The organism is Paeniglutamicibacter sp. MACA_103 (assembly GCF_045798555.1).
Classification (GTDB): Bacteria; Actinomycetota; Actinomycetes; order Actinomycetales; family Micrococcaceae; genus Paeniglutamicibacter.
Window position 1 is genome coordinate 57,672 of sequence record NZ_JBIXLN010000001.1, and the last position, 112,653, is coordinate 170,324.

A 112,653-nucleotide genomic window follows, 5' to 3' on the forward strand; every position below is an offset into this window, starting at 1 on the left:
TGGTCGGGGGAGTCGAGCCGCTGCGCGGGGCCTTCGAGGCCGTGGTTTTCCTGGACCTGCGGCGCATGGACAGGCTGCTGCATCTCGATCCGCTTTCTCGCACCGCCACCTTCGAGGCCGGGATCCGGGGGCCCGCCATCGAGGCCGCCCTGGCACCGCACGGGTTCACCCTGGGCCACTTCCCGCAAAGCCACCAGCAGGCGACCCTCGGGGGATATGTGGCCACCCGCTCGGCCGGGCAGGCGTCCACCGGGTACGGCCGCTCCGACGATCTGGCCAAGGCCGCCCACCTCGAAACCCCGGCCGGACCGATGGACGTCGGATCCCCGGCGCCGGGCAGCGCAGCCGGCCCCAGGCTGCTCGATGCGATCCTCGGCTCCGAGGGGACCTTCGGGGTCATCACCTCCGCCACGGTGCGCATCGCACCGGTTCCCGAACACAAGTCCCACGGGTCCTGGTCCTTCGAGTCCTTCGCCGCCGGCGCCGAGGCCCTGCGCCGGCTGCGCCACGAGGGGCGCCGCGGGGACATGCCCCATGTCTGCCGGCTCAGCGACGGCGACGAGACCGCGGCGACGCTCAAGCTGGGCGGCGCCAAGACCGCGGCCCTGGGAAGGTACCTGGGCCTGCGCGGACAGCCGGCCCCCGCCCTGGGCCTGTTCGTCTGGGAGGGGCCCAAGTCGGAGACCATTGCCCGCAGGCGGCGCAGCGCACGGATCCTGCGTGCGGCCGGCGGCATCCCCGCCGGGCCGCTGCCGGCCCGCGCCTGGGAACATGGGCGCTTTTCCGGGCCCTACCTGCGCGACGAGCTGCTCACCCGCGGCGTGTACGTCGAAACACTGGAAACCGCCGCCACCTGGACCAAGCTCGAATCCACCTACCGGGCCGTGCGCGGGGCGATCCTGGGTGCCCTGCAGGAACACGGCGGCACCGGATATGTCCAGACCCACGTTTCCCACGTCTACCCGGACGGCGCCTCGCTCTACTTCACCTTCCTGGCCGGGCTCGAGCCCGACGGGCTGGCGCAAAACGCCCGCGTGAAAAAGACGGCCTCCGAGGCCATTGTCGCGGCCGGGGCCACCATCACCCACCACCACGCCGTGGGCATCGACCACGCCCCGTACATGGAAGCCGAAATCGGGGAACTCGGCCTCAAGGTGCTGGCCGGGATCAAGGCGACCCTGGACCCCGCCGGCATCATGAATCCCGGAAAGCTCATCCCCACGCCAATCAAGGAGAAACCATGAACCCCGTCATCGACACGTTGGCCGGATCGACCGTGCTCATCACCGGGGCCGCCATGGGCATGGGCAAGATGTATGCGCAGCTCGCCGTCAAGGACCGGGCCAGCCACGTGATCCTCTGGGACATCAATGCGCAGGAGCTCGAGCACACCGCGGGGCAGCTGCGCGGGGCCGGCACCCAGGTCCACACCATGGTGGTGGATGTGTCCCGGCTCGAATCCATCGAGGAAGCCGCCGCGGAGGTGCGCGCCGGGGTCGGGGCACCGGACATTCTTATCAACAACGCCGGCATCGTGCGCGGGAAGTACTTCTGGGAACACGACCAGCGCTCCGACATTGCCGCGACCATGAACATCAACACCCTGGCGCTGATGCACATCACCCGCGAGTTCCTGCCCGAGATGATCGCCCGCGGGCGCACCTCACGGATCGTGAACGTCGCCTCCGCCGCCGGACTGCTGGCCAATCCGCGGATGAGCGTCTACTCCTCCTCCAAGTGGGCGGTGATCGGCTGGAGCGATTCGCTGCGCCTGGAACTCGTGCAGGCCGGGCACCGGCACATCAAGGTGACCACCTTCTGCCCCTCCTACATCAAGACCGGCATGTTCGCCGGTGCCCGCCGGCCGCTGCTGACCCCGTTGCTGGAGCCCGGGCCGGTGACCGAGCGGGTCTGGCGGGCCATGAAGGAAGGCACCCCGATGCTGATGATGCCCTGGACCGTGAAGCTGAGCACCGCCCTGCGCGGGGTGCTGCCGATCGCCGCCTGGGATGTTGTCGCCGGGCGCGTGTTCGGCGTGTACAAGTCCATGGAGCACTTCACCGGAAGGAAATAGCCCGCGGCTCCTTCCCCCCTCTGGCCAGCGACCGTGATTCGGCGGTAGCGTCGGAATCGAACGGAAACCGGCTCGGGCACCGGATGCCAGGGCCCGGGTTTCCGTGCGGGCGCGCGACCCCGGCGTCCGGACTTTCGAGAAGGGACATGCCGTGAAGGCTGCACGTTTTTACGCACAAAAGGACATCCGCATCGAGGAGGTCCCCGAACCCGAATTGCGTCCCGGGGCCGTGGCCATCGACGTCGCCTGGTGCGGCATCTGCGGAACCGACCTGCACGAGTACCTCGAGGGCCCGATCTTCATCCCGGCACCGGGGCATCCGCACCCGCTGTCCCACGAGGAAGCGCCGGTGACCCTGGGCCACGAATTCTCCGGCACCATCACCGCGCTGGGCGAGGGGGTCATGGACCTGGGCGTCGGGCAGAACGTCGTCGTGGAGCCCTACTTCGTCTGCGGCCAGTGCGCCTCCTGCCAGGCCGGGAACTACCACCTGTGCGTCAAGATGGGGTTCATCGGGCTGGCCGGCGGAGGCGGGGGACTGGGCGAGAAGATCGTCGTCGACGCGCGCTGGGTACATCCGATCGGGAACATCCCGCTGGACGAGGCGGCGCTGATCGAGCCCCTGTCGGTGGGACACCACGCGGTGGTGCGCAGCGGCGTGTTGCAAGGGCAGACCGCCCTGGTGGGCGGCGCCGGTCCCATCGGCCTGCTTACCGCCGCGGTGCTCAAGGGCATGGGCGTGACCACGATCGTCAGCGAGCTCTCGGCGGCGCGCAAGGACAAGGCGCGCGAAAGCGGAGTTGCCGACCACGTGCTCGATCCCAGCGCCGAGGACGTCAAGGCCAGGGTCCTGGAGATCACCGGCGGCATCGGGGCGGATGTCGCCTTCGAATGCGCCGGGGTCAACGCGGTGCTCGACACCCTGCTCGATGCGCTCAAGCCCACCGGTGTGCTGGTCAACGTCTCCATCTGGGGCCGCCCGGCCACCGTGGACATGCAGAAGATCGTGCTCAAGGAGATCGATGTGCGCGGCACCATCGCCTACGTGCGCGACCACGCCGAGGTCATCGAACTGGTCGGCAGCGGAAAGATCGACCTCAAGCCCTTCATCACCGGGCGCATCGCCCTGGAGGACCTGATAGACAAGGGATTCGACACGCTGATCAACCACAACGAGACGGCGGTGAAGATCATCGTCTCGCCCAGCGGCAAGGGGCTCTAACTCGGCTGCGGGTTGCTGCCTTGCCCTGTCTCCGGGAACAGTTCGGTGACAGGGGCAAGCGGCACGACTCCCTCGGCAAACGCCACCAACCCCGGATCGAGGGCCACGAGCGCATCTGCCTGCAACAACGTGAGGGCCAGGTATTCCGCGTGCCGGATGCTGTCCCCGTTTTGTTCACGGGCGATCTTCCAGGCGGTGCCCCGGGAGACGCGGTCCCCGAGCAGCCGGATCTTCAGTGCCGTGATGAGCTCGTGGAGCTCCAGTGCCTGGGGTTCGGTGATCTCGCCGTCACGCACGCCCTGCAGCAGGAGGTCAAGGGCGGCGGAACGAATCGAGTTCGGGGCCACCAGTTGATGGCCCGGATCCGGTCGGTAGCCGTTGTTGGCAAGATGCAACAGCGCCGCAGGGTCGATCACGAATCGTTTCATGCGCCCATGGTAGACCGGGGCGGGCCCGGCTGGCGGCGCACCGAAGCGGGGGAGTGAATCCTGCCGCCTACGGCCGTGGCCGTTCCGGTGTCTCGACGTCCGGATCTTCAGGTGCCGGGGGCACGTCACGCTCACGCGGCGGCTCCGCCAAGGCCATTGCGGCGGTGATGACCGCCGCTCCGATGGCCATGAGCGGGCGTGGATTCTCCACGCCTTGCCGCAAGAGCGCTTGGTGGATCTTCCCGTCGATGACGAAGCCGAGTTTTGTCCCGGCGGCGCTCAGGGTGCCCAAGCCCACCGCAACCGCGGCACGGAACGGCTTTCCGGGCCTGGCCGCGTCGCCGGGGGCCGTTCCGAACCAGCCAAGAAGCCCCGCAGTGGCGGCGGTGCCCACATAGAGTGAGCCCCTGACCGATGGACGGAGCTTGGCTGGGTCCACCAGCGTCAGGAGGCCGCCGGCCGCGCCGGCCACCAGTGCATTGCCAAGAGGGGAACGAAGGAGTGCGGTGTTGGTTTCCGTGGGTTCAGCCATGTGACCAGCCTAGCGAAACCGTTTCAGTGCACTGGTTTGAACTTGCCCGGCTTCGCAAACCCAAATGCACCCGTGGAGCGCTCGGCCGGCGGTTGTCACAAACTGCCCGTGTTGGCCCCATGTTGGCCCCACGGTCTGCCCGGGGCTATGGTGAAATTTGCTTACTCGCATCTTCAAGTTAAACATGGGGAGTCATATTGTCCGGGGGAACCAATTGGGCCGCGCTGGCTACAGGCCGCATGGCAAAGATCGTGGCGGGAGCCGCAACGCTCTGTTTTGTCGCGACTGCCTGCACGCAGACACCGGTGCCACAGGCGGAGGCGGACCGCAACGGAGCCACCGTCGTCAGGGTGATTGACGGCGACACCATCGTGGCCGACCTGTCCGGCGCCGAAACCACCATCCGTCTGCTCAACGTCGATACACCCGAGACCAAGGACCCGAACGAGCCCGTCCAATGTCTCGGCGTGGAAGCGACCGAATACACCAAGTCGCTCTTGGCTCCCGGGGACCGCATCGAACTGGCATATGACGTCCAGCGCCTGGACCCGTATGGCCGAACGCTGGCCGGTGTCTACAAGGACGGAAGCCTCGTCAATGCCGACATCGCTGCCGCCGGTCTCGGGGTCGCGGTGCTGTTCCAACCCAACGAGCGGTTCTACCCCGAGGTGCTTGCCGCCGAGCAACAGGCCCAGGGCGCCAGCGAGGGTCTCTACAGTGCGTCGATCGGCTGCACGGTTCCGGCCAGGGCAACGGCCGCTATTGCCGGGCTTGAGGCGGTGAAGGACACCGTGCCGGGCAATGCCGAGGCAGTTGGTTCGGCGCTGGCAGTGGTGGGAGCCGCGATCGTGGCCGGCAAGGCAAAGAGTGCCGCGCTCAGGGGGCTCGACAGCGCCGGCGACGTCGCTGACGCGGCGGTTTGGTCCGCGCGCAAGGCCACCTATGCGCCCAAGCTCTCGGCGGCCATGGAGCGGGCCAATGCGATAGAGAAGAAGCTGGCCAACAAGCAAACCGCGTTGGCTCGTGCAAAGAAGGAAGCGGACGCCAAGGAAAAGGCCATCGCCAAGGCAGCCGCAGAAGCAAAGGCCAAGGCGAAGGCCGAGGCAACGCGCAAGGCCAACGCCGCGGCCGCCCGGCAGGCAGCTGCAAAGCGGGAGGCGGAAGCGAGCAGGAAGGCAGCCGAACGCCGCAGCCAGTCGGTACCGAAGCAGACCTACCGGGCACCGGTCCAAAGGTCTAAGCCCAGGGTCAGCAGCAATCCGTATCCCGGCTACACCGGACCGCGCTGCTACGCGCCCGGTGGCAAGACCTGGAAGCCGTGCTGACCAGCCGCCAAGCCACGTGACTGCCCGCAGTCCACGCCGCCTCCTACCTCAGGGTATGTCGTGCAGTGGACCGCGGGCAGTCCTGTTTCGACGGGACAGCGTTGCGGGATCCGGGGCAGCAGCTGGGGAAAGTTATGCCCGGCAACATAGCGGCTATTCTTTGGCCGATGTTGTACGGTTTTTCGCCCGTGCGACTCCCAATAGTCGATGCCGAAGCGTAGGTTGGGTCGTGGAAAACCCCGTTACGTCCACGAAGGAAACCTCATGAGCATATTTTCCGATCGAACCCGCACCGCCCTGATCGTGATCGACGCCCAGCGCGAGGTCGTGGCCAACGCCTATCTGCGCGAGGAAACCCTCGGGAACATCAATGCCCTCGTGTCGCGCGCCCGCGAGTCCGGGACGCCCGTGGTGTGGGTGCAGCACTCGGACGAGGAAATGGAACAGGGCAGCCCCGCGTGGGAAATCGTCCCCGAGCTCTCACCCGCTGCCGGCGAGCCGGTGATCCACAAGATCTACGGGGACTCCTTCGAGGCCACCAACCTGGAGGAGGTGCTCGCGGCCGCCGGCGTCGGTCGGTTGGTCGTCTCCGGTGCCGAGTCGGACGCCTGCATCCGCTCGACCGTCCACGGCGCGTTCACCCGCGGCTATGACGTGACGCTGGTTTCCGACGCGCACACCACCAGCGACATGACCCAGTGGGGCGCCCCGCCGCCGGAGGTCGCCATCGCGCACATCAACCTCTACTGGCAATTCCAGGGGGCACCCGAGCGCACCGCCGCGGTCTCCGCCACGCAGGACGTCGACTTCCGGGCCTAGCCCGGGTTCCGGCTCAACGCGGGCGCACCGCCCACGCCGTCCGGCTGCCGCGCATGGACAGGTCGTTGCGCCCCGCCAGCCCGTGCGGGCCCTCGAGGTCCAGCAACTGGTCGAGGGTGGCCAGGTCGTCGGCGGAGAGCTGGCCGGCCAGGCCGCTGCGCATGCGCGAAAGGAACGTGCTGGCGATGCGCACCAGCAGTTCCCCGTCGGCCTCCGGAGCGTAGTGGAACTTCTGCCGGGCGGCGGTGGCGAAGCCCGCGGCTTCCAGCTCCGAGCTCCAGTCGGGGTGCGCGTTCCAGCCGGCCTCGTCGAGCAATTGGTGGCACCGTTCCTCCAGGCCCGGTGTGCCGAATCCCAGATCCGCCGGGAGATAGCGCGGAAGCGCATCCATTTCCACGACCACCAGCATTCCGTCCGTCGAAAGGCTTCGGCGGATCTCGCCAAAGGCGCGGGCGGGGTCCTTCAGGTGGTGCATCGAGGAGGCTGCCCACACCAGGTCGATGTCGGCCAGTTCGGGCCACTGCGCGTCAAGGTCTGCCTGCAGCGTGGTCACGCGGCTTTCAAGGTGGTGGTCGCCCACGTTGGCGGCCAGGCGCCCGAGCATGAATTCGGATTGGTCCACCGCGACAACTGCTGCCTGGGGGAAGGTGCGCGCCATGCCGAGCGTGCCGGTGCCGGTCCCCGCGCCCAGGTCGACAATGGTGCGCGGGTTTCCGGCTTGGGCGGCCGTCCAGTCAAAGATCTCCTGGAGGTGCTCGCGCAAGAGCAGGGCGTCGAGGTCCAGGACCTCGGCCATGCCCGACTCGTCGTCGTGGCCGTGGCCGTGTTCCTGGCCCGGGTGGTGGTGTCCGTGTCCGTCGGCGTGCGGGTGCTGTGTCGTCATGGATCCAGCCTAACCACAGCCTGCGTCATTGGCATACACTCTTGCGTATGACGCAAGATCTTTCCATGGACACCGTGATCCGCCGGCGCATCAAGGGGCTGAGGCTGGCCAAGGGCTGGTCGCTCGATGCCCTGGCGGCGCGCTGCTACCTCAGTCCCTCGACCCTGAGCCGCATTGAGACCGGCCACCGGCGGATCGCCCTGGACCAGTTGGTTCCCTTGGCCAAGGCCCTGGGCACAACGCTTGACCAACTGGTCGAGCCGACCGAGGACGAGGACGTCGTCATCCGGCCGGAGCCCGAACACCAGCCCGGAATCACGACCTGGCTGCTCTCACGCGAACATTCGCACGACGGCACCACCGTGGCCAAGATGCGCATCACCCCGGAGCGATCGATGGCGGATGTGGAGTTGAGCGTGCATCCGGGCCGCGAATGGTTCACCGTCCTGTCCGGCACCGTGTCCCTGGTGCTGGGGGAGCGCACTATCCTCGTGACCGAGGGCCAGGCCGCGGAATTCTCCACCATGGTCCCGCACCGCATCGGCGCCCACGAGGGGCCGGTGGAGATCCTGACCATCTTCGACCGTGGCGGCGAGCGGGCGCACCTGCATGGCCAATCCACCGTGGATTAGAGCCGCAAATTCCTCGTCGACCAACCTGGGCGAGGTGCGTCAACTCGATGCAATTGTCGTGGTGGGGTTCGGTGGTTCCGGTTGCTTCAGTTGGTGGGTGAAGGTGGCAATGGTGTCGTCGGCCTTGCACGTGCAAGGCTCGCCGGGGACGGCCCGCGGCCTGGTTGCCGGTCCCGCTTCGGCGAATCTCAGGTTGATGGAGGCGGCATCACCGTTTTTGACCAGGGCTTGGTTGGGGCCGTTCCTCCGAACTTGAACACCGTAACTGATCAGTATGCATCGGCCGGTCGCCTACCGTTCTTGCCGTGGCTCCAGCGTCTCCCTGCTTGAAGACACTTTCCGCCGGGGCGGTTGGTTCGAAATGGCTGCTCGCAATACGTCGCGTCGCCGCAACCAAGAATGAGAACGATTCTTATTAAGTGTAGGATCCTGTTGTTTCTGTTCAGGTTTGTCCATGAAGGGGCTGCGCGAATGAATGTGGATTTTCTTGCTCATAGATAGGCGCCTGCTGGCCTTGACCCGCGGCCACAGCCGGATGCTGAACATACTCACGCTGGCCGTGTGCCTGTGCACCGCCAGCTACTGGGTGCAGGCCTGGTTCCTGGCCCGTGCCCTGGCAGGGCTACTGCCCGGCCAGACCCACTCAGCGGAACAGGTGGCCGGAAGCCTGGCTGCCGTGCTCGGCTGCGGGCTGCTACGGGCGGGACTGCAGCAGTTGCAGGCCAGGCTGGCCAGCGCCCTGGGGACCGCGGTTCGCCTGGAATTGCGCCAATCCCTGGCCGCGGCACTGCTGCGACCGGAGCGACTGCGTGACAATTCAGAACGCGGCGGCGCCCGGCGACTTGCCCTGAGCGAGGGCACGGACGGCGTGGAACCCTACGTCACTGCCTACATCCCGTATGCCCTGCAGTTGCAGGTGCTCTGCCCGATCCTGCTGGCAGGGGTGGCGCTGCTGAACCCGATGCTCGCCGCCGCGCTGCTGGCCGCCGTCGTGGTGGCGGTGGGCGCCCCGCGCCTGTGGGGCAGGCTCCTGGCCCGGCGCGGCGCCACGCACTGGGACTCCTACGAGGCCCTGAGCGCAGACTTCCTCGAGGCACTGCAGGGCATGCGCACGCTGAAGATCCTTGACGCCGTTCCGCGCTTCCGGGCCCGGCTGCAGAAGCGCTCCGACGCGCTGCACTGCGCCACCGTGGCCACCATGCGTGTCTCGCTGGCAGACACGGCCCTGGTGGACTTCGGGATCCAAGCCGGCCTGCTCGCGGCCGCGGCGCTGACCGCACTGGATGTACTCGGTCTGTTGCCCGCCGGGCTCGGCGCCTCACCCGCACTGACCTTTTTTACTCTCATCCTGGCCTCGGAGGTCTTTAGGCCGGTCCGCGACCTGGCCCGCCAATGGCATGCCGGCTACCTGGGCATCTCCGCGTTGGGTAGCATCGATGCCGCGATCGACGCCGAAGCCCTGGACGCCCCGGACTTTCCGGTCCGCTCCGTGCCTGCGCCCGCCGACCCCACCGAGGAGCCGCAATCCGGAGGACACACGCTGGCGCTGGAGAATGTTTCCTTCCGCTACGGATCCGAATCCCCGTGGGTGCTTGACGGCGCCACGGCCAGGATCCGCCGCGGTGGGATCACGGCATTGGCCGGGCCCTCGGGCACCGGGAAAAGCACGCTCTTCGACATCATGCTCGGCTTCCTGCCCGCGACGGGCCAATGCCTGCTGGATGGGCGGCCGCTGCGGCCGCAGGACGTGAGCGTGGTTTCCCAGCACAGTTACCTGTTCCCGGGAACCATCCGGGAGAACCTTGCGGCCGTGCGGCCCGGGGCCGCCGAGGCGGACATGCTCGCCGCGCTGTCCCGGGCGGGGCTGGGCTCCGAGCTGGAATCCTGGCCGCGCGGCCTGGACGCCGTGATCTCCGAGGCCGGGCACTCCCTGTCCGGCGGCCAGCTCCAGCGCCTGGCCGTCGCCCGCGCCATCCTGGCCGACCGCCCGGTGTTGCTGCTCGACGAGCCCACCTCGGCGCTGAACCCGGAGCTGGCGCTCGAGCTCATGGCGTCCCTGCGCGCCGAGGCCACCCGTCGCATCGTGGTGATGATCGCCCACCGGACCGAGGCCCTGGAAGCCGCCGACACCGTGCTGCGGCTGCACCAGGGCAGCCTGCGCGAGAGAATCCCGACACATCCCCGAAAGGCACCATGCGCCCGCTGAACACCGAGCCGGCAACACGCCGGGCCGATCCCCTCCGGGGACTGGTCTCCCACCTGTCAGCCCACCGCACGGCCCTGGTGTGGACCGGGGTGGTGGGCCTGGTGAACAACCTGGCGCTGGTCTTCCTGGCCGTGGCAGGGTCCTATGTGGTGACCCTCGCCCTTCTAGAGGGCCGGCTGGCGGGCCCGGGCTGGTGGATCGCCGGGGGCGCGGCGGTGCTGCTGCGTGCGGTGCTGACCTGGCACGAGATGGACCTCTCGCACTCGATTGCCTACCGCGTGCTGGCTGCGCTTCGCATGGCGCTCTTCGACGGGTTCTCCCGCGGGGTGCCGTCGCGCAAGCCCGGGCAACACACCGGGCGGCTTGCAGCCACCGCCATGGGGGACACCGAGAAACTCGAGTTCTTCTATGCCCACACCCTGACCCAGCTGGCCGCCGCCGTGGTGCTACTGCTTGGTGGAATCGCCGCGCTGTACCGGATCGGCGGGCCGCTGGCCGCAGGATTCCTGCTGGGCCTGGCCGCACTGGTGCTGCTCACCCTTCCGTGGCTGCGCGCCAACGCACGTCTGGGCGAGGCGGTGCAACGGGCCAAGTCCGACCAGTCTGCCCTGGCCGTGGACCTGCTCGCCGGCTCGCGGGAAATCCTCGGCTTCGGGCTGCAAGAGCAGGTGCAGCACCAGCTCGCGGCGGCCACCCGCACCGTGGCCCGGGCAGAGCGTCGTCTCAAGGCACGCGAGAGTGCCGCAGCCAGCATGCGCGAGCTGTGCTCCCTGGGCATCCTGGTCGCGGTGTTCCTGACGGCCTGGAACCAGCCCGGCCTGGACCGGTTGTGGATCCCGGCTGTGGTCGCCGGAACCCTCACGCTGCTCTCCCCGCTGATGGAGGCGGTCGCGGTGCTCACCCAGCTGCAGCCCCACCGTGCCAGCGCCGCCCGGGTGCTGGAGGGAATCTCCATGCCGGCCGAGGGCCCGGAACCGGCAGCGGTGCTTCCCTTTGCCGCGTCCGGTGCACTGGGGCTTGAGGTTCGCGGCGCCTGCTTCTCCTACGGGGACGGCGCCCCGGCTCTGGATCCGACCTGGCTGTCCGTCGCGCCGGGGGAGCACCTTGGCATCTCGGGTCGCTCGGGGTCCGGAAAGACCACCCTCGCCAGGCTGCTGGTGCGCCTCTGGTCCCCGGATTCCGGAAGCCTTGAGCTGGTTCCGCGCAGCGGCGCGGCGGTGGATGCGGCATCGATCGACCTGCACGATTTCCGCTCACTGGTCACCCTGGTGGAGCAGGACGCCACGATCTTTCACGGGACTCTGCTGGAGAACATGCGCCTCGCGGCACCCGGGGCCAGCGCGGAGCAGGCCCTGGAGGCGCTGGGCCGTGCCGGACTCACGCTGGAGGCCGGGCGCTGGCCCGACGGCGTTGACACCGTGATCGGCGAGGCCGGCGCCGGGGTGTCCGGGGGAGAACGCGCCCGCATCGCCCTGGCCCGGGCGCTGCTGCTGGCCCCGCGCGTGCTGGTGCTGGATGAGACCACGGCATCCCTGGACGCTGCCACCGAAGCGGTCTTGCTTGATGCGGTTGCAGCACTGGCCGGCGAAACCACCGTCATCACGATCTCGCACCGCGAGTCCACCCTCGCACGCTGTGATCGCCGGGTCGAGTTGGCCGGGCTGCATTCCGCCCCGCTGTCCCAAAACGCATAGCGAGTCAGCTTTCCCGCGACGCCGTGATCAGATTGCGGCGCAGTCACCTCCCACTGCCCGCCAATGGATGGAAGTGCGCATCGTCGGGGCCGGTAACATCGGAGTTGCGAATCATCGCGCCCACGGGAGAATGCCTGGCAACAATCCCGCCGCCCAGATCCAAGGAATCCGATGCAGTTGAACAAGAAAACGCTCAAGGACGACGGGTTCACCGGATTCCGGCCCATCGAGGCCCTCGAGATCAACCGAATTCCACAGCGCCAAGGGATATTCGTTGTGTTGCGGCCCGAGGGGTTTGAGCCGCGGTTCCTCGCCAAGAGCACCGCCGGGGTTTTCAAGAAGAAGAATCCCTCGCTGACACAGGCCGCTCTCGACACTGAATGGGTCGCGGACGCGGATGTCCTGTTCATCGGCAAGGCAGGCCTCGGCAGCAAGGGCAACCGCGGTCTCCGACGCCAGATCCAGGAATTTGTGGACTTTGGCAAGGGAAAACCGCCGGGACACTGGGACGGGCGGCTGAACTGGCAGCTGGCGGAGGCAGGGAACCTTCTCGTAGCCTGGAAGGAGCTGCCTGCGGAAGAGTTGAATGCGGCACTGGCCAATTACCATGCCCGGTTCCGCGAATTCCACGGCCAGCTGCCCTTCGCCAATCTTGTCCAGGCGCGCAAATAGAAAGTGGCTACTTATTCAAGTAGCAAAATCATGACTGGCTGGAGTGCGCGCTGGCCGTCAGGGTGGGCTGGAACCCGACCGAGGAAGGCTCAGCGGTCGTAGACGGTCCGGCGGTGACCGAGTGCGATCACTGCGACAACGAAGATGTTGTCGTCGACGGTGTAGATGATGCGGTAGTCCCCGATGCGAACCCGGAGGCCGGGACGCCCCTGGAGAGCTTTGGCACCTGGCGGCCGTGGATCCTTCCCAAGGAGCGCGATCGCCCCTCGAATTCGGTCGCGATCCTGATGGTCAATTCGCTTCAATGCGCGAACTGCGGCAGGACGAAGCACGACCTGGTAGGTCATGACCAACCCAGATCGGCCTTAACCTGGGCCCAGGGGATGCTGGGGCCTTCCTCGGCCATCGCCTCGTCGAAAGCGGCGACATCTTCGGCGTCTTCGAGTGCTTCGAGCATCCGCTCGTAGTGCTCAGGACTGACAACCACCGCGGCGCGCTGACCGCGGCGCTCGATGAATACCGCCTCGGTTTGCGCGCGATCGATGACCTCTGAAAAGTGTTTACGTGCGTCCGCGACGCTGACAGTGGACATAAACCCAGCGTACATCTGGTGTTATGAGATGTACATGATGTGGTGCCTGCTCGGAATGTCATGTGACACGCAACTTCAACTGTGGGCCCCTCGGGGAAACCCGGTTTTGACCGTTGTATCCTACGATTCCAGCGAGCGGATGTGGGCCGCGTTTGCGCTGATCGCCGCCTTGTACCTATCGATGTCCGGAGTGTCAATGAAGTCCACCACCAGGTCAAGAAGCGACGCGATGGCTTCATTTGGTTGGCTTGCGGCGTGGAGCGTGATCGCTTCGAATACCCCAAGCGCCGGTGACTTCGGGAAAGCAGTGCGAGCTGTCATGAAGATTTCGCGGGACTTCTCGTACTGCCCAAGGTTTCTGAGGGTTGACCCGTACTGGACGTAGCAACGACGGCGTTCATCACCCTCCAGCCCGGCAGCGAGGGCCTTTTCGTAGAATTCCCGGGCAGCTTCTTCCTGGCCGGCCGTGTCGTATGCTCCGCCGACCTCGTAGAGGACACGGGCATTCTGGGGATGGGAAGCGAGGAAGGGGAGCAGGGCTTCGATGGTTGGCTGCATGTTGCTCCGGTCTCGGGCGGCGAAGATCCGGTCGAGCTCGTCGTCTAAGGTCATGCCGCTCAGTCTTGCATGGGCAGCATCCGCTGGCCGAACAGCTCGCAGGTGGTCGCCTGTGTCGGAGCGGAGCTCCCCAGGGCCGCGATGTCTACCGTTGCAGCGGAGTATTCGTTATCAGCCTATTCGGCCCGAACCGTGCGGATTCCGTCATGGAATAAGAATGTCTTTCTCTACACAGCCCTTCCGTGACTGGAAAGAGAATATTTACCCGGCCTGCCTGTTGTATGTATCAATACCAAGGCCTTTCAAGGCGTCCGGACCCAGGGATTCTGTTCAAGTGCCTACGTGCGGATGACAGGTCAAAATAATGCGGCGACGGTTCCGACGATGGCCGCGATGAGGAAGCACACAGCACCAAGAAACAGACCCCAGTCCAGAGCCGTGTAGGTCGCAAACATTCGCGCGACACGGTTGCGAGGTAGCACCTTTCCGTCACGGTGGGCAGCTTCAGCGTGGGCTGGCTGTTCCTTCTTGCTGGAGTAGAAAAGAACTGTCGCAAGTCCAACAAAAACGACCCACGTCATGATCAGGTCCACTATGCCCCTTTCGTTGGCTAGGTGAATTCATCATGCTTCGCGTATCAATAGATATGTATCACCATTTCTGCGAAAAAATTCTTCGCCGCGCCTTCATCTCCAACTGAATGACTCTCGATAGGGAGACAACTCGCGCTCGTTGTAGTCCCTCCTTATCGGGAGTACATTTGCCGCATGGATCGACTTCAGCCGCGCCCGACGGTGGCGGCACCGATTACTGCGCTCGCTCTGGCGGGCGGCGCCGCGGTTTCATTTGCCGTAGGAGATTCAGTCGGATTCCTCAGCGATGCCGCGGAAGACCTATTCGTCGTCACCTGGCTGCTGGGCTTGGTCCTTGTCGTCTGGGCCGGGATCGTCGGCGGAGGATATGCCGTTCTGCTCTGCCTGCGATCGCTTTCCCGGAGGCCGGTGTCCCGTGGGGAAGTTGCGCTTACTGCCGTCTCCCTCGGACTCATCGGGCTTGTGCTGGCGATCCACCCATTGTGGGGAACAGGGTCCGCGGTCGGGTGACCGCCGGCTTGTCCGGTAATCGGGCTCGAGCGGCTGTTCAAACCCCTCCAGCGGGAAACTTCTCCTCAATATGCGGTGAACGAAGCGCTGAGACTCGGAGTGATGCCTGCCAAACGGTTGAGCTGTCACGTCGTGCTGCTCATAAGCGTCCGTGCATTTCGACGCGCTGCTAGCGATACGTTTTGAGTGAATGCGCACGGACGATCGGGAGTGCGGCTGCCCCGGCCAATAGTGCCCACACGCAAAGCAGCGGTACGGGGCCGGTCAGAACCGCAACGGCTCCGCCAAGTAACGCAGCGATGGGCATGATGCCCAGGGCAATGGTTCGCTGGGCCGATCCGACGGTGGCCAATTCCTCGGATGGAACGCTCCGGGGCAGGACTTCCGCTCCGGCCACGGCGGATATCGACACCAGGAAGCTCCAGGCCAAGGACTGGGCCGAAAGCCAGATGAGTTCGTGGCCGGGAAGCTGCTGGCAGGCGATGGCCATGGCGACTGCTGGCACCGAGAGGATTGCCGCCGCGCTTCGGAGCGTCTTCAGCCCGAACCTCGCCGACAGTCTCGGCGCGAACGCCGCGCCGATGATGGCACCTATCGCCGAGACCACTCCCAGTCCGGCGAACGCTGCGGGTGCGATGCCGAGGTCCCGCAGGAGGAACACCGGCAGAACGGTGTTGCCCAGCATGGCCCCGGCGTTCGTCAGCGCTGCCGACAGGGTCAGGGCCCACAGCGCGGGAATTCGGTGCAGGGCCTGGAAACCGTCGCGGAATCTCCCTATGCCCCGGCGCGCCGGGCCCCTCGTGGCAAGGGACGAGTCGATCTTGATGCCGCGTTGCAAGAGTGCCGATTCCGCATAGGAACAAACCGATGCCCACATCATGCCCGGCATGCCGAGAAACCCCAATGCGAGGCTGCCGGTCGCCGCGGCCGCGGTGGACGCTGTTTGGTTGACGACGGCCAAGCGGGAATACGCGCTTTTTAGTCGTTCGGTCTGCACGACGCTGGGGATGACGGTTCCTTGTGCGGTGGTGAATGCGACATCTGCGAGTCCAATGACCACCGTTGCGCCGATGACGGTGGCACCCGAGAGCCAACCGGCGTAGTAGGAAGAGGTAAGGCCCGCCAATACCAGGCACCGGGCAACGGTGGCCACGCCCATGCCCCGACGTCGGTTCCGCAATCGGTCGATGAGCATGCCGACCGGCATTCCCAGCAGGAGGAATGCCGCCAGCCCGATGGAATTGAGCAGCCCCACAAAACCCGTGCCCAAGCCCAAGACAGAGACCGCGAGGATGGGCAGGAGTGTACACGCAAGCATGTCACCAAAGCCTTCCGCGGCACTTGTCGCCAGAACAAAAGTGAAGGCCCGCGGGAGTCCCGGCGGGGTTTGCTCGCCAACTGCGGTTGGATCGTGCGAGGTCATTTTCTTCCATTCGTCCATCTGTCAGGAGTTTCCTTACACGATGTCAGGCATTGCCTGACATTTCAAGGGCTGGCGCTTAGACTGGATCCATGGGAAATGAAATCGGCGGAGTCCATGACCTTGCCAGTGCCGATCAGCCGTTCATGTGTTCCTTTTGCCTCCGTTCCCGAGAGGAGACCGGCGTGCTGGTCGGTGCGCCGGCGGTGGCGATCTGCCGCAGGTGCACGGACGCGGCCCTGGTGCTTTTCGAGAGGTCGGCTCAAGCGGTGGAGCCAGTTCCCGGTGCCCCGTGGGACATCTTTAATGACGCGGAACTGCTTCGCCAGCTTCCCCGGGTGGCCAAGGCCCGTGACGATGTGGAGAACCACCTGCGAAACTGGGTCGGTGCAGCCAGGAAGCGGAAGCTTAGCTGGGCGAGCATCGGGGAATCCCTGGGAATGTCACGCCAGTCGGCATGGGAACGGTTCCATGAATCGACCGGAGCGCCAAGCACCACGGACACACGGTAGCGCCTGCCCGGCTCAGCTCAGCCGAAGGCCCCAGGGCTCGCGGAACGCGACGCCGCAACCTCGATCCGCGCCCGGCCGTTTGGGAACACCTGACGGGTCAGAGTCCTCGGGGCAGCAGCCATTGGAGTACTTCGGCGAGGAGATCGATGTCGTTCCCGACCGGCCGGTCTTCACGGTCGAGCGCGGAGGCTCAATCCAGGTCATCGGGGTCCTCCACATGGCGTGTGGCGTGCGGGGCGGTGCCACACGGCGATCATCCCATGGCGTGGCGACCAAGCGAGGTATGAGGTTGCTTACGCACTTCCGACGCGGGTGTGGGTGACCGGATACGAGCGGCAAGTTGTTGCTAAGGTCGTTCATGGTGGCCGACCCTTTTGGCGGTTGCCGTGGCTAGGCCCGCTCCAACGGTTCCGAGGCGCAATCCAATCATGAAGAAACGACCAAACGACGCCGGTGGAAGCCTCTGGCTGATGGTCGACGTCGGAGGAAAGACATGACGACTTGGGCAAGGGGCCGCCTCGCCGCAGCTGCTTCCGGACTGGCTCTCGTTCTGGTTGCGGCCGGTTGCACCGCGACGGACCCGGGGAACAACGCCGGAGCCTTCGGTGCCCAATCGCGGGACAACCCAAACAGCGTGGTCTTGGCCGCCCCGGAGCCCGGCATCGGCCTGATCGACGGCAACGCCGAGGACATGGCACTGGAAGCGAGCCAGGCGTTCTTCGAGAAGGCACCCGCCGTCGTCGTGCTGGGCAACGACGGCGAGCAGGAGGCCGCCGCAGGGCAAGCGCGCGAACTCGGCGTTCCGCTGCTCGTGGCACCCGGTGACGCTTCGCAGCCGACAGACTTCGCCACCGAGCTGGAGCGATTGGGCGCGCGCACCCTCATTGCCCACGGATCCCTGCCCGAATCGCTGGCTGGAGACCTGGATGTCGTCGACGGGGCGGCACCGGATGCCGACCTGCCGGACATCGATCCGGCCGCGGTCCCCTCGGAGTCCGGATTTGCCGTAGTCGCCCGCTCGGGGGACAAGGAAGCGGAAGAAGTAGGTCCCGCACTGGCCACGGCCCAAGCAGCAGGGGCCGATCTGCACAGCATGGAGTCGCCCGACCCGCGGGATGCGCAGAACCAGGAATTCTTCCAGAGCCACGCGGACGCGGACCTGTACGCCATCGGCAACGGGTTCGGGAAAGCCGAGGATTTCTCGGCGCTGGCGGCAACCGCCGCGGGTGGAAAGCAGCTTCCCGGCGGCGGGCAGATCGTGTTCCCCGACCGGCGCATGGTCGCGCTCTACGGAACGCCGGGGACCGGTTCACTGGGTTTGCTCGGCGAACAGGACGTCGACGGGGCGATCAAGCTCGCCAAGAAGTACGCCGCCAAGTACCAGCCGCATAGCAAGGAAAAGGTCCAGCCCGCCTTCGAGATCATCGCGACCGTCGCCTCGGCGTCCGCCGGCAAGGACGGGAACTACTCCAGCTACGTTCCGGTGGAGAAAATCGAGCCGTGGGTGAAGGCGGCCCAAAGGGAAGGGGTATACGTGGTGCTTGACCTGCAGCCGGGTCGCAACGACTTCCTGACCCAGGCCAAGCACTACGAAAAGCTGCTGTCCTACCCCAACGTCGGCATCGCCTACGATCCCGAGTGGAGGCTCAAGCCCGGCCAGCGGCACATGGTGCAGATCGGTTCCGTCGACGCCGCCGAGCTCAACCGCGCCAACGCCTGGCTGGCCGAGTTCACGCGCAAGCACCGCCTGCCGCAGAAGGTCGTCATCCTGCACCAATTCTCCCTGAGCATGATCCGCGACCGCTCCACGCTGGACACCTCGCACCCCGAGCTCGCGATGGTCCTGCACGCCGACGGCCACGGGACACCCGGGATGAAGATGGAGACGTGGAAGCACCTGCGCCGCGACCTGCCCGACGGCATCAGGATGGCGTGGAAGAACTTCATCGACGAGGACACTCCGACATTCACCCCGGAACAGACCTACGACATCGACCCGAAGCCGTGGTTCGTCTCCTACCAGTAGGACGCGCGATCACATTCCGACGCCTGCCCTGATCCGGGAGGAGCTCAAACGTGTGTGGACAGTTCGAAAAGCCCTCGGATGGCGGCACCTAGATTGGCAGCCTCACGGATCAAGTCACGTTCCTGGTGCGGCATCCGGAGGTCCGCTTCATTAAGACGGCGCCAGAATTCCCGCTCATCCTCGACGGCGGCAGGCAGTCGCATGAACCAACGATAGCCGCGCGGTCTTGCGGGCAGCCAGGAACCCACGAGGTACGACTCAATGCCGTCCTCGATGTCCCGGACGTCAGCCTCGGTAATGATTTCGGTCCGGTCGCGGGAAGTGCCGTCCGCCATTTCACACGTCACCCTGACAACATCGGTACGCTCGCCCATCGGCTCGCGAATCACGTTCCGCGGACCGGCGAACCAGGCGGCGAGGGCACCCCAACCGTTTTCGCTGAGCTCTATCCAGCCAGGGTGGCGACTGCCAGGTAGCTATCCCACATATCTGCTCACTTCCCCTGGACAACCTCGCAATCGGAGGGGACCAACTCTGTCAGGCAACAAACCGTCGCGCCGACATGTCGCCAAAATGATGCCACGCCGGTAGTCAATTCCCCGGCGGCTTCCGGGCCATGGAGGGAAAAGACAGAGAGGCGCAGCTGGATCCGATTTCAGTCTGAGCCCAAACGACTGGTTTCGTACTCCAGGAGTCCTTCCTGGTGAAGCTGCGCCAAACGATCGGTTACAGCCCGCGAATTGTTCGGCGTGCAAGACAGTGCTGTCAGCCTGGGCGTGAGCACGTCGACCAGGCAGCCCAACGTGGCGAATTCCTGGGCCAATGGGTACCACCCGGTTTCATCGCTCGCGTCGGTCATGAAGAACCTGTACGTGCAGTTGCCGCTGCGCTGGACCATCCCGGTAGCCACGAAGGGTCCCTCCGCCGATCGGACAACGGCGACCCGATCGCCGAAATCCACATTGTAGGCGTAGGCCGGCACGCCCAGAACGGTGATGGAACCATCACTCTCGATCTTCCCGTTGAGGCCTTCCCAGTAAGTGACACCGTCTTCTTCGTCCGGTATTGAGAACCAGACCGTTTCATCCACTGCCGCACTTTCCGGCCATGGTTCCAGCACGCCGTTGTGCCAGTGCGTGACCAGGCTGGGGTGACGTCGATATTCGTCCATGACAGGAGCGTATCTGCCCTTCCGCCCGAAAGTGAGGGTTGCCCAGAAGTTGTCCTGAAAGGGGTCGCGTCTTTGGCATCGAAGCAACTTTAAACCGGTTGGCCATCGGAACGGCCCCGGGGGAGTTGGAGGAGCCCGCGCAGTGGCCTTCCCCGGCATCAGGACGGCGGCAGGAACGTCGTCGACGAGGCCTCCCCGACGTTCACCTTGAAGCTGACCTTCGACTTCGACCCGAAATTGTGGTTCGTCTCCTGCCGGTAGGGAACGCTGACCTGACGATTTCCTTCCGCTCTGACGATAAGCGCCACCGGCACCGGATGCCCCATGAACGCGCTACGTGGGCTTGTAGGTTGGATAGTATGTGGACCGCCGAAACAGATTATGCCGAGCCACGAGACTGGGCATCCACCAGTGACGTCACAACTGGCAACTTGTAGCGGCGTCCACCTACGCTCGGCAGTAAACCCATTCAGGATAGGAACAAATGCCAGACTAGTTGACCAAGCGCCTATCTGTCGCGAGTCTATTTCCTGATTTAGGCATGGAATCACGTTGGGCTGAAGACGGTTTCTGGGTAGGTAAGTGACCCCATGACTATGATCTCCCCAGAAACCCTCCTTGGAAAACGCGTATCTCTGGAGACCTTGAATGAAGATCACCGCGACGGGCTCGTTGAAGCAGCAGGAGATGGTGAGTTATGGAGTCTTTGGTACGCCTTGGTGCCGCGTCCCGACGAAATGCATGCTGAGATTCTACGTCGGCTGGCTATGCAAGAAGCAGGTTTCATGGTTCCATTTACCACTCGCCTAAACGACCCAGTTACTGGCGAACCAGGAAAAATCGTTGGCATGACCACGTACTGCAACATCAATGCCGAATTGCCGCGCTTGGAAATTGGCTACAGCCGGAACGCAGCCAGCGTGTAAGGAACTGGAACGAATCCGGACGGTAAAAGGCTGTTGCTCGGCCATGCGTTCGAAATTATCAATTGTGTCGCCCGTTTGGGAGCGAAACAGGATGGGATACTACGCGCGAGAAGTCGCATGGCCAATGGCGCACTTCGTAATGCCTTCATATTTTCGATCGTTGCCTCGGAATGGCCGCAGGTTCAATGCCGGCTGAACTGGAGGCTCGCTAAGAAACGCTAATTTTCAATGTGCGTTTGGAATCAATTGGCGCCGTTATCCAAAGTCCGATCAGCGAACATTCATTGAGAGGGCTTTTGCTCATTGCAAGTGGTGGCACGTCAGGGTTTGTTTGACGGTTTCTGGGTGCATGAATCCTTCAATGCAACGTGATGAACGCCTGGGAATACCGAAACAAGGTCGGCGGCCTGGCCAAACTCCGACTTCGTTATTGTTTTCCCAGGCGCTGACGATCAATTCCTAGGGCTCGTGGTCGGAGAGACTACCATGGTTCCGGCCAAGGGAGAGCGCGCCCAGGGGTTACTCACGTCTAGCCAGATGTGGCCTTTAATCGATAAACGTATGGATAGATGCAACATCTGCTGTCTGGGTGCGCTCACGTCTGAGCGCGCCCAGACCAAGAACAGAAAGTGGACTTAGGTGCGCGTTACCCTTAATAGGCTCTCCCGCAGTTGGGTCATTTCTGCAAACGAGTTGGCAAAGCCCTCGTATAAGGCGCCATGTTCAAGGTTGAGCACTAGAATGTCGGCGCCGTTCCGCACGCCAAATTCCTTTTCTTCCGGACTCCACGACGGAAAGATCCAAGGTTTACCCGCCCGGCGGGCCGCATCTGCCAGCACCGTGAGGTCGGCGAAGTCACCGCCCATACGGGTGTAAGCGCCGCGTTTACTACTGAGCGACAGATCGGATGGGCCCACGAATACGCCGTCCACGGTTTCGAGGGCAAGAATTTGGTCGATTTCTTCTAGTGCGCCGGCATCTTCTATCATCGGATAAACGGCCGTTGTCGTGTCTTGCGCTGTTACCCAGGAATCTGTGACGCCACCGTAATTGGCCGTGCGTCCACCCGCGAAGCTGCGTTTGCCCAACGGCGGAAACTTACCGAACGCGCACACTTCACGGGCGTGGGCCAAATTCTCCACATGCGGGATCGCGACCGCGCTTGCACCGAAATCAAGCGCTTGCTGGATCGGTCCTCGGTCCGGGCTCAACACCTTGGCGATCACCCGAAGGTTGAGTGCCCGGAGAAACGGGATGAATCGTTCCAGCGTGGCGAGGTCGAATGTGCCGTGTTCGATGTCGAGGACCACTGAATCGTAACCTATCTGTCCTGCGATTTCGGCGGCCGCAACGTTAGGGCTGGAAAGCCAAAAAGCGGATGAGTAAGGAGACATGGGTACGCCTTTCTGGATTGAATGGTCAAGGGGTTGCAATGCTTAGACGGCAGAGACCTTGAACCGGCGATGAGCCAGTGTCGGCACGATTTCACGAATCTCGCTCACGCGGTTGGGGTCGATTTCCACCACTCTGTAACCTGGCCCGTCGCCGAGGTCGGCCAGCTGGAGGCCCATTGGGTCGAAGGCGGTGGAGCGCCCGACGCATTTCTCTCCGGCCTCGCCGCTGGCCAAGATATAGGCGGTATTCTCGATAGCCCGGGCACGCAACAGCGTGAACCAGTGCTCTTCCTTTGAGGTCCCCTTGATCCACGCCGCTGGTACCACGAAGGCCTGAGCTCCGGCATCCGACAGTGCCCGGAAGATCTCTGGGAAACGTAGGTCATAGCACGTGGTAAGCCCGAAAAGGACACCGTCGATATCGACAGTGACAGCTTCCACTGATCCGGGCTTGACGTTGTCGGATTCCTTGTAAGCGAAAGCATCGTACAAGTGGATCTTGTCGTAGTGCGTAACGAGCTCCCCATGCACCACGACGGCCAGCGTATTCACAACCCGGTTCTCATCGCCAGGCGTATACGTTCCAGCGATGATGGCGATACCGTTGGCCTTCGAAGCAGCCTTCAGATCCTCAACAAACGGGCCGCTGAGCGGTTCGGCGTGGTCGAGTAGGGACTGCCCCTTACCGGGGAGGCGTATGAGTGACGATTCGGGCGTGATCAGCAGTTTCGCACCGTCGTTCGAGGCGCGCTCTGCGAAGTCAGCAATGATTCGTGCGTTCTCCTTGGGGTCGGTGGTAGCAGCGAATTGGCAGATGGCAGCAAGCATGAGATTGTCCTACTTTCGTAGCGGTTGGAGACGGATTGGCTAGACGGAGACACGGGTATTCTGCTCGTATTCGCGCACGTAGTCAGAGCAATATCCGATGACTCGATCGATCCATACTTGCCCGGTCTCGGCGTTTCCGACTCTGACATCGCCGGTCACGCCTGTACTGCTGACCTCGGAGAAGTCCCAGAAGACGGTGCCGGGAACTGCATGCTCGCCAATGCGGGCCTCTGTGTAGCTCGTGGGACTCCAGCCGTTGAACTCGCGCAATCCACCAGCGACGATTCTGTCGGCTTGCACCTGCTCGGGGAACATCGCCAACATAGCGGAGTGCTCCGGCTCGGCACCATGCCCATAAACTGCGGCAGGGTCCTCGTAGTGGTCGCGCATCAGCGCATAGCCCAGGTTCCAAGGATAGAGGTGGCCGACGAGGATGCCGAGGTCACGACGCAGGTCGACCGCCGCCGCGGTCACTGGTGCGACGTTCCCCCCGTTGTTGTTGATGAGGATGATACGGCGAAACCCTGACTCGACTAATGTTTGTAGAATTTCATAAGTAACTAGCTTGAGCGTGTTCGAGCTCAACGAAAGATTGCCGGCGAAGCCGCGGAAAACCGGTGAATGACCGTAGTGCAGCGCAGGCGCAACCAGCACGCCTAGGTCGTTGCCAGTAGCTTCAGCGATACGGTGGGCGGCCCACTCCGCCACGATTGAGTCTTCGTGGATTGGAAGGTGTGGTCCGTGCTGTTCGATGGCTCCAATGGGCAGCAGCACCACGGGGTCTTCCTTGGCGGCTTCTGCCACTTCGGTCCAGCTCATTTCTCCAAGACTTTGAGTACGAAACTTTCCCAAAACGACTCCTCCTGCTTTAAATTTGACCAATTTATTCGGACTTGCGGATGGCTACATGAGTGATGCCAGGTGGCCGACCTCCTCCTCATCACCAACAGCGAACTCGGCGAAGCAGTGTTCAACAAACGCTTCAAGAACGAAATCCGTGCGTTCCGGGAACCAACAGATGGTGACGTTCGCGAACACCACTGGATCCACAAGCTCCTTATAGAGAATGTTTTCCATGTTGAGCTTTGCCATGGACGAGGGGATGAAGCTCAGCCCCTTACCGGCTGAGGTGAGTGAGACGTGGTCTATGTAGGAACCGGAAACTACCGGACCCCGCGGGGAGAAACCAGCTTGCAGACATCCGGAGACGAGCGCGTCATGATTCTCGGGCGCATTGATTCGGGGGATGGATATTAGCAGTTCGCCTCTCAGCTGCCGGAAGCTGACTTTCTCTTCGGTAGCGAGCGGGTGGTCGTCAGGAACGACGACGACGTAGGGGTCAGCGAAAAGAGGCTTGGACGTCAGTCCCTCGAGCTCAGGTTCGGTGAGCATGATCGCCACGTCGATCTGACCGCACTCAAGCATCTCGACAAGTTGACTAGTGGCTTCGAAGAAAAGATCGGCCTCGACGTTTGGGTGTGCGTCGGTGTACTTTTTGATCACAGATGGCATGCGCCCATAGCGCAACGACGGTGTCAGTCCCAGGCGGACTCGCCCTATGCGCCCGTGCTGTCCGTCAGAGAAAAGCTGTTCAATGTCGAGTGCACACGCGAGAAGTTTCTTGCACTCTATATAGAACCGCTTGCCGACCGCGGTTTGGGTGAGCTGGCGGGCACTCCGATCGATGAGCTTGGCGCCAAGTTCCTTCTCCAGGCGGCTGATCTGCTGGCTCAACGCTGGTTGCGAGATGTAGAACTTTTGAGCCGCTTTACTAAAGCTCCCCTCATCGACGAGGGCGACATAAATTTCGAGACGTCGCGTTTCCATCAGATACCGACCAAATCGGGTCGTGCGGTGGTGCTCCGCCGTGCACGGCGTCGTACCTGCTGTATTTCGGGATCGGGCACAGGCGCTGCCGCGATCAATTTCTGCGTGTAGTCCTCACGGGGGTTGTTCAATACATCACGCGTGCTCCCTGCCTCCACGATCTTGCCGTTGCGCAGTACGACTACCTTGTTGGATAGTTGTTCAATAACCGAAAGGTCATGGCTAATAAAGAGGCATGAGAATCCAATTCGCCGCTGCAATTCAAGGAAGAGCTCTAACACTTTGGCTTGCACGGACACGTCAAGCGCCGATGTGGGTTCGTCGGCGACCATGAGCAGAGGGTCGGTGGCGATGGCCCTGGCTATACTCACTCGTTGCCGTTGGCCACCTGAGAGTTCGTGCGGGTAGCGGTCGATCCAATCGGAAGGAATCTGCACGAGTTCGAGCATTTCCCGAGCACGCTGCTTCAGCCTACGTCCGTTCGTTTCGCTCCTCGTCCACAACAGGGGCGCCGTAATACTGTCGCCTATGGTCGCGCGTGGGTTCAACGACGATGCCGGGTCTTGGAAGACCATTGACACCTGGCGACGGAATTGCCTCGCATCCGCCCCTTTCATGCTCTTCAGCGTCTCGCCATTGAAAGTAATTTCCCCTTCAGCGGCATCCATGAGACCGACGACGGCGCGGCCGATGGTTGATTTTCCCGAGCCGGATTCGCCAACCAACCCGACAATTTCGCCGGGTGCGACAGAGAATGAGATGTCGCTGACAGCGCGGAATCCCTTGCGGCGGAAAGAGCCGGGATATTCGATGCTTACCCTGTCGAACTTGAGCACATCGTTCGTGGTAACCAAGTTCCTGGCGGTCAAGGTTGGCGGTAGCGTTGGCTTCGAATCTTGCTGGTTTCGGCCCAGGTAAGGTACCGCGTTCAGCAACTCGCGGGTGTACTGCTCGGTCGGGTGGGTGAAGAGTTCAGTTGCCGGTGCCTCTTCCACCAACCGACCGTTCTGCATGACTGCCACGCGGTGTGCCACGTCGGCGACGACGCCCATGTCATGCGTAATCATGAGGATGCCCATGCCCATACGCTGTTGCAGATCGACAAGCAGGTCGAGAATCTCGGCCTGCACTGTGACATCGAGAGCGGTGGTGGGTTCGTCCGCTATGAGCAGGCGCGGCTCGGAGGAGATGGCCATCGCAATCATCGCCCGCTGCCGCTGACCGCCGGAGAGCTGATGGGGGTAGTGCTTCAGTTTCTGCTCGGGATTTGGCATTTGCACCTTTTGCAAGAGTTCAAGTGCGAGATCGCGGGCATCCCCGGTCGTGATAGTGCGGTGGCTCTGAACTGCTTCCTGGAGCTGACGGCCGATCGTGTAGACCGGGTTTAGCGCGGTCATTGGCTCTTGAAAGATCGTGGCAATGGCAGATCCACGCACTTTGCGCATACTGGTTTCGGATGCGCTGACTAGATCGGTGCCTTCAAATAGGATCTGCCCTGTGCGGCGGACATTCTTAGGCAGCAGATTGAGGATCGACATTGCTGTCACCGATTTGCCCGAGCCCGACTCGCCCACCAATGCGAGGGTTTCGCCAGCGTGGATCTTCAGGTCAATGTTGTGGGTGAGCGGTAGCCATTTCTTTGCCTTCTGGAATTGCACAGACAACTCACGTATTTCAAGGATTGGTTCAGCCATGGGGTCACTTCCTTGACTTGGGGTCGAAATAGTCGCGCAGCATGTCACCGAGCAACCCGAATGCGAGAATCGTGACAACCACCACGGTCGCCGGAATAAGTAGCGCTGTCGGTTCAGTCGCCATATAGCGCTGGCCTTGGGCTACCATTGCTCCCCACGAGGGTGCTGGCGGGACAACGCCCAGGCCGAGGTAGCTGAGACCTGACTCCAAAAGGATCGAGGCAGCGATGGTTAGCGAGAACTGCACGATCAGAGGGGACACAATGTTGGGCAGAACCACCTTGGTCAGGGTCACCTGGTTTCTTGCGCCGAAAACGTGCGCCGCTTCAACATATTCCAGACCCTTCACCGTCAGCGTCTGTCCGTATGCGATTCGGGCAAAGGTGGGGGCGAACAAGAACCCCATCGCCAGAATTAGGGTTGAGGCGCCGGGCCCGTAGATTGTTACGGCGAGGAGCGCCAGGATGATCGGTGGGAAGGCGAGGATCACATCGACGATTACCCGCATGGTGATCACTTCGGTGAGACCTCCGAAGTAGGCACCCAGCACTCCGAGCACCGTGCCTAGCACGGTAGCGAACAGTGTGGCGCCGAGGGCTATAAAAAGTTCGACCTGCGCGCCATACATCAGCCGTGAGAGAATGTCGCGGCCGAGCTCGTCAGTGCCGAGAATGTGTCCGTTGGTTCCGGGGGCCTGCATCCGGTTGGCAATGTCCTGCGCGAGTGGGTCGGCTGGGGCCAGCAGGGGCGCGAGTAACATCACCGTAACGATGCCGACGACGTAGACCAGTGCTACGACACGCAGGGGGCGGAAGGCTGCGCGTAGTCGCGGAGACGGTGTCAGTATCAGTGTCATGTCAGTTCCTAACCCGTGGATCGAGCAACCCGTAGCAGATGTCAACCAGGATCGTGATCGAGATGAACAGCATTGCGATCACGATCACGATGCCTTGAACGGTCGGGTAGTCGCGGGTGGCTACCGAGTCGATCAGCAGGCTGCTGAGACCGGGATAGTTGAATACTCGTTCAGCAAGAACCGTCGACCCGAGGAGGGTCCCGATTCCAAGACCCACAATCGTGACCACCGGAATCAATGAGTTGCGTAACACGTGTCGGCGGAACACCGTGGAGGGTGCCAAACCAAACGACTTGGCCGTACGCACCCAGTCTTGGTTCTGCGTCTCGAACACCTCTGAGCGTGTCATGCGTGCAATGACTGCCGAAAACCCAAGGGCGAGCGACAATGCCGGCAAGATCAGCACACGCAGATGTCCAAGGGGGTCTTGCGCCCAAGTGACAAAGCCACCGGCAGGAAACCAGCCGAGCTTCAGCGAGAACACCAGCACGAAAATGCTGCCTAGAACGTAGACGGGCATTGCCACCCCGAAACTCGTTGCCATCGACACAACGTTGTCGACTTTGCCGCCAGCCCTAGCCGCCCAAGATCCGAGCGGAATGCCGATGACGAGTGAGATGAGCGTCGCGAGCAAGACCAGCTCGAGGGTGCGCGGCAGCCTGGCGAAGATCATGCCGGTGACCGCATCATCCGTTCGGAACGACTGACCCAGGTCACCCTCAAAGACGCCGCCCAAGAAGTTAAGGTATTGATTCAACAATGACTGATCGAGTCCGAGTTGGGTCCTAAGCGATTCCACTGCCGCCCGGCTGGGAGCGCCTCCGTCTCCACTGGAGAGCAGCAGCACCGCCGGGTCGCCGGGGACCAGATGCAACGCTGAGAAGACGAGCGTTAGCACCAGCAGCACCAGAATCGCGCCTAAGCCGACACGCTTGATAACGAAAGTAAGCATTTCAAGTGCCAATCCGTCTTATTCGCCGTTGGTCAGGGAAACGTTGGCCAGCGAGTAACCGCTGTAAAAGCTCAGGAATCCCGGGAGGTTTTTGAAACCCGTGACCCTTGAATTGAACGCATACGCCTGGTCGCGCGTCGACAGGGTTGCGAACGGAACATCCGTCTTGATGATCTCGAACGCCTTCTTGTAGGCCTTCTTCTTGTCGGCGTCGTTGGAAGCACGGAGTCCATCTTCAAGCACTGAGTTCAGTTCGGCGTTATCGTAACCGACGCTGCGGGAGTAGTCGTTCGGTCCAGTTACATAGCCGTTTATGTAGGTTGGGTCAGCAATCATGCCGGCAGAACCGGAAACCGCGATGTCGTAATCACCTGCATTGCCCTTGGCAATGCGCCCGGGCCAGTCCGGAGCGTCCAGTTTTACCTTGATGCCGATGGCTTCGAGGTCTGCTTGCACCGAAAGCGCAGTGTCTTGCAGAAACTTGTACTGGGAAGTGGTCAAGAGCGTCGCCTCAAAACCGTCGGGGTACCCAGCTTCGGCCAGCAGCGATTTTGCCTTGGTTGGATCATAAGACCAGAGGTTCTTCATAGACGGGTCGAAGGCCGGATCAGTTTCGGAGATTGGCGGACCAAATAGGGCTTGCCCGTGCCCCAGGAAGGGTGCTAGGACGCTGTTCTCACGATTCAGGGCGTAGGCCACTGCCTCGCGGACTTTCGGATTTGCGAACGGGCCCTCTGCGACATTGAAATTGACGTATTGGAACGGGCCTGCCTGGGCATCGAGAGCCAGTCCCGCGGTGTTAGAGACCCTGTCGAAGTTCTCCCACGGCACATAGTCGATGAAGTCAACGTCGCCGCTGATCAGTGCGTTGGTTCGTGCTTCGCCGTCCGCGTAGAACGACATGTCGATCTCTGTGAGGGAAACCTCATCCGCTGCGTGATAGTCATCGAATTTTTCGAGTACCAAGCCAATGCCCTTGTCGTGATTGGTTAAGCTGAAGGGTCCCGCGCCCACCCAGTTGTTGCCCTCCGGGTTAAGAGAACTGTCGGGAACAATTGCGGCGGCTGGGGTAGCCAAATAGCTGAGGAAGGCCGAGCTCGGGGCGGATAGTTGGATCACTAGGTGTGTGTCGTCTACAACGTCAATCGAGGCAATATCGTCGAGCCCTGTGAGGAGGCTCGATCCCACTGCCTTGTCGGCGTAGTAGTCGAGGGAATTCTTTACGTTCTTGGCCGTGAGCGCGGTCCCGTCGTGGAAGGTTAGGTTTTCGCGCAGGATCACTTCGTAGGTGAGTGGATCTGTCTGGTCGACTTTGTCGGCGAGCCCCTCCGTTAGCTCGCCGTTGGAATCGTAGGTCATCAGGCCGCGGTGAATGAGCGTGAGCATCGTGTTGGCGACGGTGCCTTCGTTCATTCCGGTAGTCAGTTTGGTGGGCTCGTTCGAAATGGCGAAACGCAGCACCTGGCCAGCTTCTCCTGACGTGTTCGCTGCCGAGGTGCTGCCTGCGCAACCAGTGAGGGCAAGGGCTCCGGAGATAGCAATGGCCGAAATTGCAAGGCCAATCCTTTTTCTTTTGGGGCGGTGGGTGGCGGCTTGGGTGCTGTTGCGAGGTTCACGAAAGGACATAGTCACTCCTACGAAAGTTGAACGGCATTGTTCGGAAAAAACTTCGGTGACACTTGTGTCGTTCCCGAGTGCTGCCTCGACCGGTCATTGTCCTGACCGCGGTGAGACATTTCGGTTTGCGATTACTAGAAATCCTTACTGAAACCAATAATAAAGTCCAGCATCAATTTCATAGGACATCATAAGCTTAGGGTTATAGAGGGCTCTGACATGGATATACATGGAAAAAAACTAGTTTTGCGTTGATGATATTTGGCGGGAATTCGTTAGGAGTTGCACTTTGACCTATTGGTCACTTCCGAATCCAACGGTTCAATGACCTGTGCGAAGATCGTGGCATGCGGTGTACCGATCCCGCATGCAGCTTATTCGGCACGTGCGGCGTCAGTGGTCCACTCCTCTCATATTCACTGAGATCTTCTCGTCGGCGAGCACGGAGCAGACTATGTTGAGGACGAGATGGGCTAACTAGTAGCGGACGCGCGCCTGGCGCGAGGGTCGGGCAGCTGTGCCCGCACCAGCCAGCGCGCGTAGAAGCGCCTGCTATGTGGTGGAAGGTCCTAGGCGACTGGAGGAGAGGTATCGCCGTTTCCGCTGCAGTGCTGGTTGCTGGGCTAGGCGTGGCACCGTGCTCCAGCGCCCCGAAAGCGACCCCGGTAGTGGTAGAAACTGCCCCGAGCGTCGCTGAAGTGCTGCGCACGCCAGTGGAGCCAGCGAAGGTCAGGAGCGCGGAGGAAGTGAAGACTTAGGCACTCGCGGACCGTCGCCCTGAAGCGGCATGGGATAAGGACTGCGTCGCATGGGAAAACCTGAAGCAAATATCAAACGCCATGAGAGCGCCAATACGCTGGGTGCCGAATTTTTCAAATCAAATCTGCAGCTTGACCAGACGCAATCACGTTCCCTACAATGTCATCGAGTTATTCACGCCCGGAACAGATGGTGAACTAGTCGTGGGAATCGAACAAATCATGAACCGGATTCTGCATAGCCTCGCACGCGGCGAATGATCCGATCTACACCAAATCGCATGGGCTGTTATGGGGGCACCCAAGGCCGATAACCCATCCCTGAAAAGAGTTATCGCACAACTTCCCAACTGCGACCGCTACGGCAGCACGAATCACGCCGAGGCGCGAAAGACTCCCGGCGGCGACGGTCTAACGCAAGGTTCCACCTTGCCGTATATCAAAGTGCCCGAATGATTCGTCGAAAAATATCGCTCTTGTCAATAATCGTCCAATGCTTCTCAGTGGCCAGTTCAAACGACCATAGATACCCCGCCTGAATCGCCACGAGTTGATGAAGCCGGAGTCCATTGCCCGCCTGAAATGACGGGGCCCGCCGTTCACGGCGGACTCCGAAGTCAATATTGCCGGGCGGGTAGGGACTAGAACGCGTCGGGGTGAAGACCCTTGGCGATCTGCTGCACCGTGCGGATGTTGCCCCAGGATCCCGGCATGACGTCGCTGGAGTCGATGGCCACCAAGCGGTCGTTCTTCACGGCTTTCACCTGCGGGAACTTGGTGCGCAGGAAGTCCAGGGTCGCCTTCTCGTGGGCCTTGTCGAGCGTGGTGAAGACGATGACCTAGGGGTTCTTGGCCACGAGCGTTTCGGGGGAGATGACCGAGGAGAAGAACTGCGCGAATGCCTTGTCGTCGGGGCTGAAGACGTTCTCGCCGCCGGCGACCTCGATCATGTTGTACTCGATGCCCGCGCCGATGGCCGAGACGGTGTTGCCCTCCACGAAGAGCTCCGCGACGGATGGCTTCTCGGCTGTGGCGACACGCTGTTGGACGTCTTCGAGGACTTCCTGGGCCTCGGCAGCCAAGGCCGCTGCTTGTTCGGGTGCGGCGAAGATCGTTCCCATGTTCTCGATGTCGGTGAGCAGGTCGGTAACCTCCGCGCTGCCGCGGCGCTCGGCGCAGCCGGCGGTGGCGATGTAGGAGTCGGCGCCGGCCGCCTTCAGCTGGTCGATGCTGGCGAATCCCTGCTCGGCGGTGAACTCGTAGCTGGTGGGTGCATAGACCAGGTCCGGCCCAACGCCTAGCAGCACCTCGCGTGAGGGCGGTCCCTGCTCGGTCAGCTGTGTGGCGGTTCCGAGGCTCGCGAGTTCCGGCAGGAGTGCTTGGCCCTTGGTCTGTGCCTCGGCTACGACTTTGTCCGCCAGTCCCAGGCGCACCAGGATCTCGGACTGGCCCGGCGTCATGGCCACCGCCCGCTGCGGCACCCCGGCGAAGGACAGCGTGCGGCCGCAGTTCTCGATGGTTTTTTCGGCACCGGCGGATTCCGCGGGCACGATGGCGGAGACGGCCTGCCCGCAGGCGGTCAGCAGGGTGCCGCCCAGCAGCAGGCCGGAGATCAAAAGCAGGGGTTTGTTGTTCATGCGAGTTCCTTGACTGGTTCGGTGTGGTGGTTCGTGGGTTGTGGCTCCACGGGCGTTGCCGGGGGCAGCTTGGCGACGGCGATCAGCGGCCGGCCGGTCAGAGGGTGCTCGAGCCGCCGGGAGTCCACGCCGAAGCCGGCGCGGATGGCGTTCTCGTCGAGCACCTCGTGCGGGCGGCCGAGCACCTGGAGTTTTCCGGCCCGCATCAGGGCCACGTTGTCGCAGAACTCGGTCGCCAGGTTCATGTCGTGCAGGGCGGTGAGCACCGTGAGCCCGCGGGAAGTGGCCAAGGACATGAGCTCGAGCTGGAAGGCGATGTCCAGGTGGTTGGTGGGCTCGTCCAGCACCAGAACAGGGGTCTGCTGGACCAGGGTCCGGGCCAGGAGCACGCGCTGCTTTTCGCCGCCGGAGAGCCCGGCGAAGTAGCGGGTGGCCAGATGCGTTGCCCCGACTTCGCACAACGCGGTGTCGACAAGCTCGTGGTCGGAGGCCGTATCGGCGCCGAATCCGCGTTGGTGCGGCACCCTGCCCAGCATTGCCATCTCACGGACAGTGATGGGGAATTCCTGGGTGGATTCCTGGGCCATGACGGCGATCCGCTTGGCCACGTCGCGGCCGTCCAGTTTCCTGACGTCGTCCCCGTCCACGCGCACGACGCCCGCGGAGGGTTTCTGGGCGCGATAGAGGGTGCGCAGCAGAGTCGACTTGCCGCAGCCGTTGGGTCCCAGGATGCCCAGCACCGTTCCCGAGGGCACCGCAAGGGACAGGCTGTCCACGATCCGCCGGCCGCCGATCTCGACGCTGACGTTTTCGAAGGAGACGTTCACGCTCCCACCCCCGCTCCGCGGGCGCCGGAGGTGCGCATGAGCCAGAGGAAGAAGGGGGCGCCGACGGCGGCGGTGAGGATTCCCAGCGGAATCTCGGCCGGCTGGGCCACGGAGCGGGCCAACAGGTCGGTGAGCATCAGGAAGAGCGCGCCGCCCAGGATCACCAGTGGCAGCATCCGCCGGTGGTCCGAGCCCACGATCATGCGCACCGCGTGCGGCACCACCAGGCCCACGAAGCCGATGCCGCCGCACACCGCCACGGTGGTGGCGGTCAACAGGGCGGTGGCCAGCAGCAGCGTCCGGCGCATGGAGGTGACGTTCACGCCGAGGGCGATCGCGGTCTCGTCGCCGGCGAGCATGGCGTTCAGCGCCCGGGAGCGGGCCATCGCGTAGACACCGACCACGGCCAGGGCGAGCCCGGGCAGGACCAGCTGGCCGTAGCTTGCGGCCGAGACGCTGCCGAGCAGGAAGAACAGCACGGAGTAGACGTTCTGTGCCTCGGTGGTGATGGTCAGGAAGTTGGTGATGGCGGCCAGCAGGGAGCCCAGGGCGACGCCGGCCAGGATCAGCCGGGAGGGCGCGATGATCCCGCCCTGTTTCGCCAGCAGGTACACCAGCACTGTGGCCCCGGCGGCGCCGAGGAATGCCGCGGCGTTCAGGCCGATTCCTGCCATGGCGGTGGAACCCGCGACGATGGCCAGCACCGCACCGACCCCGGCCCCGGCCGAGACACCCAGGATGTAGGGCTCGGCCAGCGGGTTGCGGACGTTGGTCTGCAGCAGCGCGCCGGCCAGCGCCAGGGAGGCCCCGGCGACGCCTGCCAGCAGGGTGCGCGGCAGGCGGAAGTTCCAGACGGCCTGGTCCTGCGAGACGCTGATGGTTCCGTCGCTCATCCATGCCATGCCCGGGAGCAGGTGGCCGGTGATGATTTTCGCGGCTTCGGCCAGCGAGGTGGCCAGCGGTCCGGAGCCCGCGGAGATCAGGATGACCAGCACGATGCCGACGGACAGCAGTGCGGTGGTGCCGTGTCGCCGCCAGGCGGCAGGTCTGGGCAGCGGGGACCGCGGCGAAGGAGGCGCGGGGCGCGGCGGATCCAGGGTGGTTATCGGGGAAGCGTTCACATTGGTCACGCTATCGCGTATGAGAATCATTAGCGTTAAGTGTTACGCGTGCGCCAGGACCCGACTACCGCTGTGGATCTCCGATTGAAGACATCGAAAATCGGCGGATACCGGGTGTCACTTTCAAGAATGGGCCCATGCCGAACAGGCCGATGCGGCATGCGCCACGGTCGCTGGAACTCAAGCCTCCAAGACAATGAACAGGAAGGCCATGAAACGTGGATCAATGCGATCCTTGAAAAAGTCCGGGAACTTTTCAAGTGCTTCCGGTGACGGGGCCGGCTCTCCAACATGGGTAATGCGGAATCCCGAAGCTATGACGGACCCGAACATGGAGGACAGTGATCTGTCCCAGAAATTCAGTTGGGCTTCTTGACCGCCCATGGCCCAGCTCTCGGTCCTCTTTCGGGTCTCGAAATAGTTGGTCTTTTCTCCCTGCTCCTTTTTTCCGAGCCAAGTAGCGAACGGATGCTCAACGGAGAGAACCAAGCGACCACCTGGTTTGAGTACGCGTCTCATCTCCGCCAGGGGCGACTGCCAGTCCTTGAGGTAGTGAAGGGAGAGGGAGCAGACAACATCATCGAAGGTTTCATCATCGAACGGCAAGGGATCGGCCAAATCGGCGACACGAAGGTCGGCGTCGGGCCCTAGCCGGCCACGCGCCACGTCCAGCATGGCCTGACTGCCATCAATGCCAACGACCGTTGCTCCCCGCTCGAGGAGATCGGCGAGGGTCGGTCCAGATCCGCAACCCGCGTCTAGAACATGGTGGCCGGTCACGTCCCCGAGCAGCGAGCGTATCGCGGGCCGGTTGTAGTACTCGTTGAGAAGGCTGGAGTCGTTCTCTGCCGTATAGCCGTCGGCAATGGTGTCGTACGCAGCAGCAGCGGACTTCTCTTCAGTGCTTGGCAGGTTCATGCAGCCATCGTGCCACACAGGGCTGCAATGGCCGCCCGGCGTACCGAGGCGCGCCACCGTGTCGGAAGGCCGGAAGACGCGGCAGTCAAGTTGCAACCGGGGCAGGAACCCGGGCCGCGGGTGGCGGTGGTGCGACAGCGATCAGGGGCCGTACATGGGGCCGGGGGTTTCGTCCGTGTCCAGGGGCCGGACTTTGCTGTCCTCGAGGTAGAGATTGGTTCCGGTTTGGTCCTTGAGGGTAAGCGTGGCGATCAGCGAGACGGCCACGAGCAGGAACAGGTAGGTCGACACGGCGATCGTGGTGTTGAAGGTGCCCACGAGGGCTGTGGCGATGGTGGGGGCGAAGGCGCCGCCGAGCACCGCGCCCAACGCGTAGCTGATCGAGGAGCCGCTGAGCCGGATGCGGGCGGGGAACAGTTCGGCGTATAGGGCCGGCAGCGGACCGTAGGACAGGCCCATGACCGCACCGAAGACGATCAGGGCGATGGCGACCATGCCAATCTGGCCGGTGTCGATGAGCAGGAAGAGCGGGTACAGCCAGGCGAGCATGAACACCCAGCCGATGATGTACATCTTGCGTCGGCCGATGCGGTCGGAGAGCACCCCGGAGACCCAGGTGGAGATCAGCCAGGCCACGGACCCGATGGTGATGATGTTCAGGATCGTGCCGGCGTTCAGCTCCAGGCGCTTGGTGGCGTAGCCGAGGATGAAGCCACCGGTGAGCATGTACCCCGCGGCGTTGTTGCCCATGAAGATCAGCGTGGCCTGGACAACCTTGCCGCGGTGGTGGCGGAAGAGGGTGCCCAGCGGGGCGGTCTCGGTCTGCTTGGTGGCCTCCATCTCGTGGAAGACCGGGGACTCCTCGACCCGGGTGCGGATGTAGTGCCCGATCAGGATCAGCACGAAGCTCAGCAGGAAGGGCACCCGCCAGCCCCAGGCCAGGAACTGCTCATCGGTCAGTGCCGCGGCGAAGATGGCCGTGACTCCGGCCGCCAGCAGCATCCCGGCGGGAACACCCAGCTGCGGGAAAGCCCCGAACTTGCCGCGGCGGTCGGCCGGGGCGTGCTCGACGGCCATCAGTGCCGCCCCGCCCCACTCGCCGCCGGCGGAAAAGCCCTGGACGACGCGCAGGAACACCAGCAGGATCGGTGCCCACACCCCGATTGTGGCGTAGGTGGGGAGCAACCCGATCAGGGTGGTGCCCGCGCCCATCAGGATCAGGGTGATGATCAGCACCACCCGGCGCCCGTACCGGTCCCCGACCCTGCCCATGACCACCGCCCCGAAGGGCCGGAAGAGGAAGCTGATGCCCACGGTGGCGAAGGAGACGATCGCGGCCGCCGTGCCCTCAAGCCGCGAGAAGAACAAGGGGGCCAGCACCAGGGCGGCAGCGTTGGCGTAGATGAAATAGTCGTACCACTCGACGGTCGTGCCGATCATGGTGGCACCGGCCACCCGGCGCTGTTCGGGAGTCATCCGCTGGGAGGCCGACTGGGTGGTGCCCATGACAGTTCCTTTGTCCGCAAAAGGCTGGGGCCCGGACCCAGTGGGCAGGACCGCCACTTGTCTAATGCTCACATTGTAGGGCCTTGCGCACACCGCGGCGAGATGCTCCGGGCCTTGTCCGTGACGAGGTTTCTCGCCCGGACCCTGAAGCCCTGGAACGCGTGGTCACCATCATCACCCGGGGCCGCGTGGTCCGCGGGTACGGCCTGCGCCTCAGCCGGCGGCCAGTCGGTTCCTGCGGCGTCGGCGCAGCACGAGGTAGAGCCCGAGCGCCACGCACAGTAGGTAGATGCCGCCGACCGCGGCCCAGCCCAGCGCAAAGCCGCCCGGCGAGCCGACCAGGGTACCCATGAGCAGCGGGCCGATGGTGAACCCGCCGAACTGCCCGGCGGTGACCATGCCGGTGGCCATGCCCATCGAGGATGACGGGACGCTGCGCACCACCGCGGCCATCAGCACCACCGAGACCCCGAGGGCCGAGGCGCCGTGCAGCGCCACGGCGAGCCAGAGCAGTGCCGCCGATCCGGTGGCGCCGGCGACCAGGAACACCCCGGCACCGGCGAGCGCCATCACCGCCAGCAGCAGCAAGAGTGGCGGGGCCGCGGTGCCCCGGGACATCATCCGTCCCCAGCCCACGCGCGCCGCCACGCCGATCGCGCCGGCGGCGGCTGCCGCCAGGCCGCCGAGCACCAGGGAGAAGTCCAGTTCGCGCACCGCATAGAGGGAGAGATAGACGTTGGTGGCCTGCACGCCCATGCCGTTGACGAAGCCGAAGGTGGCCAGGGCCCAGATCAGGAACCTCAGGCTCGGCGGCTCCGGAGCGGGGCCCGCCGCGGCCACCGGCCCCACGGGTTGCGGGACCTTGGGCAGCAGCGGCACCGCAAGCAGCACGCGCAACGCCACCACGCCCAGGAGCACCGCGGCCGCGGCGCCCACGCCGCTGGCCCCGTGCCAGCCGATCCAGGCGGCGAGGGCGGGAAAGCCAATGCTGGCCACAAGCTGGCTGACCTGCACGCCCGATTGCTTGATGCCGATCCAGCCGATGCGCTGTTGCTCCGGGACGCGCTGGGCCAGGATCCGGTTGGTCACGCCGTTGGGGAAGGACTGGGCCAGGCCGGCCAGGCCCGAGGCCACCAGCAGCAGGGGATACCCGCCGGGGATAGCGGCCAGCAGCAGGGCGAGCGCGGCCAGCACGAAGACCATGCCCAGCAGGCGGGCGTCGGGCTGGCGGTCGCTGAAGCGGCCGAACGCCGCATTGCCGATGGCGCCGGCTCCGAAGCAGACCGTGGCCAGCAGGCCGAATTGCGCCTCGCTGATGGCCAGCTCGGTGATGACCAGCTCGCTGACGGCGCTCAGCCCGTAGGTCAGCAGCGGGCCGATGCCCACCGCGACCAGCAGGATGGCCAGCAGGGAATACCCGGGGTGCCCGGCGCGTGCCTTCATCCAGGCTCTCCTCAAGTCAGTCGGGGATTCCGGGGGATCCCGGACCGGGCTCCAGTGTTTCACACCCGGGGCGCGTCCCCGCAAAGCGCGTGAGGGCCCTTGAATGCCCCCGCCCCCGGTGCTAGACCTGAAGGCATATGGCACCGGCTCATGGGCGTCGCCCGGTGGGGGCGGGGAGCCCTGCGCGCCGGTGTGGATTCCAACCGGGCCCGCGCGGCCCGACGAAGGGGCTCTGATTCCCATGGCAGGCAAGCCGCTGCAGGACGACGTCACCGACAAGGACCTGGCCGTCTCGCCGCCCCTGCGCAGCGCGGTGGGCCTGCCCAGCCTGCTGGCCTCCATTCCCCTTGCGCTGAACGAAATGGGCCCGGGCCGGGCGGCGAAGACGCTGCTGCACATGAACCAGAAGGACGGCTTCGACTGCATGAGCTGCGCCTGGCCGGATCCGCCGCACCGCAAGACGGCCGAGTTCTGCGAGAACGGGGCCAAGGCGGTGTCCTGGGAGGCGGACCCGCTGAAGGTGCCCTCCACGTTCTGGGCGCAGCACCCGGTCTCCGAGCTCAAGGAGCGCAGCGAGTACTGGCTGGGGCAGCAGGGCCGCCTCATCGAGCCGGTCTACAAGCCGGCCGGGTCCGACCTCTACCGCCCGGTCTCCTGGGAGAACGCCTTCGGCCTCATCGCCGGGGAACTGCAGCGGCTGGACTCCCCGAACGAGGCCACCTTCTACACCTCGGGCCGGGCCAGCAACGAGGCCGCCTTCCTCTACCAGCTCTTCGTGCGCGCGCTGGGCACCAACAACCTGCCCGACTGCTCGAACATGTGCCACGAGTCCACGGGCGTGGCCCTGACCAAGAGCATCGGGGTGGGCAAGAGCGCGATCGCCTACGAGGACTTCGCCAAGGCCGACCTGATCATCGTCATGGGGCAGAACCCGGGCACCAACCACCCGCGCATGCTAACCGCACTGGAGGAGGCCAAGGACGCAGGGGCCTCCATCGTGGCCATCAACCCGCTGCCCGAGGCCGGGCTGATCAACTTCAGGAACCCGCAGCGCCCGCGCGGGCTGGTCGGCAAGGGCACCGCCCTCGCCGATGCGTACCTGCAGATCCGCCTGGCCGGGGACATGGCCCTGATGCAGGCGCTGGCCAAGCGCGTGTTCGAGGCCGAGGATGCCGCTCCGGGTTCGGTGCTCGCCCACGACTTCCTCGCCGAGCACTGCACCGGGCTTCAGGCCTACCGCGACCACCTCTCCACCCTGTCCGAGGCCGACGTGCTGGCCGCCACCGGGCTGGACAGCACGCAGATCGACGACCTGGCCCGCCGCTACCTGCTGGCCGACCGGGTCATCGTCACCTGGGCCATGGGCCTGACCCAGCACACCAAGGCCGTGGACACCATCACGGAAATCATGAACGTGCTGCTGCTGCGCGGGAACATCGGGCGCCCGGGCGCCGGGCCCTGCCCCATCCGCGGGCACTCCAACGTCCAGGGGGACAGGACCATGGGCATCTGGGAGCAAATGCCCGAAGCCTTCATGGACAGGCTGGCGGCCGAGTTCGACTTCGAGCCGCCGCGTGGGCACGGCTGCGACGCGGTGCAGAGCATCCAGGGTATGGCCGAGGGCCGCATCAAGGTGCTCGTGGCCCTCGGCGGGAACCTGGTCCACGCCGTGTCCGACACCAATGCGGCGCAGGAGGCCATCGGGCGGACGCGGCTCTCGGTGCAGATCTCCACCAAGCTCAACCGCTCCCATGCCTTCACCGGTGCCGCGGCGCTGATCCTGCCGACCCTGGGGCGCAGCGACATCGACGTGCAGAAATCCGGGGTCCAGTTCGTCACCGTGGAGGACACCGTCTGCGCGGTGCACGCCTCCCAGGGCCGGGTCATGCCGGTCTCCGACAAGATGCTCTCGGAGGTCGCCATCGTCTCGCGCCTGGCCCGCCGGGTGCTGGGGCCCGACCACCCGTTCACCTGGGAGGCCTTTGAGGAGGACTACGACACCATCCGCGAGCACATCTCCCGCGTGGTCGACGGCTTCGAGGACTTCAATGCGAAGGTGCGGGTGCCCGGCGGCTTCATCCTTCCGCACCCGCCGCGGGATACGCGGACCTTCCCGACCCCCAGCGGCAAGGCGGTGATCACGGTCAACGAGCTGGCGACCCTTGCGCTGCCGGCCGGGCGGCTGATCCTCCAATCCCTGCGCGCACACGACCAGTTCAACACCACCACCTATTCGCTGAACGACCGGTACCGCGGGGTGCACAAGGGGCGCAACGTCATCTTCGTGAACCCGCAGGACCTCGCCGAGCTGCACCTGGCCGACGGCTCACACGTGGACGTGCACTCGGAAGCCGGGGACGGGGTGGATCGGGTGCTTCGCGGATTGCGGATCATTTCCTACCCCAGTGCCCGCGGCTGCGCGGCGACCTATTTTCCGGAGGCCAACGTGCTGGTGCCGCTGTCCGCGACGGCCGAGGGGTCGAACACCCCGGTGTCCAAGGCCGTCATCGTGCGCCTTGAGCCGGTCGCGGCGCCGGCCTTCGGCTAGATTGCGGCCGGTCCCGGCGCCTGTGACGGCACCGGTTCTTCGGGCCCTTGGTCCAGGCGGAAGGGCGGATAGGCGTCGGTCAAAAGCACCACATAGGCCACGGTCCGCTGGATCCAGCGGTTCAGCCCCAGGATCAGGTCAAAGAGCCCCTGCGGGTAGCGGCCGGTGACCAGCAGGATCACGGCGGCGATCAGCACCAGCACCCCGAGCAGGGTGATGCCGGTGTCTTCGGTGTCCCATGAGCCGCCGGAGAGCGCCCCGATGACCAGCAGGTGCGGCAGCGCGAGCAACCACGACTTCACCAGCACCTTCCATCGCGAGAGCCGCGCCGGGTAGGCCACGTCGAATTGGGCTGCATAATTTCCGCGCGCCAGGGTGAACGGCGGGTAGTCGTCGGTGCCCAGCACCCCGTAGGCGTAGTACGACACCCGCCATTGCCAGCGCAGCACCCCGACGGAGAACTGGAACCACGAGGCGGGGTACCGCCCGGTCGCCAGGATCACCAGGCCGGCGGCAACGGTCACCACGCCGAAGGCCACCCACAGCAGGAGAAGCACCACGAGGTGGGGGATGGCCAGGAACCACTTGACAAGCCACATCCAGCGCGAGAGGCCCGGGTCAAGCCGGCCGGACAGGCGTACGGGCCCCGTAGTTCCCGCACCCGGTTCGCCGTTCCCGGCCGGGGCACCGGCCGAGATGGAGCGCCCCAGGCCGGCGGCGCCGACGAGGATGGCCGCAATGCCCAGGCCGGTCCCGGCCAGGGCCATCGCGAGGCCCTGGGGCATCTCGCGGAAGTCCTCAATGGCCAGGGATCCGAGGGAGGCGAGAACGAGCAGCGCCCCGATCAGGAGCATCGCCAGGTGGATGGCGGACATATGTGGTTGGTCGGGTGTCGGGGTGCTCGGTGCTGGCTGGGTGGTCATGGTGTTCGGCTTTCACGATGTTGGAGAGGGGGACGAGCGTGGATTAGATGGTGATGGCGATCTTGCCGCGTGCCTTGCCCGCGACCAGGTAGGCCATGGCCTCGGGCACCTGCGCCAGGTCGAAGGTCCGCTCGAGGTGCGGGAACACGGCGCCGGATTCGATGAAGGTATCCAGTTCCTCCAGGTCGGTGGCGCGCTGGGCGGAGGCCAGCATGCCCAGGCGCTGGCCGATGAAGGGCGAGATCGCCACGGCCCGGAACTGGCGTCCCATGCCCAGCCACTTCCCGGTGCCCTCGCCGCCGACGATGATCGCGGTGCCCGTGGGCGTCAGGGCGCGGCGCAGCCGGCGCAGGCCCGGGTTTCCGGCGATGTCGATGATCAGGTCGTAGCGCCGCGAGCCGTCGGCAAAGTCCTCGCGCGTGTGGTCGATGGCGTGGTCTGCGCCCAGCTTCAGCACCAGGTCCTGCTTGGTTGGCCCCGCGACGCCGGTGACCTCGGTGCCCAGCGCCTTGGCCAGCTGTACGGCATGGCTTCCGACCCCGCCGGAGGCCCCGGTCACCAGGACCCGCTGGCCGGCGGCAATCCGTCCCGCGCGCAGCGCCTGGAGGGCCGTGGCGCCGGAGACCGGAAGCACCGCGGCCTGGGCGAAGTCCAGGCCCGAGGGTTTGGGGGCCAGCCGGTCCTCGCGGGCCACCGCGTACTCGGCGAAGGTTCCCTTCCCGAATCCGTGCACCGCGTCACCCACCGCGAAGCGGGTGACCGCGGAACCGATCGCCGCCACCGTGCCGGCCAGATCGAGGCCGGGAACGGGGTTCCGGGGCCCGCGCAATCCGAAGGCCAGGCGCATGAGCAGCGGCGTGCCCGTCATGACGTGCCAGGTTCCGCGGTCCAGGCCGGCGGCGTGCACTCGCACCAGCACCTCGTTGTCCCGCGGCACGGGGATGGGCAGGTGCGCCTCGTGGAGCACCTGCCCATCCCCGTAGCGGTCCTGCGCGATGGCCCGCATCGAGCCTTGGGGCGGAATGCTTCCAACGGTTTCGATTCCTCGTGCTGGATGTCGCTTGGCGCCGTTCATGGCGTTTCCTTCCGGGATGCAAGGCCTCGCGAGTCGAAACCTTACTTAGTACGAGAGGCTAACTTACATTGTACGAAAATGCGATAGGATCGGGCCATGAAGTCCGAGGAAATCCGGGAAAAATCGCCCGCACGCATGCCGCTCAGTCGGGAACGGGTGCTCACTTGCGCCGTTTCGATTGCCGACCGGGACGGCATCGGGGCGCTGACCATGCGGTCGCTGGCAACGGCCCTCGAGGTGAAGCCCATGTCCCTCTACTATTACGTGGCCAACAAGGGAGAGATCCTGGATGCGCTCGTCGACATGGTCTATGCGGAAATCGATGTCCCGACGGTAGGCGGGGAGTGGAGCAATGAAATGCGCCGCCGCGCGGTCTCGGTGCGGGAAGCGCTGGGCCGCCATCCCTGGGCCATTGGCTTGCTGGAGTCACGCACCGCCCCCGGCCCGGCGACGCTTCGCCACCACGATGCGACCCTCGGGGTCCTGCGCGCCGCCGGGTTCTCCGTCAAGTCCGCGGCGCATGCCTATGCGTTGCTGGACAGCTACACCTATGGCTTCGCCATGCAGGAAGCCGCGCTTCCCTTCAGCGGGCCCGACACCGCGGCGAGCGTCACCGACCCGATCGTCCAGATGTTCGCCACGGGCGAGTACCCGCACCTCATGGAAATCGCGACGGAACACGTGTTGCAGCCGGGATACGACTTCGGCGACGAGTTCGGGATCGGCCTGGAGCTGATTCTCGAATCCCTGACGCGCTGGATCGACGAGGGCTAGGGTTCCCTCGTCCGCTTAGCTGTTCTCGGTGCCCAGCAACCGGCGAGCGAGGTCCTTCACGCGGGCGTGAATGTCATCGCGCACCAACTCCATGCGTTCGCGGCCCTCGATGCCGCGCAGGCTCGGTTCGTCGGTTTCCCAGGTTTCCACCCGGACCCCGTCGAGTTCCGGAACCTTGGCCTCGGCGCCCAGGACGATGACCAGGCCGGCCTCGCGCATGTGCTCCTCGGTCAAGGGCTTTGGCTGTTCGGCGGTGATGTCGACACCCAGGTCCAGCAAGACCTCGGCGGAAAGCCCGTTGACGGCGGATCCCGGATTGGTCCCGGCCGAGGTTACGACGACGTCGCTGCCCGCCTCGAGCTTCATGAGCCCGGCCGCCATCTGGGACTTGCCGCCGTTCTTGACGCAGACGAACAGGACGGCCGGCTTCTTGGTAGTGTGTGCGTTCTGTTCCATGCTCATGCCTTCGGTGCCAGCGTGGCGGCCAGGGAATCCAGGGCGCCCGGAACCAGCGAGTAGTAGGCCCAGACCCCACGCTTCTCGCGGTTCAACAGCCCCGCCTCGACCATGACCTTCAGGTGGTGGGAGACGGTGGGCTGGCCCAGTCCCAGGGGTTCGGAAAGGTCGCAGACGCAGGTCTCGGCTTCGGGGGACGCGGAAACGATCGACAGTATGCGCAACCGGTTGGGGTCGGCGAGCGCCTTGAAGCGCGCGGCGAGGGCCTCGGCCTCGGTCGCTTCCAGTGTTTCCTGCCCCTGGGCGGGGACGCAGCACGGGGCGCCCGCTTCGGCGGCGGGGACAGCGGCGATTTCCTCGCGGGTATGAATGGCTACCGGGGTGGACATGTGGCATCCATCGCTTTCTTTTCGGCTCCGGACCGGAGATTGACAATCGTCGATATATGCAAGGATACTCGATATATCGACGCTCGTCGATGCTTGCTTTCTGGAGAAGGATTTCCGTGACACCCACCATTGCGCCCGCAGACACGGGGCACATCACCGCCAAGCTGTCCACGCTGGATCGGTACCTTGCCCTGTGGATCCTGGCTGCCATGGCGCTGGGGCTCGGTCTGGGCCGGCTGATTCCCGGACTCGGCGCGGCGCTGGATTCCATCCAGGTCGCCGGTGTCTCCCTGCCGATCGCCCTGGGCCTGCTGGTGATGATGTATCCGGTGCTGGCCAAGGTCCGCTACGACGAGACGCACCGGGTCATCGGCGACAAGAAGCTCATGATCACCTCGCTGGTGATCAACTGGCTGCTGGCCCCGGCCTTCATGTTCGTCCTGGCCTGGATCTTCCTGGCCGACCTGCCCGAATACCGCACCGGGCTGATCATCGTCGGACTGGCCCGCTGCATCGCCATGGTGCTGATCTGGAACGACCTCGCCTGCGGAGACCGCGAGGCGGCCGCCGTGCTGGTGGCCATCAACTCCGTCTTCCAGGTCGTCGCCTTCGGCGCGCTGGGCTGGTTCTACCTGCAGCTGCTCCCGTCCTGGCTGGGGCTTCCCACCACCAGTGCCGAATTCTCCGCCTGGACCATCACGCTCTCGGTCTTGGTCTTCCTCGGAATCCCGCTGGTTGCCGGATTCCTGACCCGCACGCTGGGGGAGAAGGCCAAGGGCCGCGAATGGTATGAAAACAAGTTCCTGCCCAAGCTCGGCCCCTGGGCGCTCTACGGCCTGCTGTTCACCATCGTGATCCTCTTTGCCTTGCAGGGCGACACCATCATCGCCAAGCCCCTGGACGTCGCGCGGATCGCGCTGCCGCTGGTCTTCTACTTCACCGTCGTCTTCGGTGCCTCGATGCTCATCGGCCGCCTGCTGGGCATGGGGTACGAACGCACCACCACGCTGGCCTTCACCGCGGCGGGCAACAACTTCGAACTGGCCATCGCCGTGGCCATCGCCACCTTCGGGGTCACCAGCGGCCAGGCGCTGGCCGGAGTCGTCGGCCCCCTCATCGAGGTGCCGCTGCTCGTGGCCCTGGTCTACGTCGCACTCTGGTCGCGCAAGTTCTTCCCTTCCTTCAACCCAGCAAAGGCACGAGCATGAACACCACCGCCCCCAAGCCCTCCGTCCTGTTCGTCTGCGTCCACAACGCGGGACGCTCGCAGATGGCAGCGGCCTTCCTGTCCAACCTCTCCGCCGGTCAGATCGAGGTCCGCTCCGCCGGCTCGCAGCCGGCCGACACCGTGAACCCGGCGGCCGTGGCAGCCATGAACGAAGTCGGCATCGACATGTCCGCCGAGGTTCCCAAGATCCTCACGACCGAGGCCGTGAAGGAATCGGACGTGGTCATCACCATGGGCTGCGGAGACACGTGCCCGATCTTCCCCGGCAAGCGCTACGAGGACTGGGAACTGGAAGACCCCGCAGGGCAGGGCGTCGAGGCCGTCCGGCCGATCCGCGACGACATCCGCGCCCGCATCGAGACGCTCATCTCCGAGATGCTCCCCGCCACCGCCTAGCGAGTGCACACCCCAGGGATGGAGAAGGACATGAACGAGAACCACCCGGTGATTGTCATCGGCGCCGGGCCCATCGGCCTGGCCGCCGCGGCACACCTGCTCGAACGCGGGCAGCGGGTGCGCGTGCTGGAAGCCGGCAGCAGCGCCGGCTCGGCCATCCAAAAATGGGGGCACATCAGGCTCTTCTCCATCTGGCGCTGGAACATCGACGCCGCGTCCCGCCGGCTGCTTCAGTCCCCGGCCGAGGGCTACGCCGGGGACTGGCAGGCACCACGCGAAACCCGGCTCCCCTATGGTGCGGAACTGGTCGAGGAATACCTTCGGCCGCTGGCCGCCCACCCCGCCCTGGCGCCAATAATCAGCTACGGGCACCGCGTCACCTCCGTCACCCGCATCCAACCCGATGGCGGGGGCATGGACAAGGCGCGCACCCACGGACGCGAGGACTCGCTCTTCCTGGTGCGCACCGCCACCGCATGCGGTCCCGAGGACCTGGTGGCCCGGGCCGTCATCGACGCCTCGGGAACCTGGGGGAGCCCCAACCCGGTCGGCCGCTCCGGCATCGAGGCGATCGGCGAGGCCGAGGCGCGTGCCGCCGGCCTGGTCACATCCCCGCTGCCCGACCCGCTGGGAGCGGGCCGTGAGCATTTCGCCGGCAAGAGCATCCTGGTGCTCGGTGCCGGACACTCCGCGGCCAACACCCTGATCAGCTTGGGCCGGCTGCGCCAGCGGCAGCCCGACACCCGCATCCTTTGGGGACTGCGCGGGGTCGCCAACCCGATCCGCCTCTACGGCGGCGGATCGGCGGACGAACTGCCCGCCCGCGGACAGCTGGGCACGTCCCTGCGCCGCTTCGTCGAAAACGGCGACATCTCGATCCTTGAAAACGTTTCGGTCACCTCGCTCGAACGCGGTCAGCGGCTTGAGGTGTCACTGGCCGACGGGCGTCGGCTGGAGGTGGACCTGGTGGTTCCATCCACCGGGTTCCGCCCCGATCTTTCGATGCTTTCCGAGCTTCGCCTGGACCTGGATGAGATCGTGGAGGCCCCGCGCAAGCTCGGCCCGCTCATCGACCCGGAGTTCCACAGCTGCGGCACCGTTTCCGCCCACGGCGAGCGCATCCTGGCCCACCCCGAGACCGGCTTCTACATCGCGGGCATGAAGAGTTACGGGCGCGCCCCGACCTTCCTCATGGCCACCGGCTACGAGCAGGTGCGCTCGATTGCCGCCTCGCTGGCCGGGGACCGCGTATCCGCCGACAACCTTGAACTGCAACTGCCCGAAACCGGCGTCTGCTCCACGGACCTGGGCGGTTCCTGCGACTCCCCGGCGCCGGAGGCGCAGTCAGGGGCGGAAGCATGCTGCGGCCCGCAGCCGGTCTCCATCCGTTTCGCCACCGGAACGCTGCACGGACACGCCGAGCTGGTCGGCGGCAAGGACAAATAGCCGGGGCGGCCGGAGCCGCCTGCCCGCGACACCGGCACCTTCGGGCGCGCCCGGACGGACGCACCCTCTCCCGGCTTCCGGCTGCCGGCCTCCGGAGTCCAAACCGTCGGTCGGGTTTTCTAGACTGGTTTCATGGCAACGTCGTCATCGGGCCCAGGTTCCGGCAGCATCACAGATGCTGTTCGCACCGATGCGGCGGCCCACGACTTGTCGTTCGGAGCCCTGGTGGGACGCGGCCTGGACATCGACGCGTTCTTGGCCGACTACTTCGCACACACCGGAGTGGACGGGATTCGCACGGTCACCCTCGCGCTGGGCCGGGCGCCCGTTGAGGTGGAGCCCTTCGAGATGGTCGAGGGCATCGGCGCGCTGGAGTCCCTGAAGTCCTGCGCCGGCGCGGTGCAGGCCGAGATCACCTGCGCCCACGTGGATGCCGTCACCGCGGACCGCACCGAGCGAGGGGTTCGAGTGAAGCACCCGAGATGGGGCATCGGCGGGGACGTCGCCATCGCCCGGCATGAGCCCCCGCGTTCCGGAGTCGAATACGTGAACTTCTGCCAATTGCTCGTCTCCGGGCTGCCGTTCACCCTTCAGGGACTGAAATACGGCGTGGTCAACGAGGCCGAGGCGCGGATCATCTACCGCGAGACCCGGCACCTGGATGCGGCTGCCAGGACTGAGATCGACGCCCGTTTGTTCACCGACGTGCACACCTGCTTCGGCCTGGGCGGAATAAAACTCGCCTCGATGATCCGCCACTGGGCCCTGGCCTACGCGAGCGACACCGAGACGGAAGTGGCCGCCAAGGCGATGAAGGACCGCTACGTCAACATCTATCCGCTCGACGCGCACCGGATGAAGCTCGTCGGGATCCTGCCCACCGAATACGGGGTGGCGATCGCCCAGGTCCTGGCCCGGGAAACCGGCCACGCCCAGGCGGCGGGCGACGTCCGCAACAGCGCCCAGGTCGCCGCCGACACGGTCCTGGAAGCGCTGACCGGTGTGAGCGACCCCTCCAATTTCCCCGTTCAGCTGAGCCTGGTGATGACCGACCGAACCCTGTACCAGGGTCATTCGGAACCTGCATACCTGCAGGGATACGGCATCATTTCCGCCCAGAAGGCCCGGGAGCTGTTCGTCGGGAATCCGGCGAACCCGCTGGATTCCTGGCTCCGCCGGCTCTACACCGCCCCGGGAACCGGGGACCTCGTGGCCATGGACCAGAAAGCGCGCCTGTTCACCGGCGGACTGAAAAAGTTCATCACCGTCCGCGACCAGTTCTGCCGCACCCCGTACTGCGGCGGCCGGATCCAGCACCTGGACCACATCGTCCAGTCCGCCCGCGGCGGGGAAACCCGGGTTGAAAATGCCAGTTCCCGATGCGCCTGGTGCAATGCCACCAAGGAGGCACCCGGCTGGGAGGAGGCGCCCGTCCCCGGGGGCCGGCACACGCTGCGTGTCACCACCTCCAGCCGACACGTCCACACCTCCATGGCACCGCCGATGCCAGGCACGGATATCTACCCGGTGCAACCGGTCTCCCCGCCTCCGCCACCCCACCGGCGGCAGTAGGCCGCGCCTCGTGGTAGTGATGTTTCCGTTGGCCAATCTGTGTTTGTGTGCCTCAGGGGAAGAATCCGGACCGGCCCGCTTTGGCATGCCTCCTGTCAATACAACTTCGCGCCAGGCGCGGTTCCCTCTTAATAGAACCCTGATCCCGCCAATTCGAGTGGCGGCGACCGGGCGCGCTATGGTCGACTAGATGCTGTTCATGTGTCGTTAACCAGGAGGACTCCTTGCCGTACCAGGCGAAAAAACCGATGGCCGCCGCGCCCGTACTTCAAGCCCTCCCGAAGCGACGGATAGCGTTGGCGCTTGGCCTTGGCCTCGTGCTCACCGGCTGCGGCGCCGACTACCCCCTAGGCGAGGCGCAACGCCAGGCCGCGGAGAACAACTCCTCGAACCTCACGGGCACCGTCACCGGCGGCGGCTCGAGTGCCCAGAACTCGGCCATGAACGCCTGGATCGGCGGATTTGCCACGATGCATCCCAAGGTCCAGGTGCAATACGCATCGGTGGGTTCCGGCGCGGGACGCGCGGGCCTGTTGGCGGGCGCCACTAACTTCGCCGGATCCGATGCCTACCTCAAGGAGTCGGAAGTGGCCCGTTCCCAAGAGACTTGCGGACCAGCCGGGGCCATCAACATCCCCACCTACATCTCGCCGATTTCCGTAGCCTTCAACCTGCCGGGCATCAAGGAACTGAACTTCGATGCCGCAACCATCGCCAAGATCTTCGGCGGCAAGATCACCTCGTGGCAGGACCCCGCCATCAAGGCGTTGAACCCGGGTGTCGCCATCCCGGATGTCCCCCTGACGGCCGTCGCGCGCTCGGACGACTCGGGCACCACGGAGAACTTCACCGACTACCTGCATGCCGCCGCGCCCGAAAACTGGACGCACGATCCTTCCGGATCCTGGCCCGGCGGGCTGGGCAGCGAGCAGGCCCAGGGCAACTCCGGGGTCGTCACCACGGTGGCCCGCACCGTCGGTGCCGTGACCTACGCCGATGATTCGCTCGTGGACAAGACGCTGGGCAAGGGGAAGCTGCGCGTGGGCGATTCCTTCGTTGCCGTCAGCGGCGAAGCGGCGGCCATCGCGGTCAGCGCCTCGCACCGGGTCCCCGGCCGCGGCGCCAACGACATTGCCCTGGAACTCGACCGCAGCACCACCAAAACCGGTGCCTACCCACTGGTCCTGGTCTCCTACTTCATCGTCTGCAGCGGCTACACCGATCCGAATACGATGGAGCTGGTCAAGGCCTTCGGCCACTACGTCGTCAGCGACGAGGGACAACAGGTCGCCGCCGATTCGGCCAAGAGCGCGCCGATGCCCAAGGAGCTTGCCGCCGAGGCCGCCGCGGCGATCGATTCGATCACGCTGCGCCAGTAGTTCCCTGCACGCGACCTGCCCAACGCCTCATGGTGATGGGCAGGTCCCGTTCCATTTTTCACCGGCTTGAAGATGCGGGCCACCAGCACCGGCGGGGTTGTCAGCAGCAGGGACAGCAGACACACCGCGGCGCCAGGTATTCGCCTCCTGGTCCGCCGACCGGTCCCCGTCGGCGCGCCCGGGGTGGAACCTACGCGCAATTGCGCCCTAGCGCGCCCCGTTTTCAGGTCCCGGTCCTTGGAGAAAGTTCCGAGGGAACCAACAGCTAGAGCAGTGCGGCGAAGCGTTCCGCGGCCGCGGTCGCCCCGGCGACGATGATCTCGTCGTCCTCGTGCAGCACGGTCTGGGTGGTGGTGTAGTCCCAGTCGCGGTCCTGCCGCTTCACGGCCACGACGGTGACGTGGTGCCTGGCCCTGATCCCGGTGTCTCCCAAGGCCTTGCCCAGCGCTTCCTTCGGCGGGCGGGTCTTGACCATCGCGAACCCGTCCTCGAACTCGACGTAGTCGAGCATGGCGCCGCGGACCAGGTGCGCCACGCGGCGCCCCATGTCCTGCTCGGGGCGGATCACGTGTTCGACGCCGAGCTGCTCCAGGATTTGCCCGTGCGCGGCGCTGACGGCCTTGGCCCAGATCGTGGGCTTGTTGAAGCGCAGCAGTGCCGAGGTGGTCAGGATGCTCGCCTCCAGGTCGCTGCCGATGCCGACCACCGCGCGGTCGAAATCGTGCACCGAGAGCTGGCGCAGCACCTCCTCCTTGGTGGAATCGGCGCGCACCACGTGGGTGAGGCGACCGTTGAACGATTGGACGATGTCCTCGTCGTTGTCGATGCCCAGCACCTCGGTGCCGGCCGCGGCAAGCTCCAGGGCCAGAGCACCGCCGAAGCGCCCGAGCCCGATGACCACCACTGAGTTGGCCTCGGCGATGCGTTCCATCGATTTGGGGGTGAACAGATGATGCTTAGCCAATGAGTGGCCTCTCTTTCGGGAATTCGTACATCACGGGACGGGCGCGCAACGCGAGCGCGGAGGCCAGCGTCACGGGCCCCAGCCTCCCGATGAACATCAGGAACACCAGCAGCAGCTGGCCCGCAGGGGGAAGGGAAGCGGTGATGCCGGTGGACAGGCCCACGGTGGCGAAGGCGGAGATCGTTTCAAAGAGCAGGCGGTCCAGGCCGAAGTCGGTCATCAGCATCAGCGCCATGGTGGAGCCGATGACCAGGGCCACGGCCAACAGCACGATGGTGATCGCTTGGCGGTGGACCGAACGCGAGAGCCGCTTGCCGAAGATGTTCACCGCTGTGCCGCCCTGCACCTCCGTGAGCAGGATGAAGAACAATACGGCGAACGTGGTGATCTTCAGGCCGCCCGCGGTGCCGGCCGGGCCGCCTCCAATGAACATCAGGACGTCGACGCCCAGCCAGGTCGCCGGATCCATCTGGCCGAAGTCCAGGGAGTTGAAGCCGGCGGTGCGGGTCATGACCGACTGGAAGAACCCCGCCAGCAGCTTGTCCGCCGTGGACAGCACGCCCAGGGTCTTGGGGTTCGACCACTCCAGGGCGCAGATGAACGCGGTGCCGGCGGCCAGCAGACCGGCCGTTCCAACGACAACCAGCTTGGTGTTCATGGTCCAGTGCAGCGGCCTGCGGTAGTGCCGCCCGAGCTCGAAGAGCACCGGGAAGCCCAGTCCGCCGACGATGATGGCGGCGGCGATCGGCAGGCAGATCCACGGGTCGCCCACGAAGCCCATCAGGTTGTCGCTGAAGAGCGCGAACCCTGCGTTGTTGAACGCCGAGACGGAGTGGAAGGTGCCCAGCCACAGGGAATGGCCCCATGGGTTGCCCAGTCCCACGGCAAAGCGAAGGGTCAGCGCCAGGGCCACGACCAGTTCGGTTGCCACGGTGATGCGCAGGACGCCCAGCAGCACCGAGCGCACGTCGCCGAAGCCCGTCGTCTTGGTTTCCGCCGCGGCCTGGATGCGCGACTTGAGTCCCAGCCGCCTGGCCATCAGCACCCCGAGCAGCGAGGCGAAGGACATGATGCCAAAGCCGCCCAGCTGGATCTGCACGAGGATCGCCACCTGCCCGAAGGGGGTCCAGTAGGTCGCAGTGTCAACTACCGCCAGCCCGGTGACGCAGACGGCGGAGGTGGCGGTGAACAGGGCTTCAAGGAATCCGGCGCCGCCGGGGCCTACCTTGGCCATCGGGAGCATCAGGACAGCGGTTCCCAGGGCGATTGCCGTGCCGAAGCCGAGGGCGATGCCCTGGGCCGGATGCCGGGGGAGCAGTGCCCGGGCCAGGGCCCGGGACTTGCTAACGGTGAGGGGCATGGAACCCAGAATATGCCCTGTGGGCAAGTATCCACGGATAGGAACGCCCGCACCCGCGAATTCCCCTCACCGGCGGCAGCGCCGGCACGAACATTCCGGTGGCGGGAGCAGGGTGCCGGAACGTCGCGACGCGGCAATACCTTTCAATATTGGGGATTGGCGTTCTAAGCTCGTGCCCATGAGCATCGACCTCGAAAGCCTGTACCGCGACCTGCACGCCAACCCCGAACTTTCCTTCCGCGAACACCGCACGGCCGGGATTGTTTCCGGGCATCTGCGGGAACTGGGCCTGGACGTCCAGGAGGGCATCGGCGGCACGGGCGTGGCCGGGGTCTTGGCAAACGGCCCCGGGCCGACGGTCATGCTGCGCGCCGACATGGATGGCTTGCCCGTCCTGGAGGCGACCGGCCTTGAGTATGCCAGCACTGCCACGGGCACTGACCCCGAGGGACGCCCGGTGCCCGTGATGCATGCCTGCGGCCACGACGTGCACGTCACCTGCCTGCTGGGAGCCGTGGAACGGCTGGCCGCCGGGCGCGGATCGTGGTCCGGGACGCTGGTGGCACTTTTCCAGCCCGCCGAGGAATCCGGCGGCGGCGCCCAGTCAATGGTCGACGCCGGACTCCTCGAAAAGGTGCCGGCACCGGACGTGGTCCTCGGGCAGCATGTGGCGCCGTTTCCCGCCGGATGGCTTGGACTGCACCCCGGAGTGGCCATGTCCTCGGCCGATTCGCTGGCCATCACCCTGCACGGCTCGGGCGGGCACGGTTCGCGGCCGGAGACCACCGTGGACCCGGTGCTGCTGGCGGCCGCCACCACCATGCGCCTGCAAGGCATCGTCTCGCGGGAACTTGCCGCCAGCGACCAGGCGGTGCTCACCGTCGGGCAGATCCATGCCGGCACCAAGAACAACATCATCGCCGCGCAGGCCACCCTGGGCCTGAGCGTGCGGACCTTTGACGAGAGTGTTCGCGCCAAGATGCTCGGTTCCATCGAGCGGGTCGTGCGCGGGGAGGCCATGGCCTCGGGGTCGCCCAGGGAGCCGGTGATCACGCTGGAGGAACATTTCCCGCTGACCGTCAATGACCGGGATGCGTCCGCTCGGGTGACCGCGGCGCTGTTCGAGCGCTTCGGTGCAGGGATGGTCATTGATCCTGGTGCGGTGGCAGGCAGCGAGGATGTCGGTGTTCTCGCCACGGCGGCCGGCGCGCCGCTGGTGTACTGGCTGCTGGGCGGGGCGGACCCGGGCCTGTTCAAGGACTTCGCGACCACCGGCAGGATGCCCGAGGATATTCCGTCGAATCATTCACCGCATTTTGCCCCGCTCATCCAGCCGACCCTCGGCGTGGGCGTCGAGGCCCTGGTGACCGCCGCACGGGTATGGCTTGACGGGTGATCATTGGCCCCGGCCCGGGGGGGACCTATGGTGCCGTGAGCGGAATCCGGCGGGCCGGGGCAAGTTCACGGGAATACAGCGTATGGTGTGGCGGTAGGGGTACCTTCCCCTTACTTTTGGGAATGCGGAGCATTCCCGGCTAGGACGGCACAGAATGTCGAAGTCACCACGCAAGGCAGAAGCCAAGAAACCCTCGAAGTCCATCAAGGAAAAGCGCGCCGAAAAGCGCACCAAGTCCGCGGGCGAAACGATCCTAGACCCGGTACGCAAGGTCTCGAAATAGCCGCCATGCGGCGTGGCTGATCCAAGTGGCCACCCCGGGAACGCATGAAAATGCCTGTCCGTCTCAAGCGCAAGCTTCGACGGGCAGGCATTTTCGTGGGCGGAAGCGGTCCGCGAGCCGCTAGCGGATGCCGGCGCCGCGGTAGACCCGGACCCAGGTGTCGGGCGTGACGCCCAGTGCGCGGCGCTGTCCCGCCACATCCACGGTCAGCGTCACGCGCCACTCGGGGCTCGGCTGGAAGGCCTTGAGCAGTGGTCCGCGCAGCGTCTGGTTGCCGTCGCTGACCTCGATCACGCGACGCAGGTGCTCCGGTCCAAGGTCCTCGGCCCGCACCATGGTTTCGCGGCGGGGTCCCACCGGGCCACGAGGAGCCTTAACGATCTTCCGCGCCTCGCGCATTGCCTCCGAACGCCGGGCAATGCGTTCCGCCCGCTGTGCCGTGGTGCCGCTGAGGGACAACGGGGCGGGGGAGAAGCTGGGGATGGCCGTGATGCGGATGACCGCCTGCGGGTCCTTCTTGGCGACCTTGGCCCAGAATTCCTCCGGGCCCTTGCCCATGAGGATGACCGCGCGAAGATTGGGAACCAGGCGCAGCAGCTTGCCCATGGGTTCGACTCCGGCGTTCAGCTCGGCTCCGGTCAGCCGCCCGGAGGCACCCTCGGCCCGGTACCAGGGGTGGGCGTGCCACAGCACGACTTCCTTGGCATCGATTCCCGACTCCTCCAGCAACGTGGCCAGTGCCTCCGCCGCGGCATCGTCGTCCTCGGTGGAGAGGATGTCCTCGCCTTCCTCGACGCGGTTGGCGGCGTCGGGAGCCGGCATCAGGCACAGGATGGTGGCGTCGGTGCCGCCATGAAGGGGCGCGTGGAACGGGAGCGGTCCGGCTCCCTCGGGCGAAACTGCGTGCAGGTCCTGGACCAGGGAGTTCAGGGGCGCAACGTGTTCTGCCCACAGCCCCGATTCCTGCTGGATCCGGAAGTCGGGGTCGGTCATTTTGCGGGGCATGAAGGGTTCTCTCATGAATCTTTCGAGGGGGCGTGCCACAAGCATGGCACGGGTCGGAGTCGATCCCATACCCCGGGCGCCTCGACGTAGCGGGCGTCACTGGATTGTCCGTGGCCGGCCCGCGAATCCGGTGAAGCGCCGATGCCCGACGGCATCGCCGCCCCGGAGCGTCAAGACCGTGGTTTGCCTTCACGCAGGCGGTCGGCGATTCCTGCCCAGACGCGCTTCTGTTCCACCCTGTCGACGGTCCGCTTGGCGCCCAGGGGATGAAGCGAACGCACGACGTGCAGCCCGGGGAAGGTGGAACTGATTTCCGGGTGCACCGCGTCCGCGGCGTCCTGTGCCTTGCGACCCAGGAGCAAGAGCATCTTCAGGTCCGTCATCAGCGCCATGACTTCCAGAAGCGCCTTGCCTCCCTCGAGCGACTGCTCGGGCGTCATGTCCTTCTTGGGGTCGCTGCGTGGCCACGGATAGCCGTTCCAGTGGCAAAAATCCGTGGGGTCGATGTCGAATTCGGTCATCAGGTGGCGTTGGCGCTCCGCTGCCCGGTCCGGGTTCCTGATGCACATGAACGAGGTCTCCTCGCGTGGCTCTCCCGCGTCGTTGAGCACTATCAGGGCCGGGGCATGGATGCCGCCGTGCCACGGGGCGGCCAGCGGCGGCCGCACGCCGCCCTTCGCGGCGCCAAGACGGCCGATCAACTCGTTGATCGGTGCCACGTGTGGTGCCCGCAGGCCGGCCCTCTGCTCGTCCCAAAAGGGGTCCTCCGGCTGGGCGCGCTTCCAGTTGTCGGGCAGTGCCATCGATTCCCCTGCTTCGTGTTGGTCCCCGGACTTCGAACGGTTCGCCGGTGGACACCGAATATACCAAGAACGTGTCCCGCGGAAAGCGGAAGGGGTGGCTCACGGAGGCCGGATCGGATGCCCATGGCCGCATTGCTCAGCGGCGGTCGATGTGCGATCGGACACGGGTCCGGAGGAAATGTTGTGACATGTCCTGTCAGGCCAAAACTTTCTGGCATAATGGACAGGTACTCGATTTGATGTGGCCCCTCTCTCCGCGTTGAATCCTGTCCTTTTGAAGATCTGCGGTATGGCCCGCCCCACGGGTGCAGAAACAGGACTTCGCACATGTTGAGAAAACAGGAGTGACCACTACCGTGGCCGTTAAAATTCGTCTGAAGCGTTTCGGCAAGATCCGCGCCCCTTACTACCGTATCGTCGTCATGGATGCGCGCTCCAAGCGCGATGGCCGTGCGATTGAAGAAATCGGCAAGTACCACCCGACCGAAGAGCCTTCGTTCATCGAGGTCAAGTCCGACCGCGCTCAGTACTGGCTCTCCGTCGGCGCCCAGCCGACCGAGCAGGTTGCTGCGATCTTGAAGATCACCGGTGACTGGCAGAAGTTCAAGGGCATCGAAGGCCAGGAAGGCACCTTGCGCGTCAAGGAAGCCAAGCCGGCATTCGTCGTTCCGGAGAAGGGCTCGGTCATCCTGCCCGAGGCCATCACCAAGAAGGCTGAGAAGCCGGCTGCCGAGGCCGAGGTCGAGGCAGAAGCAACCGAGGCTGAGTAGCCAGTGCTCGTTGATGCGCTGGATCACCTGGTACGTGGCATCGTAGACACCCCCGAAGACGTACAGGTTGCGTTGAAGGGAAACCGTCGCGGTGACATCCTCGAGGTGCGTGTGCACCCCGAGGATCTCGGTCGGGTCATTGGTCGTCAGGGCCGCACCGCCAAGGCGCTGCGCACCGTGATTGCCGCGCTGGCGGAGGAACCGATTCGTGTTGACGTAGTCGACACGGACCGTCGCCGGTAGCCAGCCTCACCGCACTATGTTGTGTAGCTTTGGCCCCACGATCCATGCCGGATGGTGGGACCAAAGTGCTTTAAGGCCTTGTGCCGACGCGGCCTCGGCGGCGTCGGGTCTGCAACCTCCAGGTCGCACGTAAGATTGAAGCTAGAAAAGTGCTTGCAAGAGATGCGAATCCCTTGAACGCACGCCCCTTGCCGGCGAAGGCCGACAACCCACCGATTTGTATTCAAGGAGAAAACGCATGCGCCTCCAGGTCGCCCGCATTGGCAAGCCGCACGGTATCCGCGGAGAGGTGACGGTGCAGGTCCTGACCGACGCACCCGAAGACCGTTTTGTCCCGGGTGCAGTGTTCGAGGTCGAGCACCCCGCCTTCAAGAAGCTCACCGTCGAGGGCGCCCGCTGGAACAAGGAAATCCTGTTGCTGGCCTTCGAGGAGCTGCTGGACCGCAACACCGCCGAGACGGTGCGCGGCGCGAAGCTGTTCATCGACACCGAAGAGGTCGAGGACGATTCCGAGGGCTGGTACGAGCACGAGCTCGTGGACCTCGAGGCCCGCGTGGGGGACAAGGTCGTCGGCAAGGTCACCGCGCTGCGCACCGGCAACGTCCAGGACCTGTTGATCGTGAAGTCCACCGAGGGCGACGAGATCTACGTGCCGTTCGTGGAGAGCATCGTGCCCGAGGTCAACATCGAGGGCGGATACATCCTCATGACCCCGCCCGAGGGTCTGTTCGACATCAACCGCGAAGACGTCGCGGACACCGACGCACCGGCAGAGGAAGCCTAAGCCCGATGCGCATTGACGTTGTCTCGATTTTCCCGGAGTACCTCGCGGCCCTGGACCTGTCGCTGATCGGCAAGGCCCGGCGGGAAAAGTTGCTGGACTTGAACGTGCACGACCTGCGCGACCACACCCATGACCGCCACCGCACCGTGGACGACACGCCCTATGGCGGCGGCGCCGGCATGGTCATGAAGCCCGAACCGTGGGCCGCGGTCCTGGACCGGATTGCCACCGAGTCCCCGGTCTCCACCGCCGGCGGAAACAAGCCGATCCTCATTGTTCCCTCGCCGGCCGGAGCGGTCTTCGACCAGGAGATGGCCTACGAGCTGGCCGAGGCGCAGCACCTGGCCTTCGCCTGCGGCAGGTACGAGGGCATCGACGAGCGCGTGCTGGAACATGCCGCCGAGGCATTCGACGTCCGTCCGGTCTCCATCGGCGACTACGTGCTCAACGGGGGAGAGGTGGCGGTGTTGGCCATGGTCGAGGCCATCGGCCGGCTGATCCCCGGCGTCATCGGCAACCCGGAATCCCTGGTCGAGGAGTCGCACTCCGACGGGTTGCTGGAGTACCCCGTATACACCAAGCCCGGTGTTTGGGAGGGCCGCGAGGTTCCCGAGGTGCTGCTCTCCGGCAACCACGGCAAGATCGCACGCTTCCGCCGAAACAAGCAGCTGGAGCGCACCGCCGCCCGCCGCCCGGACTTGATCGTGCAGCTGGACCCGGCCACGCTGAACCGACACGACCGCGACACCCTGTGGCACAGCGGCTTTGCGATTCTGGAGGGCCGCATTGTGCCCAAGGATGAGATCGCGCCGGAGCAGTAAATCACGAGGCACGGCAAAGGGGGCTGCCAGTCCATCCCACGCAAAATGCGGGAAGGACGGGCAGCCCCCTTTTTTGTCGGCGCGCGCCCGGCAGGGACCGGGGCGGGCCGGAAGCGCTACACCTTGGCCGGAACCTCGAGCTCGGGCAGGTAGACCTTGCCGCCCGCGGCCAGGAATTCCTGGCTCTTCTCGCGCATGCCGCTCACCATGTCGGCGATGGCGGCCTGCGAATCGGCCGAGCCGTATTCGTCACGGATGTCCTGGCTGATGCGCATGGAGCAGAACTTCGGCCCGCACATGGAGCAGAAGTGCGCGGTCTTGGCCGGTTCGGCCGGCAGCGTCTCATCGTGGAAGGACTCGGCGGTGACCGGGTCCAGCGACAGGGCGAACTGGTCGCGCCAGCGGAACTCGAAGCGCGCCTTGGACAGGGCGTCGTCGCGCGCCGAGGCGCCCGGGTGTCCCTTGGCCAGGTCCGCGGCGTGGGCGGCGATCTTGTAGGTGATCACCCCGGTCTTCACGTCGTCCTTGTTTGGCAGCCCCAGGTGCTCCTTGGGGGTGACGTAGCAGAGCATCGCGGTGCCGTAGCGGGCGATCTCCGTGGCGCCGATCGCGCTGGTGATGTGGTCGTAGCCGGGGGCGATGTCGGTGACCAGCGGGCCGAGCGTGTAGAACGGCGCGCCGTCGCACAGCTCCTGCTGGCGCTCGACGTTTTCCCGCACCAGGTGGAAGGGGATGTGGCCGGGGCCCTCGACCATGACCTGCACGTCGTATTCCCAGGCGCGCTTGGTCAGCTCGGCCAGGGTGTCCAGCTCGGCGAACTGCGCGGCGTCGTTGGCGTCGGCAATGGAACCCGGGCGCAGCCCGTCGCCCAGCGAGAAGGCCACGTCGTACTGCGCGAAGATCTCGCACAGCTCGTCGAAGTGCGTGTACAGGAAGTTCTCCTGGTGGTGGGCCAGGCACCAGCCGGCCATGATGGCCCCGCCGCGCGAGACGATGCCGGTCACGCGGTTAGCCGAGAGCGGCACGTAGCGCAGCAGCACCCCGGCGTGGATGGTCATGTAGTCCACGCCTTGCTCGCATTGCTCGATCACGGTGTCGCGGAAGATTTCCCAGGTCAGCGCGTTGGCCTCGCCGTTGACCTTTTCCAGCGCCTGGTAGATCGGGACGGTGCCGATCGGGACCGGGGCGTTGCGGATGAGCCATTCGCGGGTGGTGTGGATGTCATCGCCGGTGGACAGGTCCATCACGGTGTCTGCCCCCCACTTGGTGGCCCACTGCAGCTTGTCCACTTCCTCGGCGATGGAGCTGGTGACCGCCGAGTTGCCGATGTTCGCGTTGATCTTCACCAGGAAGGCCTTGCCGATGATCATCGGCTCGGACTCGGGGTGGTTGATGTTCACCGGGATGATGGCGCGGCCCGCGGCGACCTCGCTGCGCACCAGTTCCACGTCGCAGTTCTCGCGCAGGGCGACGAAGCGCATCTCCGGGGTGATGACTCCGGCCCGGGCGTAGTGCATCTGGGTGACGCGCTGTCCTGCTTGCGCGCGGCGGGGAACCGGACGGCTTCCCTTCCACTCGGCCGACGCCTTGCCGCGGCGGACCGCGGACTTCCCGTCGTCAAGCAGGTTCCTTTCACGTCCCGCATACGCCTCGGTGTCCGCGCGCTCCGCGATCCAGGTGCTGCGGAACGCGGGCAGCCCAACCACGGGGTCGCTTCCGGGACCGGCTGTGCGGTAAACCTGCAGCGGGGCGTTGTCCTTTCCGCCGGGCGAGGGCTCCAACGCGATCTCGGTGACCGGGACGCGGATCCCCGACTCGTGGTCCTCGATGTAGGCCAGCGAATGGGACTTCAGGGACTGCGTCTCGGCAGATTCCACGGCGTTTTGGACAGGGCTGTGCATTGAATCGGTGTTGCTCAAGGAGTACTCACTTCCTTCGCCGGCATTACCCGGACAGGTTCAACGGTCTCTTGCTGCGTCAGCTCGATCTCAGCCCCTGCTGGGGCCCCCGTGTGGTCGTAAGCGAAACTATCACATGTTTTCGCGCGGCAGCGTTTGTGACCTTGGGCACCGGCGCGTTGCGTCCGGGTGAGCGGCTGGCGGCCTGTGCCATGCACTCGCGACAGCGAACCGCCCTTAAGGCGGATGCCGTTACGGCCGGTTTCCCCCGTCGTTTGGGCCCCGGCGCCCAGTTGGCGGCGGAAACCGGACCGGCAGGGTGAGCGGGGAATAGGGCCCAGACGGATATATGGCGGGCGGAATCCTGGTGAGCCAGGGGGGGCGCCCGTGCTGCGGACCTCCGCCTGCGTGTCCGGGACTTCGCGCGGTGCCCCGGAGTGTGGCAAAATGGATTCTTGGGTCTACTGGGTTCTGCTCCTGCCGCAGGGGGAACGAATCAACAGTTGGACCTACCGCCGATCCGCAAACGGATCGTGGTACTAAGCTTCGGACCGCCCCATCATTCCTTGGACGCCCTTGTGCGCCTCGAGGAACAATGACGGTCCGTGTCTAAGGTGGGTGACCTGCGGCGTCTGCCTAGGAGATGCAACTATGCATATTCTCGACTCTGTCGATGCAGCCTCGCTGCGCAGCGATGTCCCGGACTTCCGCGCCGGTGACACCGTCAAGGTTCACGTCAACATCATCGAAGGCAAGAACTCCCGTGTCCAGGTCTTCCAGGGCTTCGTCCTTGGTCGCCAGGGCGACGGCGTTCGCGAAACCTTCACCGTTCGCAAGGTCTCCTTCGGCGTCGGCGTAGAGCGTACCTTCCCGGTGCACTCCCCGGTCCTGGAAAAGATCGAACTGCTGACCCGTGGCGACGTTCGCCGCGCCAAGCTGTTCTACATGCGCGATCGCCACGGCAAGGCTGCGAAGATCCGCGAAAAGCGCGACTTCCGGTCCGCCAAGTAGCCAGAAAAACGAGAGCCCTCATCCGCGCCACTCCTCGAGCGGCGCGGATGGGGATCCATCGTGGATCGATCTACTGAATCGGAACGTTCTTCCGCTTCGACAAAGCGCCGGTCCCCTTCAAGGGGCTGGCGCTTTGCCGTTGGCGCGCTTGCTGCGGCGGCGGTAATCACCCTTGGCGTTCGCGCCACCGTCGTTGACTTCTTCTACATCGGCTCCACTTCCATGGAATCCACGTTGAACCCGGGTGAGGGATTGCTGGTGAACCGGCTTGCCTACAACAACGCCGAAATCCAGCGCGGGGATGTCGTCATCTTTGACGGGCGGGGCTCGTTCCTGCCATACCAGCGCCCCAACGCCGTGGATTCCCTGGCCTGGGCGCTGCGCCTGGCCGGCAGCGACGCCGTCTATGTCAAGCGTGTCATCGGCGTCGGCGGCGACACGGTCAGCTGCTGCGGCCCCGACGGGCGCCTGAGCGTCAATGGCGTCGCCGTTGACGAGCCCTATGTCTTTGCAGGGGACAAGCCGAGCGAGATGGACTTCGAGGTGCAGATTCCCGAGGGGCGACTGTGGGTCATGGGGGACCATCGCTCGGTGTCCGAGGATTCGCGCGCACTCATGGGAGCACCCGGCGGCGGCATGATCGTGACCGATCGCGTCATTGGCAAGGTGACCGATGTGATCTGGCCTTTGGAAAGCAAGCGCCCTGTTGAGGGCTCATCGACTTTGGGTGGACTTCCCGTCTCCGAATAGCCCGAGGCCCGTTCGCGTCCGTAATCGGGCGCAACTCTTGGGGCCCATCAAAGAATTCCTGGCTTCCACATGATCGGGGACCGCGCATCCGCCTGATGCCTGGCACCCGCCTGCGAATCCACCCTGGAGGATCGGGGTATCGGTGACGCCCAAATCCCGCCTCTTTATCTACGGGTAGCCAAAAAAGCGTGGATAGCCTTCACTTGACCCTGCCACCGGTGACAAAGCTGTCTACGGGGACCCCTGACGTGGATGGCTCGTGCCACGCCGTTCCAATCGGCGCGGTTCTGCCCAAGAGACCCCCGGCCAGGTCTGCGCATTCGAGTATTCGTCGCCCTAATAACCCGTAGCGGGACCGTTCGAACTCCGAAATGCAATAGAACACTGCAAGAGCATCAGCAGCAGGCCGCAGCCAACCGAAACGATGAGCGGCCGTTCGCCCCGGTGGCCGAACGGCCAAGCGACGTATCCAGCCTTCCAAAGTTTGAGGCCTTGCCCTTCCGGCCAATTGCGTCCAGCCGTTCCTGGCGGGTCCTCGGATGCTCCACCTTCCAGACGTCAACGCGCACTCTCCTTCGTGCGGGGTGCGCGTGGTCCTGATCAACGAGCGTTGAGAATCGCCCTGGCCATGTAGCCAAAATTGTCCTTGGTGCCGCGGGGCCGATTCCGGCTCGGCGGGATCGCCTATTCACTCTTTGCCAAGAGTTCGACGTCCGTTCAGCCAGGGTTCGGGGTGGGATCGTCCAACGCTATTACCGACCTACGTTTTGCTTGCAGATTCAAGTAACTCCATAAAGTGTTGATATTGCGCGTGGCGCATGCGTCATTCGGGCCCGCCCGTCATCGGCATCTCAACTACACAAGAAAATGCGCAAAGTCTGTGAATTACGAAAAAGTTACATGGGTGGGCTGGGGAAGTGGAACCCGGGCGTGTCGCAAATGGTGACGCCGGTCTCTGCTGGCTCCTGCCCTGAGATTGTGCAGAATTTCTCAAAGTAGCTGATGCGTCAAATACTCCATTGAGTGGAGATTGGGTGTCGGGCGGTTTGTTTGCGGATATCTACACAGGTTAGGGTTTCATTTTGGTAACACTCATTGCTCGCGGTATGCCCAATCGGATGTCCCAAAACAGACGCTGCGCACACAAAAGCGAGGTACCACACCTTGAACTGGGAGATCTCCATATGCACGATTCCTCACGTGCGCTATTGAAACGGGGCTGCATTGCTGCCGCCACCACGGCGTTGGTACTTGGCAGCAGTTTCGCCACGGTGCCGGCCATTGCCACGACTTCGACCACACCGGAGCCGACATCGACCGAGACTTTGGCTGTATCGAGCACTGAAGCATCGCAGGATCCGAGCCAGGCGGCGCTGCCGAGCGGCCTTAAAGAAGCTGTTGAGCGCGATCTTGGCATCACCCTCGAAGAGTTCTATAAGAACGGCAAACTGAGCGCCGTCGTTGAATCGCTTGCCGAGCAATTGAAACAGTCGAAGCTGGAAGCCGACTTTGCAATCGCGGACGACAAAATTGACGTAACGGTGTCCGCATCGGCACTTGAAGCCGTGACCAAGAAGCTTGACGAGCTGACCGGGGACACCGAGGTTGAGCTGAACATCGTGGCTGAGCCCGAAGTCGAAGCTTCGGTGGATCCCAAAGCCGTTGTGCCCGAAAAGGCTCCGGAGACCACGGACCTCAAGGCCACGCCGTTGGAGCTCCCGGTCGTCGAAAGCCCGAAGACCGAGGCAACACAGGCGCCGAAGATCGTGGCAAAGGCCATGCCCAAGACCGCCGATTCACTGTTCAAGGCATACGTCGAAAACGTTGAGCCAAAGGCTCTTTCGCAACTTCAGGCTGTCATGAAGACCGGGGCTAACAGCTTTGTCATTCGCACCGGCGGAACCGCCAAGGTGGAAGCCAAGGGCGCTACCGAAACTCCCACGGCAACGTCCCTGCGGTTAGGCGGCAAGCTGACCCCGGAGGAATTCGCCGAGCAGTACACCAGGGTCACGATCGAGACGGCCGAAGGACCGGCAAAGCCGGCCGCTGCAGGCGATGTGCTTGGCGGTATGGGCTACGGAGCGAAGACCAGTGAAACCAGCGTCGCGCTGTGCTCCATCGGCTTCAACGGTTTCAACGTCAATGGCGAAGACGCCTCAATCTCGGCCGGACACTGTACGCAAGACGGTGATATTACCGACGTCAACATCATGGAGCACAGCGCCCCCGGCGAATTCGAAGAGATCGGTGCGCCCCTGGGCGCCTTCGGATTCTCGCAATTCGGTGGCCCCAACAACTCGCCCGTGACAGGCACAGACACCGCAACGAGCCTTGAAGACCTGGGCAACGTCGGGACGGACATCTCGGTCATCGACCAGATCAACCCGGACCTGGACCTCAAGTCCATGGTCACCGACTGGAAGGGCGCCGACGAGCGTGACTCCGGTATCAAGGTCACCGGCGTTGCCAGCGCAGTCATCGGCAGCGACATCTGCAAGTCCGGACGCACCACCGGCTGGACCTGTGGAACTGTCGACGAGGTGGGCATCTTCTTGGTCGAAGATCCGGATCACCCAGGACAAATTTCGTTTGCCCGCGGCGTCCGTGGCTTCGGCATGGAGAACGAGGGGCTGCTGAAGGCAAACCAAGGAGACTCCGGCGGATCGGCCATCTCCGGCGGCACCGCCGTTGGCGTGACCAGTGCCATTGTCGATTCTGACGGCGGACGCGCGTACTTCACCGACATCAAGGACGGCCTGAAGCACGCCAAGGGCTACTCCATCGCGCTGTCCCTCAACGCCCCGGTAGTGGCCTCGCCGTCCAACGGCGCTGACGTTGCGGCCGGCTCGACGATCTCCGGCACCGTGGCAGGCGCCCCGGCCGGTTCGCACGTGCGGGTCGTCTCCGGCGGCAAGCTGATCGAAAAGGCCACGGTCACCGCCGGAAAGTTCAGCTTCAAGGCGCCGACGAGCTTCGGCAAGTTCGACTTCACCCTGCAGACGGTCAACGGCTTCAACAAGTCGGCGACCACCGCGGGCTCGGTCAATGTCGTCATCGGCACACCGGCCATCGCTTCCCCGAAGAACGGCGCCACGCTCGAGGCGCCGGTGTCCACCATCTCGGGTACCGGCGTTGCCGGAGCCACCGTGACCCTGACCGGCGATGCCACCGGCACCGCCACGGTGGACGCTGACGGCAAGTGGAGCGTCAAGCTGCCCGCCGCGCTGTCCTACGGCGAGCACTCCGTTTCCGCCATCCAGGCCAGGGACGGGGAAACCTCGAAGACCGTCACGATCAACTTCACGATCCAGCTCGCAGCACCGGCCATCACCGGCCCGGCAAACGGCGAGACCTTCACCGAGGCCCAGTCCGTGATCTCGGGGACCGGCGTTGCCGGCGCCACCGTCAAGCTCACCGGTGCGGTCACCCAGGAAGCCACCGTTGGCAATGACGGTGCCTGGAGCGTCACGCTGGAAGGCGATGCGGCACTTTCCTACGGCTCGCACAGCGTCACCGCCGTGCAGAGCGTCGGGGAAACCACCTCATCCTCGGTGACCAGCGACTTCAAGGTCGTTCCGGAGGCCCCGTCCATCGATTCGCCGAGCGATGGCCAGAAATTCGCCTTCGACCAGGCCCCGAAGACCATCAGCGGCTTCGGCATCAACGGGTCCACCATCAAGGTGACCCTCGATGGCACCGAGCTCACCGCGGTCCCGGCCAGCGGCGATACCGCCATTGCCCAGGCAGCGGCCGGCAACGAGGCAGAGCTTGCCGCGGTCGTGGTCAACGGCGCATGGACCGTGTTGGCTCCCGAGAACCTGGAAAGCGGCGACCACAAGATCACCGCGGTCCAGGTCATCGACGGGGTCTCCTCGGCCGCGACGTCCAGCACCTTCACCATCGCGGCGGAACCGAAGCCGGAGCCGACCGAAGAGCCAACGGCATCGCCGGAGCCGACCGAGGCCCCGACGACTTCGCCGCAGCCCACGCAGAACCCCGAGCCTTCCAAGGCACCGGTAGTTCCGCAGGGCGACATCAACGGCGGTGACAGCGACAACGGCGGCCTGGCCAACACCGGCCCGAACGCAGCCCTGCCGATCATCGCCACCGGTGGTGCGTTGATGGTTGCTGGCGGACTGTTCATGCTGCTGCGCCGCAAGAACGCCAAAGGGCACCACGGTGCCTAACCACGCGGTCGGCACCTAACCGGGACTCGTGAGCGGGGGCCTTTCGTGGAATTGCTTGCAATTCCGTGGGAGGCCCCTAGCTTTTCCCACATCGTTTTCAGCCAACGCCCCGGATCGCCCCATAGACTCGGCCCAACTCAGAAGGTGGTCACACACATGAACAACCACACGGCACGCACCGCAGTGGGCGGTGCCGCCCTGGCGGCGGTGCTCCTGCTTACCGCCTGTGGCAGCGAGGCGGGAGCTCCTGCATCCTCCACCAGCCCCACCCCCTCGGCCTCGCTCAGCGCCGCCCCGAACGAGAGCCAGGACCCGGACTTGCTCCAGCTCAATGAATCGCTCAAGGAAGCCCTGGGGGACAAGTACGCCGAGGCCTGGATCGCGGACAACAAACTGCACGTGGCCGTCACCGACAAGGCCTCCGAGTCCATCGTCGCCGCGGCCGGCGCCGTGGCACACCTGGCCGAACACTCCGCCGCGGAACTCGAGGCGGCCATCGGCAAGATCATGGCCTGGCAGCGGGACCAGGGTGGGGACACCGCCACGGCCATCTACCGCTACCTCCCCTCCGGACGGGACGGCTCAATCACCCTGGCCGTGGACCCGGCCCAGCTCGAGGACATCAGGCAGGGGCTGGCGGCTGACAAGGTCACCGGCGACATCGCGCTGAAGTTCGTGGAATCGGCGGGACCCGCAACCCCCGCCTCCTCGGGCTGACAAGGCCCGATCTCCGTTCGTGGGGCGCCTTTCGAATGTCTCAGGCGCGCCACGAACGGGCAAGGCCCGCGACGCGACGTAGGGTTGTACCTGAGGCACCGCCTTTGATCTTCGACTGCTTTGAGGGACAGCGGGATCGGATGCGCTACCTCGCATCGACAGCGAACACCGAATCTTGAAAGGGCCTGCACCCACGTGAGCCACGCCAGCGACCCAGCAGCAACACCGGAACGACCGGGGAAAAAACGAAACCCCGTGTGGGCCGCCATCCGCGAGGTCCTCATCATCGTCGTGGTCGCCCTGGTGATCTCGCTGGTCGTCAAGACGTTTTTCTTCCGGGCCTTCTACATCCCCTCCGGTTCCATGGAACAGACACTGCAGGTCAACGACCGCATCTTTGCCAACCTCATGGCGCCCGGCCCGTTCGAGCTCTCCCGCGGCGACGTGGTGGTCTTCCGCGACGAGGAAGGCTGGCTGCCGCCGATCGCCTCCCCGGCCACCAACGCGGTCTCCGAATTCTTCACCTTCGTCGGCCTGGTCCCGGATCCCTCCAACCAGCACCTGATCAAGCGGATCATCGGCATGCCGGGGGACACCGTGGAGTGCTGCTCCGCCGACGGCAAGCTGACCGTCAACGGCGTGGAAATCACCGAGCCCTACATCTATCCGGGCGACAACCCCTCGGACTCCGAATTCACCAAGACCGTCCCGGAGGGCAAGATCTGGGTGATGGGCGACCACCGCGGCGCCTCCGCCGATTCGCGCTTCCACGAGGACCTGCAGGGCGGCTTTGTCGACCTCTCGTCGGTCGAGGGCCGGGCAGCGGTCATCTCCTGGCCGCTGGACCGCCTGGGCGGCATCCCGGGCGGGGACGGGGTTTTCGCCCACGTCCCGGCGCCGGCCAACTGATGGCATCGACTCCGCCGACCCTGCAACACGAGCTGGCTCTTGCCGCGGCAGGCAGGCACCGGTTCATCGGGGCCGCCGACGAGGTGGGCCGAGGCTCGCTGGCCGGACCGGTCTCCGTGGGCTACGTCGTCATCGACCCCGCCGCCGTGCCCGAGCTGCCCGGGGTGCGGGACTCCAAGCTGCTCACCGACGCGGTGCGCCACGAATTGGCCCCCGCGATCAAGGACTGGGCCGCGTCATGGGGCGTTGGCCATGCCAGCGCCGCCGAGATCGACGCCCTGGGCTTGGTGCCGGCACTGCGGCTGGCCGGGCTGCGGGCAGCCACCGCCGCGCACCGCGTGCAGGTGGCGGACGCGGTGCTGCTGGACGGAAACCTGGACTGGCTTTCGGCCACCGTCCAGCCCACGCTGCTCGATTCCCTGATGCCCGGCTTCGCCGAACCCGAGGACATCGACGGGCTGCAGATCCCCGTGCGCACCCTGATCAAGGGCGACTTGCTGGCCCTGTCCATCGCCGCGGCCTCCATTTTGGCCAAAGTCGAACGCGACGACCTCATGGATGGGTATGATCGCAGCTACCCGGCGTACGGTTGGATACGAAACAAGGGGTATGGCACCGCCGCCCACCGCGCCGGAATCGTCCAGCACGGGGCGAGCGAATACCATCGGAAGACCTGGCAACTGACACCCAAGTCGCCGGGAGAGAACATCGAGTCAGGGGGCGAGGGGAAAACACCATGAGTGCCGAAGACCTGGAAAACTACGAAGCGGAACTTGAGCTGCAGCTCTACCGCGAGTACAAGGACGTGGCAAACCTCTTTAATTACGTCGTCGAAACCGAGCGGCGTTTTTACCTGGCCAACAACGTGGACCTGAAGACCCGTTCGGCCGACGGCGAGGTCTTCTTCGACCTCACGCTCACCGACGCCTGGGTCTGGGACGTCTACCGCACCGGCCGCTTCGTGCAGTCGGTGCGCATCGTGACGTTCAAGGACGTGAACATCGAGGAACTGAACCGCGTCGATGACCTGTCCATTCCCAAGGAGGGGCTGAACTAGCCGCTCCGGCCACGACCGCCTTGTCATGGCGGTCCCTGCCCCCGAAACCCTCCCGCCGTGCGCGGGGCGGATTCGGGGGCAGTCTTGTTTCCGGCTCCCGGCAGCCTGGCGGAAGCCTGGGCGCGGGAGCGCACCTTCATGGTGAACGACCAGGCTTCCGTGAACCTAGGCCCCCCACTGCGTCGGGCCGCCCGGCTGGATGCCCGAACCCACGAAGCCCCGTTTCGCCTGATCGCACACCCGGCGAATCGCCGTGAGGCCTTCCCGGGTATTCTTCGCGCCCATTTTCGGCCGGTCGATCGGACACCGGCCCCGGGTCATTCAAAAGAATTAGCGTGTGGTGCGTCACCTTTGCGGGAATTGCGGACACTTCACCAATGAAGGCACATTCGATGGTTGAACTCTGGTCGTCGAGCGGCAACAATAGCGTCTATGCGTCACATCGGTGGTGGAGCACGTGCCTTCTTTCAGGGCCACTTCCGCGGCAACGCACAGAACCGAGAAGGACGAAAACCTACGGGGTGAATCACTTGCAAAAGAAGAAACTCGTCACGGCACTTGCCCTCGCCGTCGCGGTAACCGGAAGCAGTACGGGCTTTTCCACACCAACAATCATTCATGAAGTCGCTGCCGCGCAGGCGGCCACGTCGACGCCGGCCACGGCGTTCCAGCCCGCCGCTGCGGCTGCCGGCGTCGCGGCGAAGAAGGTGAATCTCAAAAAGATCAACACCTACAACCTGAACCTGCGGCAGGGCAAGAGCACCGGCACCAAGGTGCTGGTGACGATTCCCAAGAATTCCGCGCTCACCGTCACCGAGACCAGCGGGTCGTGGAGCAAGACCAGCTACAAGGGGAAGGCGGGCTGGGTGGCGTCGCGCTACCTGAAGAACGTGTCCGCGACCAAGGCTCCGGCGAAGCCGCAGAACCAGAAGGTCACGACCTACAACCTGAACCTGCGCCGGGGCAAGGGCACCGGCAGCAAGGTGCTGGTGACGATCCCGAAGAACACCACGATCAAGGTCACGCAGACCAGCGGATCCTGGAGCAAGACCAGCTACAAGGGCAAGACGGGCTGGGTGGCGTCGCGCTACCTGAAGAACGCGTCCGCGGCCAAGGCCCCGGCGAAGCCGCAGAACCAGAAGGTCACCACCTACAACCTGAACCTGCGCCAAGGCAGGAGCACCGGCAGCAAGGTGCTGGTGGTGATCCCGAAGAACACCACGATCAAGGTCACGCAGACCAGCGGGTCGTGGAGCAAGACCAGCTACAAGGGCAAGACGGGCTGGGTGGCCTCGCGCTACCTGAAGAATGCGTCCTCTTCGACGTCGCCGGCACCCAAGGCCACGTACCGCTGGACCACCGCGAACGTGAACGTGCGCAAGGGGCCTGGCACCTCGTACGCCAGCCTGGGCGTGGTGCGTGCCAACGAGCGGGTCACCTACATCAAGACCTCCAAGGGCTGGTCGAACGTGAAATCGTCGAAGGGGACCGGCTGGATCACCAACCGCTACCTCGCCACCGTGGGCCAGCATCCGGTGTCCGTCTACGGGACACTGCGCAAGGGCCAGTCCGCCTACCACCTGTTGCGCGGGCGCACCGCAAGCGAAACGAAGACCCGGGTGCCCTATTTCAACATGTATCTGAAGCCCGACCAGACCTGGTGGTCGTTCATCATTCCATCCTCGTCGTCCGCCCGTTCGGTGGTGGTGGAGCGCATGGTCATCAAACCCGTCTACTACCATTCGACCTTGGCGAACCTGGACAAGTGGGAACGCTTCGATCCCCGCAAGCCGCTGGCCGACCAGAACTACAACCGCAAGCTGGTCACCGACCAGGACGGCAAAAGGTCGTGGGCCTATGTCGGCGCCTCGAAGATCAGCAGCTACCTGACCAGGAACGGGATCCGCGTGACCTCCGGCGACTACTTGAGGAGGTTCTAGCCATGAAGACACAGGGCAAGGCCATCACCGCCGTTGCCTCGGTCGCGGTTCTCGTCGGCCTTGGCGCGTGGGGGATCGGGCTGGCGGGCACGGCCAACGGCGATGATCCGGAGCCGCCACCCGATCTTGAAGCGGGACCCGTGGTCGCGGAGACCAACCCCACCACGGGCGACAAGGTCAAGACCGACAAATTCGACAACGTGGAGAAAAGCGCCGGCGAAAAGGCCGGCCTCGTCGACCCGCGGACCAACAAGAGCTATTTCACCATCGAAGTCACGAACAGCGAAGTGGCGTACCAGTGCGATCCCCGTGTCGGCACCGACAAGCTCAAGCCAACGCGCACGGCATTCCTGGTCCTGGACATCACCGCATCCCTGGACGCCAACGTCGCAAAGAACGTCGGTGGAGACGGCGGCGAGCTTTACATGCCGCTGGTGGCGGAGACCTTCTCGGTGGCCGGCTCCAGCGGGGCCCCGGACCGCAACGTCACCTCGGAAACGGCCTGGGGCTGCTTCGACGACGCCGTGCTGTTGCCTCCGGTGGTCAACCCCGGCCAGAGCGTCACGGGCAAGTTGGTGCTTGACGTGGATGCCCTCACGGGACAGGTCACCTACGACCCCGAGAACAACGGCGGCTGGTCGTGGCCCTACGGAGACTAGCCCGGCGGGGACTGCGTGGCCGAGTCGTCCTGCGCCCCGCGCCCGGGCGCGATCCTCTCGGCCACCATGTCGAAGGAGTGACATCCAAAACACCTCGTTGGTCGACTTCGCCGGAGATTTCCCGGTGAAACCCGGATTCCTAACATTCTGACGCTATGATCAAGCGAAAGCATAAAAACTCGATTCGGCGTACGTATGGCGGATCAAGATCCTTCGTACGGGCCACCACCACGGCAGTGCGCAGCATCGAGTGGAACCAGGACCTATGGGGGATCCGATTGCAGAAGAAGCGATTCGTAACGGCGCTGGCACTCGCCGTCGCGGTGACGGGAAGCAGCACCGGCTTGGTGTTGCCGGCGGCCGGCCAGGTCCACGCTCCGGCAACGGGAACGGCCTGGGCAGCGCCGATGATCCTGGAGCCACGCACCGCTGCGGCAGGCATCGCCGCGAAAAAGGTGAATCTGAAGAAGGTGACCACCTACAACTTGAATCTGCGGAAGGGCAAGAGCACCAGGACCAGGGTGCTGCTGACGATCCCGAAGAACACCTCGGTCACGCTCACCCAGACCAGTGGCACCTGGAGCAAGACGACGTACAAGGGCAAGACCGGTTGGGTGGCTTCCCGCTATCTCAAGAACGCACCCGCTGCCAAGAAGACCGTGCCCAAGCCTAAATCGGTCGCGCACCGCTACACCACCGGCTTCACCACCCTGCGCCAGAGCGCATCGGCCAAGAGCCAGCCGTTGGGCTCCTACCAGCGCCGCGCCAAGGTCGAATTCCTCTCGGCCTCTGGGGCGTGGACCAAGGTCAAGGTTTCAGGCAAGACCGGCTTCATGGAATCCGCGCGTCTTTCCAAGACCAATCCCGCCGTGGTCAACCGGTGGTTGAAGTCCAAGCAATTCGTTTACAAGAGCACCAACAACAAGTCCGCCAGGGTCGCCACGGTGGAGAAGAACACCAAGGTCGAATGGCTGCGCACCGGCACCGGCTGGACCGCCATACGGACCGGCAAGGGCAACGGGTGGGTGCCGACCTCCACCCTGGGCAACACCGCCATCAAGCCGACGGCCCCCAAGCCCCCTGCACCCAGGGCCAGCTACCGCTGGACAACGTCGAAGGTGAACATCCGCAAGGGCACCGGCACCTCGCACAAGAGCCTGGGCCTGGTACCGGCCAACGAGCGGGTCACCTACCTCAAGACCGCCAACGGTTGGTCGAACGTGGTCTCCTCCAAGGGCACCGGCTGGATTTCGAACAAGTACCTGGACAAGACCGGCCAGTACTCGTTTGCGGTCTACGGCACGCTGCGCAAGGGGCAGTCGGCCTACTACATCCTCAAAGGGAAGACGTCCAGGGAAACCAAGACGACGATCGCCAGGCACAGCATGTACCTGCAACCGAACAAGACCTGGCTCTCCTACGTCATCCCCAGCAAGAAGTCCTCCGACAAGGTGGTTGTCGAGCGGATGGACATCAAGCCGGCCAGCTACCGGGCCACCGTGGCCAACATGGACAAGTGGGAACGCTTCAACCCCAATAAGCCGCTGGCCGACCAGAACTACAACCGCGTGCTGGTCACCGACAAGGACGGCAAGAAGTCCTGGGCCTACCTCGGATCGAAGAAGATCGGCGAGTACCTGACCAAAAACGGAATCCGCGTGACTTCCGGCGACTATCTGAAGAGGTTCTGACCATGAAAAAGCAGGGCAAGATCATCACCAGCGTCGTTTCGGGCGTTGCGGCCCTCGGCCTCGCGGCCTGGGGCATCGGGCTGGCCGGTGCCGCCAACAGCACGGAGTGGGAGCTCCCCGGCGACCTCGTCGCGGGCCCCGCCATTGCCGAAGCCGATCCGTCCACCGGCTCCGAGGTGAAGACCGACAGGTTCGACAACGTCCAGAAGAAGGCGGGCGAAAAGGCCGGACTGGTCGATGAAGAGACCAACAAGAGCTACTTCACCATCAAGGTCACGAACACCCAGTTGCTGGGGCAGTGCACCTCGCGCGTGGGGAACCAGACGCTCAAGCCGATGCGCACCAAGTTCCTGGTCCTGGACGTCGAGGCCACCCTGGCGGCCTCCGTCTCCGCGAAGGTCGGCGGCGGGGTGCAGGAACTGTACATGCCGCTGGTCGCCGAAGCGTTCTCGGTGACCACCTCGAGCGGGGCCCCGGACCGCAACGTCACCTCGGAAACGGCCTGGGGCTGCTTCGATGATTCGGTGTTGCTGCCGCCGGTCGTCAACCCGGGCCAAAGCGTCAAGGGCAAGGTCGTGCTCGACGTGGATGCCCTCACGGGCAAGGTCGCCTACGACCCCGAGGACAACGGCGGCTGGTCTTGGCCCTACGGCGGATGATCCGACCGCCGGGGCCCACTGACTGTGCCACAGCGTCGCTAACGGGGTCGTTGCCGCCGGCCGATGGGCCCGAGGCAACGACCCCGAGGACAACGGCGGCTGGTCCTGGCCCTACGGCGGATGATTCGACCGCCGGGGCCCACTGACTGTGCCACAGCGTCGCTAACGGGGTCGTTGCCGCCGGCCGATGGGCCCGAGGCAACGACCCCGTCCGCAATTCGGCAGGAAATGACCTGCCGCGTTCGCCGGAATCGACGGCCTGCTTTTCCACATCCCTGCTCCTGCCCGCGCCGGTGCTGCGCCATTGCGTGCACGCTTGAGTCCGGACCCCGCCCAAAAACGTCGGTTCACGGGATGGGCTGCACTGGCCTGGATGAAAGAGGAGTGTGCCCATGAACCACAACCAGGTACTTGGCGCCGCGGGAGAGGAGCTGGCCGCTGCCTATCTGGCCGGAGCCGGATGCACCGTGCTGGAACGCAACTAGCGCTGCACGCTCGGCGAGCTCGACATCATTGCCGAGACGCACGGCCAGGTCGTTGGAGTGGAGGTCGAGACGCGAAGCTCGATGGGATTCGGGCACCCGGCCGAGGCCGTGAACCGGCAATAACTGCGCAGAGTCTCGCGACTGGTGCGTCGCTGGTGCGTGACCCACCACCGCCATCCGCAAGCCGTCCGGGTTGATGTACTGGCCATCCTCATGCCACCCGGGCGCGAACCGAGCATCGAACATCTGCTCGTGGTGGAATCATGAGCCTGGCCCGTACCCCCGGCGTCGGACTGACCGGGCTCAACGGGCAGCTCATCGAGGTGGAAGCCGACGTGGGCAACGGCATCCCCGCCTTCCTCCTGCTGGGCCTGCCAGATGCGGCCTTGAACGAATCACGCGAACGCATTCGCTCCGCCGCGTGGAACTCCGGCATTCCGCTGCCCAACCGCCGCCTGACGGTGAACCTGACACCCGCGACGATGCACAGGAGCGGCTCCGGATTCGACCTGGCCATCCTGTAGCGGCGCTGGCCGCCGAACGGTCCGTCACCCTGGCCCCGGGTGTGGTCTATTTGGCCGAACTCGGGCTCGACGGGTCGCTGCGACCCACTTCGGGAGTGCTGCCCTCCGTGATGACCGTGGTTGCCGCCGAGAACCAGACGGAAGCGGAGCTGGTTGCCGGTCCACTGTCCGGTCCCATGCGCACTTGTCGCAGGTGTTGGCAGAATGCGGCGCCGATCCGCTGGCCAACAGTACAGGGCGCGCCACGACTCGCCCGCGCGCAAGACAACCGGGTGGACGGCGACCGCGTCACCCGCGCTTGATCTCTCCGATTTGGTCGGGCAGGTGCAGGGGCGGTACGCCTTGGAGGTCGCTGCCGCCGGCGGGCACCACCTGCTGTTCATCGGGCCACCCGGTGCCGGGAAGACCATGCTCGCCCAGCGCCTGCCATGTCTGCTTCCGAACCTGGAGGACGCCCAGGCGCTGGAAACCACGGCCGTGTACTCGTCGGCTGCCGGCGGGCGGCCCATCTCGGCCTGCTGCGCCGGCCGCCCTTCGAATCCCCGCACCACAGCGCCAGCATGGTTGCACTGATCGGCGGCGGCAGTGGCATCCCGCGACCCGGTGCAGCTTCCCGTGCCCATCGGGGCTTGCTCTTTCTGGACGAGGTTAGAGTACGCGAAACACCACACAATGTCTTGTCGGTGCCAAAACCGCAGGTCGCACTAGGATAATGGCTATGTTTGAGACCGCGCCGCATGAGAGCTTCGAGAACCAACCCCATGGCCAAGATGTCTTGTGGCGCTACATGGACATTGCAAGGTTTCTTTCGTTGTTGGAGGACGAAGCAATCTACTTCGCTAGAGCGGATCAGATGAACGATAAATGGGAGGGGTCCTATAGCCAAAAAAACGTAGACCAGAGACCGCTGATGTACGGGGAGCACTACGAGATGATGGAGCTTGCTGCCCCGCAACGTCGTGCATTCACCCTTAAGGCGATGTACATGAACTGCTGGCATGAATCGCCAGTCGAGTCAGCCGCCATGTGGGATATTTACCAGCGCGAGGGCCGTGGGGTGGCAATCAAGACCGACTGGGATAGCTTAACGGCAAGTCTCGCGTCAGCCAGGACGATTTTTGGTGGACGGGTTACATATGCCGACTATCAGTTGACTCTGATTCCAGAGAAAAATACTTTTGATGCATTCATGCACAAACGTTTGAGCTTTGCCCACGAGAATGAAGTGCGACTCATTACTTTGGCGCAAGACCTGATATTTCCCCGCCATGACGAGAACGGGGCAGTCATCGCAGTGGGACCGGAGCCGGTCGTTGTTTCAGTACCCGTTGATGTAAAGAAGCTAATACACAACGTTTATGTTGCTCCTGATTCGCCATCGTGGATAACTGAGCTTATTGAGAAGCTCGCCAAGAGATACGGGCACGACTTTGAAGTGCGACAATCCGACCTTGCTACAGATCCCATCGCATAAGCATGCTCACAGGTCGAACAGTTCTTGAGTGCAGGAATGTCGCTACTCGGTACCAATTGTGGGGCTTTTCCACATGAGCGAGAGCCCAGAATAGAAGGCATGAAACGCGCTGGCTATGGGGCTGCCCAGTTCTATGTGTCCAATGGTGATGAGAGTATGAGCGCGGGGATAGAGCACTCTATGAGGAACTGATGGTGGCTGTTAATCCAGCAGCTGATGGGCACGATCGAGTCAGAGAGAATGGGTGAGAAGGATGATTTTGTTGGAGGGGCCACCGTCAACGACGGATTGGATTTCTGCTGTTGCCACGATCCTGACATTCGGAGTGGCGCTATGGGCGCTGTTCTATGCGCGGGGTCAAGTGAAAGAATCTATGGAGGCACGACGGCAGCTTGATGATATCGAAAAGAAGCGTTCAGAGCCGTCCGTTGTGGCGTATATGGAGCCGGCCGCTTCACCGTTCATCCAAGAGATCGTAATCAAGAACTTTGGTCCGACTCCTGCCTATGACGTCAAGTTTGTTAGTGATCCGCCGATACAGAGGACAGGGGATGCCGATCGAAAGGTTGCTGAAGACGTAGAGATCCCGGAAGTCATCCCGTATTTAGCACCTGGGCAAGAGTGGCGAACAATTTGGGATGTTAGCCGCGATCGGTCGGACAATAAAGATTTGGCAGATCGACACGAAGTTGAAGTGACATTCAAGGGGTTGGAAGACGTCGAACTGAAGAGCCGCGCGGTCCTTGATTGGGCACCACTTAAAACGAAGCGATTCATGGATACTCTCAGTGTTCACGATCTCGCTAAGTCCGTGAAGGAAATGAATACGCGCCAGAAGCGTTGGAGTGAGACTCCGGGTGGCCTGAGAGTGTGGGTGCGGTCTGGTGACGAAAGAGACGAGAGGCTGAGAAACGAAGCACGTCGACTTCGAGAACTCAATCAAGCACAGCGTGAAGAATTGAAAAAGAGTCTAGAAGATACATCTATGAGCGCATCGCAAGAAGAGCCACCGCGTCTTGAGCTTGATTCGGATCAACCTTAACCGGAACACGGCTCGATGCGGTGGGCTTCTTTACATACCTGGCTAGATTGTATTTCCGCATTTGTTTGCGGACGCTTGCATTCATCTCACCGACAATATCGGGCGGAGATTGCTCTGCACGTTCACTAGAGTCCCCAGTCATCTCTCCACCGTATGCGATGGAACCGACTAAGTGGTCCATCGTCGCCTGGCCGGCCTAGTAACGTCCCGACAACCACCTGTCGTATCACCCAGCTAGGATGAGCCGTATTGACTAAAGCAATACTTCAAACGGAATCTGGGGATTCGAACATGGCACTAAACCTCGCCCAAATTGCAAGCACTCCGAGCGGAGCCCGCCGGCTGCGGCTCATCACTGCGATAAGTGAGCTCACTGTTCGACCTGGCTTCGCGGTACCAACGGATGCACTTGCAGAAGTGGATGCATACTACGGGCAGGATGACCGCGCACTAGAAGCAGATCTCCGTTGGATGAAAGATCGTGGTTGGGTAGAGTTTTGGGCTTCCATCGCTGGCATCAAGGATGTCCTGATCGAAGCAGCTGGGTATGACGCGGCAAGCGTCTTTATTGAGTCCCGAACAGACATAGTCGAGCGTTCAAAGTCCGCTCGTGAGAACTACCTGCGCTGGTTGTACGACTGCGATCACAATGATGATCGACGGTTGACCCATTCTGACTTTCGAGCGAGCGCTCATGGGAATTACTTGGGTCAGGAATTTTCAGATGGTGAAATCCGAAAGGCCGCCCGAAGGTTGGTCGATGGCGGGTATATCACCGGAGAGCGCATGGCAACCGGTTCCTATGCCGCACCGCGCATCTCAAATGAAGGTATCAACATCATCGAAAGGTATGGATCATTGGCAAAAATTCCAGCTGCATCGCAGGGAAACGTGACGACGCATATCAACTTGGCGGATTCCCACGGCAACAACCTGAATGTTGGCGGCAGCAAGGTCACTCAAACGAGCAATGTCACTGTTGACCAGCTAGAGCAAGCCACTATGTTCATCCGCAGCGCCAAGGGTCTAATACCGCTGTTGGGTTTGGCGGATGGCGATCAAGTTAAGGCACTCGAAATCATCGGCGAGCTTGAATCTGAAACCACGGGTCCAGCTCCGAAGCGAGACCGCATCAAGGAACTCATTTCCAAAGTTGCAGAGATCGCCGCGCTTGGCACTGCTCAAGGCATGGTTGATGCGCTTGTGGGTATGGCAGAAAGCACTCTGGCCGCGTTAGGAGGCTAATTCCTACCTAGTCAATTCGAAGACTAAAATTGCAGCAATCGGCCCGGATACTGCCACGATGATCGCATAAAATGCCACTGCGACTAATTCGAAATAGTGCCATTTGCGGTATGTCTCACTTGCTCTGGCCTTTTCCAGCGCGATCCCGTTGACCTCTTCAGCTGTACCGGCTATCGAACGATGTGTGCATCTTTTCTGACGAGTTCAAGACGACCCACCGATGCTCAGATAGACGACCGATTGTTGAACGCGCAACCATGTCGTGGGTCACTGATAATCTCGGTAGTGAAGAGAGTTCCCGACTCCGAGCGGAACGAATAAAGACAGGTTAGTCATGTACATAAGAAACGTTACGCTTGAAAACGTCAAGAGCTTTAGGGGCAAGCATCGCTTCGAGCTGAGCTCTGGGGTGAACTACTTTGTGGGTGATAACAACAGTGGTAAGTCATCCGTCATGGAAGCACTGCTCTTCTTGTTTGAGGGGCCGTCGGCTACCAAATGGACACCAGAGAAGTTCTACTCCTCGCAGGCGACAGGTGCTACCCGGGTTGAAGTCGACATTGCGGATAACGTTGATGCCCTTGTGGAGCAGGATAAGTTCAAGGTGTTGAGTGAGTTCGTTTTTGAAGACGGTGATCAGCGCATACTGCGTCTTGAGCGAAGTAGCGAATCGCGCACGGTTACACAGGGTGGGAAGACTAAAAGCGTTGATGTAAAAGCGGTGTGCTTCTGGCACCCTGAACGCAAGCAATTTGAGAATGTGACTGGCATCGATGCCAGAGTCAAAGCGATCTTTGATTTTGAGGCGATCTGGGCGGACGCCCATCCCGGGGATCACATCGACTTTGCGAACACTAAGACGCTGGGGCGTCTTTTGGACTCATCTTTTAAGCGCTTCACCTCGACAGATAGTTGGAAAGCGCTTGAAGCGGCTCACGAGAAGGCGTTCTCTGCTGATGAGGAAGGTTCATTCCTGGTCGAGACCCAACAGCTGGCGTCGGGCATCAAAAAGCTAGTTGACGAGCAATACGGTACGGCAGACTACCGTTTTGATTTTGGTCTCCCAGATGCGTCTATCTTCATGAAACAAGGGCGACTGCATGTCGACGATGGTGCGGGTGAAACCCCGGCAGACGGCAAGGGCACGGGGATGCAGCGCGCCATTGCGTTGGCCATCATCCAGCACTATGCCCGCTCGGCAGCGCTGCTCGATGGAGAGAACAAGACCCCTCTGGTGCTCATCCTGGATGAGCCGGAGACATGGTTGCACCCGAGCGCGCAGCTGCGTCTGGGAGATGCGCTGAGTTCCATAGGTGAGCGCGAGCAGGTCTTCGTGATTACCCATTCGCCTTATTTGATTCGTAAATTCGATTCCGAAAGGCACCTGTTGACAGTCCTATCTGGACAAGGGGACGCTCGAAAGATTGACCCGTCGACGAAGTTCGGAATGTTTGGCGTGGGTGAGCCTACCTGGGGCGAAATTAACTATCGAGCCTTTGAAGTGTGCAGTAATGATTTCCACAATGAACTGTATGGGCATGTGCAACGCCACCTAGATGCACAAAAGCCAGAAGGCAAGTTCGCGAAGGAACACGAGATTGACAACTTCTTTGCGGACCAAGGCATTGAAAAGTCGAAGACGTGGATTCGTACGGAAGTCCTCCAGTACCCTTCCACTTTGCCGGCGTACGTTCGTAATTCGATCCACCACCCCGAAAATGAGATGAACAAGCCTTTTACTCAGGAGGAGCTGCGTGATTCAATCAAGCATCTCGTTGGAGTCGTGGAAACGATCAATGCGATAGCTTGACTGACTCCGCCAACCGATTCACGGTGAAGTGACGGAAAGCATGACCCCGGCTGAATCTGCAACCGGGGTCATGCTTTTTCTCTGTGTCCGACAGGGGGTAACCCTAGAGCGGGATCTTCAGTACCGTGTTTACGCGCGTAGCTGCTGGGTCCTATGTGCTCCTGGGTGACTTATTGGCGTAACCCGTCGATTCCAGGGTGCGGTTGCCTTCGGCGGTGACAGATTACGTGCTTCCTATTCGCCTCCCTTCATAGACCTAGTTCGACCTCCAGTAGGCTGGAACAGCCAATGGCGAGCCTGTGGCAGCAGCGAACTAGTCGTAGTTGCTTGTCACATGTGAGCCGTGTGGCGACTGCCCGAGCGTTGATGCCCAGCTCGAGCTATAAGGAGATCCAACAAGCCTCGCAATGAACCTCCTGCTCGTGCAAGGCGGCGCTGGACGATGTCGATACATGTATTTAGCAGTCTCGCTATTAGTGTGCTGGAAAGTTTTGACTTGTGGAAAGCCTGCCGCGGTCGTTCCTCGAATCGCTGCGGCGAACCGGCGCGGCAATTGTCTCCCTCGTAATATTCTTCTATATCCATAACAGCAGCCATCTGGCTGCCGATCTCAGGACGTTTTTGTGTTCAATGGGGGGGTGGCTACAAACGCGTGCCCGAGGATTGATGCGGCGAGCTGGGTTTCATCCTAGGGCTGGATCACGGAGTGTCTCGGAAGAAGATAGAAGGTGTCTCTCGTACTGGGACGGAACCCAAGACGGGCAAGATGCATGGAACCAACCTTGAGGCGAATCTCAAGTGTGGGAAGTAGCGAACGTCGCTAATACATCCAAATTTTCGACTCGCCTATGTTTGAATCTCCGCTCGCGCGATTTTTAGAACTAGCGACAGGCGGCTGAGGACTTCAGCGATGCCGGGGGCTTAGTGTGGCTTCAGGGCAGAGCCATCCACCTTTGATAGCCAGCTTGGAAGCCTGCTAAGACTAACTCACTTACGGATGATTGAGCTTAGTAAGTATCGATTTTGGCGGACGTCTGGACAGGGCACATAAGCTGGCCGCCAACCCATGCCCGTACGGGCGGAACCTGGGAAAGGCCACCGACTGCACCTGTACCCGATGCAGCGCCGCCGCTACCTGGCCAGGCTCTCGGGCCCGCCGCTGGACCGGATCGACATGCAACTCTTTGTACCGCAGCTCTCGCCCCGGGAACTGGCCGGCCCCGGAACCGGCGAATCCTCCGCCGTGGTCGCGGCACGCGTGCGCGAGGCTCGTGCCGCGGCATGTGATCGGCTCAAGCGCTGGGGTATCTGCACCAACGCGGAGGTCCCCGGATCGATCCTGCGCAACGAGCTGCGACTGCTGACGGCCACTCGGCCGATACCGCGGTGTTCGGCATTCCCCTTAACCGCGTCAGGCGCTCGCCGGGGAGTCCATGCCACTGTTTATCCACACTGCTGCCTGCGGCACGGCGCTCGCCGGCCACCCCGGTGCATCCTTGAAACCAACCGGCCAGCAACTCCGCCAACGCCCGGGGCCTGCGGTCGGATGACCCAGGAGTGTGCCCATGAACCACAACCAAGAACTCGGTGCCGCCGGCGAGGAGCTGGCCGCTTCCTATCTCGCCGGCGCCGGCTACAGAGTGCTGGAACGCAATTGGCGTTGCCGGCTCGGCGAGCTGGATATCGTCGCCGAGACGCACGGACAGGTCGTCGGGGTGGAGGTCAAGACGCGCAGCTCGTCGGGCTTCGGGCACCCGGCCGAGGCGGTCAACCCGGCCAAGCTGCGCCGACTCTCACACCTGGTGCGGCGCTGGTGCGTGACCCACCGCCGCAATCCGCACACCGTGCGCGTGGACGTGGTGGCAATCCTCATGGCACCGGGGTGCGAACCGAGCATTGAACATCTGATCGGGGTGGAATCGTGAGCCTGGCCCGCACCCTCGGCATCGGCCTGACCGGTCTCAACGGCCAGCTCATCGAGGTGGAAGCCGACGTGGGCAACGGCATCCCCGCCTTCATCCTGCTGGGACTGCCCGACGCGGCCCTCAACGAATCGCGCGAGCGCATCCGCTCCGCGGCCCGCAACTCCGGCATTCCGCTGCCCAACCGCCGCCTCACGGTGAACCTGACGCCCGCGACGCTGCACAAGCGGGGCTCCGGATTCGACCTGGCCATCCTGCTGGCGGCGCTGGCCGCGGACCGATCCATCACCCCGGCCCCGGGCGTGGTCTACCTGGCCGAGCTCGGGCTTGACGGGTCGCTGCGTCCCGTTTCCGGGGTGCTTCCGGCCGTCATGGCGGCCGTGCGGGACGGTTACCCGAACGTCGTGGTCGCCACCGAGAACCAGGCGGAGGCAGAACTGGTTGCCGGGGCCTCGGTACGGTCCTACGCCCACCTGTCCCAGGTGCTTGCCGAATGCGGCGCCGATCCGCTGGATCTTCAGTACCGGGCGCGGCACGACTCGCCCGCGCGGAAGAGTGCCGGATGGTCGGCAACCCGCACACCGGCCATGGACCTCTCAGAGGTGGTAGGCCAGGCCCAGGGACGGTACGCGCTGGAGGTGGCAGCCGCCGGCGGCCACCACCTGCTCTTCACCGGGCCTCCCGGGGCCGGGAAAACCATGCTTGCCCAGCGCCTGCCCGGGCTGCTGCCGGACCTCGACGACGCCCAGGCGCTGGAAACCACCGCGGTGCATTCGCTGTCGGCCGGCGGGCGGCCCATCGATTCGTTGCTGCGCCGCCCGCCCTTCGAGTCCCCGCACCACAGCGCCTCCATGGTGGCGCTGATCGGCGGAGGCAGCGGCATCCCGCGGCCCGGCGCCGCCTCCCGCGCGCATCGGGGCGTGCTTTTCCTGGACGAGGCGCCCGAATTCTCCTCCACGGCCTTGGACGCGCTGCGCCAGCCGCTGGAATCCGGCGTGCTCACCCTGCACCGGGCATCCGGCACCGCCAGCTACCCGGCGCGCTTCCAGCTGCTGCTGGCGGCCAACCCGTGCCCGTGCGGGCGGAACCTGGGCAAGGGCACCGACTGCACCTGTACCCCGATGCAGCGCCGCCGCTACCTGGCCAGGCTCTCGGGTCCGCTGCTGGACCGGATCGACATGCAGCTCTTTGTTCCGCAGCTCTCTGCCCGGGAACTGGCCGGGCGCGGAACCTGCGAATCCTCCGCCGTGGTCGCGGCGCGCGTGCGCGAGGCGCGTACGGCGGCACGTGATCGGCTCAAGCGCTGGGGTATCTGCACCAACGCGGAGGTCCCCGGATCGATCCTGCGCAACGAGTTGCGGCTCCTCTCTGCAACGCTGGCCGGTCTGAACCGGGCCACGGAGTCGCTGCGGCTCAGTGCACGCGGCTACGACCGGGTGCTGCGCATCGCCTGGTCCATCGCCGACCTGAACTCCCACGCCTGCCCCACGGCGGACGACGTGGACGTGGCCATCCAATTGCGCCAGCACGGCAAGGGAGACGTGGGCTAGTTGCACTCGCCGACGGGTCGGAGACTACCGTGCGATGGCCCGCCGAGCCGGGGAGAGCGCCCGGGCCAGCAGGGCCAGCAGGCCGTCGAGCACCAGGGCGAGGCCGGTGACCAGCACCGCGCCGACCAACACCTGGCCGTAGTCGTAGAGGGCCAGCCCATCGAAGATATAGCGGCCAAGCCCGCCCAGGTTCACGTAGGCGGCGATCGTGGCCGTGGCCACGACCTGCAGAATTGCCCCGCGCATCCCGCCCAGGATCAGCGGCAGCGCCAGCGGGAGCTCGACCTGCAGGATGATCCGCGAGTCCTTCATGCCGATGGCACGCGCGGCATCCACGACCGATGGCTCGACGTTGGCCACCCCCGCGTACACCCCGGCCAGGATCGGCGGGATCGCGATCAGCACCAGGGCTGCCAGCGGCGGCAGCAGCCCGATTCCCATCAGGAGCACCAGCAGCGTCATGATGCCCAGCGAGGGCAGCGCCCGCAGCACGTTGGAAGCGGACACCAGGAACACCCTGCCGGTGCCGGTGTGCCCGATGAAAACCCCGACAGGGAAGGCGATGACGGCGGCGGCCAGCACCGCCAGGAACGAATACCACAGGTGTTCGCCCAGCCGGGCGGGGATCCCCGCGCTTCCGGACCAGTTCGCGGCGTCGGCAAAGTACGCGAGCATCTCGTTGATCACTTGGAACCCTCCCGGCCCGCGGCGTCCTGCGCGCTCGGCGCGGCTTGGCTTGCGCGCCCGTTGAAGGGGCGCCGGCGGTCCGCCGACGCGGCAGGGGCCGCCCCGTGGTGCAGCCAGGGGGTCAGCAGCCGGGCGGCGCCGGCAATGATCCTGTCAAGGAGTAGGGCGAGCAGCAGGATGACGATGATGCCGGCCAGGATCTGGTCGGGGTAGTTGCGCTGGTAGCCGGCCACGAAGAGCTGGCCCAGCCCGCCGACGCCGATCACGGCGCCCACGGACACCAGCGACACGTTGGTCACCGCCGCGACGCGGGTGCCGGCTGCGAGCGGTGCCACGGCCAGGGGAAGGTCCACGAACACCCTGCGCCGGGCGCGGGAGTAGCCCAGCGCCTCGGCGGCGTTCAGGACCTCCGGGGCCACCGCGTCCAGCGCGTCGAACACCGTGCGCACCAGCAGCGAGGTCGAGTACAGGCTCAGCGCAATGACCACGTTCAGCGGGTCAAGGATCTGGGTGCCGATGATCGAGGGAATCACCACGAACAGCGCAAGCGAGGGGATGGTGAAGATCGCGCTGGCCACGCCGGTGATCAGCGCCCGGGTGCGCGGCCGGTTGCCGAAGACCAGCCCGAGCGCCAGTGCCAGCACCACGCCGACCACGGTGGGAATGATGCTCAGGTACAGGTGTTCGAGCGTGAGCGCCCGGGCCTGCCCGGGATTCTCCCAGAGCCAGTTCATGCCTGGCCCCGCACTTCGTGGCGCAGGTAGGGTGCCAGGTCGTCGATGGTGACGCAGGCGCCGGGAACCGCGTCGCCGTTCACCAGCAGTGCCGCGGACACCGGGGAGGCCAACACAGCATCGAGCGCCGAGCGGACCGTGTCCCCGCGCCGCACCACGGACCCGGCCGCGAACTCCACCCCCGTGGGGTCGATCCACACTGCCCTGCGCTGCCCGGGGTCCAGACGGAGCCTCCAGCCCGGTGCGATAGTGCCCAACTCGATCAGGCTGTCGGGGCCGGGAGCGGGGAGCGTGGTGGCCTGGACGTCCTCGAGCGTGGCGAAGGAAAGCTGGCGGAAGCCACGGTCCTTGGACACCATGGCGGCGACGAAGTCGGTTGCAGGCCGGGTGAGGATATCCAGCGGGGACGCGTATTGGTGCAGCACCCCGCCGGGGGCCAGCACGGCGATGCGGTCGCCCAGGGTGAGTGCCTCGTCGATGTCGTGGGTGACCATCACAATGGTCTTCTTGATCTCGGCCTGAAGGTGCTGGACTTCCTGTTGCAGCTCGAGACGCACGATCGGGTCCACGGCGGAAAAGGGTTCGTCCATGAGCAGGATCGGCGGGTCTGCAGCCAGGGCGCGGGCGACCCCGACGCGTTGCTGTTGCCCGCCGGAAAGCTGTGCCGGGTACCGGGCGGCCATCGAGGCGTCCAGGCCCACCCGCTCCATCGCCTCGTGCGCCTTGGCGCGGGCCTGGGCCTTGGACAGGCCCAGCAGGCGCTGGACCGTGGCCACGTTGTCCAGCACGGTGCGGTGCGGGAACAAGCCGGCGTTTTGCAATACGTAGCCGATGCCCAGCCGCAGCGTGACGGCACGGATGTCGGCGACGTCCTGCCCGTCGATGCGCACGCGGCCGCTGCTGGGGGACACCATGCGGTTGATCATGCGCATGGAGGTGGTCTTGCCGCAGCCGCTGGGCCCGACCAGGACGGTGAAGGAACCGGTGGGGATCTCCAGCTCCAGGTCGGTGACCGCCCGGGTGCCGCCGGGGTATGACTTGGACACTGATTCGAAGGTGATCATCGCGGGTTCTTGGGTCCTATCGGTGGCGGGGCGGTGCGAAATGCGGGCGAAAAGTGGGTGGCTCCCACCGGCGGGCGAGACCACGAACCCCCGAATCGAACAAGTGTTCTAATCTTGTCGATTCGGGGGCGGATTCCTGCGTTAGTTGCCCAACAGGCCCTGGTCCGTGAGCCACGTGATGGCTGCCTGCTTCGGTTCCACCTTGGCGCTGCCGGAGACCTGCTCGTTGAGCTTGATCAGCTCCTCGGTGCTCAGCTTCGCGGAAATTGCATCAAGGGCCTGGACCGCCTTCGCATCGAGCTTCCCGGCGGCCGAAACCGGAACCACCTGCTGCGCCGGGAAGTTGTTCTTGGGATCCTCCAGCACCACCAGGTCGTTGGCGGGGATCGCGGTGCTCGTGGTGAAGATGTTCGCGGCCGTGACCTTGCCGTCGAGCAGCGCCTTGACGGTGGCAGGGCCGCCGCCATCGGAAATCGGCTCGAACTTCGAAGGCACGAAGCCGTAGCTCTTCTCCAAGCCCGGCAGGCCTACGGGGCGCTTGTTGAATTCGGGGGGACCGGCCATGACCACCTCGTCGTTGTGTGCCGCGAGGTCCTCGATCGACTTCAGCGACCACTTGTCCGCGGTGGCACGGGTGACAACCACCGCGTCCTTGTCCTCGGCCGCCGCGGGGGTGAGCATGGTCAACTTCTTGGACTCCAGCGCGGCCGGCAGGGCCGAGACGATCGATTCGGGGGAACTGACATCGCCCTTCTCGTCCAGGGCCAGCAACAGGTTGCCGGTGTAGTCGGGGATCAAGTCGATGGACCCGTCCGCCAGCGCCGGGATGTAGGCCTCGCGGCTGCCGATGCGGAACTTCGTCTCAACCGTGTACCCCTTGTCCTTCAACGCCTCGGCGTAGAGGTTGCCGATGATCTCGGATTCGGTGAAATCCGCCGACGACACGGTCAGGGTTCCGCCGGCGCCGGAAGAATCAGCCGGTGCCGGAGACGCCGTGGGATTGGAGCATCCGCTGAGGATCAACGAACCGGCCACCACGGAGAGGGCTGCAATAAATGGAAGCTTCATTCGATTCATGTGTGATGCCTAGTTTCGTGTCAGTTGTTTCTACCGGCGAATCCGCCCTGGAGGCACGTGGCCGTCGGTAGGGGGGCTAAAACCATCGTTACCTATTTGGAGTCGGACAAGCAACATGCATGGGCATCCGACATGGGGCGTTGCGGCCACGTAGAAGTTGATTCGCAGCCGCAACGACCGGTTCCACCCCAATCCTCGACACTTGCCCACACATCAGGACCCGCCGCGCGGGCGCCGACGGACCCTGTCCCCAGGGCGCGCATCCGCTCCCCGACGCTTCGGGTGGGAGATGCACGATAAGGGAAGCACCAAGGACACTCCCACCCGGTGCCAGCGCAGCTGTTGCCTGCACGGCACCGGGGAACAGGCGCAATCGCCGGGAGACGAGCACCGAACCAGCCGGAGGCCACAGAGACATGAACACCGCCGATCCCGAGGCCCTGGCACGCGCAGGCCTCACCCACATCATCGAACCCAACGACCAAACCGGAGCCGCCCTCGTCCAGGTCGCCGGGGCCGTCGAAGCCTACCGCCTCATCCACGACCACGCCGGACCGGCCCCCGCACACGAACAACAACAAGTCGCCGAACTGCTCGACGCCCATGGGGCGAGCCGCGCGAGCCTGCGCCTGGACGCCGGACTCGAACGCTGGCGCCCCCGGGCGGCGCTCGCCGACCCCATCACCGACCTCAAGCTCATGGCCAACCTCGGGGGAGGAATCATCCACCCCGCAGACGAGCACTGGCCACAGGGCTTTGAAGCACTGGGACTGGCAGCGCCCCTGGCCCTCTGGTACCGCGGCAACGGCGACCGGGACATCCTGCGCGACCCGGCCCACCTTGCCGCCATCGTCGGATCACGGGACGCCACCGAATATGGACGCACCGTCACCGCGGAACTGGTCCACGGCCTGCGGGCACGGGGAATCTGCATCGTCTCCGGGGGAGCCTACGGCATCGACGCGCAAGCCCACCAAGCCGCGCTCGCCGAAGACCCGCCCATCGATGCCGGCCCGGGCAGATCCCCGCGGCCCGCCACCATTGCCGTGATGGCAGGGGGACTGAACCGCTTCTACCCCGTGGGCAACGACGACCTGCTCATGGCCGTCCACCGCCAGGGCCTCCTCATTGCGGAAGTCGCCCCAGGGGCCACGCCCACCCGCTGGCGCTTCCTCCAACGCAACAGGCTGATAGCCGCCCTGTGCGCGGCAACCATCGTGGCCGAGGCGCGCTGGCGCTCCGGGGCCCTGAGCACCGCACGCCACGCTGCGGAGATCGGCCGCGAGGTAGGTGCCGTCCCGGGGTCGGTCTTCTCCGCAAACTCCGCAGGCTGCCATCGGCTCATCCGCGAGGGAGCGGCAACACTCGTCACCGATGCCGCCGAGGCGCTCGAACTCCTCAAGCTCCCCGACCCCGCGCAAGTTCCACACCCGGGCCCGCAACCCGCACAGGGCGCCAACCCCGGTAGCAGGGAAGAGCAACGCGACTACGATGGGCTGGCCATCCAGGACCTGCTGCTCCTCGACGCCCTGCCCATACGCTCGCCACGGACCGCGGACCAGCTTGCCGCAGTCGCGGGACTCGGCATGGGCTCCATCCTTGGCGGACTCTCCCGCCTGGCCACCCGCGGACTGGCCGAACGCACGGGTATTGGCTGGATACGCCGCTTCCCCAACGGCCGGGAACCCCAACGCGGAGCCCCCACCCCGTCCTGAGGAACGCCGGGTACACATCAACCGGCGTGGCACAGTTGCCCAGGCCCCCGACCCGGGAGACAGTAGAGACGTGCCAGAGCCAATCGAACAAAAAACCGAAACCCCACCGTTGCCCGTCGAGCTCCAAAAAGCCCACGACGGCTTCCTGAGGTACATGGCCCTGGAACGCGAACGCAGCGAGCACACCCTGCGCGCCTACGGCAGCGACATCGCCAACCTCTACGCCTATGCCATTCCGCGCGGTGCAACGACCTTGGCGGGACTCGACCTCACCCTCCTGCGCGCCTGGCTCATGACGCTGCAGGAATCAGGCCTCGCGCGCGCCACCCTGGCACGCCGCTCCGCGACCATCCGCAGCTTCCTCACCTGGGCAGTGCGAGAAAACTTCATTGCCACCAACCCCGCCATCCGCCTGAAGTCACCCAAGCGCGAACAACGCCTCCCTCACATCCTGCAAAACAACCAGATCGAACGGATCTTCCAACCCCTGCCCGAAGCCCCGGGCTCACCGGATGCCAAGACCCCCGAGCAGAGCCGCGAACAGCTTGCGCTCGCCGACCGCGACAAGCTCATCCTCGAGTTGCTCTACGCCACGGCCATCCGCGTGGGGGAGCTGGTGTCGCTGGACATCACCGACATCGACCTGGACCGACGGACCCTGCGGGTCATCGGCAAGGGCAACAAGGAGCGCACGGTGCCTTTCGGGCAGCCGGCCCTGAACGCTGTCGATGACTGGATGCGCCGCGCCCGTCCGGTGTTGAGAACCGACGACTCCGGGCGCGCACTGCTGCTGGGCCGCCGCGGGAAACGGCTAGATGCCCGGCAGGCACGCCAAGTGGTCTCCGACGCCCTGGCGGCACTGGGGGACACCGCCGCCAGGGGGCCCCACGCACTGCGCCACACGGCCGCGACCCACCTGTTGGACCGGGGCGCCGACCTGCGCGCCGTGCAGGAGATTCTGGGGCATTCCTCGCTGGCAACCACTCAGCTCTACACCCATGTTTCGGTCGAACGGCTCAAGGACAGCTACCAAAAGGCCCATCCTCGTGCATAATCCGAGGTCATGGTCGAAAGACGCTGGTCGAACGCCGTATAATCGTGCACAATACTAATCAGGACCTACTGGACTTCGAAACAGGGTTGTTGACGTTGGGGAAGACGTTCCAACAGCACATCGGAGGAAAGCATGTCTGACGCACTGACCAGGGGCGTACTTTTCGTACACTCAGCCCCTTCAGCGCTGTGCCCGCACATCGAGTGGGCGATCGGTTCCGTTGTCGACCAGCGGACCGATCTGCACTGGACCGAGCAGAGCGCTGCCCCGGGCATGTCCCGGTCGGAAGTGAACTGGACCGGCAAGCCCGGCACCGGTGCTCTTTTGGCGTCCGCTCTTCGCGGTTGGGCCCACCTGCGCTACGAGGTCACCGAGGAAGCCAGTCCCGGTGTCGACTCGAGCCGTTGGTCCCACACGCCTGAGCTCGGGATCTTCCACGCCACCACGGACGCCGCCGGCAACATCATGGTCAGCGAGGAACGCATCCGCTGGGCCTACGAAAAGGGCGCCGGCGATCCTGCCATCGTGTACCAGGAGCTCTCCATTGCCCTTGGCGAGGCCTGGGACGAGGAACTCGAGCCCTTCCGCTACGCCGCCGAGGGCGCACCCGTGCGCTGGCTGCACCAGGTCATCTGACCGTTCCCGGGTCTGTCCGCCAACAGCAACACCTCGCGTGGGCCGGATGGTTGACCATTACTCCTGGTCGATGAACCCACCGCTGCACACTTCCACCGGTCGAGAAAACAACTCGAGGCGTTGTCGCCCCGATTTCGCACCGTCCGCACTGCATCGACACAAGTACAACGACAAAGAGCTGTGGCCCGAAGTTCGACTTCGGGCCACAGCTCTTTGGTGATGCAGGCTCAGCCTGCTGGCGTTCTAGACGCTGCGGATGGCAACGACGGCGTTGTGTCCGCCGAAGCCGAACGAGTTGTTCAGGGCCACGATGGAACCCTCCGGCAATTCGCGCGGGGTGCCGACAACGACATCCAACGGGATTTCCGGATCCTGGTTCTCGAGGTTGATCGTCACCGGCGCCTTGCGGTGGTATACGGCGAGCACGGCGAGCACCGACTCAACGGCACCCGAGGCGCCCAGCAGGTGGCCCATCTGCGACTTGGTGGCCGATACGCACACGTTGTCCAGGTGGCTGCCCAGCGCCGCACGCAGGGCCGTGTACTCCGGCTTGTCGCCCACGGGGGTCGAGGTGGCATGCGCGTTGACGTGGACGACGTCCTCGGGCTGGATGCGGCCGTCAAACATGGCCGCCTTCAGGGCACGAGTGGCACCCAGGCCCTCCGGGTCAGGCGCAGTGATGTGGTAGGCGTCGGCAGTCACCGAGGTGCCGGCAAGCTCGGCGTAGATGGTGGCACCGCGGGCAATGGCGTGTTCCTCGGCTTCGAGGACCAGGGCGCCGGCGCCTTCGCCCATGACGAAGCCGTCACGGTCGATGTCGTACGGGCGCGATGCGTGCTCCGGGTCGTCGTTGCGCTTGGACAACGCCTGCATGGCGGCGAACGAGGCCATCGGCATCGGGTGGATGGCGGCTTCCGCGCCACCACACACCACCACGTCCGCCTTGCCCGAACGGATCAGCTCGAGTCCGATGTGCATGGCCTCGGTACCCGAAGCGCAGGCCGACACCGGGGTGTGCGCGCCGGCACGGGCGCCCAAGTCCAGGGACACGGCAGCGGCCGGGCCATTTGGCATCAGCATCGGCACCGTCATCGGCAGTACTCGGCGGGGGCCCTTTTCCTTCAGGGTGTCCCAGGCGTCAAGCAGGGTCCACACGCCACCGATGCCGGTGGCGAAGGCCACGGCCAAGCGGTCGTGGTCGACCGTTTCAATGCCGGAGTCCTTCCAGGCCTCGCGCGCGGCAACCACGGCGAACTGGGTGGACGGGTCCATGCGCTTCATTTCGACACGGGAGAGGACCTCGGAAGCGGGGGTGGACGCCTTGGCGGCAAACTTCACCGGCAGGTTGTAGGTTTCAACCCACTCATCGGGCAGCGTGTGGGCGCCCGAAACACCCTTGAGGGCATTGGCCCACAGGGTCGGGACGTCCCCGCCGATGGGGGTGGTGGCACCAAGGCCGGTGATAACAACTTTGCGAGCCATGTTGAAACTCTCTACTGGTTGGGGCGAAACGGCTAGCGAAGCTAGCACGCGATCCAAGCGTCGGGCCGTGGCCACATGGGCGGTGTCCGGATTGAATCGAAAATCTGGGGATCGGTTACGAAACCGGTAAAGCGGGTCGGACGGCGGGTGCCTTCCAACCGGTAAACATGAAGGGGGAAGCGATGCACCCCTTGAAACGCGAACCCGCGAGGGATTCCGTTTCAAGGGGACGCATCAAAACCTGGCTTAGACCTGCGCGCCGGCGATGAAGTTCACTGCATCGGCAACGGTCTTAAGGTTCTTGACCTCTTCGTCCGGGATCTTCACGTCGAACTTCTCTTCGGCGTTGACGACGATGGTCATCATCGAGATGGAGTCGATGTCCAGGTCCTCGGTGAAGGACTTGTCCATTTCGACCGCTTCGGTCTCCAGACCGGTCTCTTCGTTGACGATCTCGGCCAAGCCGGCCAGAATCTCTTCGTTGCTAGCCATGATGGCTCCTTTTCTGTGTTTGCCGGTAACAAGCCCGACGACTATGCAGACCACAGGTGTGCGGTCCGAATGATGGGTTGTGTCCCTGGGGGTTAAGCCTAGGGCAGGACAACGACCTGTGCGCCAAAGACAAGCCCGGCGCCAAATCCGATTTGCAGGGCCAGGCCGCCGGAGAGCTCGGGGTTCTCCTTGAGCATGTTGTCCATGGCCATGGGGATGGAGGCAGCCGAGGTGTTTCCGGAGGTGGCGATGTCGCGGGCGACAACCACGGTTTCCGGGAGCTTCAGCTGCTTGACCATCTCGTCGATGATCCGCATGTTGGCCTGGTGGGGGATGAAGGCTGCCAGGTCCTCGGCGGTGAGTCCGGCGTCGGCCAGGGCCTTCTTGGCCATCTTGGCCATTTCCCATACTGCCCAGCGGAAGACCGTCTGGCCATCCTGGCGCAGGGTCGGCCAAAGCTGGGCCTCGGTCCCGGCAACCAGGGAGGTGCCTTCGGGGGACGACTCGGCCTGCAGGACGGCGTCGCGCAGGTCCAGCTGGGAGTGGGTCATGCCGATGGCGGACCACTTCGAGCCGTCCGAACCCCAGACCGACGGGGAGATGCCGGGGATGTCCGAGGGGCCGATGACGACAGCGCCTGCGCCATCGCCGAGCAGGAAGGAAATGGTGCGCTCGTGGTTGTCGATGACGTCCGAGAGCTTCTCGGCGCCGACGACCAGCACGTATTCGGCCATGCCGGAACGCACCAGTGCGTCTGCCTGGGCCACGCCATAGCAGTAGCCGGCGCAGGCGGCCGAGATGTCGAAGGCCGGTGCCGGGGTGGCGCCGATGCGGTCGGCCAGGGCCGCGGCGGCGGACGGGGTGGCATAGGGGAAGGTCACGGTGGAGACGATGACTGCACCGATCTGGCTGGCCTCGATGCCGGCCGAAGCCAGGGCGTCGCGGGCGGCACCTTCGGCCATGTCCAGCAGCGAGGTGTTCTCATCGGCGCGCGCGCGGGTCACGATTCCGGTGCGCTGCTGGATCCACTCGTCGGAGGAGTCGATCCACTGGCACACGTCGTCGTTGGTGACGATGACGTCGGGACGGAAGGAGCCCACGCCGTGGATGCGGCTGAATTCGCGCGCGGTGGTTTGGTTCATCACTGCAGTCATGATTCGGGAACTTCCTATGCTTGGGTGTGTTCGAGTACGAAGGCGCGTGCCGCCTCGAGGTCTTCGGGGGACTTCAAGGCCAGGGTCGGGACGCCCTTCAGGCCGCGGCGGGCCAGGCCCACCAAGGTTCCTGCCGGCGCAAGTTCGATGATGCCGGTGACTCCCAGTGCCGCAAGCTGCTCCATGCACTTGTCCCAGCGGACCGGGCGAGAGACCTGGGCGACCAGCGAGGCAAGGTTTGCTTCGCCGCCGGCCACGGCCTGGCCGTCGAAGTTGGACAGCAACGTGGTTGCCGGGTCCTTGGCCTCCAAGGTCGCGGAGAGTTCTTCGAGCACCTGCACGGCCGGGGCCATGTGGTGGGTGTGGAAGGCGCCTGCGACCTTGAGCGGGATCACGCGTGCCTTTGCCGGGGGATTGGCGGCAAAGCCCTCGATTTGCTCCAGAGTGCCGGCGGCAACGATCTGGCCGCCTCCGTTGGCGTTGGCCGGGGTCAGCCCGGCGGCGAGGATTGCGGTGTTGACCTCTTCCGCGTCTCCACCCAGGACCGCGGCCATGCCGGTCGGGGTGGCCGCAGCGGCCAGGGCCATGGCGTTTGCGCGCTCACGCACGAAGACCATCGCGTCCTGTTCGCTGAGTGCGCCGGCCAGGGCGGTGGCGGTGATCTCGCCGACGGAGTGACCGGCAAGCACGGCGTTCGCCGGAAGCGCGTCGCCGAAGAGCGCACGGGCAGCGACGAGGCCGGCCGCCACGATCAGCGGCTGGGCCACCGCGGTGTCCTTGATGGTTTCCTCGTCCGACACCGTCCCGTGGGCGGTCAGGTCGCGCTCCGTGATGGCGGAGAGTTCTGCGAGATGTTCGGAAACACCCGGAACCTCAAGCCACGGAGAGAGGAATCCGGGGGTCTGGGAGCCCTGTCCAGGGCACACGATTGCTAGCACTACTCCAGCTTTCCAAAGATGTCGGTCACGACGGCTGATTTCGCACACCGACTTGTCGGCATGCTTTTGTAGGAAGTCTACAAGGCGGTCGATGTCTTCCGCGGCACCGGTTGCCGCGTTTCGGGCAAGTTTTCCGTTGTTTCGGCATCCAGCCGTCCCACCACCAACGCAGTTTGAAGGACGAACGCCTCGCGCGGAACCAATGGATCCCACCCCGTCACATCACAGACCCTTTTAAGTCTATAGCGCACCGTATTGGCATGGACGAACAGTTCCCGGGCAGTCCCTTCAAGGGAGTGCCCCAGCGACAAGTAGCTCGAGAGCGTCTCGATCAGCCCGTTTCCTGCCTTCAGCAGCGGGTTGTAGATCCCGGCAACCAGCGCCTCGCGGGCCTCGGAGTCGTTGTTCATGACCCGTTCGGGCCACAGGTCATCGGCATCCACCGGACGCGGTGCCAACGGCCAGGCGCGGGCCGCGGCGATGGCGGCAAAGGCCGCCTTGGCGCTGGCCGAGGCCTCCTTGAGCGTGGGTGCCAACGGGCTGTAAACCACCGGTCCCTCGCCGAAGAAGCTGGCGAGCCTATCCAGTCCGGCCCTGTCGGCCTCCACGCCCCCGAGCATCAGGATGGCGCGCTCACCGTGGACGCCGACCAGCGAGTCGCGGGCATAGCGGGCGGCGGCGCGCCGCAGTTCGCTGACGAATCCGACCTGCGAGGAAGCCGGGGTCGCCCCGATCATCACCAGAATGTTTTCGTGCGATTTCCAGCCCACTGCGGCAATCCTGGAGCGCAGCGAATCCTGTGACTCGCCGCGCATCACGGCATCCACCACCAGGGCCTCGAGACGAGAATCCCAGGCGCCGCGGGTCTCCGCGGCGCGGGCGTAGACGTCCGCCGCGGCGAAGGCGACCTCCCGCGAGTAGCGCAGGACCGCCTCGCGCAATTGCGTGTGTTCGGCTTCCGGGGCGATGTCCGGGACCTGGGACTCGACGACCTCGACGATGGTCCGGATCAGCTGGAGGGCCTTTTGCAGGCTGATGGAACGCGTCAATTCGGTGGGGGCCGCGCCGAAGACGTCGTTCAGCACCCACTGGGGGGAGGTGGTGGGGCGCTCGTACCAGGAGACGAACGAGGCGATGCCCTTTTGGGCCACCAGGCCGAGCGCCGCGCGTTCCTCGGGCCGCAGCCCGCGATACCAGGGGAGCGACTGGTCGAGGTGCTTCAGGGCCACGGTGGAAAGTACGCCCAGGTGCTGCTTGAGCCTTTTGAGGGTTTCCGGGCTGGCCTTGGCTTGCCGGAAGGGCCGGATCCGCTGCGAAGGATTCGGCGTTTGCTCATCACTCATAGAACGAGCATACGCACCATCGAGCCAGCTAACTATTTTGTATGGTTCACACAACGAAGACCGATGCCCTACTTCGAGTCGGAGCCTCGTGCCGGAGGGCATTGGCCGGAGGTTCCGTCGGGAGCGATACGATCCGGGCACAAAAACAGCGGTGGCGCGGACCCCCGTGGAAGGGAATCCGCGCCACCGCTGTCGACCGGTGCTCAGGACCGGTTAGGCGTCTCCACCGGCGTTGCCGCTGGTGCCGGCGGTAACGTCGTCGAGCTTGTACTTGGCAAAGGCGGCGGCCGGAGCCGAGGCGTCGACCTCTCCGCGCTTGGCCAGCATCTGCAGCGTGCGAACGACGACCGAGTGCGCGTCGATCTTGTAGAAGCGACGTGCGGCGGCGCGGGTGTCGGAGAAACCGAACCCGTCGGCGCCCAGGGTAGCGAACTCGTTCGGCACGAACTGGCGGATCTGGTCCGGCACGGCCTTCATGTAGTCGGTCACTGCAACGATCGGGCCGGTGGCCCCTGCAAGCTGCTGCGCAACGAAGGGAACGCGCGGTTCGGCGGCCGGATCAAGGAACGACTGCTCCTCGCACTCCAGGCCCTCGCGGCGCAATTCGTTCCAGGAGGTCACGGACCAGACATCGGCCGACACCCCCCAGTCCTCGGCGAGGATGCGCTGGGCTTCGATGGTCCACGGCACTGCCACGCCGGAGGCGAGCAGCTGGGCGCGCGGTCCGTCGACGGTGGCCGGGGAGACCTGGTAGATGCCGCCGAGGATGCCGGCGACGTCGAGGTTCTCCGGTTCCTTGGGCTGCTGGTAGGGCTCGTTGTAGATCGTGATGTAGTACATCACGTTCGGGTCCTCGTGCTTGCCGCCGTACATGCGCTCCAGGCCGGCCTTCATGATGTGGCCGATCTCGTACCCGTAGGCCGGGTCGTAGGTCAGCACAGCAGGGTTGGTGGAGGCAAGGATCGGCGAGTGGCCGTCGGCGTGCTGCAGGCCCTCTCCGGTCAGCGTGGTGCGACCGGCTGTGGCGCCCATGATGAACCCGCGGGCCATCTGGTCCCCGGCGGCCCAGAAGGCATCGCCGGTGCGCTGGAAGCCGAACATCGAGTAGAACACGTAGATCGGGATCAACGGCTCGTCGTGCGTGGCGTAGGCGGTGCCCGCGGCCGTGAACGCCGCAACGGCGCCGGCCTCGTTGATGCCCGGGTGGATCAGCTGTCCGAGCGGGGACTCCTTGTAGGCCAGGACCAGTTCGCGGTCCACCGACAGGTAGTTCTGACCGTCCGGGTTGTAGATCTTCGCGGTCGGGAAGAACGAGTCCATGCCGAAGGTGCGGGACTCATCGGGCACGATCGGGACGACGCGCTTGCCGAATTCCTTGTCGCGCATCAGGTCCTTGAGCAGGCGCACGAAGGCCATGGTGGTGGCGGCCTGCTGCTTGCCCGAGCCGCGTGCGGCGACCTCGTAGGCCTTCTCCTCCGGGAGGTGGATTGCCTTGGACTCGGTCCGGCGCGAAGGCACCGCACCACCCAGGGCCTCGCGGCGCTCCATCATGTACTTGTACTCGGCCGAGTCCTCGGCCGGGCGGTAGTACGGCGGCAGGTACGGGTCGGCTTCAAGCTGCTCGTCGGTGATGGGGATGCGCAGGTGGTCGCGGAAGGCCTTCAGATCCCCGAGCGTCATCTTCTTCATCTGGTGCGTGGCGTTGCGGGCCTCGAAGTGCGGGCCCAGGCCGTAGCCCTTGACGGTCTTGGTGAGGATGACCGTGGGCTTGCCCTTGAACTCGGTGGCTGCCTTGTAGGCCGCGTAGACCTTGTGGTAGTCGTGGCCGCCTCGCTTGAGGTTCCAGATTTCCTCGTCCGTCAGGTTCGCCACCAGTTCCTTGGTCTGCGGGGACTTTCCGAAGAAGTGCTCGCGGACGAAGGCGCCGTTTTCGGCCTTGTAGGTCTGGTAGTCGCCGTCCGGGGTCTGGTTCATGATGTCGACCAGCGAGTTGTCGGTGTCGGCATCGAGCAGGGAATCCCACTCGCGGCCCCACACGACCTTGATGACGTTCCAGCCCGCGCCGCGGAAGAATGCCTCAAGTTCCTGCATGATCTTGCCGTTGCCACGCACCGGTCCGTCGAGGCGCTGCAGGTTGCAGTTGACCACGAAGGTGAGGTTGTCGAGCTTCTCGTTGGCGGCAAGCTGAAGCAGACCGCGCGATTCCGGCTCGTCCATTTCGCCGTCGCCGAGGAATGCCCAGACGTGCTGGTCCGAGGTGTCCTTGATGCCGCGGTTCTGCAGGTAGCGGTTGGACTGCGCCTGGTAGATGGCGTTCATCGGGCCGATGCCCATGGAAACGGTTGGGAATTCCCAGAAGTCCGGCAGGGAGCGCGGGTGCGGGTAGGACGGCAGGGCATGTCCCTCGCGGGACTTTTCCTGGCGGAAGCCGTCCATGTCCTCTTCGCTCAAGCGGCCTTCGAGGAAGGCGCGAGCGTACATGCCGGGGGAGGCGTGGCCCTGGAAGAATACCTGGTCACCGCCGCCCGGGTGGGTCTTGCCGCGGAAGAAGTGGTTGAAGCCCACTTCATACAGCGTCGCCGCTCCGGCGTAGGTGGAAATGTGTCCGCCCACCCCGACACCGGGGCGCTGCCCGCGGTGCACCATGACGGCTGCGTTCCAGCGCATGAAGGCGCGGTAACGTCGTTCGATCTGTTCGTCGCCGGGGAACTCGGGCTCCTGGTCCACCGGAATCGTGTTGACGTAGTCGGTCGTGGTGACCATGGGGACGCCCACGCTCTTGGCGCCAGCGCGCTGGAGCAATGAACGAACAATGTACTGGGCACGCTCGGTGCCTTGGGTTTCGACCAGATCATCGAAGGACTCAATCCATTCGGCGGTCTCCTCCGGATCCCGGTCCGGCAACTGGCTAGTCAAGCCGCTACGGATGTGAGAAATGTGTTCCTCTACAGCCACGTCCATCTTCTCCTCGTTATGGGGTACAGCGGGGACTGCGGGGCGAGCGCAAGATTGCATGACTCGAACCGCAGTGGCGGTGCAAGCGCCAAAGTTGTGGCCCGTTCCCCAAGGGTGGTTGGTCGCGGACCGCCGATTACACTCTAATGCGCATGACGACCCAAAACGTATCCGAGCTCTACACATGCGACGTTTTGGAGTTAACAGGCAATGCGCCGAGAGCCGAAAGTGGGTCGAAGTCATCACTATTTCGGCGTGTTGAAGCCTCTGCGCTTGATGGCAGCGCAAAAAGGGTGTTTGGTTGTAACCAGACGCTTTACAGCAGCAGGAGGAGTGACGTGAGCGACGCCGCACCGGCAAAGCACGAAGCCGCACACAAAATGGGCTTCAAAGACGGGGACCTGATCCAGGAACTCGGGTACGACGACGATGTGGACTTTGATCTGCGCGATTCCCTTGAGGACGCGGTGGGTTCCGAGCTACTGACAGAGGAAGACCACGAGGTTGTGGACGGAATCGTCTACTGGTGGCGCGCCGACGACGGGGATCTGATTGATGCCCTGGTCGATTCGCTGGTCAACTTGGACGAAAAGGGGGTCGTATGGCTCTTGACCCCGAAACCGGGACGAGACGGCCATGTTTCGCCCGCCTCGATCCAGGCAGATGCTCCCACCGCAGGCCTCCATGTCACAAACACCGAGGGTGTTTCGGAGGATTGGTCGGCCACTCGACTCGTTGCGCGCCGCAAGAACTAGCGCGTGGAATCATCAGATCCGGCAGCGGGGGGCTTATCCCCGGTGCCTCGGGCCGGTCAGACGGCCCCGGGTTTTGCACTCCCAAACCAGCACGGTGAACTCATCGAGTCCCGCGCACTGGGGGAGCAGGCCTACTTCCTGGTTTTCTATCCGTTCGCGTTTTCCGCGGTCTGCGGGTCGGAACTGGAAGAGCTCGAAAGGGTTCGTGAGGAATTTGCCGCAGCAAACGCCCGCATCATGGGTGTTTCGGTGGATCACAAATTCGCATTGCGCACCTACGCAGACCAGGCCCATTTCGGGTTTGACCTGTTGGCCGATTTCTGGCCGCACGGTGCCGTAGCGAAGAGCTATGGCGCTTTCAATACCGAGTCCGGCGCGGCAACGCGCCACACGTTCCTCATCCAGAAGGGACGTGTGGTGGATTCGTTTAGTTCACCCATCCATCAGGCGCGCGCCATCGCGCGCTACCGAGAGGCGATGGACCTACTCACTTCATAGTTGTCGATAATCTTTGCGTCTATTCGACAGCTCGGGCGGGTACGTTGCCACAGTCATATTCTTGTCACGAACACTTCCGGCGGATTATCAACCAAACGAATTCAGTAGTGCCAGGGCCTTTAGCTCAGCTGGTAGAGCGTCACGTTTACACCGTGAATGTCATCGGTTCGATCCCGGTAGGGCCCACTCAAAGTTGCATGCCAGGACTCGCATCCTCGCGGGATGGGCCGAGTTCACGTTCCGCCTTGTTGCCTCGTGTTGGCTCCATATGGGCGGCGAGAGTTTCGGCCATCGTCGGGCATGCCTGCTCGTCGCCAGTCCCTTCGAGATGCCTATTGAGAGTTGCTGAGAGAGCCTGTTGTTGCCGCCTTCGGCGTGCATATAGGCACGGCAGCCCCAGAAGAAATCTGTGATGGAAATTCCCGATCATGACCCACGGCCAGAATCCCGGGTGCTGCCCCAGGGCGGTTGGTACACGTTGGACGTGACGGGGAAGGGAATCTCGCAGGTTCAAGCCGCAAGAGACCTCATACCAACAAAAACACCCATCAACATTGCCTTCCTTGGCAATGAGGACCATGCCCAACGCATCAATGCGGCACGCTTCATACGGGAGTGTGGCTATGAACCTGTCCCGATCATTTCCTCGCGCCGTCTGAGTTCCGAGAAGGACCGCGATGAGCTGCTGGGGGCCTTGATCGAAGCGGCTGCGCCATCACGCTTCATTTTTGTCGGCGGCGACCCGGCGGCTCCGGCCGGCCCCTACCGGGACTCCATCGCCCTGCTGGGAAGCACTGTCCTGGAACGTCACTCCATCCGCCACGTCGGCATCGTGGGTTACCCGGAAGGCCATCTGCTAATCGACACCGCCACACTCTGGTCCAGCTTGAAGTGGAAGATTGACAGTCTTCAGGCGACCGGATGTTCCGTCGAAATCACGACGCAATTCGGATTCGACGCCGATGCCGTGGTGCGATGGCTCGAGCGATTGCGGCACGAGGGAATCGAGGCGCCCGTTCGGATTGGCGTGCCGGGACCCGCCACGGTCGGAAAGCTCGTCGGGTTCGCCCGGCAATTTGGCGTGGAGCCATCGGCTGAAATTGCGCGGCAGTACGGCCTGGCGACGGACGAGCCGAGCCAGGTTATCGGTGCGGAGCGGTTTTGGGATCGACTCGCGACCGGGCTTGCCGAGGGGGATCTCGGAAGCATCCTGTACCACCTGTATCCGTTCGGCGGGATGTCGGAAGGTGTTCAGTGGATGAACAGCCATATGGCTCCGAACCGAACATGCACGTAGGAGCCTGGGCGCAGGGCCTCTGCAAGCCGAACAAGTGCCCATCGAATTCCGTTGCCTGGGGCGACCTAGTCAAAATTTTCCAGGCACAAAGTTCGCCTGTTCAATGGCAAGCCATCGCGCCAAACTATGCAGACACCCCAAACCGGAATGAAGTGCCGACGCACGCATAGGGTCCGCTTCGGCGCCCCGGCACGCAAATTGACGCCGTCCGCAGTTATCGAGACAGGCCGCGCGGGATCGATCGGGTACCCATGGCGCGAGGATGCCCCGTGCACTGCGCCGTGATTCTCGTAACAAAATGCCCGCCTCAGCGTCCAATGGGCCGCCTCGTGTTACGCGGGCCATTCATGCTCGAGGTCTCCCTGTCCATGGAATGAGACACTCTTCGCGAGCCCTTTCAGATTTATCCATTGGCAAAATGGCCTGCCCCATGACTACAAGGAGTAGCAATGTCACACGCACCCAGCGAAGCGACCATGGTTGAAATCACGAAGCTGATCGGCTTCGACACCACGAGCCGGGACAGCAACCTGCCCTTGATCGACTACGTCGTCGGGCGGCTGGAAGCCCTCGGCATCGAATCGACCCTGGTCCACAACGCTGAAGGCACCAAGGCCAACCTCCTGGCGACCATCCCCGCCGTCGACGGCACCCGCACCGGCGGCATTGTGCTTTCGGGACACACCGACGTCGTCCCGGTCGACGGCCAGGCGTGGAGCAGCGACCCGTTCGTCCCCGAGATCCGTGACGGCAAGCTCTACGCTCGTGGCACCAGCGACATGAAGTCCTTCGTCGCCGTGATCATGGCCAAGCTGGAAACGATCACCCAGGCCAAACTGAGCGAACCGATCCACCTGGCCTTCTCCTACGACGAGGAAGTCGGATGCATCGGCGCCGTAGACCTGGTCGCCGCCATCACCGAGGCCGGGCTGAACCCGCGCGGATGCATCGTGGGGGAGCCCACCAGCATGCGCGTGGTCCGAGGCCACAAGTCCGTCAACGTCATCCGCGTCGACTTCCACGGAGTCGCGGCCCATTCGTCCCTGACCACGCAGGGCGTCAACGCGATTTCCGCCGCCGCTGCGTTCACCGCCTTCGTCGACTCCGCCGCCCGTGAATTCACCCAGGACGGCCCGTTCGACGATGCGTTCATCGTCCCGCACACCACCACCACGGTGAACAAGATCGAGGGTGGCATCGCGGTCAACACGATCCCGGCCGAATGCACGCTCCACTTCGAGTTCCGCTCGATTGCGGCCGACGACCCGACCGAGCTCATCGAGCGTTTCCGCGCAGAGGCCAAGCGCATCGAGGCCGACCTGCAGCTGCAGAACGCCGTGGCCCGCGTCGAATTCACCGTGCTGGCCCAGACCCCCGGCCTGGACACCCCGGAAGACGCCGGAATCGTCGCCCTGGCGGCCGAACTGGGTGGCACCGCCAGCCCGGACAAGGCCACCTACGGCACCGAGGCCGGCTTGTTCTTCAACGCCGGCATTCCGACCGTGGTCTGCGGTCCCGGCGACATCGCCCAGGCCCATGCCCCGGACGAGTTCATCGAGCTGGACCAAATCGCGCAGTGCGAGGCATTCATTGAGAACCTCATTGCCTCGCTGAGCGCCTGATTTTTCGCGCAACACCCCCACATTCACATACTGCCCTAGGAACACCACATGGCTGAGGCATTAACTGTCACCCCACAGCAGCTCGCAGCTGCCAAAAAGGCGGTGATCAGCAGTTCCATCGGCGCCGCCCTGGAATGGTTCGACATCATCGTCTACGCAACCTTCGCGGTCGTCATCGCCGAGAACTTCTTCCCGGATTCCGACGGCACCGTCGCGTTGCTGCTGACCTTCGCGACCTTCGCGATTTCGTACCTGATCCGTCCGCTGGGCGGCATGGTGCTGGGCAGCTATGCCGACCGCAAGGGCCGGAAGAACGCGCTGACCCTGACGCTGATGCTGATGATGGTCGGCACGCTGATCATGGCACTGGCACCCACCTACGCGATGGTGGGCATCTGGGGTGCGGTGATCATCCTGCTCTCGCGACTGATCCAGGGCTTCTCCGCCGGCGGAGAGTTCGGCACCGCAACCGCGTTCCTCATCGAGACCGCCCCGCACAGGAAGGCCTACTACTCCTCGTGGCAGGTCGCCAGCCAGGGCGCCTCGATGCTGCTGGCCTCGGCCTTCGGCTACGGATTGACCCAGTGGCTGTCCGAGGAGGCACTCTACAGCTGGGGCTGGCGCGTGCCGTTCTTCGTGGGCCTGCTGATCGGCCCCGTGGGCCTGTACATCCGTGCGCGGCTCGCCGAGACCGAGGAATTCGTCAACAGCGAGAAGACCAAGACGCCGTTGAAGGACCTGGCGGTGCACCACTACGGGCGCCTGCTTGCCGGCTCCGCGGTGATTGGCGTGGCCACCATTTCGGTCTACATGATCCTGTACATGCCGACCTTTGCCGTGAAGAACCTGAACATCCCCGCCACCGCGGCGTTCCTGGGCGGCGTCGTGGCCGGCATGGTCGTTCTCATAGGTGTTCCATTCGTGGGGCACCTGGCCGACCGGGTGGGTCCGGCGAAGGTCATGACCTACTCCGCGATCGCCGCGTTGCTGTTGGCCTGGCCGCTCTTCCAGCTGATGGTCACCAATCCGACGGTGCCGGTGCTGATCATCGTGATCGCCCTGTTGGGCGTGCTCATGGCCTTCTACTTCGGCCCGCTGCCGGCGCTGTTGTCATCGCTGTTCCCGGCGGCCATCCGTGGCACGGGCCTAGCCGTCACCTACAACGTCGGCGTGACCCTGCTCGGCGGCATCGCGCCGCTCGTGTTGACCTGGCTGCTCAGCGTCACGGGTTCGCTGAACGCGCCCAGCCTCTATTACATGGCGATTGCCGTGATCTCGCTCGTAGGCCTGTACTTCGTGCGCAAGCGCTACAACCAACGCTAGTCCGCTGCGGTGCGGGGTGTCGGTTCGTCGTTTTCAGGGACGTGCCGACACCCCGCTCAGCCCGGCCGGGTCAACCTTCCCAGCTGCAGGACGGGGCGAGACACGGCGCATCGGAGGAACTGATTTGCCAAGTCAGGGAAGTCTGTATTAGATTATCTTCTTGTTGCAACGCACTCGATCGGAATTTTTCCGGCCAGGTGGTTGCTTCTGGGGCCTTTAGCTCAGCTGGTAGAGCGTCACGTTTACACCGTGAATGTCATCGGTTCGATCCCGGTAGGGCCCACAGGCAAGATCCCTCGGGGTAAGCGACGGAAGTCGTTTACCCCGAGGGATCTTTTCGTTAAGCCGAACGCGCCGATGCGCCGGGCTGGAGGTCACCCCCCGTGCCCGCCTGAAAAGGTGGTTCGGGGGAGAAGGTCAGTTGCCGGTAATGTCCTTGGCCGCATCCTTCACGTGTTCCCCGGCCTGCTTGGCCTTTGCTGAGGCCTGGTCCTTGAGGCCTTCGGCCTGCAACTGTTCGTTATCCGTGGCGTCACCAAGCTTTTCCTTGGCCTGGCCTGCGACTTCCTGTGCCTTGTTGCTGATCTTGTCTCCGAGTCCCATGGTGGAATTCCCTTCGTTGATCTTGCCTGGACCCTCCCCACGCTAGGAAGCCGACCTTGGAATTTTCTGGGAACAGTCGGGAAAGGGTCGAAAGGCGGCTGCCACTGCCCTCGTCCATGGCCGTTGCATCCGCATGATGGCGGCGATTGCGGGCATGCGGGAGGCGTTCCAAAGATTGTGGAAAAAGGTCGGTTGACACCCACGCGGGCGGGCCCTATTCTGTATAAATCAGATTTATGTTGGGCATCACGTTGTTATGTCGGACATTACTTTCGGATCCACGATGGAGTGACGATGAACAGCCTTGCCAACCCGCCCATGATCGTCATGGGCGTTTCCGGATGCGGCAAATCGACGGTGGGCAACATGCTGGCCGAAGAACTCGGCGCGACGTTCATTGACGGTGACGATCTTCACCCGGTATCCAACAAGGTGAAGATGGCTGCCGGCCAGCCACTCGATGACAGCGACCGCGAACCGTGGCTCGCAACCATTGGGGAAGCGTTGTCAAAGAGCTCCGAAAGCGGCATCCCGGCGGTCATCGCATGTTCCGCACTCAAGCGCAGCTATCGCGACCTGCTGCGTGCCCATGAGCCGGCCACACTCTTCATCCACCTGCGCGGCACGGCTGACCTCATTCAGCATCGGCTTGACGAGCGCAACCATGAATACATGCCCTCGACCCTGCTCGCCTCGCAGCTGAACACCTTGGAAGCCATCGAAGCCGACGAACCCGCCATCGAAGTGGACGTCAGCCAGAGCCCGGCAGATATCGTGGCCCACGTGGCCAGCACCCTCAAGACCCGCTAGCCTCCGGAACCGCCTGGTTCCATTCACACCACCGACACACTTACACCTCCGAAGGACAATGATGACCGAAGAGTTAGTCATGAACTGGACGCTGGGCACACCCGCGCTCCTCTCCATTGCCGTGGGCGCGATCCTGCTGCTGCTTCTGTTCATAATCAAATGGCGCATCCACGCGTTCGTGGCGCTGGTCGTCATCTCACTGCTGACGGCTGTGGCCACCGGCATCCCGGTGGGATCCGTGATACCGACACTGACCGGCGGATTCGGCGGCACTCTGGCCTCCGTTGCCCTGCTGGTCGGCCTGGGCGCCATGCTCGGGCGCATGCTCGAGACCAGTGGCGGAGCCGAGGTGCTCACCAATGCGTTGATCAACAAGTTCGGCGAGAAGCGCGCACCGCTGGCCCTGTCCGTCGCCTCGCTGCTCTTCGGCTTCCCGATCTTCTTCGACGCCGGCCTGGTCGTCATGCTGCCGATCATCTTCACCGTGGCACGCCGCCTGGGCGGCTCCTTCCTGGGCTACGCCTTCCCGGCCGCCACCGCCTTCTCCGTCATGCACATCTTCGTGCCGCCGCACCCGGGCCCGGTTGCCGCCTCCGGCCTGCTTGAGGCCAATGTCGGCCTGGTGCTGCTGCTCGGCCTCGTCGTCGCGCTGCCGACCTGGTACGTCGCCGGCCACCTCTACGGCAAGTACGTGGGCCGCAAGTTCAACATCGCCATCCCCGACATCCTGGCCGGCACCGAGCAGGAGCAGCACGACTTCGCCTCCAAGCCGAAGCTGGGCACCGTGGTGACCCTGCTGCTGCTCCCGCTGATCCTGATCTTCATGAACACCGGACTGAACACCCTGGCCTCCGCCGGGATCGTGGACAAGGGCACCCAATGGGTCCAGATCCTGCGCCTGGTCGGCGAAACCCCGGTCGCGCTGCTGATCACCGTGCTGCTGGGCATGTATCTGCTGGGCTACAAGCAGAACAAGGACAAGACCCTCGTCGAGACCGTGGTCGACTCCGCGCTCGGCCCGGTCTGCTCGATCATCCTGATCACCGGCGCCGGCGGCATGTTCGGTGCCGTGCTTCGCGCCGGTGGCATCGGCGACGCCGTGGCCGACTCGCTCGACGCCCTCGGCCTGCCGATCATCGTCGCCGGCTTCATCATCGCCGCCGTGGTGCGCGTCGCCCAGGGTTCGGCCACCGTCGCCCTGACCACCGCCGCCGCCATCATCCAGCCCGTTGTGGTGGGCAACGCCGACTTGAACCAGATCGAGGTCGTGGCCATCGTGCTGGCACTTGCCGCCGGCTCCGTCTTCGCCGGCCACGTCAACGATTCCGGCTTCTGGCTGGTCAGCCGCTTCTTCGGCATGGACGTCAAGACCACGTTGAAGGTCTGGACCGTCGGACAGGCACTGGTCGGCGTCGTCGGCTTCGCCATCGCGTACTTCATCTACGCCGTCGCCGCGGCGTTCTAGCCGCGCTCCCTCCAACAACACCAAGACAAGGAAAGCCCATGGGCAGCAACCTCTTTGACCTCACCGGGCGCATCGCGCTGGTCACCGGATCCTCGCGCGGCATCGGCCGGGAACTGGCGGCCGGCCTGGCCGACGCCGGTGCCACCCTCGTGCTGCACGGACGCAATCCCGAGACCCTGGCGGCCACGGCGGCCGAATTCACGGCCCGCTACGGCGCGGAGCGCATCTTCTCCTACGCCTTCGACGTCACCGACGCCGCGGCCGTGGCGCGGAACATCGCCGCCATCGAGGCCGAGGTGGGCCCGCTGCGCATCCTGGTGAACAACGCCGGCATCCAGCACCGCGTCCCGATGCTGGACCTCGACGTGGCGGACTGGCAGCGCGTGCTGGACACCAACCTGACCAGCGCGTTCCTGGTGGGCCGCGAGGCCGCCCGCGGCATGCTGGAGCGCGGGGAAGGCAAGATCATCAACATCTGCTCCGTGCAGACGGACCTGGCCCGACCCACCATTTCCGCCTACACGGCCGCCAAGGGCGGGTTGCGCAACCTGACCCGGGCCATGACGGCCGAGTGGGCGTCCGGCGGGCTGCAGGTCAACGGCATCGCCCCGGGCTACATCCACACCGAGATGACCCAGAACCTGGTGGACGACGAGAAGTTCAACTCCTGGATCCTGGGCCGCACCCCGGCCGGGCGCTGGGGCACCGTGGCCGACCTGGCCGGACCCGCCGTGTGGCTGGCCTCGGACGGCTCGAACTACGTCAACGGCCAGACCATCTTCATCGACGGAGGCATGACAGTTGTCGTCTAACACCACCACCGCCACCGCGGTCGTCGCCCACGCCGCCGGCGACCTGCGGGTCGAGGCCATCGAGGTGCCGGCGCCCGCCGCCGACGAGGCGCAAATCGCGATCGCCTACGGCGGGATCTGCGGATCGGACCTGCACTACTGGATGCACGGCGCCGCGGGGGAGTCCATCCTCAAGGCCCCCATGGTGCTGGGCCACGAGATCGTCGGCACCGTGAGCGTGGCGGCGGCCGACGGCAGCGGCCCGGCCGCGGGGACCCGTGTCGCCGTTCACCCGGCCACCCCCGGCGGCACCGGCGCCCGCTATCCCGAGGAGCGGCCCAACCTGTCCCCGGGCTGCACCTACCTGGGCTCCGCGGCGCGCTTCCCGCACACCGAGGGCGCGTTTGCCACCATGGCCAACCTGCCGTCGCGGATGCTGCGCGAGCTGCCCGAAGGGCTTTCGCTGCGCGATGCGGCGCTGGCCGAGCCGGCCGCCGTGGCCTGGCACGCGGTCGCGCGCGCCGGGGACGTCGCCGGCAAGCGAGTCATGGTCATCGGCGCCGGACCCATCGGTGCCCTGGCAGTCGCGGTGCTCAAGCGCGCCGGAGCGGCCGAGATCATCGCGGTGGACATGTTCGAAAGGCCGCTGCAGATCGCGACGGCCGCCGGCGCTTCGGCCACGCTGAAGGCCGACGACGTTGAGGCCATCGCCGCCGTCGAGGCCGACGTGGTCATCGAGGCCAGCGGCAATGACCGCGGCCTGGCCTCGGCGGTGCGCGGCGCCGCGCGCGGAGGGCGCATCGTCATGGTCGGACTGTTGCCCTCGGGCGAGCAGCCCGCCCTGATCTCCCTGGCCATCACCCGGGAACTCGAGCTGGTCGGGTCCTTCCGTTTCAACGACGAGATCGACCACGTGCTGGCCGCGCTGGCCGACGGAACGCTCGATGTCTCGGCCATCGTCACCCACGAGTTCGGCGTCGACGATGCCCTTGCGGCCTTCGCCGTGGCGAAGAACTCCGCTGAATCGGGCAAGGTCCTGCTGAAGTTCTAGCCGCGCGATCCGTCGGCCAAGAATCCAGGCGCATCCATAAGCCAAGGCGCCGCCCCGGTCCGAACTTCGAGAACCGGGGCGGCGCCTCGTTGCTTAACCACCGCTGCGGGAGGCGTTTCGGCGCGGTGCCGGCGTCCCCGGCGGTGCTTCGGGCTTTGCCGCCGGTTCACCAGGGGGCGGGATCTTGGTCGTTGATCGCCAGCGGGCCAAGTGGATCGGCGTCGGGGTTGGTCAGCACCGATGCGGCCGCCTGCCGGAATTCTTTCATGGCATGACGCCAATATTCCGCGGGTGCAAATCCGCAGGCGCGCAGCGCCGGGGCGTGGTCGAGGGCAAGCACGGTCGAGGCCCCGGCAGCGACGATGCCCCAGGCCAGCCCGACGGCCAGCCGTCCCGCACGGGGAGTACGGCGGAAACCTTGGCGCAATCGATCGATCTGGAAACGGATATGGTCCCGCTCGTCGGTGGCAATCCGGCGGCCAATGCCGCGCAGGACCGGATCCGGGGCGCGTTCGGCAATCGCGGTGAAATAGCCCATGGCCACCGACTCGACGATCAGGAACAGGCCAAGTTCGGTGCGCAGCCCGAGCATCCGGCGCAGGACGGTAAACGCGGCGTCCGACCAGTGCGCCTCGATGCTGGGGGCATCCAGGTGGTCCAGGCCGCGGCGGAAAAGCGCGGAGTGTTTCTGCTCCTCGGCCACCAGCAGTCCAAGTGCTGCCAGGTACGTCGGGTCCCCTTCGAGCGCCGCCTTGGCCAGGAGGTGCTTGCCGTCGCCGCTTTCGCCGATCTCAAAGCGCTGGAACGAGCGGATGAACGCCCGCCTGGTGGGTTCGTCGAGGGTTGTCGGCTGGTCCCAGTCGATCCCCGCTTCGAGCCGCCGCTGACGCTCCGGGTTGGACCGAAAATGCGCAAGCCAGCTTGCGAAGGCGGCGGGTCGCTGCTTCCCGGTCGATGCTGTTTTCCCGCTGAGTGGTTTGGTCATCGTGTCTCCAATCCGTGGCACGCCCCAGGGCATGCCGTGAGCATGAATGTGATGTGTCGCGCCGGGACTCGGCGCGTGAAGCGCAGGTTGAGGTGATGCGGTGGACGGGGTTCGTGTTGCCCGGCCGCCCGGCAGATCAGGAGGTCGTCGGGGTCTCGCTATCGTCGGGGACCCAACGCAGGACGTCCCCCGGCTGGCACTCCAGGACCCGGCAGATGGCATCGAGGGTGCTGAACCGCACGGCCTTCGCCCTCCCGTTCTTGAGGACGGCGATGTTCGCCGGGGAAATCCCGACGGCCTCGGCGAAGTCGTTCACCGAAATCCTTCGCCTCGCGAGTTCGACGTCGATGTCCACGATGATGGCCATTACACGACCTCCGCGAGCTCGTTTTCGAGCGTGGTGGCACTGCGGAGCAATCCCCGCATGACCATCATGAGCAGGACGATGGAGGCGCCGGCGATGCCCGCCGCGGCCACCGCCAGATACAGGCCGGGCCCTCCGACCCGGACGACGAACAGGAGATGGACACCCGCAAACAGGGTGAGGAAGGTCAGGGCCATGGCCGCGCCGATGATGACATCGACCCAGCGGAAGGAATGTTCCGTGAAGATCGCGCCTCGGTACACCATTGACAGCAGTACCCAGGTGGCGATCAGTCCCACCTGGACGCAGGCGATCCCCATGATGCCAATGACCGTGTAGGGGCCCGCCAGGAAGGCAACCTCGGGAAGATCCGTCGCCGATCCGGTCGCGAAACCGGGGATGACAAACACCTGGCCGACGACCAAGACCAGGAAGATGAGCGCGAGCAACACGCGCAGGGCGAGGATGACAGATCGTTTCATATATCGAGTATCGATAGGTATCTATCGATTGTCAATCGTCGACGTGGCCTGCCGGTCAAACGTGGCGCGGCGGGCTAGCTGTGTGGCTGGGGGAAGAGCCGTGGCCTATCGGCCCACACGCCGCAGATTTCCTGGTTGGTGCGGCGCATGATCAGTTCCATGGATTCGCGTGCCCGGTGCGGTTCGTGGGCGGAAATCGCGTCGGCGACCGCCTGGTGCCAAGCCAGCGCCTCCTCGTGGGGGCGTTCGGGCATCAAGCCGAGTTCGGTGCGGCCGCGCAGCGTCTCGCCGATCGGATTGGCCAGGTTTGCGAACATCTCGTTACCCGATGCCGCAAGCACCAGTGCGTGGAAGCGGATGTCCAGCTCCAGGAACGCCTCGAGGTCCCCGGAACGGCCGGCGTGGCGCATCCGGGCCGCCAGGTTCAGCAGCTCTCCGCAAAATTCGGGCGGCGCATGCTCGGCCGCCAGCTCGGCGGCCATGGGTTCGACGGCAACGCGCAGCTCGGTGAGCGAGCGCAATTGCGCGCCCTGTCCGTCCCCTGCCAGGCGCCACCTGATGACCAGCGGGTCAAAGGGGTTCCAGTGCTCAGCGGCCAACACCCGGATCCCGACACGTTTGGTGGAAAGCACCAGCCCAGCCGAGGCCAGCACGCGGACGGCCTCGCGGACGACGGAGCGGGAGACGCCCAATTCGCTCTCCAGCTCGGAGGCCAGGATCACCTCGCCGGCGGGCAGGGATCCGTCGACAATGCGGCTTCCGAGATGGTCGACGGCTCGTTGGTGCAGGCTATTGGGCATGACCCAATCCTATCGGCAAACAACAACGCAAAATCCCCAGTGAACACGCAATAAAGCACGTGTTTCCGGGGCAACTTATGGCAACGAAGCGTGTTCTTCTGGCAATGGACACGCCTGACAAACTAAAGTGGGTAGAAGTCACGGAGCCGTGCCCGGCG

At 64.4% G+C, this 112,653-nt stretch carries 105 protein-coding genes, 2 tRNA genes, 2 pseudogenes and 1 riboswitch (1 of these 110 cut by a window edge); of the genes and pseudogenes, 61 read left to right on the top strand and 48 right to left on the bottom strand.

Annotated features, from left to right (window positions below; all coding sequences use genetic code 11):
• The 3 genes from ACIPVK_RS00220 to ACIPVK_RS00230 all read left to right on the top strand — a co-directional run.
• A protein-coding gene (locus ACIPVK_RS00220; RefSeq protein ID WP_407609977.1) for an FAD-binding oxidoreductase crosses the window boundary here: on the top strand, nucleotides 1-1,244 show its 3' portion. The gene continues 433 nt to the left of window position 1, outside the view; the window shows 1,244 of its 1,677 coding nt (coding positions 434-1,677); its start codon lies off the left edge, out of view; its stop codon occupies nucleotides 1,242-1,244.
• Nucleotides 1,241-2,074, top strand: coding sequence for an SDR family oxidoreductase (locus ACIPVK_RS00225; protein WP_407609978.1), 834 nt, complete (start codon nucleotides 1,241-1,243; stop codon nucleotides 2,072-2,074). The genes ACIPVK_RS00220 and ACIPVK_RS00225 overlap by 4 nt, the downstream gene beginning before the upstream one ends.
• Before the next feature lie 151 nt (nucleotides 2,075-2,225).
• Nucleotides 2,226-3,296 (top strand): 2,3-butanediol dehydrogenase, encoded by a 1,071-nt coding sequence (locus ACIPVK_RS00230; RefSeq protein ID WP_407609979.1) that lies wholly within the window; start codon nucleotides 2,226-2,228, stop codon nucleotides 3,294-3,296.
• Here ACIPVK_RS00230 and ACIPVK_RS00235 read toward each other — a convergent pair.
• Together ACIPVK_RS00235 and ACIPVK_RS00240 are read right to left on the bottom strand one after the other, a co-directional pair.
• A complete protein-coding gene (locus tag ACIPVK_RS00235; protein ID WP_407609980.1) occupies nucleotides 3,293-3,724 on the bottom strand; it encodes a hypothetical protein in 432 nt (143 codons plus the stop codon). The two genes, ACIPVK_RS00230 and ACIPVK_RS00235, sit on opposite strands and share 4 nt — an antisense overlap.
• Nucleotides 3,725-3,791: 67 nt before the next feature.
• Nucleotides 3,792-4,256, bottom strand: coding sequence for a hypothetical protein (locus ACIPVK_RS00240; RefSeq protein WP_407609981.1), 465 nt, complete (start codon nucleotides 4,254-4,256; stop codon nucleotides 3,792-3,794).
• A gap of 239 nt (nucleotides 4,257-4,495) precedes the next feature.
• Between ACIPVK_RS00240 and ACIPVK_RS00245 the strand changes: the two genes are divergently transcribed.
• Together ACIPVK_RS00245 and ACIPVK_RS00250 are read left to right on the top strand one after the other, a co-directional pair.
• Nucleotides 4,496-5,581, top strand: a complete 1,086-nt coding sequence (locus ACIPVK_RS00245) for a thermonuclease family protein (RefSeq protein WP_407609982.1) — start codon at nucleotides 4,496-4,498, stop codon at nucleotides 5,579-5,581.
• A gap of 264 nt (nucleotides 5,582-5,845) precedes the next feature.
• Nucleotides 5,846-6,400 carry an isochorismatase family protein gene (locus ACIPVK_RS00250; RefSeq protein WP_407609983.1) on the top strand — a complete coding sequence of 185 codons (555 nt, stop codon included), beginning with the start codon at nucleotides 5,846-5,848 and terminating at the stop codon, nucleotides 6,398-6,400.
• 13 nt (nucleotides 6,401-6,413) lie between these two features.
• On the opposite strand, the gene ACIPVK_RS00255 is transcribed toward ACIPVK_RS00250, so the two are convergent.
• The gene (locus ACIPVK_RS00255; RefSeq protein WP_407609984.1) at nucleotides 6,414-7,283 is read right to left on the bottom strand and encodes a class I SAM-dependent methyltransferase; all 870 of its coding nucleotides are present in this window, start codon (nucleotides 7,281-7,283) and stop codon (nucleotides 6,414-6,416) included.
• Nucleotides 7,284-7,348: 65 nt separating this feature from the next.
• Here ACIPVK_RS00255 and ACIPVK_RS00260 point away from each other — a divergent pair, with 65 nt between their 5' ends.
• The 4 genes from ACIPVK_RS00260 (at nucleotide 7,349) to ACIPVK_RS00275 (ending at nucleotide 12,487) form a co-directional block, all read left to right on the top strand.
• A complete protein-coding gene (locus ACIPVK_RS00260; RefSeq protein ID WP_407609985.1) occupies nucleotides 7,349-7,915 on the top strand; it encodes a helix-turn-helix domain-containing protein in 567 nt (188 codons plus the stop codon).
• Between the two features lie 475 nt (nucleotides 7,916-8,390).
• Nucleotides 8,391-10,121 (top strand): ABC transporter ATP-binding protein/permease, encoded by a 1,731-nt coding sequence (locus ACIPVK_RS00265; protein WP_407609986.1) that lies wholly within the window; start codon nucleotides 8,391-8,393, stop codon nucleotides 10,119-10,121.
• Nucleotides 10,109-11,815: an ATP-binding cassette domain-containing protein gene (locus ACIPVK_RS00270; protein ID WP_407609987.1), complete on the top strand. Its 1,707-nt coding sequence runs from the start codon at nucleotides 10,109-10,111 to the stop codon at nucleotides 11,813-11,815. Before ACIPVK_RS00265 ends, ACIPVK_RS00270 begins: the two co-directional genes overlap by 13 nt.
• Nucleotides 11,816-11,986: 171 nt before the next feature.
• The gene (locus ACIPVK_RS00275) at nucleotides 11,987-12,487 is read left to right on the top strand and encodes a hypothetical protein (protein WP_407609988.1); all 501 of its coding nucleotides are present in this window, start codon (nucleotides 11,987-11,989) and stop codon (nucleotides 12,485-12,487) included.
• Between the two features lie 89 nt (nucleotides 12,488-12,576).
• Here ACIPVK_RS00275 and ACIPVK_RS00280 read toward each other — a convergent pair whose 3' ends face one another.
• From ACIPVK_RS00280 to ACIPVK_RS00295, 4 genes are all read right to left on the bottom strand, one after another.
• Nucleotides 12,577-12,834 carry a type II toxin-antitoxin system RelE family toxin gene (locus ACIPVK_RS00280; RefSeq protein ID WP_407609989.1) on the bottom strand — a complete coding sequence of 86 codons (258 nt, stop codon included), beginning with the start codon at nucleotides 12,832-12,834 and terminating at the stop codon, nucleotides 12,577-12,579.
• Nucleotides 12,831-13,079: a type II toxin-antitoxin system Phd/YefM family antitoxin gene (locus tag ACIPVK_RS00285; RefSeq protein ID WP_407609990.1), complete on the bottom strand. Its 249-nt coding sequence runs from the start codon at nucleotides 13,077-13,079 to the stop codon at nucleotides 12,831-12,833. The genes ACIPVK_RS00280 and ACIPVK_RS00285 overlap by 4 nt, the downstream gene beginning before the upstream one ends.
• Nucleotides 13,080-13,199: 120 nt before the next feature.
• Nucleotides 13,200-13,691, bottom strand: coding sequence for a tetratricopeptide repeat protein (locus ACIPVK_RS00290; RefSeq protein ID WP_407609991.1), 492 nt, complete (start codon nucleotides 13,689-13,691; stop codon nucleotides 13,200-13,202).
• A 302-nt stretch (nucleotides 13,692-13,993) separates the two neighbouring features.
• The gene (locus ACIPVK_RS00295) at nucleotides 13,994-14,230 is read right to left on the bottom strand and encodes a hypothetical protein (protein WP_407609992.1); all 237 of its coding nucleotides are present in this window, start codon (nucleotides 14,228-14,230) and stop codon (nucleotides 13,994-13,996) included.
• Between the two features lie 174 nt (nucleotides 14,231-14,404).
• Between ACIPVK_RS00295 and ACIPVK_RS00300 the strand changes: the two genes are divergently transcribed.
• On the top strand, nucleotides 14,405-14,740 hold the full coding sequence (locus tag ACIPVK_RS00300) for a hypothetical protein (protein WP_407609993.1): 336 nt from the start codon (nucleotides 14,405-14,407) through the stop codon (nucleotides 14,738-14,740).
• A gap of 169 nt (nucleotides 14,741-14,909) precedes the next feature.
• Here the strand turns inward: ACIPVK_RS00300 and ACIPVK_RS00305 are convergent, their stop codons facing one another.
• Entirely contained in the window at nucleotides 14,910-16,181 is a 1,272-nt protein-coding gene (locus tag ACIPVK_RS00305) for an MFS transporter (protein WP_407609994.1), read from the bottom strand.
• A 125-nt stretch (nucleotides 16,182-16,306) separates the two neighbouring features.
• Here ACIPVK_RS00305 and ACIPVK_RS00310 point away from each other — a divergent pair, with 125 nt between their 5' ends.
• Both ACIPVK_RS00310 and ACIPVK_RS00315 read left to right on the top strand, forming a co-directional pair.
• Nucleotides 16,307-16,672 (top strand): ClpX C4-type zinc finger protein, encoded by a 366-nt coding sequence (locus ACIPVK_RS00310; RefSeq protein WP_407610099.1) that lies wholly within the window; start codon nucleotides 16,307-16,309, stop codon nucleotides 16,670-16,672.
• 493 nt (nucleotides 16,673-17,165) lie between these two features.
• Nucleotides 17,166-18,698, top strand: a complete 1,533-nt coding sequence (locus ACIPVK_RS00315) for a hypothetical protein (protein WP_407609995.1) — start codon at nucleotides 17,166-17,168, stop codon at nucleotides 18,696-18,698.
• Between the two features lie 44 nt (nucleotides 18,699-18,742).
• Here the strand turns inward: ACIPVK_RS00315 and ACIPVK_RS00320 are convergent, their stop codons facing one another.
• Together ACIPVK_RS00320 and ACIPVK_RS00325 are read right to left on the bottom strand one after the other, a co-directional pair.
• Nucleotides 18,743-19,147: a DUF5956 family protein gene (locus ACIPVK_RS00320; RefSeq protein ID WP_407610100.1), complete on the bottom strand. Its 405-nt coding sequence runs from the start codon at nucleotides 19,145-19,147 to the stop codon at nucleotides 18,743-18,745.
• Nucleotides 19,148-19,353: 206 nt separating this feature from the next.
• Complete coding sequence (locus ACIPVK_RS00325) at nucleotides 19,354-19,869, bottom strand: DUF4265 domain-containing protein (RefSeq protein WP_407609996.1); 516 nt, start codon at nucleotides 19,867-19,869, stop codon at nucleotides 19,354-19,356.
• 590 nt (nucleotides 19,870-20,459) lie between these two features.
• On the opposite strand from ACIPVK_RS00325, the pseudogene ACIPVK_RS00330 reads away from it, so the two are divergent.
• Nucleotides 20,460-21,017: pseudogene (locus ACIPVK_RS00330) on the top strand (GNAT family N-acetyltransferase).
• Between the two features lie 413 nt (nucleotides 21,018-21,430).
• On the opposite strand, the gene ACIPVK_RS00335 reads toward ACIPVK_RS00330, so the two are convergent.
• The 14 genes from ACIPVK_RS00335 to ACIPVK_RS00400 form a co-directional block, all read right to left on the bottom strand.
• Entirely contained in the window at nucleotides 21,431-22,189 is a 759-nt protein-coding gene (locus tag ACIPVK_RS00335) for an HpcH/HpaI aldolase family protein (protein ID WP_407609997.1), read from the bottom strand.
• 42 nt (nucleotides 22,190-22,231) lie between these two features.
• On the bottom strand, nucleotides 22,232-23,017 hold the full coding sequence (locus ACIPVK_RS00340) for a carbon-nitrogen hydrolase family protein (protein WP_407609998.1): 786 nt from the start codon (nucleotides 23,015-23,017) through the stop codon (nucleotides 22,232-22,234).
• A 39-nt stretch (nucleotides 23,018-23,056) separates the two neighbouring features.
• Entirely contained in the window at nucleotides 23,057-23,836 is a 780-nt protein-coding gene (locus tag ACIPVK_RS00345) for a creatininase family protein (protein WP_407609999.1), read from the bottom strand.
• An 84-nt stretch (nucleotides 23,837-23,920) separates the two neighbouring features.
• On the bottom strand, nucleotides 23,921-24,844 hold the full coding sequence (locus ACIPVK_RS00350) for a LysR family transcriptional regulator (protein ID WP_407610000.1): 924 nt from the start codon (nucleotides 24,842-24,844) through the stop codon (nucleotides 23,921-23,923).
• Complete coding sequence (locus ACIPVK_RS00355; RefSeq protein WP_407610001.1) at nucleotides 24,844-26,538, bottom strand: ABC transporter ATP-binding protein; 1,695 nt, start codon at nucleotides 26,536-26,538, stop codon at nucleotides 24,844-24,846. Before ACIPVK_RS00355 ends, ACIPVK_RS00350 begins: the two co-directional genes overlap by 1 nt.
• A 4-nt stretch (nucleotides 26,539-26,542) precedes the next feature.
• Complete coding sequence (locus ACIPVK_RS00360; RefSeq protein ID WP_407610002.1) at nucleotides 26,543-27,394, bottom strand: ABC transporter permease; 852 nt, start codon at nucleotides 27,392-27,394, stop codon at nucleotides 26,543-26,545.
• A 1-nt stretch (nucleotide 27,395) separates the two neighbouring features.
• The gene (locus ACIPVK_RS00365) at nucleotides 27,396-28,358 is read right to left on the bottom strand and encodes an ABC transporter permease (protein WP_407610003.1); all 963 of its coding nucleotides are present in this window, start codon (nucleotides 28,356-28,358) and stop codon (nucleotides 27,396-27,398) included.
• Nucleotides 28,359-28,364: 6 nt separating this feature from the next.
• A complete protein-coding gene (locus ACIPVK_RS00370; RefSeq protein WP_407610004.1) occupies nucleotides 28,365-29,972 on the bottom strand; it encodes an ABC transporter substrate-binding protein in 1,608 nt (535 codons plus the stop codon).
• A 1,588-nt stretch (nucleotides 29,973-31,560) separates the two neighbouring features.
• Nucleotides 31,561-32,358, bottom strand: coding sequence for an ABC transporter substrate-binding protein (locus ACIPVK_RS00375; protein WP_407610005.1), 798 nt, complete (start codon nucleotides 32,356-32,358; stop codon nucleotides 31,561-31,563).
• Nucleotides 32,355-33,185: an ABC transporter ATP-binding protein gene (locus tag ACIPVK_RS00380; RefSeq protein ID WP_407610006.1), complete on the bottom strand. Its 831-nt coding sequence runs from the start codon at nucleotides 33,183-33,185 to the stop codon at nucleotides 32,355-32,357. Before ACIPVK_RS00380 ends, ACIPVK_RS00375 begins: the two co-directional genes overlap by 4 nt.
• Nucleotides 33,182-34,315 (bottom strand): FecCD family ABC transporter permease, encoded by a 1,134-nt coding sequence (locus ACIPVK_RS00385; protein WP_407610007.1) that lies wholly within the window; start codon nucleotides 34,313-34,315, stop codon nucleotides 33,182-33,184. The genes ACIPVK_RS00380 and ACIPVK_RS00385 overlap by 4 nt, the downstream gene beginning before the upstream one ends.
• Nucleotides 34,316-34,486: 171 nt before the next feature.
• Complete coding sequence (locus tag ACIPVK_RS00390; protein ID WP_407610008.1) at nucleotides 34,487-35,224, bottom strand: class I SAM-dependent methyltransferase; 738 nt, start codon at nucleotides 35,222-35,224, stop codon at nucleotides 34,487-34,489.
• A 141-nt stretch (nucleotides 35,225-35,365) separates the two neighbouring features.
• A complete protein-coding gene (locus tag ACIPVK_RS00395; RefSeq protein ID WP_407610009.1) occupies nucleotides 35,366-36,730 on the bottom strand; it encodes an MFS transporter in 1,365 nt (454 codons plus the stop codon).
• A 213-nt stretch (nucleotides 36,731-36,943) separates the two neighbouring features.
• Complete coding sequence (locus ACIPVK_RS00400; RefSeq protein ID WP_407610010.1) at nucleotides 36,944-38,173, bottom strand: MFS transporter; 1,230 nt, start codon at nucleotides 38,171-38,173, stop codon at nucleotides 36,944-36,946.
• A gap of 241 nt (nucleotides 38,174-38,414) precedes the next feature.
• On the opposite strand from ACIPVK_RS00400, the gene ACIPVK_RS00405 reads away from it, so the two are divergent.
• Nucleotides 38,415-40,721, top strand: a complete 2,307-nt coding sequence (locus tag ACIPVK_RS00405) for an FdhF/YdeP family oxidoreductase (RefSeq protein ID WP_407610011.1) — start codon at nucleotides 38,415-38,417, stop codon at nucleotides 40,719-40,721.
• On the opposite strand, the gene ACIPVK_RS00410 is transcribed toward ACIPVK_RS00405, so the two are convergent.
• On the bottom strand, nucleotides 40,718-41,644 hold the full coding sequence (locus tag ACIPVK_RS00410) for a DUF4389 domain-containing protein (RefSeq protein ID WP_407610012.1): 927 nt from the start codon (nucleotides 41,642-41,644) through the stop codon (nucleotides 40,718-40,720). The genes ACIPVK_RS00405 and ACIPVK_RS00410 overlap by 4 nt on opposite strands.
• A gap of 43 nt (nucleotides 41,645-41,687) precedes the next feature.
• Nucleotides 41,688-42,719, bottom strand: a complete 1,032-nt coding sequence (locus ACIPVK_RS00415) for an NAD(P)-dependent alcohol dehydrogenase (protein ID WP_407610013.1) — start codon at nucleotides 42,717-42,719, stop codon at nucleotides 41,688-41,690.
• 96 nt (nucleotides 42,720-42,815) lie between these two features.
• Between ACIPVK_RS00415 and ACIPVK_RS00420 the strand changes: the two genes are divergently transcribed.
• Nucleotides 42,816-43,493, top strand: a complete 678-nt coding sequence (locus ACIPVK_RS00420) for a TetR/AcrR family transcriptional regulator (protein WP_407610014.1) — start codon at nucleotides 42,816-42,818, stop codon at nucleotides 43,491-43,493.
• Between the two features lie 15 nt (nucleotides 43,494-43,508).
• Here ACIPVK_RS00420 and ACIPVK_RS00425 read toward each other — a convergent pair whose 3' ends face one another.
• Nucleotides 43,509-43,949, bottom strand: a complete 441-nt coding sequence (locus ACIPVK_RS00425; protein WP_407610015.1) for a low molecular weight phosphatase family protein — start codon at nucleotides 43,947-43,949, stop codon at nucleotides 43,509-43,511.
• 2 nt (nucleotides 43,950-43,951) lie between these two features.
• On the bottom strand, nucleotides 43,952-44,338 hold the full coding sequence (locus tag ACIPVK_RS00430; RefSeq protein ID WP_407610016.1) for an ArsR/SmtB family transcription factor: 387 nt from the start codon (nucleotides 44,336-44,338) through the stop codon (nucleotides 43,952-43,954).
• A gap of 89 nt (nucleotides 44,339-44,427) precedes the next feature.
• Here ACIPVK_RS00430 and arsB point away from each other — a divergent pair, with 89 nt between their 5' ends.
• The 5 genes from arsB to pstS all read left to right on the top strand — a co-directional run bounded on the left by arsB (nucleotide 44,428) and on the right by pstS (nucleotide 50,359).
• The gene (gene arsB / locus ACIPVK_RS00435; protein ID WP_407610017.1) at nucleotides 44,428-45,546 is read left to right on the top strand and encodes an ACR3 family arsenite efflux transporter; all 1,119 of its coding nucleotides are present in this window, start codon (nucleotides 44,428-44,430) and stop codon (nucleotides 45,544-45,546) included.
• Nucleotides 45,543-45,962, top strand: coding sequence for an arsenate reductase ArsC (locus tag ACIPVK_RS00440; RefSeq protein WP_407610018.1), 420 nt, complete (start codon nucleotides 45,543-45,545; stop codon nucleotides 45,960-45,962). Before arsB ends, ACIPVK_RS00440 begins: the two co-directional genes overlap by 4 nt.
• 30 nt (nucleotides 45,963-45,992) lie before the next feature.
• The gene (locus ACIPVK_RS00445; RefSeq protein ID WP_407610019.1) at nucleotides 45,993-47,408 is read left to right on the top strand and encodes an FAD-dependent oxidoreductase; all 1,416 of its coding nucleotides are present in this window, start codon (nucleotides 45,993-45,995) and stop codon (nucleotides 47,406-47,408) included.
• Between the two features lie 132 nt (nucleotides 47,409-47,540).
• Complete coding sequence (locus ACIPVK_RS00450; RefSeq protein WP_407610020.1) at nucleotides 47,541-48,980, top strand: HNH endonuclease; 1,440 nt, start codon at nucleotides 47,541-47,543, stop codon at nucleotides 48,978-48,980.
• Between the two features lie 248 nt (nucleotides 48,981-49,228).
• Complete coding sequence (pstS, locus tag ACIPVK_RS00455) at nucleotides 49,229-50,359, top strand: phosphate ABC transporter substrate-binding protein PstS (RefSeq protein ID WP_407610101.1); 1,131 nt, start codon at nucleotides 49,229-49,231, stop codon at nucleotides 50,357-50,359.
• 265 nt (nucleotides 50,360-50,624) lie between these two features.
• Here pstS and ACIPVK_RS00460 read toward each other — a convergent pair whose 3' ends face one another.
• Both ACIPVK_RS00460 and ACIPVK_RS00465 read right to left on the bottom strand, forming a co-directional pair.
• Nucleotides 50,625-51,290 (bottom strand): potassium channel family protein, encoded by a 666-nt coding sequence (locus ACIPVK_RS00460; RefSeq protein ID WP_407610102.1) that lies wholly within the window; start codon nucleotides 51,288-51,290, stop codon nucleotides 50,625-50,627.
• Between the two features lie 25 nt (nucleotides 51,291-51,315).
• Nucleotides 51,316-52,683: a TrkH family potassium uptake protein gene (locus tag ACIPVK_RS00465; RefSeq protein ID WP_407610021.1), complete on the bottom strand. Its 1,368-nt coding sequence runs from the start codon at nucleotides 52,681-52,683 to the stop codon at nucleotides 51,316-51,318.
• Nucleotides 52,684-52,861: 178 nt separating this feature from the next.
• On the opposite strand from ACIPVK_RS00465, the gene ACIPVK_RS00470 reads away from it, so the two are divergent.
• Together ACIPVK_RS00470 and ACIPVK_RS00475 are read left to right on the top strand one after the other, a co-directional pair.
• On the top strand, nucleotides 52,862-54,079 hold the full coding sequence (locus ACIPVK_RS00470; protein ID WP_407610022.1) for an amidohydrolase: 1,218 nt from the start codon (nucleotides 52,862-52,864) through the stop codon (nucleotides 54,077-54,079).
• A 154-nt stretch (nucleotides 54,080-54,233) separates the two neighbouring features.
• Nucleotides 54,234-54,362, top strand: a complete 129-nt coding sequence (locus ACIPVK_RS00475; RefSeq protein ID WP_256449130.1) for a hypothetical protein — start codon at nucleotides 54,234-54,236, stop codon at nucleotides 54,360-54,362.
• A gap of 120 nt (nucleotides 54,363-54,482) precedes the next feature.
• Here ACIPVK_RS00475 and ACIPVK_RS00480 read toward each other — a convergent pair whose 3' ends face one another.
• Both ACIPVK_RS00480 and ACIPVK_RS00485 read right to left on the bottom strand, forming a co-directional pair.
• On the bottom strand, nucleotides 54,483-55,367 hold the full coding sequence (locus tag ACIPVK_RS00480) for a hypothetical protein (RefSeq protein WP_407610023.1): 885 nt from the start codon (nucleotides 55,365-55,367) through the stop codon (nucleotides 54,483-54,485).
• A gap of 170 nt (nucleotides 55,368-55,537) precedes the next feature.
• Nucleotides 55,538-56,170, bottom strand: coding sequence for a hypothetical protein (locus ACIPVK_RS00485; protein ID WP_407610024.1), 633 nt, complete (start codon nucleotides 56,168-56,170; stop codon nucleotides 55,538-55,540).
• 356 nt (nucleotides 56,171-56,526) lie between these two features.
• On the opposite strand from ACIPVK_RS00485, the gene rpsP reads away from it, so the two are divergent.
• The 4 genes from rpsP to trmD all read left to right on the top strand — a co-directional run bounded on the left by rpsP (nucleotide 56,527) and on the right by trmD (nucleotide 58,788).
• Nucleotides 56,527-56,940: a 30S ribosomal protein S16 gene (gene rpsP / locus ACIPVK_RS00490; protein WP_217388303.1), complete on the top strand. Its 414-nt coding sequence runs from the start codon at nucleotides 56,527-56,529 to the stop codon at nucleotides 56,938-56,940.
• Nucleotides 56,941-56,943: 3 nt separating this feature from the next.
• Complete coding sequence (locus ACIPVK_RS00495) at nucleotides 56,944-57,183, top strand: RNA-binding protein (protein WP_407610025.1); 240 nt, start codon at nucleotides 56,944-56,946, stop codon at nucleotides 57,181-57,183.
• A 238-nt stretch (nucleotides 57,184-57,421) separates the two neighbouring features.
• Nucleotides 57,422-57,967 (top strand): ribosome maturation factor RimM, encoded by a 546-nt coding sequence (gene rimM, locus ACIPVK_RS00500; RefSeq protein ID WP_407610026.1) that lies wholly within the window; start codon nucleotides 57,422-57,424, stop codon nucleotides 57,965-57,967.
• A 5-nt stretch (nucleotides 57,968-57,972) separates the two neighbouring features.
• Entirely contained in the window at nucleotides 57,973-58,788 is an 816-nt protein-coding gene (trmD, locus tag ACIPVK_RS00505; protein ID WP_407610027.1) for a tRNA (guanosine(37)-N1)-methyltransferase TrmD, read from the top strand.
• A gap of 116 nt (nucleotides 58,789-58,904) precedes the next feature.
• Here trmD and thiC read toward each other — a convergent pair whose 3' ends face one another.
• Nucleotides 58,905-60,689: a phosphomethylpyrimidine synthase ThiC gene (gene thiC / locus ACIPVK_RS00510; RefSeq protein WP_407610103.1), complete on the bottom strand. Its 1,785-nt coding sequence runs from the start codon at nucleotides 60,687-60,689 to the stop codon at nucleotides 58,905-58,907.
• A gap of 12 nt (nucleotides 60,690-60,701) precedes the next feature.
• Nucleotides 60,702-60,809, bottom strand: a riboswitch (TPP riboswitch).
• 528 nt (nucleotides 60,810-61,337) lie between these two features.
• Here thiC and rplS point away from each other — a divergent pair.
• From rplS to ACIPVK_RS00615, 21 genes and pseudogenes are all read left to right on the top strand, one after another.
• Nucleotides 61,338-61,697: a 50S ribosomal protein L19 gene (rplS, locus tag ACIPVK_RS00515; protein ID WP_407610028.1), complete on the top strand. Its 360-nt coding sequence runs from the start codon at nucleotides 61,338-61,340 to the stop codon at nucleotides 61,695-61,697.
• A 60-nt stretch (nucleotides 61,698-61,757) separates the two neighbouring features.
• Nucleotides 61,758-62,447, top strand: coding sequence for a signal peptidase I (lepB, locus tag ACIPVK_RS00520; protein WP_407610029.1), 690 nt, complete (start codon nucleotides 61,758-61,760; stop codon nucleotides 62,445-62,447).
• A 1,184-nt stretch (nucleotides 62,448-63,631) separates the two neighbouring features.
• Entirely contained in the window at nucleotides 63,632-66,634 is a 3,003-nt protein-coding gene (locus ACIPVK_RS00525; RefSeq protein ID WP_407610030.1) for an Ig-like domain-containing protein, read from the top strand.
• A 156-nt stretch (nucleotides 66,635-66,790) separates the two neighbouring features.
• Nucleotides 66,791-67,351, top strand: coding sequence for a hypothetical protein (locus tag ACIPVK_RS00530; RefSeq protein ID WP_407610031.1), 561 nt, complete (start codon nucleotides 66,791-66,793; stop codon nucleotides 67,349-67,351).
• A gap of 195 nt (nucleotides 67,352-67,546) precedes the next feature.
• A complete protein-coding gene (gene lepB, locus ACIPVK_RS00535; protein WP_407610032.1) occupies nucleotides 67,547-68,260 on the top strand; it encodes a signal peptidase I in 714 nt (237 codons plus the stop codon).
• Nucleotides 68,260-69,000: a ribonuclease HII gene (locus ACIPVK_RS00540; RefSeq protein ID WP_407610033.1), complete on the top strand. Its 741-nt coding sequence runs from the start codon at nucleotides 68,260-68,262 to the stop codon at nucleotides 68,998-69,000. The genes lepB (ACIPVK_RS00535) and ACIPVK_RS00540 overlap by 1 nt, the downstream gene beginning before the upstream one ends.
• On the top strand, nucleotides 68,997-69,317 hold the full coding sequence (locus tag ACIPVK_RS00545; RefSeq protein WP_217388199.1) for a DUF2469 domain-containing protein: 321 nt from the start codon (nucleotides 68,997-68,999) through the stop codon (nucleotides 69,315-69,317). The genes ACIPVK_RS00540 and ACIPVK_RS00545 overlap by 4 nt, the downstream gene beginning before the upstream one ends.
• 521 nt (nucleotides 69,318-69,838) lie before the next feature.
• Nucleotides 69,839-71,257, top strand: a complete 1,419-nt coding sequence (locus ACIPVK_RS00550) for an SH3 domain-containing protein (RefSeq protein ID WP_407610034.1) — start codon at nucleotides 69,839-69,841, stop codon at nucleotides 71,255-71,257.
• Between the two features lie 2 nt (nucleotides 71,258-71,259).
• Entirely contained in the window at nucleotides 71,260-71,916 is a 657-nt protein-coding gene (locus ACIPVK_RS00555; protein ID WP_407610035.1) for a hypothetical protein, read from the top strand.
• Nucleotides 71,917-72,194: 278 nt separating this feature from the next.
• Complete coding sequence (locus ACIPVK_RS00560; protein ID WP_407610036.1) at nucleotides 72,195-73,607, top strand: SH3 domain-containing protein; 1,413 nt, start codon at nucleotides 72,195-72,197, stop codon at nucleotides 73,605-73,607.
• Nucleotides 73,608-73,609: 2 nt separating this feature from the next.
• Nucleotides 73,610-74,266 (top strand): hypothetical protein, encoded by a 657-nt coding sequence (locus ACIPVK_RS00565; protein WP_407610037.1) that lies wholly within the window; start codon nucleotides 73,610-73,612, stop codon nucleotides 74,264-74,266.
• Between the two features lie 497 nt (nucleotides 74,267-74,763).
• A pseudogene (locus ACIPVK_RS00570) lies at nucleotides 74,764-74,874 on the top strand (YraN family protein); the annotation flags it as partial.
• Between the two features lie 140 nt (nucleotides 74,875-75,014).
• The gene (locus tag ACIPVK_RS00575; RefSeq protein WP_407610038.1) at nucleotides 75,015-75,275 is read left to right on the top strand and encodes a magnesium chelatase domain-containing protein; all 261 of its coding nucleotides are present in this window, start codon (nucleotides 75,015-75,017) and stop codon (nucleotides 75,273-75,275) included.
• Nucleotides 75,276-75,479: 204 nt separating this feature from the next.
• Entirely contained in the window at nucleotides 75,480-75,848 is a 369-nt protein-coding gene (locus ACIPVK_RS00580; RefSeq protein ID WP_407610039.1) for an ATP-binding protein, read from the top strand.
• Complete coding sequence (locus tag ACIPVK_RS00585) at nucleotides 75,836-75,988, top strand: ATP-binding protein (protein WP_407610040.1); 153 nt, start codon at nucleotides 75,836-75,838, stop codon at nucleotides 75,986-75,988. The genes ACIPVK_RS00580 and ACIPVK_RS00585 overlap by 13 nt, the downstream gene beginning before the upstream one ends.
• 5 nt (nucleotides 75,989-75,993) lie before the next feature.
• Complete coding sequence (locus tag ACIPVK_RS00590; RefSeq protein WP_407610041.1) at nucleotides 75,994-76,749, top strand: DUF2971 domain-containing protein; 756 nt, start codon at nucleotides 75,994-75,996, stop codon at nucleotides 76,747-76,749.
• 253 nt (nucleotides 76,750-77,002) lie between these two features.
• A complete protein-coding gene (locus ACIPVK_RS00595) occupies nucleotides 77,003-77,791 on the top strand; it encodes a hypothetical protein (protein WP_407610042.1) in 789 nt (262 codons plus the stop codon).
• A 249-nt stretch (nucleotides 77,792-78,040) separates the two neighbouring features.
• On the top strand, nucleotides 78,041-79,036 hold the full coding sequence (locus ACIPVK_RS00600) for a hypothetical protein (protein WP_407610043.1): 996 nt from the start codon (nucleotides 78,041-78,043) through the stop codon (nucleotides 79,034-79,036).
• A 334-nt stretch (nucleotides 79,037-79,370) separates the two neighbouring features.
• Nucleotides 79,371-80,846: an ATP-dependent nuclease gene (locus ACIPVK_RS00605; protein ID WP_407610044.1), complete on the top strand. Its 1,476-nt coding sequence runs from the start codon at nucleotides 79,371-79,373 to the stop codon at nucleotides 80,844-80,846.
• 1,565 nt (nucleotides 80,847-82,411) lie between these two features.
• Complete coding sequence (locus ACIPVK_RS00610; RefSeq protein ID WP_407610045.1) at nucleotides 82,412-82,771, top strand: YraN family protein; 360 nt, start codon at nucleotides 82,412-82,414, stop codon at nucleotides 82,769-82,771.
• A complete protein-coding gene (locus ACIPVK_RS00615; RefSeq protein ID WP_407610046.1) occupies nucleotides 82,768-84,318 on the top strand; it encodes a YifB family Mg chelatase-like AAA ATPase in 1,551 nt (516 codons plus the stop codon). The genes ACIPVK_RS00610 and ACIPVK_RS00615 overlap by 4 nt, the downstream gene beginning before the upstream one ends.
• 24 nt (nucleotides 84,319-84,342) lie before the next feature.
• Here the strand turns inward: ACIPVK_RS00615 and ACIPVK_RS00620 are convergent, their stop codons facing one another.
• From ACIPVK_RS00620 to ACIPVK_RS00635, 4 genes are all read right to left on the bottom strand, one after another.
• Nucleotides 84,343-85,005: an ABC transporter permease gene (locus ACIPVK_RS00620; protein WP_407610047.1), complete on the bottom strand. Its 663-nt coding sequence runs from the start codon at nucleotides 85,003-85,005 to the stop codon at nucleotides 84,343-84,345.
• On the bottom strand, nucleotides 85,002-85,739 hold the full coding sequence (locus tag ACIPVK_RS00625; RefSeq protein WP_407610048.1) for an ABC transporter permease: 738 nt from the start codon (nucleotides 85,737-85,739) through the stop codon (nucleotides 85,002-85,004). The genes ACIPVK_RS00620 and ACIPVK_RS00625 overlap by 4 nt, the downstream gene beginning before the upstream one ends.
• Nucleotides 85,736-86,803 (bottom strand): ABC transporter ATP-binding protein, encoded by a 1,068-nt coding sequence (locus ACIPVK_RS00630; protein WP_407610049.1) that lies wholly within the window; start codon nucleotides 86,801-86,803, stop codon nucleotides 85,736-85,738. The genes ACIPVK_RS00625 and ACIPVK_RS00630 overlap by 4 nt, the downstream gene beginning before the upstream one ends.
• 141 nt (nucleotides 86,804-86,944) lie before the next feature.
• On the bottom strand, nucleotides 86,945-87,880 hold the full coding sequence (locus ACIPVK_RS00635; RefSeq protein WP_407610050.1) for a glycine betaine ABC transporter substrate-binding protein: 936 nt from the start codon (nucleotides 87,878-87,880) through the stop codon (nucleotides 86,945-86,947).
• A 416-nt stretch (nucleotides 87,881-88,296) separates the two neighbouring features.
• Here ACIPVK_RS00635 and ACIPVK_RS00640 point away from each other — a divergent pair, with 416 nt between their 5' ends.
• From ACIPVK_RS00640 to ACIPVK_RS00650, 3 genes are all read left to right on the top strand, one after another.
• Nucleotides 88,297-89,595, top strand: coding sequence for a DNA-processing protein DprA (locus tag ACIPVK_RS00640; RefSeq protein WP_407610051.1), 1,299 nt, complete (start codon nucleotides 88,297-88,299; stop codon nucleotides 89,593-89,595).
• Between the two features lie 70 nt (nucleotides 89,596-89,665).
• Nucleotides 89,666-90,649: a tyrosine recombinase XerC gene (locus ACIPVK_RS00645; RefSeq protein ID WP_407610052.1), complete on the top strand. Its 984-nt coding sequence runs from the start codon at nucleotides 89,666-89,668 to the stop codon at nucleotides 90,647-90,649.
• A gap of 132 nt (nucleotides 90,650-90,781) precedes the next feature.
• On the top strand, nucleotides 90,782-91,285 hold the full coding sequence (locus ACIPVK_RS00650; RefSeq protein ID WP_407610053.1) for a DUF3145 domain-containing protein: 504 nt from the start codon (nucleotides 90,782-90,784) through the stop codon (nucleotides 91,283-91,285).
• A gap of 243 nt (nucleotides 91,286-91,528) precedes the next feature.
• Here ACIPVK_RS00650 and ACIPVK_RS00655 read toward each other — a convergent pair whose 3' ends face one another.
• From ACIPVK_RS00655 to aceE, 6 genes are all read right to left on the bottom strand, one after another.
• On the bottom strand, nucleotides 91,529-92,767 hold the full coding sequence (locus ACIPVK_RS00655; protein WP_407610054.1) for a beta-ketoacyl-[acyl-carrier-protein] synthase family protein: 1,239 nt from the start codon (nucleotides 92,765-92,767) through the stop codon (nucleotides 91,529-91,531).
• A gap of 246 nt (nucleotides 92,768-93,013) precedes the next feature.
• On the bottom strand, nucleotides 93,014-93,259 hold the full coding sequence (locus ACIPVK_RS00660; protein WP_217388104.1) for an acyl carrier protein: 246 nt from the start codon (nucleotides 93,257-93,259) through the stop codon (nucleotides 93,014-93,016).
• 98 nt (nucleotides 93,260-93,357) lie between these two features.
• Complete coding sequence (locus ACIPVK_RS00665) at nucleotides 93,358-94,413, bottom strand: beta-ketoacyl-ACP synthase III (RefSeq protein WP_407610055.1); 1,056 nt, start codon at nucleotides 94,411-94,413, stop codon at nucleotides 93,358-93,360.
• Nucleotides 94,414-94,427: 14 nt separating this feature from the next.
• Nucleotides 94,428-95,351: an ACP S-malonyltransferase gene (locus tag ACIPVK_RS00670; protein WP_407610056.1), complete on the bottom strand. Its 924-nt coding sequence runs from the start codon at nucleotides 95,349-95,351 to the stop codon at nucleotides 94,428-94,430.
• A 77-nt stretch (nucleotides 95,352-95,428) separates the two neighbouring features.
• On the bottom strand, nucleotides 95,429-96,694 hold the full coding sequence (locus ACIPVK_RS00675) for a PucR family transcriptional regulator (RefSeq protein WP_407610057.1): 1,266 nt from the start codon (nucleotides 96,692-96,694) through the stop codon (nucleotides 95,429-95,431).
• A 213-nt stretch (nucleotides 96,695-96,907) separates the two neighbouring features.
• Nucleotides 96,908-99,655, bottom strand: a complete 2,748-nt coding sequence (gene aceE / locus ACIPVK_RS00680) for a pyruvate dehydrogenase (acetyl-transferring), homodimeric type (RefSeq protein ID WP_407610058.1) — start codon at nucleotides 99,653-99,655, stop codon at nucleotides 96,908-96,910.
• 374 nt (nucleotides 99,656-100,029) lie between these two features.
• Between aceE and ACIPVK_RS00685 the strand changes: the two genes are divergently transcribed.
• From ACIPVK_RS00685 to ACIPVK_RS00715, 7 genes are all read left to right on the top strand, one after another.
• Nucleotides 100,030-100,404 carry a DUF3052 domain-containing protein gene (locus ACIPVK_RS00685; RefSeq protein WP_407610104.1) on the top strand — a complete coding sequence of 125 codons (375 nt, stop codon included), beginning with the start codon at nucleotides 100,030-100,032 and terminating at the stop codon, nucleotides 100,402-100,404.
• A gap of 3 nt (nucleotides 100,405-100,407) precedes the next feature.
• Nucleotides 100,408-100,902 carry a redoxin domain-containing protein gene (locus tag ACIPVK_RS00690; RefSeq protein ID WP_407610059.1) on the top strand — a complete coding sequence of 165 codons (495 nt, stop codon included), beginning with the start codon at nucleotides 100,408-100,410 and terminating at the stop codon, nucleotides 100,900-100,902.
• 113 nt (nucleotides 100,903-101,015) lie between these two features.
• Nucleotides 101,016-101,088 (top strand) — tRNA-Val (locus ACIPVK_RS00695).
• Nucleotides 101,089-101,314: 226 nt separating this feature from the next.
• Entirely contained in the window at nucleotides 101,315-102,199 is an 885-nt protein-coding gene (locus tag ACIPVK_RS00700) for a methylenetetrahydrofolate reductase (RefSeq protein ID WP_407610060.1), read from the top strand.
• A gap of 449 nt (nucleotides 102,200-102,648) precedes the next feature.
• Nucleotides 102,649-103,821, top strand: coding sequence for an acetylornithine deacetylase (argE, locus tag ACIPVK_RS00705; protein WP_407610061.1), 1,173 nt, complete (start codon nucleotides 102,649-102,651; stop codon nucleotides 103,819-103,821).
• 48 nt (nucleotides 103,822-103,869) lie between these two features.
• Nucleotides 103,870-105,144, top strand: coding sequence for an MFS transporter (locus ACIPVK_RS00710; RefSeq protein ID WP_407610062.1), 1,275 nt, complete (start codon nucleotides 103,870-103,872; stop codon nucleotides 105,142-105,144).
• A gap of 210 nt (nucleotides 105,145-105,354) precedes the next feature.
• Nucleotides 105,355-105,427, top strand: a tRNA-Val gene (locus ACIPVK_RS00715).
• 134 nt (nucleotides 105,428-105,561) lie between these two features.
• On the opposite strand, the gene ACIPVK_RS00720 is transcribed toward ACIPVK_RS00715, so the two are convergent.
• Nucleotides 105,562-105,747, bottom strand: coding sequence for a CsbD family protein (locus tag ACIPVK_RS00720; RefSeq protein ID WP_407610063.1), 186 nt, complete (start codon nucleotides 105,745-105,747; stop codon nucleotides 105,562-105,564).
• A 294-nt stretch (nucleotides 105,748-106,041) separates the two neighbouring features.
• Between ACIPVK_RS00720 and ACIPVK_RS00725 the strand changes: the two genes are divergently transcribed.
• The 4 genes from ACIPVK_RS00725 to ACIPVK_RS00740 all read left to right on the top strand — a co-directional run bounded on the left by ACIPVK_RS00725 (nucleotide 106,042) and on the right by ACIPVK_RS00740 (nucleotide 109,864).
• On the top strand, nucleotides 106,042-106,557 hold the full coding sequence (locus ACIPVK_RS00725; protein ID WP_407610064.1) for a gluconokinase: 516 nt from the start codon (nucleotides 106,042-106,044) through the stop codon (nucleotides 106,555-106,557).
• Between the two features lie 61 nt (nucleotides 106,558-106,618).
• On the top strand, nucleotides 106,619-108,022 hold the full coding sequence (locus ACIPVK_RS00730) for a GntP family permease (RefSeq protein ID WP_407610065.1): 1,404 nt from the start codon (nucleotides 106,619-106,621) through the stop codon (nucleotides 108,020-108,022).
• A gap of 38 nt (nucleotides 108,023-108,060) precedes the next feature.
• The gene (locus ACIPVK_RS00735; protein ID WP_407610066.1) at nucleotides 108,061-108,834 is read left to right on the top strand and encodes an SDR family oxidoreductase; all 774 of its coding nucleotides are present in this window, start codon (nucleotides 108,061-108,063) and stop codon (nucleotides 108,832-108,834) included.
• Entirely contained in the window at nucleotides 108,824-109,864 is a 1,041-nt protein-coding gene (locus ACIPVK_RS00740; protein ID WP_407610067.1) for an L-idonate 5-dehydrogenase, read from the top strand. Before ACIPVK_RS00735 ends, ACIPVK_RS00740 begins: the two co-directional genes overlap by 11 nt.
• Before the next feature lie 166 nt (nucleotides 109,865-110,030).
• Here the strand turns inward: ACIPVK_RS00740 and ACIPVK_RS00745 are convergent, their stop codons facing one another.
• The 4 genes from ACIPVK_RS00745 to ACIPVK_RS00760 all read right to left on the bottom strand — a co-directional run bounded on the left by ACIPVK_RS00745 (nucleotide 110,031) and on the right by ACIPVK_RS00760 (nucleotide 112,495).
• A complete protein-coding gene (locus ACIPVK_RS00745) occupies nucleotides 110,031-110,849 on the bottom strand; it encodes a ferritin-like domain-containing protein (RefSeq protein WP_407610068.1) in 819 nt (272 codons plus the stop codon).
• Nucleotides 110,850-110,985: 136 nt separating this feature from the next.
• On the bottom strand, nucleotides 110,986-111,216 hold the full coding sequence (locus ACIPVK_RS00750; RefSeq protein WP_407610069.1) for a helix-turn-helix domain-containing protein: 231 nt from the start codon (nucleotides 111,214-111,216) through the stop codon (nucleotides 110,986-110,988).
• On the bottom strand, nucleotides 111,216-111,695 hold the full coding sequence (locus ACIPVK_RS00755) for a DUF2975 domain-containing protein (RefSeq protein WP_407610070.1): 480 nt from the start codon (nucleotides 111,693-111,695) through the stop codon (nucleotides 111,216-111,218). The genes ACIPVK_RS00750 and ACIPVK_RS00755 overlap by 1 nt, the downstream gene beginning before the upstream one ends.
• Nucleotides 111,696-111,769: 74 nt before the next feature.
• Nucleotides 111,770-112,495, bottom strand: a complete 726-nt coding sequence (locus ACIPVK_RS00760) for a FadR/GntR family transcriptional regulator (RefSeq protein WP_407610071.1) — start codon at nucleotides 112,493-112,495, stop codon at nucleotides 111,770-111,772.
• Between the last annotated feature and the right edge of the window lie 158 nt (nucleotides 112,496-112,653).

Excerpts from the sequence above, each read along its gene's own strand:
- ACIPVK_RS00225 (WP_407609978.1), top strand. The coding sequence starts at position 1,241 with ATGAACCCCGTCATCGACACGTTGGCCGGATCGACCGTGCTCATCACC.
- ACIPVK_RS00235 (WP_407609980.1), bottom strand. The coding sequence starts at position 3,724 with ATGAAACGATTCGTGATCGACCCTGCGGCGCTGTTGCATCTTGCCAAC.
- ACIPVK_RS00240 (WP_407609981.1), bottom strand. The coding sequence starts at position 4,256 with ATGGCTGAACCCACGGAAACCAACACCGCACTCCTTCGTTCCCCTCTT.
- ACIPVK_RS00245 (WP_407609982.1), top strand. The coding sequence starts at position 4,496 with ATGGCAAAGATCGTGGCGGGAGCCGCAACGCTCTGTTTTGTCGCGACT.
- ACIPVK_RS00250 (WP_407609983.1), top strand. The coding sequence starts at position 5,846 with ATGAGCATATTTTCCGATCGAACCCGCACCGCCCTGATCGTGATCGAC.
- ACIPVK_RS00255 (WP_407609984.1), bottom strand. The coding sequence starts at position 7,283 with ATGACGACACAGCACCCGCACGCCGACGGACACGGACACCACCACCCG.
- ACIPVK_RS00260 (WP_407609985.1), top strand. The coding sequence starts at position 7,349 with ATGGACACCGTGATCCGCCGGCGCATCAAGGGGCTGAGGCTGGCCAAG.
- ACIPVK_RS00265 (WP_407609986.1), top strand. The coding sequence starts at position 8,391 with ATGTGGATTTTCTTGCTCATAGATAGGCGCCTGCTGGCCTTGACCCGC.
- ACIPVK_RS00270 (WP_407609987.1), top strand. The coding sequence starts at position 10,109 with ATGCGCCCGCTGAACACCGAGCCGGCAACACGCCGGGCCGATCCCCTC.
- ACIPVK_RS00275 (WP_407609988.1), top strand. The coding sequence starts at position 11,987 with ATGCAGTTGAACAAGAAAACGCTCAAGGACGACGGGTTCACCGGATTC.
- ACIPVK_RS00280 (WP_407609989.1), bottom strand. The coding sequence starts at position 12,834 with ATGACCTACCAGGTCGTGCTTCGTCCTGCCGCAGTTCGCGCATTGAAG.
- ACIPVK_RS00285 (WP_407609990.1), bottom strand. The coding sequence starts at position 13,079 with ATGTCCACTGTCAGCGTCGCGGACGCACGTAAACACTTTTCAGAGGTC.
- ACIPVK_RS00290 (WP_407609991.1), bottom strand. The coding sequence starts at position 13,691 with ATGACCTTAGACGACGAGCTCGACCGGATCTTCGCCGCCCGAGACCGG.
- ACIPVK_RS00300 (WP_407609993.1), top strand. The coding sequence starts at position 14,405 with ATGGATCGACTTCAGCCGCGCCCGACGGTGGCGGCACCGATTACTGCG.
- ACIPVK_RS00305 (WP_407609994.1), bottom strand. The coding sequence starts at position 16,181 with ATGGACGAATGGAAGAAAATGACCTCGCACGATCCAACCGCAGTTGGC.
- ACIPVK_RS00310 (WP_407610099.1), top strand. The coding sequence starts at position 16,307 with ATGTGTTCCTTTTGCCTCCGTTCCCGAGAGGAGACCGGCGTGCTGGTC.
- ACIPVK_RS00315 (WP_407609995.1), top strand. The coding sequence starts at position 17,166 with ATGACGACTTGGGCAAGGGGCCGCCTCGCCGCAGCTGCTTCCGGACTG.
- ACIPVK_RS00325 (WP_407609996.1), bottom strand. The coding sequence starts at position 19,869 with ATGGACGAATATCGACGTCACCCCAGCCTGGTCACGCACTGGCACAAC.
- ACIPVK_RS00335 (WP_407609997.1), bottom strand. The coding sequence starts at position 22,189 with ATGTCTCCTTACTCATCCGCTTTTTGGCTTTCCAGCCCTAACGTTGCG.
- ACIPVK_RS00340 (WP_407609998.1), bottom strand. The coding sequence starts at position 23,017 with ATGCTTGCTGCCATCTGCCAATTCGCTGCTACCACCGACCCCAAGGAG.
- ACIPVK_RS00345 (WP_407609999.1), bottom strand. The coding sequence starts at position 23,836 with ATGAGCTGGACCGAAGTGGCAGAAGCCGCCAAGGAAGACCCCGTGGTG.
- ACIPVK_RS00350 (WP_407610000.1), bottom strand. The coding sequence starts at position 24,844 with ATGGAAACGCGACGTCTCGAAATTTATGTCGCCCTCGTCGATGAGGGG.
- ACIPVK_RS00355 (WP_407610001.1), bottom strand. The coding sequence starts at position 26,538 with ATGGCTGAACCAATCCTTGAAATACGTGAGTTGTCTGTGCAATTCCAG.
- ACIPVK_RS00360 (WP_407610002.1), bottom strand. The coding sequence starts at position 27,394 with ATGACACTGATACTGACACCGTCTCCGCGACTACGCGCAGCCTTCCGC.
- ACIPVK_RS00370 (WP_407610004.1), bottom strand. The coding sequence starts at position 29,972 with ATGTCCTTTCGTGAACCTCGCAACAGCACCCAAGCCGCCACCCACCGC.
- ACIPVK_RS00375 (WP_407610005.1), bottom strand. The coding sequence starts at position 32,358 with ATGAACAACAAACCCCTGCTTTTGATCTCCGGCCTGCTGCTGGGCGGC.
- ACIPVK_RS00390 (WP_407610008.1), bottom strand. The coding sequence starts at position 35,224 with ATGAACCTGCCAAGCACTGAAGAGAAGTCCGCTGCTGCTGCGTACGAC.
- ACIPVK_RS00395 (WP_407610009.1), bottom strand. The coding sequence starts at position 36,730 with ATGGGCACCACCCAGTCGGCCTCCCAGCGGATGACTCCCGAACAGCGC.
- ACIPVK_RS00400 (WP_407610010.1), bottom strand. The coding sequence starts at position 38,173 with ATGAAGGCACGCGCCGGGCACCCCGGGTATTCCCTGCTGGCCATCCTG.
- ACIPVK_RS00405 (WP_407610011.1), top strand. The coding sequence starts at position 38,415 with ATGGCAGGCAAGCCGCTGCAGGACGACGTCACCGACAAGGACCTGGCC.
- ACIPVK_RS00410 (WP_407610012.1), bottom strand. The coding sequence starts at position 41,644 with ATGACCACCCAGCCAGCACCGAGCACCCCGACACCCGACCAACCACAT.
- ACIPVK_RS00415 (WP_407610013.1), bottom strand. The coding sequence starts at position 42,719 with ATGAACGGCGCCAAGCGACATCCAGCACGAGGAATCGAAACCGTTGGA.
- ACIPVK_RS00420 (WP_407610014.1), top strand. The coding sequence starts at position 42,816 with ATGAAGTCCGAGGAAATCCGGGAAAAATCGCCCGCACGCATGCCGCTC.
- ACIPVK_RS00425 (WP_407610015.1), bottom strand. The coding sequence starts at position 43,949 with ATGGAACAGAACGCACACACTACCAAGAAGCCGGCCGTCCTGTTCGTC.
- ACIPVK_RS00430 (WP_407610016.1), bottom strand. The coding sequence starts at position 44,338 with ATGTCCACCCCGGTAGCCATTCATACCCGCGAGGAAATCGCCGCTGTC.
- arsB (WP_407610017.1), top strand. The coding sequence starts at position 44,428 with ATGCTTGCTTTCTGGAGAAGGATTTCCGTGACACCCACCATTGCGCCC.
- ACIPVK_RS00440 (WP_407610018.1), top strand. The coding sequence starts at position 45,543 with ATGAACACCACCGCCCCCAAGCCCTCCGTCCTGTTCGTCTGCGTCCAC.
- ACIPVK_RS00445 (WP_407610019.1), top strand. The coding sequence starts at position 45,993 with ATGAACGAGAACCACCCGGTGATTGTCATCGGCGCCGGGCCCATCGGC.
- ACIPVK_RS00450 (WP_407610020.1), top strand. The coding sequence starts at position 47,541 with ATGGCAACGTCGTCATCGGGCCCAGGTTCCGGCAGCATCACAGATGCT.
- pstS (WP_407610101.1), top strand. The coding sequence starts at position 49,229 with ATGGCCGCCGCGCCCGTACTTCAAGCCCTCCCGAAGCGACGGATAGCG.
- ACIPVK_RS00460 (WP_407610102.1), bottom strand. The coding sequence starts at position 51,290 with ATGGAACGCATCGCCGAGGCCAACTCAGTGGTGGTCATCGGGCTCGGG.
- ACIPVK_RS00465 (WP_407610021.1), bottom strand. The coding sequence starts at position 52,683 with ATGCCCCTCACCGTTAGCAAGTCCCGGGCCCTGGCCCGGGCACTGCTC.
- ACIPVK_RS00470 (WP_407610022.1), top strand. The coding sequence starts at position 52,862 with ATGAGCATCGACCTCGAAAGCCTGTACCGCGACCTGCACGCCAACCCC.
- ACIPVK_RS00475 (WP_256449130.1), top strand. The coding sequence starts at position 54,234 with ATGTCGAAGTCACCACGCAAGGCAGAAGCCAAGAAACCCTCGAAGTCC.
- ACIPVK_RS00480 (WP_407610023.1), bottom strand. The coding sequence starts at position 55,367 with ATGCCCCGCAAAATGACCGACCCCGACTTCCGGATCCAGCAGGAATCG.
- ACIPVK_RS00485 (WP_407610024.1), bottom strand. The coding sequence starts at position 56,170 with ATGGCACTGCCCGACAACTGGAAGCGCGCCCAGCCGGAGGACCCCTTT.
- rimM (WP_407610026.1), top strand. The coding sequence starts at position 57,422 with ATGCGCCTCCAGGTCGCCCGCATTGGCAAGCCGCACGGTATCCGCGGA.
- trmD (WP_407610027.1), top strand. The coding sequence starts at position 57,973 with ATGCGCATTGACGTTGTCTCGATTTTCCCGGAGTACCTCGCGGCCCTG.
- thiC (WP_407610103.1), bottom strand. The coding sequence starts at position 60,689 with ATGCACAGCCCTGTCCAAAACGCCGTGGAATCTGCCGAGACGCAGTCC.
- rplS (WP_407610028.1), top strand. The coding sequence starts at position 61,338 with ATGCATATTCTCGACTCTGTCGATGCAGCCTCGCTGCGCAGCGATGTC.
- ACIPVK_RS00525 (WP_407610030.1), top strand. The coding sequence starts at position 63,632 with ATGCACGATTCCTCACGTGCGCTATTGAAACGGGGCTGCATTGCTGCC.
- ACIPVK_RS00530 (WP_407610031.1), top strand. The coding sequence starts at position 66,791 with ATGAACAACCACACGGCACGCACCGCAGTGGGCGGTGCCGCCCTGGCG.
- ACIPVK_RS00540 (WP_407610033.1), top strand. The coding sequence starts at position 68,260 with ATGGCATCGACTCCGCCGACCCTGCAACACGAGCTGGCTCTTGCCGCG.
- ACIPVK_RS00545 (WP_217388199.1), top strand. The coding sequence starts at position 68,997 with ATGAGTGCCGAAGACCTGGAAAACTACGAAGCGGAACTTGAGCTGCAG.
- ACIPVK_RS00555 (WP_407610035.1), top strand. The coding sequence starts at position 71,260 with ATGAAGACACAGGGCAAGGCCATCACCGCCGTTGCCTCGGTCGCGGTT.
- ACIPVK_RS00565 (WP_407610037.1), top strand. The coding sequence starts at position 73,610 with ATGAAAAAGCAGGGCAAGATCATCACCAGCGTCGTTTCGGGCGTTGCG.
- ACIPVK_RS00575 (WP_407610038.1), top strand. The coding sequence starts at position 75,015 with ATGAGCCTGGCCCGTACCCCCGGCGTCGGACTGACCGGGCTCAACGGG.
- ACIPVK_RS00580 (WP_407610039.1), top strand. The coding sequence starts at position 75,480 with ATGCGGCGCCGATCCGCTGGCCAACAGTACAGGGCGCGCCACGACTCG.
- ACIPVK_RS00585 (WP_407610040.1), top strand. The coding sequence starts at position 75,836 with ATGGTTGCACTGATCGGCGGCGGCAGTGGCATCCCGCGACCCGGTGCA.
- ACIPVK_RS00590 (WP_407610041.1), top strand. The coding sequence starts at position 75,994 with ATGTTTGAGACCGCGCCGCATGAGAGCTTCGAGAACCAACCCCATGGC.
- ACIPVK_RS00595 (WP_407610042.1), top strand. The coding sequence starts at position 77,003 with ATGATTTTGTTGGAGGGGCCACCGTCAACGACGGATTGGATTTCTGCT.
- ACIPVK_RS00605 (WP_407610044.1), top strand. The coding sequence starts at position 79,371 with ATGTACATAAGAAACGTTACGCTTGAAAACGTCAAGAGCTTTAGGGGC.
- ACIPVK_RS00610 (WP_407610045.1), top strand. The coding sequence starts at position 82,412 with ATGAACCACAACCAAGAACTCGGTGCCGCCGGCGAGGAGCTGGCCGCT.
- ACIPVK_RS00625 (WP_407610048.1), bottom strand. The coding sequence starts at position 85,739 with ATGAACTGGCTCTGGGAGAATCCCGGGCAGGCCCGGGCGCTCACGCTC.
- ACIPVK_RS00630 (WP_407610049.1), bottom strand. The coding sequence starts at position 86,803 with ATGATCACCTTCGAATCAGTGTCCAAGTCATACCCCGGCGGCACCCGG.
- ACIPVK_RS00635 (WP_407610050.1), bottom strand. The coding sequence starts at position 87,880 with ATGAATCGAATGAAGCTTCCATTTATTGCAGCCCTCTCCGTGGTGGCC.
- ACIPVK_RS00640 (WP_407610051.1), top strand. The coding sequence starts at position 88,297 with ATGAACACCGCCGATCCCGAGGCCCTGGCACGCGCAGGCCTCACCCAC.
- ACIPVK_RS00650 (WP_407610053.1), top strand. The coding sequence starts at position 90,782 with ATGTCTGACGCACTGACCAGGGGCGTACTTTTCGTACACTCAGCCCCT.
- ACIPVK_RS00655 (WP_407610054.1), bottom strand. The coding sequence starts at position 92,767 with ATGGCTCGCAAAGTTGTTATCACCGGCCTTGGTGCCACCACCCCCATC.
- ACIPVK_RS00660 (WP_217388104.1), bottom strand. The coding sequence starts at position 93,259 with ATGGCTAGCAACGAAGAGATTCTGGCCGGCTTGGCCGAGATCGTCAAC.
- ACIPVK_RS00665 (WP_407610055.1), bottom strand. The coding sequence starts at position 94,413 with ATGACTGCAGTGATGAACCAAACCACCGCGCGCGAATTCAGCCGCATC.
- ACIPVK_RS00675 (WP_407610057.1), bottom strand. The coding sequence starts at position 96,694 with ATGAGTGATGAGCAAACGCCGAATCCTTCGCAGCGGATCCGGCCCTTC.
- aceE (WP_407610058.1), bottom strand. The coding sequence starts at position 99,655 with ATGGACGTGGCTGTAGAGGAACACATTTCTCACATCCGTAGCGGCTTG.
- ACIPVK_RS00685 (WP_407610104.1), top strand. The coding sequence starts at position 100,030 with ATGGGCTTCAAAGACGGGGACCTGATCCAGGAACTCGGGTACGACGAC.
- ACIPVK_RS00700 (WP_407610060.1), top strand. The coding sequence starts at position 101,315 with ATGGAAATTCCCGATCATGACCCACGGCCAGAATCCCGGGTGCTGCCC.
- argE (WP_407610061.1), top strand. The coding sequence starts at position 102,649 with ATGTCACACGCACCCAGCGAAGCGACCATGGTTGAAATCACGAAGCTG.
- ACIPVK_RS00710 (WP_407610062.1), top strand. The coding sequence starts at position 103,870 with ATGGCTGAGGCATTAACTGTCACCCCACAGCAGCTCGCAGCTGCCAAA.
- ACIPVK_RS00720 (WP_407610063.1), bottom strand. The coding sequence starts at position 105,747 with ATGGGACTCGGAGACAAGATCAGCAACAAGGCACAGGAAGTCGCAGGC.
- ACIPVK_RS00725 (WP_407610064.1), top strand. The coding sequence starts at position 106,042 with ATGAACAGCCTTGCCAACCCGCCCATGATCGTCATGGGCGTTTCCGGA.
- ACIPVK_RS00730 (WP_407610065.1), top strand. The coding sequence starts at position 106,619 with ATGACCGAAGAGTTAGTCATGAACTGGACGCTGGGCACACCCGCGCTC.
- ACIPVK_RS00735 (WP_407610066.1), top strand. The coding sequence starts at position 108,061 with ATGGGCAGCAACCTCTTTGACCTCACCGGGCGCATCGCGCTGGTCACC.
- ACIPVK_RS00745 (WP_407610068.1), bottom strand. The coding sequence starts at position 110,849 with ATGACCAAACCACTCAGCGGGAAAACAGCATCGACCGGGAAGCAGCGA.
- ACIPVK_RS00750 (WP_407610069.1), bottom strand. The coding sequence starts at position 111,216 with ATGGCCATCATCGTGGACATCGACGTCGAACTCGCGAGGCGAAGGATT.
- ACIPVK_RS00755 (WP_407610070.1), bottom strand. The coding sequence starts at position 111,695 with ATGAAACGATCTGTCATCCTCGCCCTGCGCGTGTTGCTCGCGCTCATC.
- ACIPVK_RS00760 (WP_407610071.1), bottom strand. The coding sequence starts at position 112,495 with ATGCCCAATAGCCTGCACCAACGAGCCGTCGACCATCTCGGAAGCCGC.